The organism is Enterovibrio norvegicus DSM 15893 (assembly GCF_900115495.1).
Lineage (GTDB): Bacteria > Pseudomonadota > Gammaproteobacteria > Enterobacterales > Vibrionaceae > Enterovibrio > Enterovibrio norvegicus.
Map to the genome: position 1 here is coordinate 1 of NZ_FOWR01000017.1, position 105,847 is coordinate 105,847.

The 105,847-nt window shown below is 47.5% G+C and carries 89 protein-coding genes, 1 tRNA gene, 1 pseudogene and 1 riboswitch; of the genes and pseudogenes, 56 read left to right on the plus strand and 35 right to left on the minus strand.

All coding sequences use genetic code 11. The annotated features are described in order from the left end of the window. The coding region (locus BM082_RS12235) for a transposase (protein WP_139218783.1) at nucleotides 1–243 on the minus strand (243 nt) is incomplete at its 3' end. Between the two features lie 808 nt (nucleotides 244–1,051). Here BM082_RS12235 and BM082_RS12240 point away from each other — a divergent pair. The 3 genes from BM082_RS12240 to BM082_RS12250 all read left to right on the plus strand — a co-directional run bounded on the left by BM082_RS12240 (nucleotide 1,052) and on the right by BM082_RS12250 (nucleotide 3,734). Continuing rightward, a complete protein-coding gene (locus tag BM082_RS12240) occupies nucleotides 1,052–2,236 on the plus strand; it encodes a pentapeptide repeat-containing protein (RefSeq protein ID WP_017016991.1) in 1,185 nt (394 codons plus the stop codon). Between the two features lie 300 nt (nucleotides 2,237–2,536). Then, complete coding sequence (locus BM082_RS12245) at nucleotides 2,537–3,136, plus strand: class I SAM-dependent methyltransferase (protein WP_017009055.1); 600 nt, start codon at nucleotides 2,537–2,539, stop codon at nucleotides 3,134–3,136. A gap of 40 nt (nucleotides 3,137–3,176) precedes the next feature. Continuing rightward, the gene (locus BM082_RS12250; RefSeq protein ID WP_074927085.1) at nucleotides 3,177–3,734 is read left to right on the plus strand and encodes a GNAT family N-acetyltransferase; all 558 of its coding nucleotides are present in this window, start codon (nucleotides 3,177–3,179) and stop codon (nucleotides 3,732–3,734) included. Between the two features lie 67 nt (nucleotides 3,735–3,801). Here the strand turns inward: BM082_RS12250 and pyrC are convergent, their stop codons facing one another. Continuing rightward, entirely contained in the window at nucleotides 3,802–4,830 is a 1,029-nt protein-coding gene (pyrC, locus tag BM082_RS12255; protein WP_017009057.1) for a dihydroorotase, read from the minus strand. A 374-nt stretch (nucleotides 4,831–5,204) separates the two neighbouring features. Here pyrC and BM082_RS12260 point away from each other — a divergent pair, with 374 nt between their 5' ends. From BM082_RS12260 to BM082_RS25090, 3 genes are all read left to right on the plus strand, one after another. Then, entirely contained in the window at nucleotides 5,205–5,543 is a 339-nt protein-coding gene (locus BM082_RS12260) for a hypothetical protein (protein ID WP_017009058.1), read from the plus strand. Nucleotides 5,544–5,853: 310 nt separating this feature from the next. Then, complete coding sequence (locus BM082_RS12265) at nucleotides 5,854–6,102, plus strand: ribosomal maturation YjgA family protein (protein WP_244276006.1); 249 nt, start codon at nucleotides 5,854–5,856, stop codon at nucleotides 6,100–6,102. Then, complete coding sequence (locus BM082_RS25090) at nucleotides 6,099–6,413, plus strand: antibiotic biosynthesis monooxygenase family protein (RefSeq protein WP_074927087.1); 315 nt, start codon at nucleotides 6,099–6,101, stop codon at nucleotides 6,411–6,413. The genes BM082_RS12265 and BM082_RS25090 overlap by 4 nt, the downstream gene beginning before the upstream one ends. An 8-nt stretch (nucleotides 6,414–6,421) precedes the next feature. Here BM082_RS25090 and BM082_RS12275 read toward each other — a convergent pair whose 3' ends face one another. Next, nucleotides 6,422–7,192: a class I SAM-dependent DNA methyltransferase gene (locus BM082_RS12275; protein WP_074927089.1), complete on the minus strand. Its 771-nt coding sequence runs from the start codon at nucleotides 7,190–7,192 to the stop codon at nucleotides 6,422–6,424. Between the two features lie 190 nt (nucleotides 7,193–7,382). Here BM082_RS12275 and BM082_RS12280 point away from each other — a divergent pair, with 190 nt between their 5' ends. Next, entirely contained in the window at nucleotides 7,383–7,847 is a 465-nt protein-coding gene (locus BM082_RS12280; protein ID WP_074927090.1) for a GNAT family N-acetyltransferase, read from the plus strand. A 163-nt stretch (nucleotides 7,848–8,010) separates the two neighbouring features. On the opposite strand, the gene BM082_RS12285 is transcribed toward BM082_RS12280, so the two are convergent. Then, the gene (locus BM082_RS12285) at nucleotides 8,011–10,014 is read right to left on the minus strand and encodes a methyl-accepting chemotaxis protein (protein WP_017014689.1); all 2,004 of its coding nucleotides are present in this window, start codon (nucleotides 10,012–10,014) and stop codon (nucleotides 8,011–8,013) included. Between the two features lie 452 nt (nucleotides 10,015–10,466). Here BM082_RS12285 and hinT point away from each other — a divergent pair, with 452 nt between their 5' ends. From hinT to BM082_RS12325, 8 genes are all read left to right on the plus strand, one after another. Continuing rightward, nucleotides 10,467–10,817 carry a purine nucleoside phosphoramidase gene (gene hinT, locus BM082_RS12290; RefSeq protein WP_017009064.1) on the plus strand — a complete coding sequence of 117 codons (351 nt, stop codon included), beginning with the start codon at nucleotides 10,467–10,469 and terminating at the stop codon, nucleotides 10,815–10,817. Continuing rightward, nucleotides 10,817–12,280, plus strand: coding sequence for a COG3014 family protein (locus BM082_RS12295; protein WP_074927092.1), 1,464 nt, complete (start codon nucleotides 10,817–10,819; stop codon nucleotides 12,278–12,280). Before hinT ends, BM082_RS12295 begins: the two co-directional genes overlap by 1 nt. Beyond that, on the plus strand, nucleotides 12,280–12,666 hold the full coding sequence (locus BM082_RS12300; protein WP_017009066.1) for a YcfL family putative periplasmic lipoprotein: 387 nt from the start codon (nucleotides 12,280–12,282) through the stop codon (nucleotides 12,664–12,666). The genes BM082_RS12295 and BM082_RS12300 overlap by 1 nt, the downstream gene beginning before the upstream one ends. Before the next feature lie 34 nt (nucleotides 12,667–12,700). Next, nucleotides 12,701–13,291, plus strand: a complete 591-nt coding sequence (lpoB, locus tag BM082_RS12305) for a penicillin-binding protein activator LpoB (RefSeq protein ID WP_017009067.1) — start codon at nucleotides 12,701–12,703, stop codon at nucleotides 13,289–13,291. Nucleotides 13,292–13,294: 3 nt separating this feature from the next. Then, a complete protein-coding gene (locus BM082_RS12310) occupies nucleotides 13,295–14,137 on the plus strand; it encodes a phosphotransferase (protein ID WP_244276008.1) in 843 nt (280 codons plus the stop codon). 63 nt (nucleotides 14,138–14,200) lie between these two features. Continuing rightward, entirely contained in the window at nucleotides 14,201–15,052 is an 852-nt protein-coding gene (locus BM082_RS12315; RefSeq protein ID WP_074927096.1) for a DUF6279 family lipoprotein, read from the plus strand. A 192-nt stretch (nucleotides 15,053–15,244) separates the two neighbouring features. After that, nucleotides 15,245–15,787, plus strand: coding sequence for an alpha/beta hydrolase YcfP (gene ycfP, locus BM082_RS12320; RefSeq protein WP_074927098.1), 543 nt, complete (start codon nucleotides 15,245–15,247; stop codon nucleotides 15,785–15,787). A gap of 354 nt (nucleotides 15,788–16,141) precedes the next feature. Next, the gene (locus tag BM082_RS12325; RefSeq protein WP_017009071.1) at nucleotides 16,142–17,434 is read left to right on the plus strand and encodes an NAD(P)/FAD-dependent oxidoreductase; all 1,293 of its coding nucleotides are present in this window, start codon (nucleotides 16,142–16,144) and stop codon (nucleotides 17,432–17,434) included. Nucleotides 17,435–17,526: 92 nt separating this feature from the next. On the opposite strand, the gene BM082_RS12330 is transcribed toward BM082_RS12325, so the two are convergent. From BM082_RS12330 to BM082_RS12350, 5 genes are all read right to left on the minus strand, one after another. Then, on the minus strand, nucleotides 17,527–19,848 hold the full coding sequence (locus tag BM082_RS12330; protein ID WP_017009072.1) for a bifunctional diguanylate cyclase/phosphodiesterase: 2,322 nt from the start codon (nucleotides 19,846–19,848) through the stop codon (nucleotides 17,527–17,529). Between the two features lie 338 nt (nucleotides 19,849–20,186). After that, nucleotides 20,187–20,738 (minus strand): GNAT family N-acetyltransferase, encoded by a 552-nt coding sequence (locus BM082_RS12335; RefSeq protein ID WP_229491799.1) that lies wholly within the window; start codon nucleotides 20,736–20,738, stop codon nucleotides 20,187–20,189. Between the two features lie 106 nt (nucleotides 20,739–20,844). After that, on the minus strand, nucleotides 20,845–21,663 hold the full coding sequence (locus tag BM082_RS12340) for a peptidoglycan binding protein CsiV (RefSeq protein WP_026025158.1): 819 nt from the start codon (nucleotides 21,661–21,663) through the stop codon (nucleotides 20,845–20,847). Nucleotides 21,664–21,702: 39 nt separating this feature from the next. Beyond that, nucleotides 21,703–25,167, minus strand: coding sequence for a transcription-repair coupling factor (mfd, locus tag BM082_RS12345; RefSeq protein ID WP_074927100.1), 3,465 nt, complete (start codon nucleotides 25,165–25,167; stop codon nucleotides 21,703–21,705). A gap of 11 nt (nucleotides 25,168–25,178) precedes the next feature. After that, nucleotides 25,179–25,745: a PilZ domain-containing protein gene (locus BM082_RS12350; protein WP_074927102.1), complete on the minus strand. Its 567-nt coding sequence runs from the start codon at nucleotides 25,743–25,745 to the stop codon at nucleotides 25,179–25,181. 351 nt (nucleotides 25,746–26,096) lie between these two features. On the opposite strand from BM082_RS12350, the gene lolC reads away from it, so the two are divergent. From lolC to lolE, 3 genes are read left to right on the plus strand one after another with little or no spacing between them, the layout of a single operon-like run. Further along, nucleotides 26,097–27,293, plus strand: coding sequence for a lipoprotein-releasing ABC transporter permease subunit LolC (gene lolC / locus BM082_RS12355; protein WP_017009077.1), 1,197 nt, complete (start codon nucleotides 26,097–26,099; stop codon nucleotides 27,291–27,293). Beyond that, nucleotides 27,286–27,990 carry a lipoprotein-releasing ABC transporter ATP-binding protein LolD gene (lolD, locus tag BM082_RS12360; RefSeq protein WP_017009078.1) on the plus strand — a complete coding sequence of 235 codons (705 nt, stop codon included), beginning with the start codon at nucleotides 27,286–27,288 and terminating at the stop codon, nucleotides 27,988–27,990. Before lolC ends, lolD begins: the two co-directional genes overlap by 8 nt. Beyond that, on the plus strand, nucleotides 27,987–29,231 hold the full coding sequence (lolE, locus tag BM082_RS12365) for a lipoprotein-releasing ABC transporter permease subunit LolE (protein WP_017009079.1): 1,245 nt from the start codon (nucleotides 27,987–27,989) through the stop codon (nucleotides 29,229–29,231). Before lolD ends, lolE begins: the two co-directional genes overlap by 4 nt. 338 nt (nucleotides 29,232–29,569) lie before the next feature. Here the strand turns inward: lolE and BM082_RS12370 are convergent, their stop codons facing one another. After that, nucleotides 29,570–30,121, minus strand: a complete 552-nt coding sequence (locus BM082_RS12370; protein ID WP_017009081.1) for a DUF2062 domain-containing protein — start codon at nucleotides 30,119–30,121, stop codon at nucleotides 29,570–29,572. Nucleotides 30,122–30,153: 32 nt separating this feature from the next. Here BM082_RS12370 and BM082_RS12375 point away from each other — a divergent pair, with 32 nt between their 5' ends. The 5 genes from BM082_RS12375 to kdsB are packed head-to-tail and all read left to right on the plus strand — an operon-like array spanning nucleotide 30,154 to nucleotide 36,152. After that, the gene (locus tag BM082_RS12375; protein WP_074927104.1) at nucleotides 30,154–32,418 is read left to right on the plus strand and encodes a DNA internalization-related competence protein ComEC/Rec2; all 2,265 of its coding nucleotides are present in this window, start codon (nucleotides 30,154–30,156) and stop codon (nucleotides 32,416–32,418) included. A gap of 35 nt (nucleotides 32,419–32,453) precedes the next feature. Continuing rightward, the gene (msbA, locus tag BM082_RS12380) at nucleotides 32,454–34,208 is read left to right on the plus strand and encodes a lipid A ABC transporter ATP-binding protein/permease MsbA (protein WP_074927106.1); all 1,755 of its coding nucleotides are present in this window, start codon (nucleotides 32,454–32,456) and stop codon (nucleotides 34,206–34,208) included. A gap of 3 nt (nucleotides 34,209–34,211) precedes the next feature. Further along, nucleotides 34,212–35,240 carry a tetraacyldisaccharide 4'-kinase gene (gene lpxK, locus BM082_RS12385; protein WP_074927108.1) on the plus strand — a complete coding sequence of 343 codons (1,029 nt, stop codon included), beginning with the start codon at nucleotides 34,212–34,214 and terminating at the stop codon, nucleotides 35,238–35,240. Then, nucleotides 35,221–35,400 (plus strand): Trm112 family protein, encoded by a 180-nt coding sequence (locus BM082_RS12390; protein ID WP_017009085.1) that lies wholly within the window; start codon nucleotides 35,221–35,223, stop codon nucleotides 35,398–35,400. Before lpxK ends, BM082_RS12390 begins: the two co-directional genes overlap by 20 nt. Next, entirely contained in the window at nucleotides 35,400–36,152 is a 753-nt protein-coding gene (gene kdsB / locus BM082_RS12395; protein ID WP_017009086.1) for a 3-deoxy-manno-octulosonate cytidylyltransferase, read from the plus strand. Before BM082_RS12390 ends, kdsB begins: the two co-directional genes overlap by 1 nt. 104 nt (nucleotides 36,153–36,256) lie before the next feature. On the opposite strand, the gene elyC is transcribed toward kdsB, so the two are convergent. Next, the gene (gene elyC / locus BM082_RS12400) at nucleotides 36,257–37,105 is read right to left on the minus strand and encodes an envelope biogenesis factor ElyC (protein WP_017009087.1); all 849 of its coding nucleotides are present in this window, start codon (nucleotides 37,103–37,105) and stop codon (nucleotides 36,257–36,259) included. A gap of 37 nt (nucleotides 37,106–37,142) precedes the next feature. Between elyC and cmoM the strand changes: the two genes are divergently transcribed. Genes cmoM through mukB form a run of 4 tightly spaced genes read left to right on the plus strand, consistent with a single transcriptional unit; the run spans nucleotide 37,143 to nucleotide 44,568 of the window. Continuing rightward, nucleotides 37,143–37,997, plus strand: coding sequence for a tRNA uridine 5-oxyacetic acid(34) methyltransferase CmoM (cmoM, locus tag BM082_RS12405; RefSeq protein WP_017009088.1), 855 nt, complete (start codon nucleotides 37,143–37,145; stop codon nucleotides 37,995–37,997). Nucleotides 37,998–38,052: 55 nt separating this feature from the next. Continuing rightward, nucleotides 38,053–39,375 carry a chromosome partition protein MukF gene (gene mukF, locus BM082_RS12410; protein WP_017014678.1) on the plus strand — a complete coding sequence of 441 codons (1,323 nt, stop codon included), beginning with the start codon at nucleotides 38,053–38,055 and terminating at the stop codon, nucleotides 39,373–39,375. After that, nucleotides 39,356–40,111, plus strand: coding sequence for a chromosome partition protein MukE (gene mukE, locus BM082_RS12415; RefSeq protein WP_074927110.1), 756 nt, complete (start codon nucleotides 39,356–39,358; stop codon nucleotides 40,109–40,111). Before mukF ends, mukE begins: the two co-directional genes overlap by 20 nt. After that, nucleotides 40,108–44,568 carry a chromosome partition protein MukB gene (gene mukB, locus BM082_RS12420; protein ID WP_074927113.1) on the plus strand — a complete coding sequence of 1,487 codons (4,461 nt, stop codon included), beginning with the start codon at nucleotides 40,108–40,110 and terminating at the stop codon, nucleotides 44,566–44,568. Before mukE ends, mukB begins: the two co-directional genes overlap by 4 nt. An 82-nt stretch (nucleotides 44,569–44,650) precedes the next feature. Here mukB and BM082_RS12425 read toward each other — a convergent pair whose 3' ends face one another. The 4 genes from BM082_RS12425 to BM082_RS12440 form a co-directional block, all read right to left on the minus strand. Beyond that, nucleotides 44,651–46,966 carry a methyl-accepting chemotaxis protein gene (locus BM082_RS12425; RefSeq protein ID WP_074927115.1) on the minus strand — a complete coding sequence of 772 codons (2,316 nt, stop codon included), beginning with the start codon at nucleotides 46,964–46,966 and terminating at the stop codon, nucleotides 44,651–44,653. Between the two features lie 213 nt (nucleotides 46,967–47,179). Beyond that, a complete protein-coding gene (locus BM082_RS12430; protein ID WP_074927118.1) occupies nucleotides 47,180–47,686 on the minus strand; it encodes a GNAT family N-acetyltransferase in 507 nt (168 codons plus the stop codon). A gap of 32 nt (nucleotides 47,687–47,718) precedes the next feature. Next, nucleotides 47,719–48,411: an aspartate/glutamate racemase family protein gene (locus BM082_RS12435; RefSeq protein WP_017009094.1), complete on the minus strand. Its 693-nt coding sequence runs from the start codon at nucleotides 48,409–48,411 to the stop codon at nucleotides 47,719–47,721. A gap of 219 nt (nucleotides 48,412–48,630) precedes the next feature. Further along, entirely contained in the window at nucleotides 48,631–49,845 is a 1,215-nt protein-coding gene (locus BM082_RS12440; protein ID WP_017009095.1) for an EAL domain-containing response regulator, read from the minus strand. Nucleotides 49,846–50,165: 320 nt separating this feature from the next. Here BM082_RS12440 and BM082_RS12445 point away from each other — a divergent pair, with 320 nt between their 5' ends. After that, nucleotides 50,166–51,062 carry a DMT family transporter gene (locus BM082_RS12445; RefSeq protein ID WP_074927120.1) on the plus strand — a complete coding sequence of 299 codons (897 nt, stop codon included), beginning with the start codon at nucleotides 50,166–50,168 and terminating at the stop codon, nucleotides 51,060–51,062. A 76-nt stretch (nucleotides 51,063–51,138) separates the two neighbouring features. Here BM082_RS12445 and BM082_RS12450 read toward each other — a convergent pair whose 3' ends face one another. Next, nucleotides 51,139–51,624 (minus strand): MarR family winged helix-turn-helix transcriptional regulator, encoded by a 486-nt coding sequence (locus BM082_RS12450; protein ID WP_017009097.1) that lies wholly within the window; start codon nucleotides 51,622–51,624, stop codon nucleotides 51,139–51,141. A 343-nt stretch (nucleotides 51,625–51,967) separates the two neighbouring features. On the opposite strand from BM082_RS12450, the gene BM082_RS12455 reads away from it, so the two are divergent. The 6 genes from BM082_RS12455 (at nucleotide 51,968) to mepK (ending at nucleotide 59,607) form a co-directional block, all read left to right on the plus strand. Beyond that, entirely contained in the window at nucleotides 51,968–53,224 is a 1,257-nt protein-coding gene (locus BM082_RS12455) for an imelysin family protein (protein ID WP_074927122.1), read from the plus strand. Between the two features lie 150 nt (nucleotides 53,225–53,374). Next, a complete protein-coding gene (locus tag BM082_RS12460) occupies nucleotides 53,375–54,754 on the plus strand; it encodes a di-heme oxidoreductase family protein (RefSeq protein WP_074927125.1) in 1,380 nt (459 codons plus the stop codon). 9 nt (nucleotides 54,755–54,763) lie between these two features. Continuing rightward, nucleotides 54,764–55,810, plus strand: a complete 1,047-nt coding sequence (locus BM082_RS12465) for an imelysin family protein (protein WP_074927127.1) — start codon at nucleotides 54,764–54,766, stop codon at nucleotides 55,808–55,810. 3 nt (nucleotides 55,811–55,813) lie between these two features. Then, the gene (locus tag BM082_RS12470) at nucleotides 55,814–56,917 is read left to right on the plus strand and encodes a DUF1513 domain-containing protein (RefSeq protein WP_244276010.1); all 1,104 of its coding nucleotides are present in this window, start codon (nucleotides 55,814–55,816) and stop codon (nucleotides 56,915–56,917) included. Between the two features lie 101 nt (nucleotides 56,918–57,018). Continuing rightward, nucleotides 57,019–58,665 carry a L,D-transpeptidase family protein gene (locus tag BM082_RS12475; protein ID WP_017009102.1) on the plus strand — a complete coding sequence of 549 codons (1,647 nt, stop codon included), beginning with the start codon at nucleotides 57,019–57,021 and terminating at the stop codon, nucleotides 58,663–58,665. 381 nt (nucleotides 58,666–59,046) lie between these two features. After that, nucleotides 59,047–59,607, plus strand: a complete 561-nt coding sequence (mepK, locus tag BM082_RS12480) for a peptidoglycan L,D-endopeptidase MepK (protein WP_017014670.1) — start codon at nucleotides 59,047–59,049, stop codon at nucleotides 59,605–59,607. A 118-nt stretch (nucleotides 59,608–59,725) separates the two neighbouring features. On the opposite strand, the gene olsF is transcribed toward mepK, so the two are convergent. Together olsF and BM082_RS12490 are read right to left on the minus strand one after the other, a co-directional pair. Further along, nucleotides 59,726–61,468: a bifunctional ornithine lipid synthase OlsF gene (gene olsF, locus BM082_RS12485; protein ID WP_074927129.1), complete on the minus strand. Its 1,743-nt coding sequence runs from the start codon at nucleotides 61,466–61,468 to the stop codon at nucleotides 59,726–59,728. A 26-nt stretch (nucleotides 61,469–61,494) separates the two neighbouring features. Next, entirely contained in the window at nucleotides 61,495–62,313 is an 819-nt protein-coding gene (locus BM082_RS12490) for a UDP-2,3-diacylglucosamine diphosphatase (protein WP_017009105.1), read from the minus strand. 268 nt (nucleotides 62,314–62,581) lie between these two features. Between BM082_RS12490 and BM082_RS12495 the strand changes: the two genes are divergently transcribed. Beyond that, entirely contained in the window at nucleotides 62,582–63,235 is a 654-nt protein-coding gene (locus BM082_RS12495) for an MBL fold metallo-hydrolase (RefSeq protein ID WP_017009106.1), read from the plus strand. A gap of 42 nt (nucleotides 63,236–63,277) precedes the next feature. On the opposite strand, the gene BM082_RS12500 is transcribed toward BM082_RS12495, so the two are convergent. Continuing rightward, nucleotides 63,278–63,970, minus strand: coding sequence for a DUF2982 domain-containing protein (locus tag BM082_RS12500; RefSeq protein WP_017009107.1), 693 nt, complete (start codon nucleotides 63,968–63,970; stop codon nucleotides 63,278–63,280). Between the two features lie 242 nt (nucleotides 63,971–64,212). On the opposite strand from BM082_RS12500, the gene BM082_RS12505 reads away from it, so the two are divergent. Both BM082_RS12505 and BM082_RS12510 read left to right on the plus strand, forming a co-directional pair. Further along, on the plus strand, nucleotides 64,213–64,590 hold the full coding sequence (locus BM082_RS12505) for a hypothetical protein (RefSeq protein ID WP_017009108.1): 378 nt from the start codon (nucleotides 64,213–64,215) through the stop codon (nucleotides 64,588–64,590). A gap of 314 nt (nucleotides 64,591–64,904) precedes the next feature. After that, nucleotides 64,905–65,321, plus strand: coding sequence for a hypothetical protein (locus tag BM082_RS12510; protein WP_017009109.1), 417 nt, complete (start codon nucleotides 64,905–64,907; stop codon nucleotides 65,319–65,321). A 46-nt stretch (nucleotides 65,322–65,367) separates the two neighbouring features. Here the strand turns inward: BM082_RS12510 and BM082_RS12515 are convergent, their stop codons facing one another. Continuing rightward, nucleotides 65,368–66,780, minus strand: a complete 1,413-nt coding sequence (locus BM082_RS12515; RefSeq protein WP_244276012.1) for a basic amino acid/polyamine antiporter — start codon at nucleotides 66,778–66,780, stop codon at nucleotides 65,368–65,370. Nucleotides 66,781–67,028: 248 nt separating this feature from the next. Continuing rightward, nucleotides 67,029–67,532 (minus strand): hypothetical protein, encoded by a 504-nt coding sequence (locus BM082_RS12520; protein ID WP_074927133.1) that lies wholly within the window; start codon nucleotides 67,530–67,532, stop codon nucleotides 67,029–67,031. A gap of 230 nt (nucleotides 67,533–67,762) precedes the next feature. Between BM082_RS12520 and BM082_RS12525 the strand changes: the two genes are divergently transcribed. Next, entirely contained in the window at nucleotides 67,763–68,404 is a 642-nt protein-coding gene (locus BM082_RS12525) for a thiopurine S-methyltransferase (protein WP_074927135.1), read from the plus strand. A gap of 119 nt (nucleotides 68,405–68,523) precedes the next feature. On the opposite strand, the gene purT is transcribed toward BM082_RS12525, so the two are convergent. The 7 genes from purT to sbcB all read right to left on the minus strand — a co-directional run bounded on the left by purT (nucleotide 68,524) and on the right by sbcB (nucleotide 75,230). Next, nucleotides 68,524–69,705: a formate-dependent phosphoribosylglycinamide formyltransferase gene (gene purT, locus BM082_RS12530; RefSeq protein WP_074927137.1), complete on the minus strand. Its 1,182-nt coding sequence runs from the start codon at nucleotides 69,703–69,705 to the stop codon at nucleotides 68,524–68,526. Nucleotides 69,706–69,912: 207 nt separating this feature from the next. Then, complete coding sequence (locus BM082_RS12535) at nucleotides 69,913–70,800, minus strand: DMT family transporter (RefSeq protein ID WP_074927139.1); 888 nt, start codon at nucleotides 70,798–70,800, stop codon at nucleotides 69,913–69,915. Between the two features lie 133 nt (nucleotides 70,801–70,933). Continuing rightward, a complete protein-coding gene (cdd, locus tag BM082_RS12540; protein WP_017014660.1) occupies nucleotides 70,934–71,821 on the minus strand; it encodes a cytidine deaminase in 888 nt (295 codons plus the stop codon). A gap of 150 nt (nucleotides 71,822–71,971) precedes the next feature. Then, nucleotides 71,972–72,661: an LrgB family protein gene (locus BM082_RS12545; protein WP_017008319.1), complete on the minus strand. Its 690-nt coding sequence runs from the start codon at nucleotides 72,659–72,661 to the stop codon at nucleotides 71,972–71,974. Further along, a complete protein-coding gene (locus BM082_RS12550; RefSeq protein WP_017014659.1) occupies nucleotides 72,661–73,008 on the minus strand; it encodes a CidA/LrgA family protein in 348 nt (115 codons plus the stop codon). Before BM082_RS12550 ends, BM082_RS12545 begins: the two co-directional genes overlap by 1 nt. A gap of 161 nt (nucleotides 73,009–73,169) precedes the next feature. After that, a complete protein-coding gene (locus BM082_RS12555; protein WP_017008317.1) occupies nucleotides 73,170–73,682 on the minus strand; it encodes a hypothetical protein in 513 nt (170 codons plus the stop codon). Between the two features lie 123 nt (nucleotides 73,683–73,805). Then, nucleotides 73,806–75,230, minus strand: a complete 1,425-nt coding sequence (gene sbcB / locus BM082_RS12560; protein ID WP_017015753.1) for an exodeoxyribonuclease I — start codon at nucleotides 75,228–75,230, stop codon at nucleotides 73,806–73,808. Between the two features lie 220 nt (nucleotides 75,231–75,450). Here sbcB and BM082_RS12565 point away from each other — a divergent pair, with 220 nt between their 5' ends. Further along, a complete protein-coding gene (locus BM082_RS12565) occupies nucleotides 75,451–76,434 on the plus strand; it encodes a hypothetical protein (protein WP_026025039.1) in 984 nt (327 codons plus the stop codon). A gap of 20 nt (nucleotides 76,435–76,454) precedes the next feature. Beyond that, a complete protein-coding gene (locus tag BM082_RS12570; protein ID WP_017008314.1) occupies nucleotides 76,455–76,775 on the plus strand; it encodes a hypothetical protein in 321 nt (106 codons plus the stop codon). Between the two features lie 71 nt (nucleotides 76,776–76,846). On the opposite strand, the gene BM082_RS12575 is transcribed toward BM082_RS12570, so the two are convergent. Beyond that, entirely contained in the window at nucleotides 76,847–78,139 is a 1,293-nt protein-coding gene (locus BM082_RS12575; RefSeq protein WP_017015751.1) for a GGDEF domain-containing protein, read from the minus strand. Nucleotides 78,140–78,444: 305 nt separating this feature from the next. Here BM082_RS12575 and BM082_RS12580 point away from each other — a divergent pair, with 305 nt between their 5' ends. From BM082_RS12580 to BM082_RS12620, 9 genes are all read left to right on the plus strand, one after another. Further along, entirely contained in the window at nucleotides 78,445–79,290 is an 846-nt protein-coding gene (locus BM082_RS12580) for a TauD/TfdA dioxygenase family protein (protein WP_017015750.1), read from the plus strand. Nucleotides 79,291–79,621: 331 nt separating this feature from the next. Then, complete coding sequence (locus BM082_RS12585; RefSeq protein ID WP_017015749.1) at nucleotides 79,622–81,097, plus strand: peptide ABC transporter substrate-binding protein; 1,476 nt, start codon at nucleotides 79,622–79,624, stop codon at nucleotides 81,095–81,097. A gap of 340 nt (nucleotides 81,098–81,437) precedes the next feature. After that, nucleotides 81,438–83,093: a peptide ABC transporter substrate-binding protein gene (locus tag BM082_RS12590; RefSeq protein WP_074927141.1), complete on the plus strand. Its 1,656-nt coding sequence runs from the start codon at nucleotides 81,438–81,440 to the stop codon at nucleotides 83,091–83,093. A gap of 9 nt (nucleotides 83,094–83,102) precedes the next feature. Then, nucleotides 83,103–84,050, plus strand: coding sequence for an ABC transporter ATP-binding protein (locus tag BM082_RS12595; RefSeq protein WP_074927143.1), 948 nt, complete (start codon nucleotides 83,103–83,105; stop codon nucleotides 84,048–84,050). 35 nt (nucleotides 84,051–84,085) lie between these two features. Continuing rightward, nucleotides 84,086–85,075: an ABC transporter ATP-binding protein gene (locus tag BM082_RS12600; protein WP_244276014.1), complete on the plus strand. Its 990-nt coding sequence runs from the start codon at nucleotides 84,086–84,088 to the stop codon at nucleotides 85,073–85,075. Beyond that, on the plus strand, nucleotides 85,072–86,040 hold the full coding sequence (locus tag BM082_RS12605; protein ID WP_074927145.1) for an ABC transporter permease: 969 nt from the start codon (nucleotides 85,072–85,074) through the stop codon (nucleotides 86,038–86,040). The genes BM082_RS12600 and BM082_RS12605 overlap by 4 nt, the downstream gene beginning before the upstream one ends. Continuing rightward, nucleotides 86,037–86,981, plus strand: a complete 945-nt coding sequence (locus BM082_RS12610) for an ABC transporter permease (protein WP_017015746.1) — start codon at nucleotides 86,037–86,039, stop codon at nucleotides 86,979–86,981. Before BM082_RS12605 ends, BM082_RS12610 begins: the two co-directional genes overlap by 4 nt. A gap of 207 nt (nucleotides 86,982–87,188) precedes the next feature. Continuing rightward, nucleotides 87,189–88,376: an NnrS family protein gene (locus BM082_RS12615; protein ID WP_074927147.1), complete on the plus strand. Its 1,188-nt coding sequence runs from the start codon at nucleotides 87,189–87,191 to the stop codon at nucleotides 88,374–88,376. 95 nt (nucleotides 88,377–88,471) lie between these two features. Beyond that, on the plus strand, nucleotides 88,472–89,245 hold the full coding sequence (locus BM082_RS12620; protein WP_074927149.1) for a class II glutamine amidotransferase: 774 nt from the start codon (nucleotides 88,472–88,474) through the stop codon (nucleotides 89,243–89,245). A gap of 124 nt (nucleotides 89,246–89,369) precedes the next feature. On the opposite strand, the gene BM082_RS12625 is transcribed toward BM082_RS12620, so the two are convergent. Then, on the minus strand, nucleotides 89,370–90,140 hold the full coding sequence (locus BM082_RS12625; RefSeq protein ID WP_074927151.1) for a nucleotidyltransferase family protein: 771 nt from the start codon (nucleotides 90,138–90,140) through the stop codon (nucleotides 89,370–89,372). A gap of 324 nt (nucleotides 90,141–90,464) precedes the next feature. On the opposite strand from BM082_RS12625, the gene BM082_RS12630 reads away from it, so the two are divergent. Both BM082_RS12630 and BM082_RS12635 read left to right on the plus strand, forming a co-directional pair. Then, nucleotides 90,465–91,100: a 2OG-Fe dioxygenase family protein gene (locus BM082_RS12630; protein WP_017010549.1), complete on the plus strand. Its 636-nt coding sequence runs from the start codon at nucleotides 90,465–90,467 to the stop codon at nucleotides 91,098–91,100. A gap of 268 nt (nucleotides 91,101–91,368) precedes the next feature. Then, nucleotides 91,369–92,778, plus strand: a complete 1,410-nt coding sequence (locus BM082_RS12635; protein ID WP_074927153.1) for a MipA/OmpV family protein — start codon at nucleotides 91,369–91,371, stop codon at nucleotides 92,776–92,778. A gap of 243 nt (nucleotides 92,779–93,021) precedes the next feature. Here the strand turns inward: BM082_RS12635 and BM082_RS12640 are convergent, their stop codons facing one another. From BM082_RS12640 to BM082_RS12650, 3 genes are all read right to left on the minus strand, one after another. Beyond that, nucleotides 93,022–93,609: an FMN-dependent NADH-azoreductase gene (locus tag BM082_RS12640; protein WP_017014645.1), complete on the minus strand. Its 588-nt coding sequence runs from the start codon at nucleotides 93,607–93,609 to the stop codon at nucleotides 93,022–93,024. A gap of 175 nt (nucleotides 93,610–93,784) precedes the next feature. After that, nucleotides 93,785–94,483, minus strand: coding sequence for a TSCPD domain-containing protein (locus tag BM082_RS12645; protein ID WP_017014644.1), 699 nt, complete (start codon nucleotides 94,481–94,483; stop codon nucleotides 93,785–93,787). A gap of 65 nt (nucleotides 94,484–94,548) precedes the next feature. Beyond that, nucleotides 94,549–96,705, minus strand: a complete 2,157-nt coding sequence (locus BM082_RS12650; protein WP_017010545.1) for an adenosylcobalamin-dependent ribonucleoside-diphosphate reductase — start codon at nucleotides 96,703–96,705, stop codon at nucleotides 94,549–94,551. 372 nt (nucleotides 96,706–97,077) lie between these two features. Here BM082_RS12650 and BM082_RS12655 point away from each other — a divergent pair. The 3 genes from BM082_RS12655 (at nucleotide 97,078) to BM082_RS12665 (ending at nucleotide 98,532) form a co-directional block, all read left to right on the plus strand. After that, nucleotides 97,078–97,151 (plus strand) — tRNA-Cys (locus BM082_RS12655). A gap of 186 nt (nucleotides 97,152–97,337) precedes the next feature. Then, on the plus strand, nucleotides 97,338–97,613 hold the full coding sequence (locus tag BM082_RS12660; protein WP_017010544.1) for a DUF6482 family protein: 276 nt from the start codon (nucleotides 97,338–97,340) through the stop codon (nucleotides 97,611–97,613). A gap of 238 nt (nucleotides 97,614–97,851) precedes the next feature. Further along, entirely contained in the window at nucleotides 97,852–98,532 is a 681-nt protein-coding gene (locus BM082_RS12665) for an HAD family hydrolase (protein ID WP_017010543.1), read from the plus strand. Nucleotides 98,533–98,667: 135 nt separating this feature from the next. Here BM082_RS12665 and BM082_RS12670 read toward each other — a convergent pair whose 3' ends face one another. Beyond that, the gene (locus tag BM082_RS12670; protein WP_074927154.1) at nucleotides 98,668–100,059 is read right to left on the minus strand and encodes an alanine/glycine:cation symporter family protein; all 1,392 of its coding nucleotides are present in this window, start codon (nucleotides 100,057–100,059) and stop codon (nucleotides 98,668–98,670) included. 70 nt (nucleotides 100,060–100,129) lie between these two features. Next, a riboswitch (glycine riboswitch) is annotated at nucleotides 100,130–100,245 on the minus strand. Between the two features lie 427 nt (nucleotides 100,246–100,672). Between BM082_RS12670 and BM082_RS12680 the strand changes: the two genes are divergently transcribed. Both BM082_RS12680 and BM082_RS12685 read left to right on the plus strand, forming a co-directional pair. Continuing rightward, nucleotides 100,673–101,818 (plus strand): J domain-containing protein, encoded by a 1,146-nt coding sequence (locus BM082_RS12680; RefSeq protein WP_244276016.1) that lies wholly within the window; start codon nucleotides 100,673–100,675, stop codon nucleotides 101,816–101,818. Between the two features lie 111 nt (nucleotides 101,819–101,929). Beyond that, on the plus strand, nucleotides 101,930–103,087 hold the full coding sequence (locus BM082_RS12685) for an amidase family protein (protein WP_017010539.1): 1,158 nt from the start codon (nucleotides 101,930–101,932) through the stop codon (nucleotides 103,085–103,087). Between the two features lie 510 nt (nucleotides 103,088–103,597). On the opposite strand, the pseudogene BM082_RS25335 reads toward BM082_RS12685, so the two are convergent. Continuing rightward, nucleotides 103,598–105,847 (minus strand): annotated as a pseudogene (locus BM082_RS25335) (hypothetical protein); the annotation flags it as partial.

Sequence of the window (105,847 nt, forward strand, 5' to 3'; positions counted from 1 at the left end):
CTTCATGGCATGGTTTTCCAAACTGACGTCGGCAAACATTTTTTTGAGCTTGGCATTTTCTGCCTCTAGCTCCTTGATGCGCTTCAGTTCAGACGCGTCAAGCCCACCATACTTGGCTTTCCAATTGTAATAAGTTGCGCTGCTGATGCCGTGTTGGCGACAAATATCGTCAACTTTCATGCCTGCGTCGGCTTCTTTGAGGATCGTGACTATCTGTGATTCAGTAAACCGTGACTTCTTCATGATGATCTCCTGCTTTTTCTGTGGCAGAAAACTCCAGTTTAGACTGTCTCAGCATAGGGGAAGTGGACACCAGCAATCCTCTGGTTCTAATTTCCCTCGTCGAGTATTCGGATGTTTTCCGGCCTTACCCATCTGGCTTTTCGAATATTGGTGTAATTTCTTAGCTGGCGCAGATTATCCCTTGCGGCGGGTCCCTTTGAGAAGAGACGTTCAGTGGCATTGTCAGCGGGAAATACTAACGCTGCTGAAACATCATAACCCGGCATGGAGCAATTGCTGCGCTACCATGGGTTAACCTAGCAGGGCTGTTCTCCACGTTGGCCTCTGTATGCGGTTTAAAGAACGCTTGGCTGGCTGCATTCGCTTGCGCTTCCAGCGTTTTCTGACTGCAGACAAGGGCGTGTCCGAGGCGAGAAGAGAGTATTTGTTGCGGCTTCGAAACGCTATGGCTATGCACGCCTTTGGAACAGTACCCAAAAGGCTATGTTGCACTTTCATTCATTTCGTTTTTAATTTCACTTTTTCTATCTGAAAAAAGCCATTAAAAGGTTTGTTGTGCGGTATAGGTAAATAGAGAAACGACAAAGCTATGAATGCTCCGTTATATATGATGATCATCGGTGAGATGAGGTTAAATAACTATGCTTAATATTTGGGTGGCATTAGGAAATAAAAACATGCAAGTCGTATAGGAATTTATACTTGCACGTGGTCGATACGGATTTGTCGAGATCAGAATGAATAGGATGTTATTTTTCGTTTATACTTTTATATTATTTGGTCGTTTTTTCAAAGGTTAATTTTAAATATGGATACGATTGAATTGGTTGAGGAAAGCTTTGCGAAACTGCCCGACGGAAAGAAGTTCGCAGAGCTTTTCTATCAGCGGATTTCAGAGCATTCGCCACACCTGATGCCACTTTTCGCGAACACCTCGATGACAAAAATGGCCGACAAACTGCTTGCCGCGTTGACGGCAATGGTTGCTGCTTTGCATGATCCGGAAAAGTTGCAGAATATGCTGGGACCGTTGGGGCAGCGGCACTTGTCTTACGGTGTGTTGGAGTCGCATTATTCGATAGTCGGTCAAACCCTGCTTCAGACGTTTGAGGAAGAGTTAGGCGAGGAATGGACGGATGACTATGCGGCTGCTTGGTCAGAGGTCTACAGCAACGCCGCTCAGATAATGCAAGAGGGTGCGGCAAAAGCGAAAGCGCAAAACCAAAGCACAACTGAGACAGTCAAGAAACCCATAAAAACAGGCGCTTTGGCGTGGCTTTATTCTCTGCCAGTGCCAAAGCTATTGATTTTGTGGTTGGCACTGTCGGTGGTTGTTTTGGAGATTGCCGCCATATATGGGGTTCCGAATTGGACGAGGTTACTCAGTGCCTGCTCTTTGGTGCTGTTAATCATGACTATGCTACGAGGAAATAACGATGCAGAAAAAGCCGGAATCCTTGAGTGTTGGAAAACCATTGACAGCTCGCATGGCGTGAAAACATCCCGGGCGAGACAGATCGCGATGGAGCGCCTGAATGAAAAGAAATGCGCAATGAACAGACTGGATCTGGCAGAAGTGTGTTTGATCAAAATATCATTGGATGGTTCTGACCTGAGTGATTCAAATCTGAGTGGGGCAGACCTAACGGAGTCATCGCTGGCGGGCGCGAACTTTACAAAAGCGCGATTAGACAAAGCGCTATTGGTGAGTGTCTATGCGCCGCAAGTAGACATGTCATTTGTCACCCTGGCCAAGGCTAACCTTTCATCATCCAATTTGGAAAAGGGCTCGTTTCTTTTCTGCAACATGAAAGGGGCCAATCTATCGGGTGCAAATTTGCAGGGCGCAAATCTAACAGGCGTACTAATGGACAAAAATACCTACCTATCGGGTGCTGATCTTCGTGGGGCGATCATAGACGACAGCATGTTGGATCAAGCCTATACCATTGGAATGATCAGGCCTGACGGGAGTGTGGTTACCGAGGTATAGAATATATGAAAGGAGTCAGCTCTTTGATTTATGCTCAGATAATCAAAGCCGCTCGGACCATAAACCATAAACCAAAAATCTGACTCCAATTCCTCTTCGAAGAACCAGCGTACTTTGCCGTGATGCAAGATCTTGTTCATCATGCTAAAACACTGAATAAGCGGTCACTGAAAATCGGCGACTGGGCAGCTAAGCGCGCTGCTTCTCACCAAAAATGCCCAACAAATACGCCTTAGCACGTTATTATAAGCCTCTTGGTTCATTCCAATATTCAACGTCGCACAAAAAGGAGTGCATAGCGTGAAACCACAGCAGGTAGGTCAGGCTTATAACCAAATTACTCACCTTTGGGAGAGTGAGCGCTTCAATATGAACAACGGTATTGAGCAGCACAAGAAAGCCATCGCGTTTGTTGATGCGCGAGGAAAAGCGCTGGATATTGGGTGTGGTTGCACAGGCCGTTTTATTGAGCTGTTGTCTCATGAAGGCTTTACGCCAACAGGGCTTGATGTATCGACCGAAATGCTAAAAATTGCGCAAAAGCGCTATCCTGATACCGACTTTGTTCTGGCGGATATTTGCGAATATACCCTGCCTGAAAAGTATGACTTTATTACTGGATGGGACAGCATTTGGCATATCCCGCTCTCGGAGCAACGCGCAGTACTCACCAAAATTGTTGAGAGTCTGAATGTGGGCGGTGTGTTTATCTTTTCTTTCGGCGGTACCGCCGCTGAGGGCGATCACACTGACGATTATATGGGGCCAGACGTTTACTATTCATCGTTAGGCACGAATGGCTTTTTGTCTTTGTTCATCGAACTAGGTTGTGTGATCAGACATTTGGAGTTTGATCAACATCCAGAGCTTCATACCTATCTGATTGTCCAAAAAGCGTAAACACGGCCCATTTCCGGCTCTTTACTCAGAGAGAGGCATCATGACCTTAGAAACCACCAGACTCTTACTCAGGCAATGGAAAGAGGACGATTACTTACCGTTTGCCGCACTGAATGCAAACTCGGAGGTCATGCGCTATTTTCCGGCTCAATTATCTCGCTCAGAAAGTGATGCACTCGCAAAGCGATCACAGTCCCTTATTACGGAAAGAGGGTGGGGGTTCTGGGCGGTTGAGCTTAAAGCCACGGGGCAGTTCATTGGTTTAGTTGGCCTCCATACGCAAGACGAGAATAGTGGTATTCCTCAAGCGTCTCTTGTTGAAATCGGTTGGCGTTTAGCGTCAGAATTCTGGGGGAAAGGCTACGCGTCTGAGGCTGCCGAGAGGGCATTAAGGTTTGCCTTTGACGAGCTTAATTTATCATCCGTATATGCGTTTACCGCGTTAGAGAATGTGCCCTCTCAGGGGGTGATGATAAAAATTGGCATGGCGGATAGCCATAATGACTTTGATCATCCGATGCTACCAAAAGGACATCCGCTAGAACGGCACTGTTTATACAAAATCACGCGAGAGCAGTTTTTAGCCAAATATGAGTGATGGGTTTTACGAAATAAAAAAGCCGAGTGCATCACTGCACTCGGCTTTTTTTGTTGGTCAACGTGGCTTATTTCACTGTCCAACTAATGCTTTCGCCTGCGCGAATAGGCACAACAACATCTGAACCAAACGGCATGGTGTCGGCAACTGACCACTCTTCTTTGGTCAGTGTTACTGTGTCACTGTTACGTGGAAGGCCATAGAAGTCTGGGCCGTTTTGGCTTGCAAACGCTTCAAGGTTTTCCAGCTTGCCTTCTTGCTCAAACACTTCAGCGTAAAGTTCAAGTGCGGCGTGTGCGGTATAAGAGCCAGCACAACCACAGGCTGCTTCTTTTGCACCTTTAGCGTGCGGTGCTGAGTCAGTACCCAGGAAGAACTTTTTGCTGCCGCTGGTGGCCGCTTCGACCAAGGCTTTTTGGTGTGTGTTGCGTTTTAGGATCGGCAAGCAGTAGAAGTGAGGCTTGATGCCACCGACCAGCATGTGGTTGCGGTTATACATCAGGTGATGTGCTGTGATGGTTGCAGCAACATTGTCGTTGGCATTTTTCACAAAGCTTGCAGCGTCCGAGGTGGTGATGTGCTCTAGAACGATTTTTAGCCCTGGGAAATCGTTAACGATAGGGGCTAATACGGTATCGAGGAATGCTTTTTCACGGTCAAAAATATCAACGTCATGGGTGGTCACTTCACCGTGGATAAGAAGCAGCATACCCACTTCTTGCATCGCTTCTAACACTGGGTAGATATTGCGTGCAGAGGTAACCCCTGAATCTGAGTTCGTTGTAGCACCGGCAGGGTAAAGTTTCGCTGCTACAACCGCGCCTGATGCTTTTGCTTTTTTAATTTCGTCAGGGGTGGTGTTGTCGGTGAGGTATAAAGCCATGAGAGGCTCGAACTGTGCAGAAGGCTTTTCGGCCATGATGCGATCACGGTAGGCGATAGCCATTTCGGTGTTGGTAACAGGAGGAACAGTGTTTGGCATGATGAGCGCGCGACCATTGTAGCGGCTGATGTCTTTGACGGTATTTGTCAGTACGTCACCATCGCGAAGGTGAACATGCCAGTCGTCAGGGCGTGTAATTGTTAGTGTGGTCATTAAGGCGTCCCTCCATAGCTAAAATATCGGATTGGAGCCTGTCAGCAAGGAATGTGAGAAAAAAGCAAACGCTTGCGCTCAGGCGGCAGGATAATAGAGTAAAAGCCGCGGTATTTCATCTTCTTTCTCATGTAAGTGTCATGTCGGTCGGCAATCAAATGCGTTCATGCCGTTTAAAAAGTCATGCGGCATGTCTTTGTTTTTTCAGTCTTGGTAAGGCGTTTAAACGTAACAAAGTCGGCAGTGTCAGCGGCTTTTCTAACATATGAAGGTGTAAATAATTCTTGCAGGGTGCGTTCAACAATTGAGCGATTGTTCCTGATTTGGACTATTCTGCTTTTTATAATGAATTGAAAATGCTTGGAGTTTTTTGAATGGGAAGCGCGTCTCTTGTACCTGAAGGAATGAAGTTAAGTATTATCTGTCGCCTTGAACCAGGATGCCTTGGACCTCAAGGGGCAAGCAAAATCGATGATTTTTGTCAGTACATTGAACAAGAAATGCTGACACTAAACACCGATTACATTGCTTTGAATGTGGTACCAAGAAACGACAAAAGCCTTCCAGAGATGCAGTTTAATGTGATGGGTAAAAAAATGAGCCGCGCACAAGCTTCTCAGTATCTGTCACGCTTAGAGAAAAGCCTGGATGATTTCGAGGCCTCGCTTGAGGGTAAGCTTGAAACATTGATCGACAAATACATGGGGTATTAGTTTCCTTTACCCAACGCGCAACAGGTTTTAGAACGTCACTCAACTGGCAACGGACTGTTGAAGTCCGTTGGTTTTTCTCCCCATTTCCACACTCATAAACAAAAACCATGCTTCTGCATGGGGGGCAAATGTTATAACGCCTTCATGCCTATTCCCCATTCACTTGATTTCCGCGCTGTACACTTATGATCACATTCAATGGAAAGTACTTTCTCGCAAGTATGGTATTGCTCGCTGTTCTTATTGGCATTGCTTTGTTTGTGAAAGATAGCTTTGTTCGCCCGTTTCTGGGGGATGTATTGGTCGTGGTATGGATGTATGCGTTTCTCGCGGCATTTCTTTTGGTTCGCCCTTTGGTGTTGTCGTTGTTGTGCTGGTGTTCGCGTACTGTGTTGAGATTGGCCAATATTTTCGTTTTGTTGAAGTGGTTGGCCTGCAAAGTAATAAACTTGCGAGCATTGTTATCGGTTCAACATTCGATTGGCTTGATCTACTGGCTTATACGCTAGGGTGGGGTGTGATTTGGGTGTTTCAAAAACAACAGGGAAAAGAAGTATGATCGCAAGGGAATGGAAAGCGACGTGTCCAAAGAAGCACGAAGAAGGGTTTATTGGATATCTGTACGAAACGGGTGTGAAAGAGTCGTCTGAGACACCTGGATTTCTCGGCGCGCAAATATTTCAACGGGACGTGGATGAGGGCGTTGAAATTACGCTAATAACGTATTGGGAAGCGCTCGAATGTATTACTGCATTTGCTGGTGAGAATATCGACGTGGCTAAATTATACCCTGAGGATGCTCACTACGAGCTGGTGCCTGATCGCCATGTGAATCACTACCACGTGGTTGAAAACACGTGGCAGCGATAAAGCAGCAATTAAGACTTTTTCACACAGACTAATAGCGCATTACCAGATGCGTTATCCAAAGGAATGATTTTGTCGTAATCGTGCTCGAACATGTAAACATCAAAGTAAGGCGCAAGCAGCGTTTGTAGCTCGCTAAAGCTCACTGCAACCATCGGGTGTTCGTCATGCCAGATTTGCGTTTCGTCATCGATTGTTTTCTCGATGTTCAATCGTAGCGATTGCTTTTCGCCTTCGCCGCCGTAATGCCAGCATGATTGAAACACAAAATGGCTTCCCTCGTTGTCAGCACTGTGACGAACAAACGAATCATTGTTGATCTTGTCTTTGTCCACCGCATTAAAACAAAAAATGCCTTCAGGGCTCAGTGCGTGATAGACGCTTTCAATCAAGGCTTTTAAGCGTGCAATCTCACCGCTGTAGTGCATGGAATACAAGAAGCAGGTGATCAGATCTGTTGGTTCATCCACCGCGAAAGTACACATATCTTGAAGCGAAAACTGGGCTTCAGGGCAACGTGTTTGCGCGATGTCGAGCATGGGTTGGTTGATGTCCAATCCACTGCTTTGATAGCCATAGTCAAGGAAATAGCGAACATGCGGGCCTGTACCACAAGCAAGGTCAAGGTGGCGGTTTCCCTTGTTTCCAAACAGTTGATGCAGCCTTTGAATGGTTTGACTTTGTGCTTCGTAGTTGATGTCGACGCACATCAAATCATAGTAGCCAGACAAATCGGTATAGAGAGCATTAGACGACGCTTCAGAGGACGTGTTGAACGACATAATAACCTGGAGGCTTGAGCCGAAAAATTGGGGTGGCGCATAGTATACTAATCGAACGAAAATGCGAAGTGTGTCACATCAAAAGATTCGCTGTTTTCATTCATTTTTCCTCTATATGGTTTCGCGTTTACTATCTTGAATACAGCACATGCATGCTACTGAAACAAAGAAGTAGATAGAGGACAACACATTGGATAACCTCGTTATTTCGTCGCTGTGTTTGGAAGACAAGCGCGCGATATTTGAATTTCTTCAAGATCCTGTGGTGATGCGATTTCTTGGCCCTCGAAGGCCTTTGACCGATGAAGAAGCATCAGAATGGTTCGAATTGGAATTGAACGCTGCAACGCGGCATGTATTCCGCACAAAAGACACGAATGATCTCGTCGGATTTTGCGGGGTAAAAGTCATCGATGGCGTTGAAGATTTTGCTTATTTTTTGCTAAAAGCACACTGGGGGAAAGGCTACGCTGCGGACATGTGTCGCATGGCGGTAGATAAACTGCCGGACACAACGGATTTAGACAAGGTGCAGGTGTTTATCGCCAATGACAATACAGCGAGCCGAGCGGTTGCAAGGAAGTTGGGCTGGCTTTGTGTTTGTGAATCAGAAAATCAGTATGAAAAAGGGCACCGTTATCGCATCAAGCGATAAACGAGACCAGGCAATAAGCGAGACAGGCACTTTTTTGCGAGCACTTTTTGCTTAGGTGGGGGCAGGAGCATAGTGCCGCGAAGCCACTGTGAACGATGAAAAATAGCGCAATAAAAACGGGCAGCGAGAAGCTGCCCGTTTTATTTGAGGAACTGTGTAGCGGTTATACCGTGAATTTATGCACCAACTCGTTTTGGCTAACGGCTTGTTGGTCTAAACGTTCACTTGCCCCTGCGACATTTTGCATTGCGCTGTAGCTGTTATCGGCAATGAAGCTGATGTGTTCAACGTTACGGGCAATGTCTGCTGAGGTGGTGCGTTGTTCAGACGCTGCTTGCGCAATTTGGCTGCTCATGTCGCTGATCATCATGATGATGGCTTCAATTTCTTCCATGGCAGAATTGGCATCGGATGCTTGCGTGACGCTGTTGCTCATCTCATCCACACACTCCTGCATCACAGACACGGCTTCGCGAGATTGCTGTTGAAGCTTGCTGATCATGTCTTCAATTTCAGAGGTGGAATCAGAGGTGCGCTTTGCGAGAACACGCACTTCATCGGCAACCACAGCAAAGCCTCTGCCTTGTTCGCCAGCGCGTGCGGCTTCGATCGCAGCGTTTAGCGCGAGCAAGTTTGTTTGGTCGGCGATGTTGCTGATGACATCCAAGATGGTTTCAATACTGGCAGACATTTCTTGTAGAGATGAAACCACAGCTACCGATTGGTCTAAACGGGTGGATAGCTGGTGGGTTGTGCTGATACTGCGCGTCATGATCTCACGACCTTTCGCGGCGGCATCGCTCACTTCCATCACTTTATCCATGGTTTGTTGCGCGCTGTTGGCGACGTCTTGAACAGAATGCTCCATCTCGGTCATGGCCGCTGCAACAGCCGTCGTCTGTTGACGCTGTTCGTTGAGCTGTGTTTTCGCTTCAAGCGTGGTGGTTTGGTTCTGGGCTGCCACTTCTGCTTGGTCTTCAGCTGCATCACGGATTTGACGAAGGATGCCCTGCAGGTTCGCCGCCAAGGTATTGATGTGATCAGCCAGCTGACCAAATTCATTGTGCTCTTTCACATCGATGCGTTTGGTCATGTCACCTTGCGTCAACGACTCAAGGACTGACAAGGTACTCACCAGCGGTTTACGAACGCTGCGCGCAATGTGCCAACCGATCAAGAAGGTAATGGCGAGTACCAATACACCGATGAAAATGGTTTGTTTTACCCCGTTTTCAAAGGAGGCATTCGCTTGTTCGATGGACGATGCCATCACGGAATTTGCTTGATTGCGGAATTGATCCAGGATGGACATCGCGTTATCAACTTCTACAGCGAGATTGCCAATGTTGTTATACAGCTCATTGGTTGCGACGAGGTAGGCGTAATGTTGATCCAGTACGCCGCCTTCACGGCTCACATCACGGGTGAATGCATCGAGGTCTTTTTGAAATTTCTCTTTTAGCTCAGGTAGCTGAGAGTTCAGTGAGCGGAAAGAGTAATTGAGTTGCTTGACGCTGCGTTTGTTTTCAGACATCGCTTTGGTTATATCATTTAGCTTGTTGCTCGCCAGTGCATCAGACGTGTGCGTTTCGGTTTCTTGCAGCTTCTTAAAGTAGGTTTTTGAAATGATTTTTACTGTGGTGGAGCCATTGTTCGCAATGAAGTCTTGCATGCCTAGTGCAAGCGCTGTGTTCATGCGTTGGAATTGGCGAGCGGCTGTTACACCTTCATCTTTTGCGGTTTGCTGACGCTGATAATTGCTGATAGCGACAGAGGCTTCAGAAAAATACCGTTTCTCGATTTCTCGTAAGGATTCTAGCTGAGAGGTAAGCTCTGCTTGCTGTGACGTCGCGGTATAGAGTTGACTCAGGGCGATGTCGAACTTTTGTTGGGCGGCGTTAAACTTCTCAAGCACCTGTTCACTTTGGGTCACATTGCTGCTTGTAAGGTAGTCTTTGAAGATTTTGTCAGCCGCAAGAAGGCTAACACTGGCTTCATTGGACAAAGATACCAAGGGCAATGCTTCAGAGGTGACGACCTCGAGTTGACCGTGAATTTTTTCTGAACTGCTTAAATTGAGGGTGTTCGTCGCCACAAGACTGACGGCGAGCACAGCAAACCCTGCGTACATCCTACGGATGACGGAGCTTTGACGCGTTTTAGCCATTTGAATTCCTCCCACCAGAGTATTCTCTAGTGCTTCCCTAAAATGCACTCGCTAAACAGATGGCGAGTTGCAATAAATGCAGCAATCAATACGTAAGCGCCTTTTGCTTTCGTATTTATTTGTGCGCATGACGCTCACACGACGCTTAGGCGTTGCTCTTCTATGTCATCCGCCAGTATTTCAAAATCTTTATGGTAAAAAATCGTCAGACTTCCGAGTATTTGAACCTATTCGCAAAATTTATGAGAGTTTGGTTAATAAACAACAGGTCAATGACACAAATGGAAAAAGCGCGTTGTGAAATAGACATTTGCAGTGGCGGATATGGAGGGGAGTGAGCGAAGCGCAACAATTCTAGACACATACCCTTTTAAAACACTGTTCAATATTGCTCATTGCGACAGTCTCTAGCATACTGACAACTTCATGAAATCATTCATTTGGAGTATCCCGTGGCCGAAGAAACCATTTTCAGTAAAATCATTCGCAAGGAAATCCCTGCTGACGTGGTTTATCAAGATGATCTCGTGACTGCATTTCGAGATATCAACCCTCGAGCGCCTAGTCATATTCTCATTGTTCCTAACAAGCTAATCCCAACGGTCAATGACATTGAAGCTGATGACGAATTGGCATTGGGTCGTATGTTCACTGTTGCGCGTAAGTTGGCGAAAGCAGAAGGCATTGATGAAGATGGTTACCGCCTGATCATGAACTGCAACGTTCATGGTGGCCAAGAGGTTTACCACATTCACATGCATCTTGTGGGTGGCCGTCCTCTGGGCCCGATGCTCATCGGTTAATGCGCCGTCATGTTAAATCAGCTTTCACATGTCGATTGAAAGCTGCTGTTAAAACGACAAGACAGAATTTCGGGCGTTCGCGAACCCTGACCGTCGCTGTGTTTAGCTTGGCGTTAGTGGGCTGTGCCAATCTTTCTGTCCAGACGCTGTTTAGCCATTATTCGGCAGCGTTGCAAAGTACGCATGCACTCGCAAAGCAAGGTGAATGGAACGCGGCGTTAGCATCGCTCCCCGACACACCTGACAGTCCTATATTGGACGGCATGGAACGTGGTCGTGTCGCTATGCTGGCCGGTGACCAAGTGGCGAGTGAAGAGGCGTTACAAACGGCTGACGCGGCTGCTGTCGAACAACAACGTGCAGCGGTTATTCAGTTGTCTGAAGGGTTGAATCAGGTCGGCTCCTTGTTAAGTAATGACAACATGCTGACGTATTCTCCACCAGATTATGAACTGGGCTTTCTGCATCTTTACTTGATGTTGGATTACCTTCAGAAAAACGACTTAGAAGGCGCGTTAGTTGAAGTGCGACGAGCAAATCGCGTGCAAGAAGAAGCACGTAAATTGCGCGAAAGTGAACTTGAGCAAACCAAAAAATCGGTGAAACAGAACGGTATATCCGACAATGTGGGTGCGATCCTGTCTCGTTATCCCGATGCAGGGAAAATGCTCAGTAGCGTTCAAAATGGATATCTTTTCTATCTATCCGGCCTACTGTATGAAGCAGAGCGGAATTTGAATGGCGCATTCATTGACTACAATCGCGCACTTGCGGTTGAGCCAGACAATACCTTTGTCGCGAAAGCAGCGATGCGAGTGGCGTTTAAGCAAGGCAGAAAAAGTGAATTGAAACTGCTCGAGAAGCAGTACGGCAAATATAAAAAGCCGGCGAAATCTCAAGCGCAGTTGGTGATCATCAACGAGCAAGGCGTCGTAAATGCCCGTGATGCTTGGCGTTTACCGTTATGGCTATACGACAGTGCAGGTAATCTGGTGTCGTACTCTGTGTCGCTGCCTTATTATCGCTCTACATCGAGCGCGACTCAAAAGGCGTTAACCATTGATGGAAAAGCAGTGACACCGTCGCGGTTGACCAATGTAAACGCCATGGCGCAGCAGTCTCTAAATGAGGCGATGCCTGCAATTGCTGTTCGACAAGTCTTGCGTGTTGTGGCGAAAAACGAAGTGCGTAAGTCGTTAGCGGAACAAGATGAAAGTGGTGTGGGCAACTTGGTTGCGAACATCTTTAACGCGTTGAGTGATCAACCCGACACGCGCAGCTGGCAAACCTTGCCGCAAACTGCGGGTGTCTACAGTGGTTTTTATGCCGCCGGACAGCATGCAGTGACCGCTGATGGCAAAACAATTAACGTTACACTTAACCCCGGCCAAACAACGCTTTTGTGGTTGTCACGACAAGGTGGAAATGTTGTTCATTGGCAGGGTAACTTAGGAGGAATCTGATGCGTATCTCAGTGATACTGTTCAGTGCAGCAATGGTCTTAAGTGGATGTGCGCAAAACACATCGGGGATCAGCATAGACAGCAGCAACCAAAACGTCGTACTTGGCAATGAAGTGCTGGGTAAGTCTTTGGAATTCGGTAATGCGAAAACCAGCGAAGTGAACGAGCGTTTGTTGGCGCAAGTGATGGTGACGAACAAAAGCAGCGAGTCGCAAAATCTGCAATACCGTTTTAACTGGTACGACGAACAAGGGTTAGAGGTCGACAGCGGCAAATCACCTTGGCGACAGTTTATTGTCTACGGTAACGACACGGTGACGCTTCAAGGTGTGGCATTAAATCCAAATGCTAAGAATTTTCGTGTGTCATTGCGTAATGTTCAGTGATACGTCTGATTAGAGACTACAACAGGAAAGTAAAATGAATAAGAGCGTAATAGCGCTGATGAGTGTTGCACTCATCATGGGGGGATGTTCGCAGAAAGTGAGCTACGGTGACGCGCAGGAAGTGGAAACCACCACCATCGAGTTCGGTTCAACCGACCTGCAAAAAATCGCCGTTGATATGACGGATAGCATGCTTTCTTCGGGCGCAATTTCTGCCATTACCCGTAACGATCGTCCGATTGTTTTTGTTGAATCCATCAAGAACAAAACGGCAGAGCATATTGATACGGAATCCATCACTGATAGCATCAGCACGCGCATGCTGAAATCGGGCAAGTTCCGTTTCGTGGACATGACACGTGTTGACGCGGTGCGTGACCAACTTGACTTCCAGAACAACGATGCCTTGGTTAACCCTGGTACTGCAATCCAGTTTGGTAAGATGGTAGGGGCGCAGTACATGCTGTATGGCAACCTTTCAAGCATCAACAAACGTGCTGGCAGCGACGAAGACGTTTATTACAAAATGACCATGCGTTTAATGGATCTGGAAACAGGTTTGATTGAATGGGCTGATGAAACTGAAATTCGTAAGAAGCAGTCTAAATCAGTGCTTGGCTGGTAATACGTGCACAGCAACGCAATAGATGAAAAGGCCGCAGTGATAGAAACACTGCGGCCTTATTGCATTATTACATCAGCAGAATATTTGGTTGGTGGGCTAAGTAATCGCTGTATGGTGTTGCAAGACGTTGAAGGACATCGTTACGTGTGGCGACCGCAAGGCGAAGGTGCTCGGGTTTTTGGCGCGAACAGGGAACATGAGTTCAATGCCCTTGTCCTAGGTTATGACGCCGGTTTAACCAGCAAGCCTGTGTGTGTGATACCAGAAGGGCTGCTCACGGCTTGGATTGACGGTGAAGTCCTTGGCAGTGCCGATGTGGAGACAGTGATGCCACTGTTGGTGCGTATCCATGACATGACGCCACCCACTAATACGTTTGACCCGTTTGAAAAGGCGCAGCACTATTTTGCGCATCTCAGTGATTCAGCGAAAACGGATAGGGTGACCAAGATCCATGCATATTTTCAGCGACACGCGTTCAAAAGCGGTTTAGCGCTGACCATGTGCCATTACGATTTGGGCTATTACAATCTGATCAATACGCCGAATGGGCAGCTTTCTGTGATTGATTGGGAATATGCCGCGCTGGGGGATCCGGCGTTGGACATCGTGATGACGGCGTTGGCAAATGACATCAAGCTATCGTTGGCGGTAAACCATTATTGCGCGCATCGACGTATAGACGATGTGGCTCACTGGATGGATGCCTGTGAACAGTGGGTGCCTGTGGCGAAATACCTTGGCTTGCTTTGGTTTTTGCTTGGCTATGAACTCTATGGTTTAACCTTGTACAAGGAACGTGCTGATACGTATCTGCATGAACTGGACAACATCATGCATGGTTAAGACTAATCGATTAAAGACAAGTCGATAAAAGACTCAGCGATAAAAAAAGGAGAGAGGCAGTAAATGAAAAGGTGGCGACTGGATGTCAGACTAACGTTGCTGGCTATCGTGACGGTCCTGTTTCTTTCTGCGTGTACGAACAAGTTGGCGTATAACACCTTACCCTTTTGGATAGATTATTATCTTTCTGACTATGTCGACATGACATCGACACAGCAAAGACAGCTCGATCGAGACCTTGATGCCTTTCATTCTTGGCATCGCCAGAACGAACTTCCTAAGATCCGCGCTTTGCTGGAAAACATGGAAAGCCAACTCGAAACGCCACTCAGTTATTCTGAAATCAATGATTACCATGGGGTCGTGAATCAAACCATTCTCGCGTCCCTTCATGGGCTCACGCCCGCGTTAGCAAACTTGATCGCATCACTCAGTGATGAGCAAGCCGAGCAATGGTTGAAAACCATCCAAACCAATGTCGATGAGGCTGTTGAAAAAGCCAATGAGGGTTCGTCTAGCGAACAGCTTGTTCGACGCCAAGAAACGCTCATTGAACGTGCTGAGTATTGGATTGATTCGGTAAACAGGAAGCAGTCTGACCAATTCAAGGAAATGGCGAGCTACCAAATTGAAATGCGCCCTGTATTTTACTCGATTCGTGATGGCTTATTTGAAGAGCTAACCCTTATATTCGAAGAAAGGGATGATCCAGCGTTAGAGCAGCGTCTCAATGCCTATTTTGGCAAGCTGGTGGTGTTCAAGAGTGACGATTTTCAGGGCGACATGTCACTGTACCTAGCAAGGCGTTATGAATTGTTGCAACGCATGGACAAACATCTCACCGAAACGCAGCGAAAAACGCTCAGAAATACGCTCGCTTCACTTAGTGACGATCTCGGTGCTTTGGAAAACTGATGGGTTCACGCAAAAACGGTGACTGGTTAATTCGTCGACAAAGAGTGTCAAATTTGTTGACCGCTTTCGGGCTTTGTCTTTTAACCTTATAAAAAGTATGTGATAGCGGGATGATTTATGTTATCACGTTGACTCACACGAAGAAGGTCATGGTGCTCAATCTCACTATGAGCGACTTGAGAGGGAATTTTTGTGATTATTTATCTTCACGGCTTTGACTCCACAAGCCCAGGCAACCATGAAAAAGTACTGCAGTTGCAGTTTATCGATCCTGACGTGCGCTTTATCAACTACAGCACACTTCATCCAAAACATGACATGCAACATTTGCTCAAAGAAGTCAGCAAGCACATGTCGCTGTCTGATGATAAAAATCCACTGATCTGTGGTGTCGGACTCGGCGGTTTTTGGTCTGAGCGCATTGGATTTTTAAGCGGCATTAAACAGGTCATTTTCAACCCTAACCTTTTCCCCGAAGAAAACATGGAAGGCCGTATCGATCGTCCTGAAGAATATCGCGACATCAGCACCAAGTGTGTTGAGAGCTTCCGTCAAAAGAACGCAGGTCGTTGTATGGTGGTGTTGTCTTCAGAAGATGAAGTGCTCGACAATCAACGTAGCGCTTCTTTACTGAGCCCACACTACGATGTTGTTTGGGATGATAACCAGACACACAAATTCAAGAGCATTTCTTCTCACCTCCAAGCAATGAAAGCATTTAAAGAAAGTGCATAGCAAATGTGCATAGGACAACACTGGTTGTAACTACCAGTGTTGTTAAGTGTTTTTCATTTGTTTCTCGTTGTTACTCAGTTTGATTGGTTTGGCGTTTTTTACTGCAACAGGTGCATATGTGCAGATTTAAAAATTGATTGAGATCAAGTGAACTGTATAATGATTAGGTCTGAAATGAGCAACAAATCAAAAAATAACATGCTCATCCGCGGAAACAGAACAACGAACGAATCCGCAAGATAGAAGGCTGAAAAGCCAATTCAAAACCTCACCCACATTACCCAATTTTTAGCTTCGTGCTACTGCACGAAGTGATCAACAGTTTGAATTTAAAATCATGGTGAGGAAATAATCGTGACCAAAATAGTAGTAGTAGGTGGCGGTGCTGGTGGCCTGGAGCTAGCGACAAAGCTTGGCCGTACGCTCGGACGTAAGGGGCGCGCACAAGTCACACTTGTTGACCGTAAATCGAGCCATTTATGGAAACCATTGCTTCACGAAGTTGCAACGGGTTCATTAGATGAAGGTGTAGACGCAATCAGCTATCGCGCGCATGCAAAAAACCATCATTTCGAATTCCAACTAGGTAGCCTTTCTAGCATTGACCGTGACACGAAAACCCTGACACTTGCAGAGCTACGTGACGACGAAGACGGTGAATTGCTGATGCCACAACGTGAACTGTCCTATGACATTCTTGTGATGGCGATTGGCTCAACATCGAACGACTTTAATACTGAAGGTGTTCGCGACAACTGTATTTTCCTTGATAGTCCAGAACAAGCGCGTCGTTTCCGTAATGAAATGAACAACGAGTTTCTGAAACTTCACGCGAAATCGGGCCTCGGCTCTGTTGATATCGCCATCGTGGGTGGTGGCGCGACGGGGGTGGAGCTGTCTGCAGAGCTTCACAACGCAATCAAAGAACTGCACAACTACGGTTTCCAAGACCTAGACAGTTCTAAATTGAACGTGACCTTGGTAGAGGCCGGTGAGCGCATTCTTCCTGCATTGCCACCACGTATTTCTGGCTCTGCTCAGCAAGAATTGATCAAGTTAGGCGTAAACGTTCGCACGGCAACCATGGTTGTTAAAGCAGATGCAGAAGGCCTCACGACCAAAGATGGCGACAAGATCCCAGCACAAATCATGGTGTGGGCGGCGGGCATTAAAGCCCCTGACTTCATGAAAGACATTGCGGGTCTTGAAACCAACCGTATCAACCAATTGGTGGTGAAGCCAACGCTACAAACCACACGTGATGACGATATTTTTGTTATCGGTGATTGTGCAGCGTGCCTGCAAGAAGACGGTTCAATGGTGCCACCACGCGCGCAAGCCGCGCACCAAATGGCGAGCCGTTGTTTCAGCAACATTGTTGCGAAGCTAACAGACCGTGAACTGAAAGCGTACACGTATAAAGACCATGGTTCTTTGGTGTCACTCAGCCGTTTCTCTACCGTTGGTAGCTTGATGGGCAATTTGACCAAAGGTTCGATGATGGTTGAAGGCCGCATGGCACGTATTGTTTATGTGTCGCTGTACCGTATGCACCAAATCGCGTTGCACGGTCTGCTACGTACCGGTTTGATGATGCTGGTTAGCCGCATTAACCGCGTATTGCGTCCATCGCTAAAGCTGCACTAAATCGATACCGTATCGAAACAGCACGTATTTTTAAGCGCCCAGACATGTTCTGGGCTTTTCTTTTCCTGCCATATGTCCTTTGTTCATTGATGTTAATTTTCTCGGATAGGTGGTTTCTCATGGCATGCACGGTGCCAATAAACGAGCTGTTCTTTAGGGAGCGGCCTTGATTTAAGAAACCCTTGTACATAATCACAGCCTTTTTCAGATAGCCAATCGAGCTGTACCTGCGTTTCAACACCTTCTGCGACGACATCAATGTCGATGGCGTGCGAGAGGTTGATGATCGCAGAGCATAAACGGGATGATTTACTGTCAGGGAGCGCGACATCGGTGATGAAGCTTCGGTCTATTTTCAATACATCAAACGGATACAAACTCAGCAAAGACAATGAAGAGTAGCCTGTTCCGAAATCATCGAGGTATAAACGAATACCGAGTGCGCGAAGTCCGTTGAGTGCCTCTAAGGCAACATTTTCGTTACCAATGAGTGTCGATTCAGTGATTTCGATACCGAGCTTTTGCGCTGGGAATGAATGACGAGAGAGCAGAGTTTTAACGAAGTCGACAAAGCTTGGAGATTGAAGTTGCTTGGCTGACACGTTGACTGTTATGCCGGGAAACGTGTCGTTCTCCGCGTTGATGTACCAGTTATCGAGCTGCTTACACACTTCAACAAACACCCAGTTTCCAATGCGATGAATGTGATTTGTATCTTCCGCAATGGGAATGAAATCGGCGGGAGAGACTTGCCCAATGTTAGGGTTGTTCCAGCGAAGAAGGGCTTCGAAGTGTTCAACGCGATTGCTTTTCAAGATGGGTTGGTACATGAGGTAGAGCTGTTCGAGCTCAACGGCCTGACTGAGCTCTTGTTCAATGTTAAACCTTGCTTGAACTTGTTTAAGCATGCGTTCTTCATAAAAAGAGATGGATGCGCCGCTCTCCTTGGCATGATACATCGCGATATCGGCTTGTTGGATGATATCCAGCAAGGTGAATTGTGGGTCTGTGATTGCAGAAATGCCGATGCTAGCGCCCAGTTGTATGTTGTGTTCATCGATAATGTAATTGTCGCTGATCGCGCTGAGGTAACGGGTGGCGAACGTGAGTGACGTTACTTTGCACGTTATGCCGCTTAGACAAACCACAAATTCATCCCCCCCAAACCTGAAAACTCGATGATTGTCTTGTGTGATGTTTAACAAGCGTTTTGCAACTTCTCTCAGTAGGCGATCACCGATCAGATGGCCGAGCGAATCATTGACATTTTTGAATCGGTCTAAATCTATGAAAAGCAGTGAGAAACCGTCGCTAACACCTTGGCTGATCTTTTGTTTTTCTTCTTTAAGGTTTTTCTCGAGCGCGACGCGATTGTGCAGGGTAGTTAGTTGGTCGTGGCGAGCCTGAAAACGGAGTTTCTTGGTTTGTTCTTTCACAAGTTTGCTTGCGAGCTGCAAGCGATTGGAATATGACCAAATACAGGCTGCTGTTGCGACGGTAAGCAACATGGTGAGAATCATGACGATTAAACTATATATGCTTTCTACTTCGCCGTAGTTCAGAGGCTGAAACTCAATCCATACGCCTTCTTCGTTACCAGGGATTGCCACTAAATGTCGCACACTCGGGTAGGAGGCATTGATATTTTCCAATGATGTCGTTTGATACAGAGCAGAGGTGCTGCCTTTGTTGCTAAACTGAGGCGTGACGGTGATATGCAGGCTTTTACCGATTTTTTCGTGTGGCCAAATAGCACCAAAAAAATCCTCAAAATACAGGGTGGATGTGAGGAAGCCTCGCAATGCATTTTTATCCACTATCGCAGAAAATAGTCGCAATCCTCCACCGTGTTCGTCTTTGAAAAAGTGGCTTTCTGGACTTCGCTGGAAAAAAGCGCGCTCCATGGCAAAAACAAATTCGCATTGAGAATCGGCGCGCCATCCCACATAGGTTTTGGTATGTGTTTCGGGGGAAACATACAACACAGGAAACGTGTATTTGTTTAGTGCTGATCCACAGCGAGTCGGTGTTTCAGGATAAAGAGTAAACTGCGCATAGTCCTTATCTTCCTGCTCAACCACGTCACGAACAAATTGATGTGCTGTGTTTTTATCTACCTTAGGTGTCCAAAATACAGCATGAATGCCGTCATTTTTTTTCGTTCTTGACGCCAGGAATTGTTGAAAGGTTTCCTTATCCAATGTTTGACTGTTTTGAAAATACAACTGTCCGGAGAATTGTAATTCTTGGAAGGAATACAGGGATTTCTCTAACGCATTTAATCGTTGTTCGACTAACGCTTCAAACGTGCTGAGTTGTTTCTCTTTCTCTAATTTTTTTACTGATAGCCCACTGAAGTATGCAAGGCCTGCGCCTATAAGAAATATCGCCCAAGGTAACGTTGTTATTCGCATGGTAGCTATTTGGTAGATTACTGATAGACAACATTATATTGAGAAAAGTGACAGTTTCTTTTTGAATATATTGCAATAAGGTTTCAGTCTATCTGGCCTTTTTCATCTCTTTGTATATTGACTATTAATTTCAATGACTTGAGGTTTTTTTCGTTGCGGGGCAGCTTTTGATGCAGAAAGCGTCGTTTTGGATATTTGCGACAAATCTGAGCCTTTCATGTAATCACATGAAATGTTGGAATGGGGGTGGGGTTATACCCAAAACAAGCGCGCTTTCTCTGCGGGCTGCTTGATAGTTTGGGTATAAACTCTATGAGGACGCGTTTGAGTATGTAAAGTTAGTGAGTTATAAACCCAAGGTCACTGGGCACCAAACTGTAAACCAAACCTTCTTTGGCTTCGCCGTTATACATGTAGCGATTTCTCGCGCGGCACTCATAGGTAGCTTGAAGTTTTTCTGCTATGCGAATGCTGGCTGTGTTTGCAGGGTCCATCACCAGTTCTAAACGGGTGAGCAATAAGTGGCTGAATGCGAGGCTGGCAATGGCTTCTGTGGCTTCTAAGGCATATGCGCGCCCTTGATACTCGGTTGCTATCCAATAACCAAGGTTTGCAAGGTTAGCGACGCTATCAATGCTTGATACATAAACACAACCGACGAGGTCTCCGCTGCTTTGCTCGAAGACGGCAAGTTCATAGCTGCTGCCCGTTAGCCAGCCTTGTCGGCTGCGGTTTATCCACGCTTCTGCATCCAATTCATCAAAGCCCTCACTGCACCAATCGAGCCAAGGCGAAATGCTGTCGGCTGAGGAACTGATGGCACGTTGTAGTGGTTGAACATCCACACGCTTTAATGCGCGAAGAAGTAGGCGATCTGTTTGAAATTCCAAGTTTGCTTGCATGGTGTCAAATGCACTTAATTAGGATAAGAAAGGACTTCAATGCGTAACATTGAATGTAGTTGAATAAAAACGCCCTCAGTGAGGGCGCTATGTATTAGTTTGCTTTCGTGACCTGAATGATCAAGCCCATGAGAGGGTGGTCGAGGTAGTGGATTTCACCACTGCGCATGCGGCGCTTCTGCTCAAAGGCGTAAGGCTGAAGGAACTTCTCAATGGCGTAGCTACGTTCTAGCTTTTGCAGACCCGCAAAGCTCACGTCATCATTTGGTGTGCCAACAGCAGCAACATTGGTCGCTTCACCATCTTGTGCGATGTCTTGTAATACAGTGTCTGATTGACCCGCCAATGGGGCAGGGGCTGCACTGACATCTTGAAGCACTTTACGTTCGCCCGGCTCACGCAGCACAAGATCGGTTTCTATAAACAGGTAGTGCTGAACGTATACACGGATGAAACCGTCGAGTTCATACATCGAACCGCTTTTCTTTTCGGTACCATCACTACCAACGGTTTGCATGCCTTTCGGTGTACCGTCTTTGTAATAGTCTTTGCCGTAGTTGTTACCCGCAGCCATACGCATTTTTGGCATTGCGCCTCTGCTTCCGTCATTTTGACGCCAAGCAACATGCACCAAAGGCTTAAAGCCTGCATGGCGTGATAAGCGATTATATTCAGCGTTTAACTTCCATTCGCTTTTCGGCAAAAGGGTCAGTCCACGCGCAGCCATTGATGCAGCGTCATAAGGGGAAACTGCGTTAGACAAGTTGATACCACCCGGCGCTTCTGGCCAGTTTTCTTTCACTGCATCAGGGCTCTGGTTTCTTTTAAAGACGATAACTTCAACGTCATAGAGGCGTTCAGCCATCGTTTGCCAGCTAATGGTGCACAGCAGCAGGAAAATTAGCTTCTTCAAAGCATTACTCCGTTTCGAATACATATGACTGCCTTAGACTCAGGCAACCAATAAATTGTCAGCAAATTGCGTTAAAAGTGTTTCGATAAACGCGACTCGCTCACGTCTATCTGTCAGCGGTTCAGCGATTTTTAGCTTTGTGGGTCCATCAAAACGGTAACGGCTTGGGTGGGATTGTAACAGACCCACTAAGAAGCCGGGATCAATTTGGGCGTTTTGAGTAAACTCGATCACACCACCTCTGTCGTGCGCGTCAATTTTTCTTACGCCCAGACGTGCAGCGTCTAGTTTTATTTGCTGAATCGTCAGCAAGTTTGTGGCCGCATCTGGCAATAAGCCAAAGCGATCAATCAGTTCAACACGTAACTCTTCCACATCATCTTGTGATTTAGAGCCCGCGATACGCTTGTACAATGACAAGCGCGTGTTGATGTCAGGAATGTATGCATCTGGCAGCAAGGCAGGCAAACGCAGTTCCACATCGGTTTGTTGATTCAGCAGTTCTTCCAATGACGGTTCTTTGCCTTCCTTCAATGCTTCAACAGCTTGCTCAAGCATTTCCATGTAAAGGGTAAAACCGATGGATTGGATTTGACCGCTTTGCTCATCACCCAGTAACTCACCCGCGCCTCGAATTTCGAGGTCGTGGGTTGCCAGCGTGAAGCCTGCGCCCAAATCTTCCAAAGAGGCAATGGCTTCAAGACGTTTTGCGGCGTCTTTGGTCATGCGTTTTGGATGCGGTGTAAGCAAGTACGCATAGGCTTGGTGATGTGAACGACCCACACGGCCGCGAAGCTGGTGTAGCTGCGCCAAGCCGAAGCGATCGGCGCGATCCATGATGATGGTGTTCGCGGTCGGTACATCAATGCCTGTTTCGATGATGGTGGTACACACCAGGACATTAAAACGCTGGTGATAGAAATCCGACATGATGCGCTCAAGTTCGCGTTCACGCATTTGCCCATGAGCGACGGTAATGCGCGCCTCTGGCACCAGTTCTGCCAGCTCATCCGCGGTTTTCTCGATGCTGTCGATGTCGTTGTGTAGGAAGTACACCTGACCACCACGCATGATTTCACGCAGCATGGCTTCTCGCACCAAGTTCTTATCGGTTTCACGCACAAAGGTTTTGATGGCGAGACGGCGTGAAGGTGGTGTGGCGATTATCGAAAGATCGCGCATACCACTCATTGCCATGTTCAAGGTACGAGGGATTGGCGTTGCGGTCAGCGTGAGAATATCGACATCTGCACGCATTGCTTTCACTTTTTCTTTCTGACGCACACCAAAGCGGTGTTCTTCATCGACGATAAGTAAACCAAGGTCTTGGAACTTCACGTCGCTTTGCAGCAATTTGTGGGTGCCGATCAAAATGTCGACTTTCCCTTCTGCGGCATCCGCAAGGATGAGTTTTTGCTCCTTGGCGGACTTGAAGCGTGAAAGCACTTCTACGCGAACGGGTTGGTTGGCAAAACGGTCGCGGAAGTTTTCAAAGTGTTGCTGTGCCAATAGCGTCGTCGGCACGAGCACGGCAACTTGCTTGCTGTTGTTTGCAGCCAAGAAGGTCGCGCGCATTGCGACTTCAGTTTTACCAAAGCCCACATCACCACAAACAAGGCGATCCATGGCAATAGGCTGACACATATCAGACAAGACGGCATTGATCGCTTGTTTCTGATCAGCGGTTTCTTCAAACGGGAAGTTGGCACAAAAATCCAGGTACGCTTCTCTATCGTGCTTAAAGGCAAAGCCCGGCTTAGTGGCGCGTTTTGCGTATACATCCAACAGCTCAGCCGCCACGTCTCGGACTTTTTCTGCCGCTTTCTTGCGGGCTTTTTCCCATACATCACCACCTAAGCGGTGCAGTGGGGCGGTTTCTTCCGCACCGCCGCTGTAACGGCTGATCAAGTGTAGTGAAGCGACCGGAACATACAGTTTTGAGCCTTGCTGATATTCTAAGGTGACGTATTCAGTTTCAATGCCGCCTGCTTCGAGTGTTTGTAATCCAATGTAACGACCCACACCGTGTTCAAGGTGAACGACGGGCTGACCTGGCTGCAGCTCTGCAAGGTTACGGATCAAGGTATCGCTATTGCTGGTGGCTTTTTTGTTGTCGCGACGGCGTTGCTGCACGACGCGCGCACCCAGTAAATTACTTTCACAAATCAGTGCGAATTTCGGATCTTCTGAGATAAAGCCTATCTCAGCCGGGCCAACAACCAACGCGAACAGACTCGGGGAGGCAATGGCCTCATCCAAGGATTCACAGACCATAGGGCGGATTTTAATGCGCGCCAACAGATCGAGCATGGCTTCGCGACGGCCTTCCGTCTCAACAGAGAAAACGATTTTGCCGTTGAACTCTTCTGAGAATTTGCGAAGCGCACCCAGCGGCTCTTTGAGTTGCTGATTAACGGTCAGTTCAGGCAACAGCGAAATGGCGGCATTTTGACGACCGGCTTTATTGTCTGTGGTTTCGCGCTCTAGCTTAATGCGTGGATAGGCTTTGAATGCAGAAAACAGTTCGTCGATGGTTTGCCACAATTCATTCGGCGCGAGCAATGGGCGCATCGGATCGACGCGTCGTTGATCAAAGCGGTATTCGGCGTCAGAGAGGAAACCGCGTACCGAGGTTTCTAAATCGCCTGAGGTTAGAAGTAAGGTGTTTTCTGGCAGATAATCAAACAGCGTTTCTGTTTGATCAAAGAAAAGTGGCTGCCAATATTCGATGCCTGATGGCCACGTTTTCTTGCTGACCTGTTGGTAAATCGATTCCGGTTCACGGCGCGCGTCAAAGCGCTCGCGCCAGCGACCACGGAATTGCTCTACAGCATCATCGTCGGTTGGGAATTCGTGCGCTGGAAGCAGGTTGATCTGATCAAGTTCTTGTGTTGAACGTTGGTTTTCAGGGTCGAACTCACGAATAGTATCGACTTCATCATCAAAGAAATCGATACGAAAAGGCTGATTTGAACCCATCGGGAACAAATCAATGATGGAGCCACGACTGGCGTATTCACCGTGTTCGATCACCTGATCCACATGTCGATAGCCCGACAGCTCAAGCTGATGACGCAGTTTTTCCAGTGAAACGCGGTCGCCTTTCTTTACGATCAACGCGTGTTGAACCAAGAATGAGCGCGGCATGACACGCTGTAACAGTGTGCTTACTGGAATAATTACAATGCCAGACGTTTGCTGAGGCAATTGGTACAAGCGCGCAATGCGGTCAGAAATAATGTCTTGATGCGGCGAGAAATTGTCGTAAGGCAATGTCTCCCAATCAGGAAACACATGGCATTCGCTACCAGTGAATTGGCTAATTTCTGGCTGTAGCTTCAATGCGGTTTGATTGTCAGGCACCACGAGCAACATCATTCTGTGTTGCTGATTGGCGAGTTGTGCAATCGTAAGGGGCAGCGCAGCGCCGAGTAAGTTGGCAATAACGCGCGTGTCGCCGGCCTTTTCTGGGGCAGGCAAAGTAAATAAGGCTGAGTTAGTCATCGAATTGAGGCTTAGTTATTTCGTTCCATTGCGCGTTGACGAAGAAGCTTTTGCTGCTGATGCAACGCGGCACGAATAAGGACATCTTTGTCGTCTTCTTGTAATCGTGTGTATTTTACACCCACGGCATACTTACCATTCTTTTCTTTTATACCGTAGACGCTACCGTAGCAGTAAATCGCTGAGGGCGGGTTCTCAAGAAAGAGTTTAAGACGAACTTGCTGACCTTTTTGGAAGGGCTTTTTGGCGATAAAGGTTAAGCTACTGGCACCAAAGGTCTCGGTTTGATGACGCAATGTCGGGTCGTCTTGCTGAGACAACATGAAACCGAGTAAAAGATTAATTTTTTCATTTTGGGCATGCAAAAATTTCGACAGCGCTTGGCTGTTGTCATGGTGCAGTGTGTGAAGTTCTTTTTCAACGCCGCCATCGAGCTCGCTACATTCACTGGCGATCCGAAAGGCAATAGGGGTTTCACGTTCAAATTCGACATCAGAGGGAACGCGCTCACCTTCACCCAATACTTCTACATTGATCTTTAGATGTGCGTGTACCGAAAAATATTCATCCTGAGTCATGATGTTTCCTAATACCTTGTAATCTGTTGATTATCACGCAGTCCCCTCGATTCCTCAACCTGTAGCCTGAGTTCAGGGCATTTTTCTCGCGTTTGGTTATTTTTTCTTCTGGTTATATGAAACAGAACCGATGGCGCTGAACAAAATTCCCGCAATTGGCACATTATTGATCTGAATTGCTCCGGTCTTAAATCCTGAGAAGGCCACGAAATTGTTGAAAACCCGTCATGGTGAACGGGCTATCGTGGCAATCCGCTGACCTTAAAGGTATTCTTGCACATCCTTGGTGTCAGGTTGTGTCACCAAGGAATTTGCATTCAACTGCCTATTACTTTGTCGAGAATTCTCATTATGTTTCACCCTTTACCGGTGTTTATTGGCTTGCGCTACTTAAAAGGTCGCTCGGGCGATAAGTTTGGCCGGTTTGTTTCTTATATGTCGACGGCTGGCATTACGATCGGTGTGATGTCTTTGATCACAGTACTTTCTGTTATGAATGGCTTTGAAGGCCAGCTAAAGAATCGAATTCTTGGTGTTTTGCCCCAGGCGGTTATTGCTGGTGATGCCGAGCTTGCGCCCGATGTGAATACTATCGCGCAGTGGGACGGCATCGTTGGAACAGCGCCTTTGGTATCAACCGATGCGGTTGTACAAAGCGCGTTATCATTGGGTGCAGGACGTTTGCTGGGCGTTGATCCGCAAAGCAAGGAGCCCGTGCGTGCGTTCATGGTGCGAGGTCAATTTGAAGCCTTAACCGCGGGCAGTTACGCACTGGTTCTTGGCCGAAAAACAGCAAGGCAGCTTGATGTGTCTGTCGGCGACAAAGTGCGCGTGATGATCACCAGTGCAAGCCAATTTACGCCGATTGGCCGAGTGCCTTCTCAACGGAATTTCACCGTGGCGGGCATTTATGACACCGCAACGGATGTTGATGGGCAGTTGATGTTTGCCAATTTGAATGACGTGGCGCGTTTAATGCGTTTGCCGCGCACGCAACCGGCTGATCTTCGTCTCTTTGTGGCTGAACCTTTTGATGTGCCCAAACTGAAAGTGAAGGCGGAATCGCTCGGGTATGAATGGTCAGATTGGCGTGAATTGCGCGGCGAATTGTTCCAAGCGGTGAAGATGGAAAAAAACATGATGGGGTTGATGCTGAGCCTCATCATCTTAGTGGCGGCATTTAACATCATTTCTGCACTGATCATGGTGGTGATGGAGAAGCAATCAGAAGTTGCCATATTAAAAACCCAAGGCATGAAACAACGTGACGTGGTGTATTTGTTTGTTGTTCAAGGGGCAAGCAGCGGTGTGATTGGCGCCATTTTAGGGGGCATCGCAGGCACGCTGTTGGCAATGAACATCAATGGCATCATGGCGGTGCTCAATATCAGTTTATTGGGCAATGGTATTTCTTTGCCTGTGGTTGTAAAACCCGAACAAATCTTCTCTGTTGTGGTTGGCGCGATTGTCTTAAGCCTTCTTGCTACCTTGTTCCCTTCGATTAAAGCGGCGTCTGTTCGCCCCGCTGAGGCTCTTCGCTATGAGTAATGCATTGCTAACCTGTTCAAACGTTGTCAAAACCTACCAAGAAGGTGAGCTGGAAACGCATGTACTGAAAGGCGTTTCGTTTTCAATCAACAAAGGCGAATTGGTAGCGATTGTTGGTGCATCGGGCTCGGGCAAAAGTACCTTACTTCACATCCTTGGCGCGTTAGATTCGCTGACCAGTGGCGATGTGCAGTTTGAAGGGAAAGATCTGGTAAACATGCGTGCGTCTGACCAAGCCACGCTGCGTAACCAGAACATCGGTTTTATTTATCAGTTCCACCACTTGTTAGCTGATTTTACGGCGATTGAAAACGTCGCAATGCCATTGTTGATCGGTGGAGAAAAGCCCGCCGAAGCCAAACGTCGTGCGTTGGAAATTTTAGATGCCGTAGGCATGGCGCACCGTGGTGAACATCGTCCTTCAGAACTATCTGGCGGTGAGCGCCAACGTGTTGCGATTGCACGCGCTGTGGTGAACCGTCCAGCGTTGGTGTTGGCGGATGAACCAACGGGCAACCTTGATCATAAAACGGCGTTAGATATCTACGATCTGATGCGTCAGCTAAACAAAGAATTCAACACCGCCTTCTTGGTTGTTACGCACGATCAAGAACTGGCTGGTAAAATGGATCGCCAACTGTCGATGTTGGATGGTCAGTTTGTCGAAACGTCTAAGCCAGAGGTAAACCCAGCATGATGGAACCTTTGGCGCTGTTTATTGGACGCCGATTTAGCAAGGCGAAGCGTCGCAATAAACTTGTTTCGTTTATCTCAGTGTCCTCAATGATCGGCATCTCTGTCGGTGTCATGGTTATCATTGTCGGTCTGTCGGCGATGAATGGCTTTGAGCGCGAACTTGAAAAGCGCGTGCTGGCGGTGATCCCGCATGCCCAGCTTGAAGGGGTGGATGCGCCGGTCGCTTCTTGGCGTACGATGCAGGAAACCGCGATTGCTAATCCGAACGTCGAGGCGGGCGCGCCGTATGTCACCTTCACGGCATTGCTGGAAAAAGGGGCAAACCTCAAACCTGTGCAAATCCGTGGTATTGACCCGAAAGCGGAAGAAACCGTCAGCAACATTCATCAGTATGTGCTGGATAACGGCTGGCAACGTCTACAGCCGGGTGAACAAGCGATTGTATTGGGCAAAGGCATTGCAGATGGCCTTGGCGTGAAGGTAGGAGATTGGGTGACGGCACTCATTCCATCGCCGGATCCCGATTTGAAACTGCGTGCGCCAAAACGTATTCGATTGCAGGTTTTAGGCATTTTGAGCCTAGGCGGACAAGTTGATCATGGCTTGTCACTTATCCCTATTCAGGACGCACAGTCTTATATTGGCATGGGCGATGCGGTAACGGGTGTTGCGCTGAAGCTGTCTGAGCCACTTGAAGCGCGTCATATCGTTCGTGAAGTGGGGAAAACACTCAAAGAATACGTTTACTTAAAAAACTGGACACAGGAATATGGCTTCTTGTATCGCGACATTCAAATGGTGCGCACCATTATGTATCTCGTGATGGTTTTAGTGATTGGCGTGGCGTGTTTCAACATTGTCTCTACCTTGATGATGGCGGTAAAAGACCGTGCTGCAGACGTGGCTGTGCTGCGTACCATGGGCGCGAAAGATGGTCTGATTCGTTCGATCTTTATTTGGCACGGCTTGTTATCCGGATTGTTCGGTAGTTTGATTGGCTCCGTGATGGGGTGTTTGATTGCGTTCAATTTGACCAGCATTGTAGGGTGGATTGAATCGCTGACAGGGCAAGACTTCTTGTCTGGCGATATTTATTTTGTTGATTTCTTGCCGACCGAACCGCACCTGATGGATGTGTTTCTCGTGTCGACAACAGCGGTGGTGTTGAGCTTGCTTGCCACTTGGTACCCAGCACAACGCGCATGTAAGTTGCATCCGGCGTCTGTGCTGAGCGCGCGCTAATCGTGTAGCCCTTTCTCTGATTTTAACGCGTCAATTTTAAAAGCCCGCAGACATTCGTTTCTGTGGGCTTTTTGTTTGCGTTTATACCCGAGTCACTTGAAATCCTGCATATAGAGGCTTCTTAGGTATACGTTTCATTTTTTCAGGTATTGATGCTTAGTACTGGCAAGAAGAGATGATGAGCAAGAGAAGATGATCAGCAAGGGAAGAGTTAAGTGAATCGCAACGGGATGTTTGCGAGGGAGACAAATTAAGGCACGTATAGCAAGTCACTCGCAGTCGCATGGCAAAAAGAAAATACCCCGCCTTTGTTTTTGCAGAGGCGGGGTATTTTGTTGTTAGGACTTGTCTTTTTTCAGAACGTCTTTGAGTTTCTTCGGTAAACGTAAGCGGCGTTTTTGCCAGCTTCTGACCACGGAATAACGCCAGATACCACGCACGCTGAAATAACCAATAAGGGAAAAGACAATGCTCAATACGAGGCAACCCAACAAGAAAGGAGGCCCAATCTGACTCATTTGGTTAAACAGGAATTCCCATGTCAGCTCAAAATGAAAATGCTGATTGGGCGTGTCCATCAAGAACGTGCCCACTTTGTAAGCGGCATAGAAAATGACGGGCATTGTCACTGGGTTCGTGATCCAGACCAAAGCGACAGAAAGTGGAAGGTTAACACCGAACATGATGGCAAGACCTGCCGCCATGATCATCTGGCTGGGAAGCGGGACAAATGCCATGAAAAGACCAACCGCAAACGCCCCAGAAGCGGAACGTCTGTTAAGACACCAAAGGTTTGGGTCGTAAAGCAAATTGCCAAACACAGCGAGCGCTTTCTGCTTGCGAATGACTTCATGCTTAGGGAGAAATTTTTTAAATATTTTTCTTGGCATACGTCTTCATTTCACACGGGGTCGATACCGACATGAAGCTGTTGTTCGGCATCGTGGTAGCTATAATCACTCTGAAATGGTGGCCGAGTATTCCTAGCATAGGCGTTGTCATCGCAACGCTGCTCATCCTTATAGCATTACATAGGTTCGTGTCAGAGATCGTTATCGGTGCAGCCATTGGGTGTCTTATTGCAACAGGCGCGGTGGCTATTTTTCAACACAAAACCGATACTGCACTGACGGTTGATGTGAATACTACCATAGCAGGTAAAGTTGGCAGCCTTTTTACCAAGGAAAACGGGCAAACAAGTGTAATCTTTGATGTCGACACAGTGAATGGACGCAAACTGACCATTTTTGAGACATTTAGAGCACGTCTCTACTGGCGAACAGAGTTGCCTGTGAAACAAGGACAACACTGGTCTGTTACCGCAAGATTAAGAGAGCCTTACGGTCGTGTTAACGAAGCAGGCTTTGATGCCGAGACCTATTTTCTTTCCCGCCACATTCATAGCAAAGGGTCTGTCCGATCCGCGAATGTGTTGAATGAAAGGGTGTCTGTTCGTCAGCAACTCTATGACACTGTTTACAAAAATGTCGCGCATTTAGACAGCGCACGATTTTTGATTGCGTTGGCCTTTGGTGAGCGGGGCATGTTGTCGAGCGAAGATTGGCAGCAACTTCGTGACAGTGGGCTAGCGCATTTGATGGCGATATCCGGGCTGCACATCGGTCTGGCCTTCTTTTTCGGTTACACCGTCACTCGCTATGTATTTCCACTGATCGTCAAGCGTGATACTCACCTGTGGATCCCACTCGTGATGGGCTTGGTGGCGGCATGCTTATATGCATGGATGGCGGGGTTTTCGTTAACTACGCAACGCGCCTTGATGGCACTTCTCGTCGTGTCTCTTATTCGCCAAAGTGGTTACAGCGCCAGTCCTTTCTCTACCTTCTTTTTGGTATTGGCTGCAGTGCTGGTTTTTGACCCACTTTCTATTTTCTCTGCCAGTTTCTGGCTGTCTTTTGGTGCGGTTTACGCACTTTGCATCATGGCGCTGTTTCGGCCAACGGCCCCTCTGGAAGAAAGTGTCATCCAGAAGGTTGCTCGGTACGTAAAATCTTTGCTTATCATGCAGTGTGTACTGATGATTGGTATGTTGCCTCTCATGTGGACGTGGTTTGGTGGGGTCAGTTTGACGGCGCTGTTTTTTAACGTGTTGGCAGTGCCTTTGATCAGTTTAATCACAGTGCCGCTCATCTTGTTGGGACTCATACTCACGCCATTCGGTGCGTCATCCTACGTTTGGCACGCTGCCGATCTCTCGCTTCAGCCCTTAATGTCACTCCTTGGTGTGGCGTCATTTGGTTGGTTAGAGACGCAAGGGCCTTCCACCGTTTTTCCCATCGTTGTAGTGCTCCTGGCTTTTGTGCTGTGGTTGGTCGGTTTTCGCACTATACCAATTGCCGCGGGGGTCATCGGTCTTTCGTTGTTTACTTGGAAAAACACGCAAACCGACACTACCGCATGGCGCGTCGATGTGTTTGATGTAGGGCATGGGTTGGCAGTGTTGATTGAAAAAGAAGGGCGCGCTGTTTTGTATGACACCGGGGCGGCTTGGTCTTCTGGCACTGTTGCGGCGTCGGTGATAGCCCCTGTGTTAACCCAGCGTGGCAGCAAACTCGATGGCTTGATATTGAGTCATGGCGACAACGATCATGCTGGCGGAGAAGCGTGGGTCACCAAACATTTAGTGCCTCAATGGGTGCGCTCTAGCGAAAACGACCTGGGCCATTTGGCTTGCTTGCGTGGAAACCGTTGGCGATGGCAACAACTCGAATTTGAAGTTTTGTATCCATTGACCTTGTCAGACCGGGCGAAGAACGCATCATCGTGTGTGATCAAAGTGTCTGATGGGAAGCATGCCGTGCTCCTTACTGGCGATCTCCCCAAAGCGCAGGAAACCTATTTGTTGACACAAAACGACGATGTATCCGCTGATGTGCTGATTGTGCCACATCATGGTAGTAAAACATCGTCAAGCGAGGCATTCATTGATCATGTAAACCCGAAGGCCGCTATCGCGTCGACAGGACGTTATACGCCGTGGAACTTACCTCATCCTGATGTCGTTTCGAGGTATGAGAACAGAAGCATTGAGTGGTTTGAAACGGGGTATGACGGGCAGGTGAGTGCACAATTCTCGGACAAAGGTTGGAGAGTTCTTAGTCAAAGAAACGATACAGAGCCTTTTTGGTACCGTAAGAAGTTTGGAGCGCCCAAAAGAAAAGAGTAGAATGCCCGCTACTTGCAGAAATATAAGCAATTCACATGACAAAATACCAAGATAGAACCACCTGGGATACGTTTAAAAAGCTGTGGCCATTTATCGCGAATTATAAATCAGGCCTCGTGGTTGCCATTATCGCTTTGGTGATCAACGCAGCAAGTGACACCTTGATGCTTTCTATGATTAAGCCACTGCTTGATGAAGGCTTTACGTATGACAAGGTTGACGGCGATTTTCTGAAAATGATGCCTGTTTATCTCGTTATTCTGATGTTGGTGCGCGGTGCATCGAGCTTCGTCTCAACATACGGTCTATCTTGGGTTTCTGGTAACGTTGTGATGGTGATGCGTCGTCGTATGTTCAACCATTTCATGAAGATGCCAGTGAGCTTCTTCGATCAAGAATCGTCAGGTGCACTACTTTCGCGCATTACCTATGATTCTGAACAAGTTGCCAATGCCACCAGTGGTGCACTGATCAGTCTAGTGCGTGAAGGTGCGTCTATCATCGGTCTCATGACCTTGATGTTTTATTACAGCTGGCAGCTCTCTGCGATATTGCTGTTGATTGCGCCGGTTGTGGCGTGGGCGATTGGCTTTGTCTCTAAACGCTTCCGTAAAATATCCTCAAACATGCAAGAAGCCATGGGCTCTGTGACATCATCAGCAGAGCAAATGCTTAAGGGCCACAAAGTGGTCTTGAGCTTTGGTGGTCAACAGGTTGAGCAGACACGTTTTGAGAGCGTCAGTAACCGTATGCGCCAACAAACCATGAAATTGGTGTCGGCGCAGGCAATTGCCAACCCAGTTATTCAGTTGATTGCGTCTTTTGCGCTGGTGGCCGTATTGATGCTGGCAAACACGGAATCTATTCGTTCAGAATTGACGGCGGGTACGTTTGCGGTGGTCTTTGGTGCGATGTTTGGCTTGATGCGTCCACTCAAAGCGCTGACCAATGTGACCTCTCAGTTCCAACGTGGTATGGCTGCATGTAATAGTCTGTTCGAACTGATGGAAATGGAAACCGAGAAAGACAACGGCCTACACACCATTGAACGTGTGAAAGGCAACGTCACCGTTAACGACGTTGTCTTTACTTACCCAACCAAAGATACCCCAGCCCTGAAAAGCGTGAGCTTTGAATTGCCCGCGGGTAAAACATTGGCTTTGGTCGGGCGCTCAGGTTCGGGTAAAAGTACGATTGCTAACCTGTTGACGCGTTTTTACGACATAGACAGTGGTGATATCACCATTGATGATGTTCGCATTCAAGATTACACCCTGAATAACCTGCGTGATCACGTTGCGATTGTGTCTCAGAATGTGCATCTGTTTAACGATACTGTTGCGAATAATATTGCTTATGCAGCAGAAGAAAACTTCACCCGTGAGCAAATCGAACGTGCTGCAGAATTGGCATATGCTGCTGACTTTGTGCGCGAAATGGATAATGGTTTTGATACGATGATTGGCGAAAATGGTGTCAGCTTGTCGGGCGGCCAACGTCAGCGTATTGCAATTGCCCGGGCATTGCTCCGTGATGCACCTATCTTGATTTTGGATGAGGCAACATCTGCGTTGGATACTGAATCTGAGCGTGCGATTCAAGCCGCGTTGGATGAACTTCAAAAAGACCGCACCGTCTTAGTGATTGCGCACCGCCTTTCTACCATTGAAAACGCCGATGAGATTTTGGTGGTGGATGAAGGTGAGATTGTTGAACGTGGTGACCACCCAACCTTGATTCAAAAAGACGGCGCATACGCGCAGTTGCATCGCATCCAATTCGGAGAATAAGCCTTGGCGGGATGGGTAGAGAGAATTTGGTTTGAAAACCACCCGCTAGGTCTACTTGGTGCGCCACTGTTGTGGCCTCTGAGTAAAGTGTTTGGCGCGATTGCTCGAAAACGCCGAGCCTCTTTCCTTGAAGGTAACGGCGCTTATCGCGCGCCTGTGCCTGTTATTGTTGTCGGCAACATTACGGTGGGTGGTAACGGTAAGACACCTGTTGTGATTTGGCTAGTGGAGCAACTAAAAGCCATGGGAATGACGCCAGGTGTCGTGTCTCGTGGTTATGGCGGCAAAGCGGAAAGTTACCCGTTTGTGTTGGATGAAAATACCACCACAGATAAAGCTGGCGATGAGCCAGTGCTGATTTATCAACGCACGGGCGTGTCAGTTGCCATTTCTCCCGTGAGAAGCGAAGCCGTTAAAGCATTGCTGCCGCTTGGGGTTGATATCATCATTACTGATGATGGCCTGCAACATTACAAACTCGCGAGAGACATTGAGTTTGTCATTGTCGATGGTGAACGCCGATTCGGTAACGAACATTACATGCCTTTTGGCCCACTGCGAGAGCAGACTGATCGGCTCCAAAGTGTCGACTTTATCGTGTGCAATGGGGGTCAGCCTGAGGCTGGCGAAATCGCCATGAACCTCGCGCCAAGCCAATTTGTGAACCTCAAAACAGGTGAAAAAGCGCAAGCGTCTTCGTTTGACAATGCCGTTGCTATGGCGGGCATTGGAAACCCTCAGCGCTTTTTCAATACCTTGAGTGCCCTGGGCATCACGCCAGTACATTGTGAACCCTTTGCTGATCACAAAGCCTTTGAGTATGACCAGTTGGCGGCGTTGGCAGAAAAAGGCCAACACCTGTTGATGACAGAAAAAGACGCGGTGAAATGCCGTGATATGTTGTCTCAATACCCTAATATTGAAAATTGGTGGTATCTTCCTGTTGATGCAAATATCAGCGAGAAAGACACCATCAATATGATGAATATCATTAAGAAAGTTAAGGATGGATATGGATCACCGACTGCTTGAAATCGTTGCTTGTCCCGCGTGTAAGGGAAAACTGAACTACAACAAAGAAAACAACGAACTGGTGTGTAAGTTTGACCGATTGGCGTATCCCATTCGCGAGGGTATTCCTGTCATGTTAACGACAGAAGCCCGCGAAATGACGTCGGAAGAGGTGAAGTAATGAAATTCACGGTTGTTATCCCTGCCCGTTATGCCTCGAGCCGTTTGCCAGCCAAGCCGCTAGTAGACATTGGCGGAAAGCCAATGGTGCAGTGGGTGTACGAGCAATCGGTAAAATCAGGCGCGGACAAAGTCATTGTCGCGACCGATGATCAACGTATTGTTGATGCGGTAAAAGCCTTTGGTGGTGAAGTGTGCCTAACGCGAGAAGATCACCAATCGGGCACTGAACGCTTGGCAGAAGTGGTAGAGCTTTACAACCTAGATGCGAACGAAATCATCGTGAACGTTCAAGGTGACGAGCCATTGATTCCGCCCGTTGTTATTCGTCAGGTCGCTGAGAATCTCGCGAACAGCGTTGCGCCTATGTCGACGCTTGCGGTCAACATTGACCATGCAGATGAAGTGTTCAATCCGAACGCTGTTAAAGTCGTGACGGATAAAGATGGCTACGCCATGTACTTTAGCCGCGCAACCATTCCGTGGGATCGCGACAATTTCGCCAAAGCGCCGATGGAAATTCACCATAACCTGAAACGTCATATCGGCATTTATGGCTACCGTGCTGGCTTTATCAACACTTACATCAATTGGGCACCGAGCCCGATTGAGCACATTGAATGTTTAGAGCAACTTCGTGTGCTGTGGTATGGCGAGAAGATCCACGTTGATGTTGCGATTGAAGCGCCGCCAGCGGGTGTTGATACACAAGAAGATCTAGACGCAGTGAGAAAGATTATTGCTGCTGGCTAATCCATTAGCGACAAAATAGATTGGCGAGTAAAGAAAAACGCCCTGATGAAAGTCAGGGCGTTTTTTTATGTTTTATCGCAGTGAACAGCACGGGTTGTCTTGGATCAGCCTGGAACAGGCGCCAACACTTCCGTGACAGGAGAGGCTGGCTCAGGCGAGGTGACAGGGTCGCCTTGTACCTCGGCTTCTTGCTGCGCCACTTTGTCGCGTAGACGCTGCCACAGTTGGCCTAAACGCTCATGCCAGTAACGTTCGAATTGCTCTAAGTATTGCGCTCGCGGTGAATACTTAATCCACGGCTGATGAATCTCTTTTTGTGCCATGTAGTTCGTGGGTGCAGGCGTCGGGTCAAGACCCGCGCTTTTAAATTCATAAAGCGCTCTTGGCATGTGGCTCGCAGAGGTGACCAACACCAAATTGCTACGGCCGACGACAGACGCGGCTTGGAAAGCTTCTTCCCACGTATCCTTCGCGGTTTCCAGCAACAGAATATTGTTCTTGTTCACACCCATTGCCATTGCAACACGCGCTAGCATGCGCGCATGGCTCACTTCATTGCCGCCATCGTATCCAGAAAGGATCAGTTTTGACGTCGGATACATGAAGTGAATACGAATACCTTCAATCAATCTCATTAGCGCAGTACGTGACAATTCTGACGTGGGAGGAATCTCATCATCAACGACGTGTCCGTGTCCGAGTACCATAACGTAGTCAACCGGTTCACTGGGTGTGAGAAATCCGGTGTGTTGACGTTCAAGCTTCATCAACAACGATGAAGTGATCGGTTGAAAAGACGCTAGAGCAATTAACAGTAATGAAACAAAAACGAGGAACGAACCAAACCCTTTGCGCTGCGTGAACCAGATGAGGAACAAGCCGAAAAAACCAACAAGGAGTAGCGCAGGGAGCGGCATCAGTAAAGTTGATATAAGTTTTTTTAGTTCAAACATGAAATGTCGCCCGAAATATAGTCAAACAGGGGTCAATATGTGCATCAAGCCTTTATTAACGGCAAGCATATGCGAAAATAAACCCCTTGAAGAATATGATAACGAAGGCACTGTGACTGAGGATAGAAATTTCGACGACATTGCCCACAAATTTGTTAAAAACATTTATGGGTCGGGCAAAGGAGAAATTCGCCAAGCTGTTGTTTGGCAAGATCTCGAGTCAATATTAAAAACACTGGGTGAATCCACTTCACTAGATATTTTGGACGCTGGCGGCGGTTTAGCGCAATTATCGCAACAAATCGCACATCGCGGACACAAAGTGACCTTGTGTGATCTTTCTTCACAGATGCTTGCATTGGCCGAGAAAGACATCGAAGACGCAGGTCTTCTGTCGCAATATCGCTTCGTTCACGCACCTGTACAAGACATTGAGCAACATATAGACAAACAGGCTGATTTGGTGCTTTTCCATGCAGTGATGGAATGGTTGAAGGATCCGCGTGAAGCCCTAGACGTGGTGTTATCACAGGTTAAGCCTGGGGGCATTGCATCAGTGATGTTCTATAACCAAAATGGCTTACTTTTTAAGAATTTGATTTGTGGCAATTTAACCCATATTGAAGAAGGGATGCCGCACAGAAAACGTTTCAAACTTCAGCCTCAAAAAGGGCTGCCACCGGAAGATGTTTACCAGTGGCTAGAAGACGCTGGATTTACAATTTTGGGGAAAAGCGGTGTACGCACCTTTCACGATTACATGAAAGACACGCGAACAGGCGAGTACACCTTTGAACAGGTCGTGGCGATGGAGCAAAAACTTTGCCGCCAAGAACCTTTTATTTCGTTAGGGCGCTATATCCACGTATACGCGCAAAAACCTCTCGATTGATAACAAAAATACCTGAACGCGATTTGGGTAAATAATTAGACAACAAGGATTACGGATGAGCGAAAACTCTCAGACTGTTCCTGAGTTGGTTGGTTGGGTGAAACAAAATGACTTCTCTCTCAATCTGCCGCCGGAACGGCTGGCATTCCTTCTAGCGATTGCTGTGTTAAGCAGTGAACGTTTTGATGAGGAGCTTGGAGAGGGTGAACTGATCGATGCGTTTCGCATCGTCAGCGACCAATTTGAGCAAAGCAGCGAAACCATCGCTTTTCGTGCTAACAACGCCATTAATGATTTAGTTCGTAGCCGTTTGTTAAGTCGCTTTACCAGCGAACTGACCGACGGCGCGAGCATTTATCGCTTAACGCCGCTTGCCCTGGGGATCAGTGACTATTATGCGCGCCATCGCGAATACAGCTCATTGAAGCTGTCTATTCAGCTTTCGATGGTGGCGGATGAAATCGATAAAGCGCTTTCCGCTGCCTCCGAAGACGGAGATGAAGCCTATTGGCGGAAAAACGTCTATGCCGTGTTGAAGTATTCGGTGGCCGAAATTTTCGACCGTATCGATCTCAATCAACGCACCATGGATGAACAGCAGCAGAAAGTGAAGGAAGACATTGCGGCCTTGCTGAACCAAGATTGGCAGGCAGCCATTGCTAACTGTGAGCATCTGCTTAACGAAACGTCGAGCACGCTTCGCGAGCTTCAAGATACCCTGCAATCTGCAGGCGACCAGTTACAAACGCAGCTTCTTAACATTCAAGAGCAAGTGCATGGTCGTGACGATCTCGATTTCGTCGATGCCATGATTTACAACTTGCAGATGAAGCTCGACCGCATCATCAACTGGGGTCAACAAGCCATCGATTTGTGGATTGGCTATGACCGCCATGTTCATAAATTCATTCGTAATGCCATCGACATGGACAAAAACCGTGCGTTTAGCCAGCGTTTGCGTCAGTCGGTGACAGAATACTTCGATAGCCCTTGGTTCTTAACCTTCGCAGATGCGGATCGCTTACTAGATATGCGTGACGAAGCCTTGGTGCTTCGTGATGACGAAGTCATGGGCGAAATGCCGGCAGAGGTTGAATTTGAAGAACTGACCGTGGTTAACGATCAACTGAGTGATCACATCGCCGACATGTTGTCTGGGCACCGTACGACGGGGGCAGGCATCGATTTAGGCTCTGTTTTGAAAGATTATTTGGCTCAACACCCACACGCTCGCCACTTCGATTTGGCACGGATTGTTATCAACCAAGCAGTACGTCTTGGTTATTCGCAATCTGATTTCAATGCGATTCAGCCAGACTGGCAAGCAATTAACGATTATGGAGCCAAGGTACAAGCAAATGTCATCGATAAATATTGAAGATTTGATGCCGGAAGAATTGGCGAAAGCTATCGCCAACCCATTGTTCCCGGCGTTAGACAGTGTTTTGCGTGCTGGCCGCCATATCGCTAGCGAAGACTTAGATAACCATGCGTATCTGATCGAATTTGAAATGCCACTACAGCACTTTTATCAGCGTTATAACGCTGAACTTGTGCGTGCACCGGAAGGTTTCTTCTACCTTCGTCCACGTTCAACGTCATTGATTGGTCGCAGCGTATTGTCTGAAATGGACATGCTGGTGGGTAAAGTGCTTTGTTTCTTATACCTCAGCCCAGAACGTTTGGTGCAAGAAGGGATTTTCACCACCCAAGAGCTGTTCGATGAACTGCTGACATTGGCGGATGAAAATAAACTGATGAAGCTGGTCACGCTGCGCGCAACAGGGTCAGATCTTGATCGTGAAAAGCTGTACGACAAAGTGAAAACCTCACTGCGTCGTTTACGTCGTATCGGCATGATTGTTCCGATTGGCGAATCCGGCAAATTCCGCGTGAGTGAAGCCACATTCCGCTTCGGTGCGGATGTGCGCTCTGGCGATGACGTCAAAGAAGCACAACTTCGCTTGATTCGTGATGGTGAAGCCGTGTTGCACAGCCAAGGCCACGCACAATCGAGCCTTTTGAATGACCACGATGCAGACGAAGCCATTGATGCAGGCATTCTGGAAGACAATGAAAATCTAAACGATGACGGGCAGGAGGTTCAGGCATGATCCAACGCGGTAAATATCAATCGCTGACGATGGTCAACTGGAACGGCTTCTTTGCACGTACGTTTGATATCGATAATTTGGTGACCACATTGTCCGGCGGTAATGGTGCGGGTAAATCCACCACCATGGCGGCATTTATCACTGCCCTTATCCCTGACCAAAGTCTCCTGCATTTCCGTAACACCACGGAAGCGGGCAGTTCTAACGCGTCTCGTGATAAAGGTCTGCACGGTAAGTTGAAACCTGGTGCGTGTTACGCCGCCTTGGATGTGGTGAACTCGCGCAATCAACGCATTCTATTTGGTGTGCGCTTGCAGCAAGTGGCTGGTCGCGACAAGAAAGTGGATATCAAACCTTTCATCGTTCAGGGCTTGCCTGCGAACGTGAAGCCGACAGATGTGTTGATTGAAAACGTTTCGTCTAACCAAGTGCGTGTTCGCCAGCTTAACGAAGTGAAAGACGCGCTAGGTCAATATGAAACGGCGCAATTCAAAGCGTTTAACTCGGTCACCGATTACCACGCGCAAATGTTCGAATACGGTGCGTTGCCGAAGAAACTGCGTAACCAAACAGACCGTTCGAAGTTCTACCGTTTGATCGAAGCCTCGCTCTACGGCGGTATTTCAAGTGCGATCACCAAATCATTGCGTGATTACTTGCTGCCGCAAAACGGCGGCGTGAAGAAAGCCTTCCAAGACATGGAAGTGGCACTTCGCGAAAACCGCATGACGCTAGAAGCGATCAAACTGACACAGCGTGACCGTGACTTGTTCAAACACTTGATCACCGAATCAACCAACTACGTTGCGTCTGACTACATGCGCCATGCGAACGAGCGTCGTAAGAAGCTTGAGCTTGCACTGCAACGCCGTGGTGAGTTGCTGGGCTCACGCCGCCAGTTGGACGATTTCCAAGGTACGTTTGGTCGTATGACCGACGAGCTAGATGCATTGTCTGATAGCCAGACACACCTTGAACTCGATCACCAATCCGCGTCTGACCACCTGCAATTGGTGCAGACCGCTGTTCGTCAACAAGAGAAAGTAGAGCGCTACCAAGAAGATTTGGAAGAGCTTGCTGTTCGTCTTGAAGAACAAATGATGGTGGTGGAAGAGGCGACTGAACAGCTAGTGATGCAGGAAGAACAAGCGCATCTTAGCGAAGAAGAAGTCGATAGCCTTAAAACGCAACTTGCGGACTACCAACAAGCGTTGGATATGCAGCAAACGCGTGCGCTTCAATATCAACAAGCGGTTAAAGCGCTTGAAAAAGCCCGTGAACTGACGGGTAACGAAGAGCTGGATCAAAACAATGCAACCAGCGAACTGGGTGCATTGAAAGCGGACGAAGACAAACAAACGTCTGAGCTGCTGAGTTTGAAACACAAGCTGGACATGTCTTCGGCGGCGGCAAAGCAATTCGAGCGTGGTCTTGAGTTGGTTCGCAGCATTGCGGGTGACGTTTCTCGTTCAGAAGCGGGACAAAAAGCCCGTGATGTGATTGTGAAAGGTCGTGAGTATGGTCACGTCGCACAAAATGCGGATCAGTTGACGGCACAGCACCGCGATCTTGAGCGCCAAATGCGTAGCTTCCAACAAGCGAAAACCTTGTCTGAGCAATACCAGCGTCAGTTCAATGCATCGGTTGTGTCGGAAGACGACGTTGAGCTTGAACTGAACCGCCAGCAAGAACGTCTTGAAACTGCAGAAGAAGCGGTAGGCGAACAAGCAGACAAAGTGCGTGAACTTCAACGTAACGAAAATGACGTTAACGCCAAGATTGCTGCGTTTGAAAAAGTTGCGCCAGCGTGGATTGCTGCACAAGACGCGTTGGAAAAATTGGCAGACCAAACTGATGCTGAGCTTTATGACAGCCAAGCGGTGCTGGACACCATGCAGCAAGTGATGGTTAACGAACGTCAAACCTTGGATACCCGAGACAAACTGGCGGTTGAAAAACAGGCGCTTGAAGCTGAAATCGAACGTTTAGCACAACCTGGCGGCAGTGGCGATGCACGATTGCAATCTCTTGCGGATACCCTGGGCGGCACGCTGCTTTCTGAAATTTACGATGACATCACCATGGAAGATGCGCCGTATTTCAGTGCCATGTATGGCCCCGCTCGTCACGCGATTGTGGTGCCTGATCTAAAAGGCATCAAAGAAAAACTGGTCGATATTGATGATTGCCCCGATGATCTTTACATCATTGAAGGCGAGGCCGAAGGCTTTGATGACAGTGTGTTCGACGCGGATGAAATGGAAGGGGCGGTGTGCGTTCACTTGAACGACCGTCAACTTCGCTACTCGCGCTTCCCGAAAGTGCCATTGTTTGGCCGTGCAGCACGTGAACACCGTTTGGAAAACCTGCGAGAGAAACGTGAAGAGCTGGTCGAAGGTTACGCGAAAGCCTCTTTTGATTCTCAGAAGCTGCAGCGTCTAACACAAAGCTTCAACCAGTTCGTGTCTGTGCACTTGAACGTGGCGTTTAACGAAGATCCAGAAGCGGCATTGAAAGTGCAGCGTGAAAAACGCAGCAGCATTCAGCGTCAATTGGGTCAATTGCGTGAAAACGAACAACAGGTTCGCAGCCAATTAACGGGCTCGAAAGAAGCCATGGCGTTGTTGAACAAACTGCAACACGTGGTGAACGCGCTTGAAGACGACACGTTAGAAGTGCGACTGGAAGAAATTGAATCACGTCTTTCAATGGCGGACGAAGCGCGTCACTTTATGCGTGAGCACGGTAAAGCGTTGGCGGAGCTGGAAGGTCTGGCATCAACACTTGATGCTGACCCAGAGCAGTTTGATGCACTTACGGCGTCATACCAACACGCTGACGAGGCCCTGCAGCTGCTCAAGAAGAAGCTGTTTGCCTTGTCTGACTTGGTTGAGCGTCGTCATCACTTTGGTTATGAAGATGCCGTTGCCTTGCTTGATAAGAGCAGTGAGCTTAACGAGCAATTAAAAGCCAAGCTGGTGGATGCAGAACGCGCACGTACACGTTCACGCGATACCGTGAAGCAAGTGCGTGACCAAGTGAACCAGTACAACCAATTGCTTGCCTCACTGAAAAGTTCGCACCAAGCGAAGCAAGAAACCGTGACTGAATTCAAGCGTGAATTGGTTGAGCTTGGCGTGCGTGCCGATGTTGAAGCAGAAGAGCGCGCACGTATTCGTCGTGAAGAGCTACATGCACAATTGACACAATCTCGTCAGCGTAAGAGTGAGTTAGAGAAAGGGTTAACCGCGATCGAGCTTGAAATGAAATCGCTGGTGAAAACCCTCAAGAAAGCGGGCAAAGAATACACTGAACTGCGTACGTTCGTGGTTAACGCTAAAGCCGGTTGGGTGGAAGTGCTGAAAATTGCGCGCACTAGCAATGTTGAGAAGCAGCTAAACCGTCGCGAAATGGCGTACATGTCTGCCGATGAACTGCGTTCGCTGTCAGATAAATCCTTGGGTGCGTTGCGCCTTGCGGTATCAGACAACGAGATTCTGCGTGATGCGTTGCGCGCGTCAGAAGACATGGCGCGCCCAGAGCGTAAAGTGCTGTTCTATGTTGCGGTATACCAACACCTTCGTGAACGTATTCGTCACGACATTATCCGTACTGACGATCCTGTTGAGGCGATCGAAGAGATGGAAGTGGAGTTGGGACGTCTGACAGAAGAACTGACACAACGCGAGAAGCGTTTGGCCATCAGCTCTGAATCAGTCGCGAATATCATTCGCAAAACCATTCAGCGTGAGCAAAACCGTATTCGCTTGTTGAACCAAGGCTTGTCTAACATAGGCTTTGGTCAGGTTAAGGGTGTGCGTTTGAACGTATCGATTCGTGATACGCACGCACAACTTCTTGCTGGTCTGGCAGAAAATGCAGAGCAACACCAAGATTTGTTCGGCAACAATCGACTGACCTTCTCTGAAGCGATGGCGAAATTGTTCCAACGTTTGAACCCACATATCGACATGGGTCAGCGTTCACCGCAAATCTTGGGTGAAGAGCTGTTGGATTACCGTAACTACCTAGAGCTAGGCATCGAAGTTAATCGCGGTACAGACGGTTGGCTACGTGCTGAATCAGGCGCATTGTCTACCGGTGAAGCGATCGGTACTGGTCAGGCAATCTTGTTGATGGTTGTTCAGAGCTGGGAAGAAGAATCACGTCGCTTACGTGGTAAAGACGTGATCCCATGTCGTCTTCTGTTCCTCGATGAAGCCGCGCGTCTGGATACGAAATCCATTTCGACTTTGTTCGAGCTTTGTCATCGTCTCGACATGCAGTTGCTGATTGCAGCGCCAGAAAACATTAGCCCAGAGCAGGGGACAACCTACAAGCTCGTGCGTAAGATCTTTAATGATAAAGAACACGTGCATGTGGTGGGCTTACGCGGCTTTGGCGAAGTGTCTAAAGCTGAGTTACCGTTTGATGGTGAGCTTGAAAATGCGAGTTAAGTGAACGCTTGTTCGTGTGTGGATCAAATAGATAGGCCAGCGAAAGCTGGCCTTTTTTGATCATAGTAATAAGCGAATCACTTTAAGCAATTTTGAACATACCAATCTGCTTGGTTAATTGTTGTGTTTGTTCGTTAATCAGATGTGCTGTGGTGTCGGTATCATGGGTTTTCTCGGAAACCGAATTCGCCGATCGTGCGATGTTGTTCACATTCGATGTGATCTCTTCTGTGACCGATGACTGCTGACTTGCGGCAGTAGCAATTTGAGTGTTCATGACACTGATTTCTGTCATCATGTTTTCGATTTCGGCCAGCATGCTGTTGTTTTTACCGCAATTGTCTACGCTGCTGGCAACAAACTCGTTAGCACTTGTAATGCCCGCCACGGCTTTTGTCGTTTCAGCCTGCAGAGATTGCACCTTGGCGCGGATTTCTTCTGTGGATGTTTGCGTTCGAATTGCTAGTGAGCGAACTTCATCAGCCACCACGCTGAAACCACGTCCTTGCTCACCAGCACGAGCCGCTTCAATCGCAGCATTCAACGCCAATAGGTTGGTTTGTTCTGCTATCCCTTGGATCACATCAAGCACAGTACCTATGGAATCGCTTTCTGCGGAGAGTTGCTCCATAGATGCTGTTGCATCACGCATTTTCTCAGAGAGATCGGTAATCTCTTTTACTAATTGTTTGCCGACACTCGTGCCTTGTTTTACCGAGCTCACGACATTTTGCGATGATTCAGATGCATTATTGGCAAAACTAGCCACTTCTGAAATGGAGGAGTTCATTTCAATGGCGGCTGTCGCCACTTGGTTAGAGTTCGCCGCTTGCGCATCAACTTCAGTTTGCATGCCATTAATGTTGCCCTGAATATCAGTAGACGCACTGTCTAACGCTTTCACTGTATTGTCAGCGCCTTGGATCACCGTCAGGAAATCTTTCAACATCACATTCATTGATTTTGAGAGTTCGGTGAGTTCGTCATTCCCTCGTGTGTCTAGTTGAACCGTTAAATCATGTGTCGTGGCGATATGTGCAATGCGTTTGCTCAATGATGTGATGGGTTTACTAATACTGCCTGCAATAATCCAGGCGATGACTAGAGACAAGGAAATAATAATGGCACCTATCATCGATGACGTTTTATAAAGGGTGTTGTTAAGCAAAACAACTTCATGGAGAGCTTCTTCTTTTTCTAATTCAGAGACCAAGGCCCACTTTTTGCCAAAAATACTCACCATGCTGTACGCGGCAAAGACTTCTTTGTTTGCGTGATTCTGGCCAACAGAAAACCCTGTTTCTCCGGCGAGAGCCGCGTTGACATGTGTGGATTTAATGGGTTGTTGCCCCGATGAAGACTCAGTGACGTCAATACGCTCAATGGTGTCGCTTTTCACACCGGTTCGGCGCAACATATCGATATAAGCGGGCTTGTCTTGTTCAAGGAGGCGGTTTTGAGAACGCATCAGGTTATCTGGGCCAACAATAAATGTTTCCCCCGAATTGCCGAGTCCATTGTCTTTCCAGTGTCCGCCGTAGGTCATGATGTGGTTGATGTTGTCAATTGGCATTTGGAATATCAACACACCGATGGTTTGACCGTTTTTGGCAATGGGTGCTCCAACGAAGGAAGCTGGGCTGTCATAAGAAGGGAAGTAAGGCGAGAAGTCTTCAAAGCTGAACTCGCCTTTGCTAAGGGTCTTTGAAGCATTGAAAACATCCGCGATACCGCTTTTCGCGTAAGGGCCAGATTCTAGATTGGTCGCGTAATCGAGCTCTTTAAATACTGAATAAACGATGTTGCCATTGAGATCGACCAGGAAAATGTCGTAGTAACCAAATGACTCCAAAAAAGTCCGGTAATTTGAATGAAACACTTCATGCACTTCGCTGTATGTGGTTTGGTCTGTCGCTTTGTCGAGGAGGTGTTTGTTTCCGAGCGAGTTTTCATTAACGCCGATGTAGGCTTGCTGCAACAGCTGACCAGCAACGCTGATATCATTCAAGCTCGACAAAACATCAACAGATTTTGCATTGGTGTCTTGGTAAGCTTTCCCAAACTCATTAACATAGTAATCGCGTAATTTGTTAGCTTGGTTGTCTGTGATGACTGCCTCTGTTGGCACACTTTGAAATGATTGCGCAAACTGCAACATCGCGTCTTCTGTCATTGTTGAATTTGCTAAGTTAGTTAATTGCTTACCAATACCTTCAAAGTATTGTTCTATTTCAGCTTTCTTCACTTCTCTCACGGAAAGCAGCTGATTTTGAATTTGGTGCTCAAGTGCGAGGCTCGATGCGCGGTTTGCAGTCATTGTCATGATCGTCGTGGTTACAATGACGGTAACAATGCTCATGGCAATGAATGCTGTTCTTATTTTTGTGGATATTCTCATTTCACATCGTCCCTTTCATGAACCGAATGTTTCAAAATTAACAAGTTAAGTGTAGGTGGGAACGATCCACTTCGTGGCTTTTTGTCTAGAGTTGGCACGAAAAGATATTGTTAGGGCGATGAAATAAAAGGCGGAAATTTGGTGCAGCTCAGAATACAGGGAAAACAGACGCTGTTTTCCCTGTATTCGTGGTGTTGGATTAAGCGTTAGGGATCAGAAATCTGACACGGCAGCTTCCAATATGGCAACGGAGTAATATTGGTCGAACTTGAATCCGACGTCGGTTAAATAGCCGACCTGCTCAAAGCCAAATTTTCTATGAAGTCCAAGTGAGGCATCGTTCGGCAAGGTAATGACGGAATACGCACGTTTGACGGGGGAGTTAGCCATTTGTTTGAGAAGTGCCTGCATTAACATAGAACCAAGGCCTTTGGCTTTTAGATCATGACGCAAGTAAATAGTAATTTCGGAGCTGATGCGATATGCGAGCTTTTCACGAAACTCGCTATTGTAAGCAAAACCAATAACATCACCGGCCTTGTCTTCTTTTACCAAAACATGGTAGTAGTCATCGCTGTTGGTGAGCTTCTCAAACCACGTTTTTCTTCGCTCGATTGACCACGGCTCGTAGTCAAACGTGATGGCTGTGTTGACCACATAGTGGTTGTAAATGTCGTTGATGGCTTCAATGTCATCGACAGTGGCGGTTCTTATTGTCATCGCTTTACTTCCTATTTAAACGAGACGCGCTGTTACTCGGCGAGCGCAAGTTTGATTGCCGCCTCAGCATGCAACTCAGTGGTGTCATACAAAGGGACAGTGGTATGGTTTTGTTGAACGAGCAAACCAATCTCAGTGCAACCTAAAATAACACCTTCTGCGCCCAGTGCTTTTAAATCGTCAATGATGGATAGATACTGCTTGCGCGAATGCACTGACACTTCGCCTTGGCAAAGTTCTTGATAAATGACTTCATGTACCACGTCTTGTTGCCATGCTGGCGGCACAGAGACGGTAATGCCGAAAGATTCAATACGCTCTTTATAAAAGGGTTCTGACATAGTGAAGCGCGTACCGAGCAATCCAACGTGGCTAATTTTGTCTTTCAACAAGCGTTCCGCAGTGGCATCTGCGATATGAATAAGTGGGACAGAAATAGCATCAGACACTTCTTTAGCAACTTTGTGCATGGTGTTGGTGCCGATCATCATAAAATCTGCCCCCGCTTTCTCTAGTCGTTGCGCTTCATTGATCAAAGCATCTGCAGACTTATCCCATGCATTGCTGCGCTGAAAGGCCTCAATCTCTGCAAAATCCACACTACTGAGCAATATCTTTGCTGAATGGTGTCCACCAAGCGTGTTTCTGGTCTGTTGATTTAAGAGCCGATAATAGATGGATGTGGATTCCCAGCTCATCCCTCCGATTAAGCCAATGGTCTTCATTTGCGCATCCTTACTCGTTGAACATTCTCTCGTTATAACACACTGATTGTCTGTGAAACATAGGGATAAAAGGGGATGGTGTGCGTTGCTAACGATGTTTAAAGACGAGAGAGTATGAGAAGAGTGGGAATTGAGAAAAAGTAGAAAACAAAATCATGCTCCATCTCAGGTTCTGTGTAAAAACGTTGCTTTAATGAGCATGCTCGCCGAATCAGCAAGCTAGACACTTTTGACGGTGGCACCGACGCCTTTGAGCCAGTTTCTATACCAACTTGACAATGACTCAATCGGCTTAGGTCGGCAGATCAAAAAACCTTGCAAGAGAATGCCGGGGTGATGTTTGGTTAAGTAATCCAAATCTTCAAAATGCTCTATGCCTTCCGCAACTAAATCGACGTCAAATGATTCAGTAATACCCACTAAGGATTGGACGATAACTTGGCTGAATTGGTCAGCATGGATGTGATTGATCAACGTGCGGTCTATTTTTACTTCCGTGAATGGCAGGCTTCTAAGCTGTTGAATGTTAGTAAAACCGGTTCCAAAATCATCGAGCGACACACCATACCCATGTATACGCAGTCGGTTCAATGACTCCATTTGCTCTGAAGACTTGAGTTCATATTCTTCAGTGATTTCTAACACGATGCGGGATTTTTCGATGTTTCTATCTTGGAAAAGGTTTTCAAGGCGGTTCGGAATATCAAGATCTGACAATTGGGATGGCGATAAATTAATGCTGATTTTAACTGTATCACCAAAAATATGAGACAGTTCTTTCATATGGTCCGCAGTTGCTTCCGCTAACTGCATGGTAATCAAATCCATGAGGTCAAAACGGATTGCGGTTGGGATGAACCTACCTGGAAGAATGGCATCCGGTTGACCTGGGGAAACGATTCGTGCGAGCACTTCTAAGCTTTCCACTCGGTTTGTTTCTGGATTGAGCTTGGGTTGGTAGTAAGGCATTACCTGTCGGTGGACGATGTAGGTGATCAGTTCTTTTTTTGATATTTGATCGTAATTCAAAAACTTACGTTCTTCGGCTTGATGTAGCCTGTCCATCACCAACTGTAATGCATCCATCTTGATGGGTTTTGAAATGTTGCCGATTAAACAAACGTATTGTTGACGGGCGACCTCCGCTGCCAACTCAATGATTCGAATATCCAATTCGGACACAATGCAGATCCCCCCCTTGTAGTGCATTTCACCAAGGTGGCGAATAAGGCCCATTCCGTCGATATCAGGCATGTTTAAATCTGTGAATACGACATCATACCGCGTAGGGTACTGATGCAATTCCGCCAATGCTTTGATCGGAGAGGAGAAAGCCGTGACATTGTGGTAGCCAAGATCATTGAGCATTGTATTAATCATGACCAACATCGCCTCTGAATCATCGATTATGATGATGCGGATTGTTTCATCCATGTATCCGATCCTAAAGAGAGAGTTATATATAAAACTAGATGCTTATGGTGCGTTTTCAACACCAAATGTAGGGCTTATTTTGCAATTCGTCGTCTAGACAGCCTTTTAATTAGACATATGAGTGAGTTAGCGAGTAGAAATGTGACGAGTATAACCTTTTAGGCTTTGTGTTTGATAATCATTACAATTACAGCGACTTCTTAAACCGTATGTAATGCCCGAAAATGGCCAGTCATTAGAGATAAATCACAGTAATCTTGCTGCTACATGTAAGGTATCTCAGCATGCTGGAGTAAAAAGTAAGGGAAGAGGGAAAGAAGATGGAAATGAAGCAAAAAGACGTTGCTGAACTGCTTTTACTCGCAGCCTTGTGGGGAGCTTCATTCCTTTTTATTCGATATGCGGTGCCAGATTTTGGTCCCTTTGCGTTGATCATGGTGCGTGTTGTGTTGGCGTCTGTCCTGTTATTGCCGATATTGATGCTAAGAAAACAGCTACATGAATTTCGTGCGAACTGGTTTCATTCCTGTTGCGTTGGCTTATTCAGTTCGGCAATTCCTTTTGTGTTGTTTGCCTTTGCGATGATGAATGTGTCTAGTGGTTTTGCTGCCATTCTTAATACAAGTACGCCGATTTGGGGGGCGATCATCGCTTATTTTTGGCTGGGCGACAAACTCACATACACACGCATGACTGGGCTATTTATAGGGGTTGTTGGCGTGATGGTCTTGGTATGGGGCAAGCTTGATTTTGGTTCAAGTGGGCTAGGGTGGTCTTTGCTGGCTGTCATTGGTGCGACCGTGTTTTATGGCATATCAGCCAGCTATGCAAAACGCTTCCTCAAAGGGGTTCCACCTCTTGTCACTGCTGCGGGCAGTCAGATTGGATCTTCCATCGCGCTATTACCCTTGGGTCTTCTATTTTGGCCTGAGGTTAACCCAAGCCAAGCAAGTTGGATTGCAGCCGTTATTTTGGGGTTTGTGTCAACTGGGTTTGCCTACATCTTATATTTTCGACTGATTGAGCGTGTCGGGCCGACCAATGCGATCACTGTAACGTACCTCATTCCTTTGTTCGCGGCGGTATGGGGGTATTTCTTGTTGGATGAGAGCGTCACGCTGAGAATGATTTTAGGTGCTGGCACGATCTTCCTAGGAACAGCGCTTGCAACGGGGTTGGTCAAGTTCGGTAAACGCACGCCTTCTAAGGAGAGTTAGGAAGGTTGATTCACGAGCGTTGAATGTTGCGAGTGAAAAAGAACGATGATGAAAAAAGGCCCTAGGGCCTTTTTTTTTAATGTGTTTCATCGAACTTGGTAAGAGGGGTAACTTCAAGAAGTGGTGCAGCGTCGATGTTTTCAGCGTTCATCATTGATGAGATACGCTGTACAGAAGAAATGAGCAGAGATTGTTCCCATTCTTCGAGAGACTGAAAGCGCGAAATAAAGCTTTCCTGCAAGGGTTTTGGTGCTTGTTGCAGGGCTTGTTGGCCTTCTGGCGTCAAGTGCGCATGGACCTTACGTTTATCCAAGTTGCTTCTTACACGCACAATAAGGTTACGGCTGGCAAGGCGGTCCAATATTGTGGTCGCGGTTGCCTGGCTCATGTTGGTATGGTTTGAAAGTTGGCGAATAGTCACTTCATCTAATTCGTCAATGGCTCTCATTAGTACGAGCTGCGGGCCTGTTAGACCTGCCTCTTTATTTAGCTTTCTTGAGTGCAAATCGATGGCGCGAATGATTTGCCTAAGCGCTACCAACACCTCTTCATGCTTCTCCATCGAAGCGTCTCCTTTAAACAGCTGTAGGATGTTAAAAATCCGGCGAATTATCTGTTCTATACGTAAATATTTAAAGGTTTTTTCCGTATTTCTTACCAAACCTTACACATGAGTCGCTGATTATGCGAACTCATTTGGCTTCAATCTCGCTTGTGTCCTAATTTGGTTACGTAGCAATTGCATGAGGTATGCAAACTAAGGCGTAAAAGAGTGAGAGGAAAGAGTGAAAACTAAAACTAAATGATATTATTTATCATTAGCATTTGAAATTAACTGAGTATGAATGTAATAATCGTTATCAATTGCAACAACTGGTAACAATTCACATACTCAAGGAAAGATTATGATGCGCACCCCTTTGGCTTCAGCCTTCTCAGTTTTGGCATTATCAGCCGTTTCTTTCGCCACTTTTGCCGCCACACCAAAAGCCGTCGTTGAAAACTATGCAGACATTGCTCATGCAACGTTCAGCGACGCACTTGTCACCTCAAAACAACTGGACAGCGCCATTGATGCGTTGATTGCTAAACCATCAGAAAAAACACTTAACGAAGCACGTCAGGCGTGGCTGGTTTCTCGTGTGCCTTACCAACAATCGGAAGTGTTTCGTTTTGGTAATGCTGTCGTTGACGATTGGGAAGGGCAGTTGAATGCTTGGCCGTTGGATGAAGGCTTGATCGATTACGTTGCGCAAGATTACCAATATGAGCTGGGCAACGCGGGCGCTGTCGCTAACATCGTTTCAAATACTTCATTGAAAATCGGTAGTGAAACGTTAGACGTAAACACCATTACGCCAGAGCTGCTTGCATCACTGAACGAACTTGGTGGTTCTGAAGCCAACGTTGCAACCGGTTACCACGCCATTGAGTTTTTGCTTTGGGGTCAGGATCTAAACGGCACAAACCCAGGTGCGGGTGAGCGTCCTTACACAGATTTTGCGTCAGGTGATTCATGTACCAATGGAAACTGTGACCGTCGTGCTGACTACCTAAAAGCAGCGTCTGAGCTTCTTATTACTGATCTTACTTGGATGGAGGGCCAGTGGTCTGCCACCCAAGCTGACAATTACCGCGCGGCACTATTGAACGATTCTGCTCAAAACGGTTTGCGCAAAATGTTGTTTGGCATGGGGTCACTCTCTCTTGGTGAACTTGCTGGTGAGCGCATGAAAGTCGCACTGGAAGCAAACTCTACGGAAGATGAGCACGATTGTTTTTCAGACAACACACATAATTCACACTTCTACAACGAGCAAGGTATTTACAACGTCATGACGGGGACTTACCAGCGTTTAGACGGTGAAAAACTGTCTGGGCCATCGGTGCTTGAGTTAGTGAAAGCGTCTGATCCAAAAGCAGCAGCGATGATCAAAGCTGATTTTGATAACGCGCGCAGCGAAGTCTTTAAGCTGGTGGAATCTGCAGAGAAAAACAATGTTTACTTTGACCAACTGATTGCTGCAGACAATGCAGAAGGCAACGCGTTGGTAAATGGCGCCATTGCCGCATTGGTTCAGCAAACACGTAGCATTGAACAAGCAGCGGGCGCGATTGGTATTACCAATCTGAGCCCAGATACCGCTGATCATCAGTTCTAATGTCACCATGCTTATTCGAAGCCCCCACATGGGGGCTTTTGGCGTTTTTCTGAATCGATAATTCTGTTTCGTGCTTTATCGCATTTGGTGTTGCTGAACGGCGACAAAAACAATCAAAGAATACATGTATATTTTCAATTGGACGAAATAATGAAGTATCCGGTACTTAGCCTTTTAGTGGCGTTCGCCATGCCTTCCTTTGCCGATGATGTTCGTTCTGGTGGCGCGACTACCACATTCAAACAAGGCGCAAATGCCTTTTCGCAACCCGCATCGAATCTTCCTTTATCCGAACGCATCGATTTCAGTGTTGGGAACAGCTTTTTTAGAAACCCTTGGGTGAGTGCACCCGCATCAACAGATGCGAGAGATGGTCTTGGTCCGCTTTTCAATACCAACGGTTGTCAAAACTGTCATATCAAAGATGGGCGCGGTCATTTACCCGAAGCGGGGGATGATAATGCGGTTTCTATGCTCATCCGCTTAAGCATTCCCGCGATGACGGCGGAACAGCAAAAACAATTGATCATGGATGGAAACATTCCTGAACCCAATTATGGTGGCCAACTACAAGATTTTGCGTTGCCGGGCGTTGAACCCGAAGCAAAGGTCAATATTCATTTTGAAACGCACGTAGAAACCTTTACGGATGGCACCGAAGTAACGTTGCGAAAGCCCATCATCGTGCTGTCTGATTTGCATTACGGCGACATGCACCCTGACACAGAAATGTCGTTGAGGATCGCACCGCCAATGATTGGGCTCGGGCTGCTTGAGGCTGTGCCAGCATCGCAACTTACCGCAATTGCCGAAAAGCAGACGAAAGCGAACCGAGGCATCTCAGGGCGTGTAAACAGGGTTTGGGATATCAAGAAGAATGCATCCGTCATAGGCCGATTTGGCTGGAAAGCAGGTCAGCCCACGTTAATGCAGCAAAACGCGGCAGCTTTTAACGGTGACTTAGGCTTAACAAGTCATCTTTTTTCAGTCGAAAACTGCACTTCTTCTCAGTCTTCCTGCGATACCTTACCCAACGGTGGTAAGCCTGAGGTTTCTGAAAAGATTCTGAATTTTGTGGAATTTTATAGTCAGCACCTTGCTGTGCCAGCGCGTCGGAATATCGACGACCCGCAAGTAATGGCCGGTGAAACGCTGTTCGCCGAAGCGGATTGTGGAAGCTGTCACCAGACAAGCCTTAAGACAGCATCCATTGAAGGTCGTCCCGCGTTGAGCAACCAAACCATTCATCCTTATACCGATCTTCTTTTGCATGACATGGGAGAGGGGTTAGCAGACAACCGGAATGAATTTATCGCGAACGGACAAGAGTGGCGTACCGCACCTCTATGGGGTTTAGGTTATACGCAAGAGGTGAATGGGCACACCCACTATTTGCATGATGGTCGAGCGCGAAACGCGTTAGAAGCTGTGTTATGGCATGGTGGAGAGGCGAAAGCCAGTAAGCAACGTGTACTGAAAATGAACAAACAAGAACGAGAAGCACTGGTTGCTTTCCTTAATTCTATGTAGGAGAAGACAATGACATTTATATCTACCCCTTCTCGTTATTCAATGGCAGCTATTTTGGTTACAACGTCACTAATGTCAGGCTGCGATATTGACGCTCCATTCAATATTAAGGTTCCAGTGGCATTTGCTGGCGAAGAAGAACACTCAATATGGTTGCTGCAAAAGACGCATGCCGCGACGTTTGTTTCTCAAGCAACCGGTTTGTCTTCAGCCGTTGAAAAAGCATGCAGTGCAGGTTCATTGGACACGACGGAGGTGAAATCAGCGTGGGTCGATACGATGAAAGCCTGGATGCCATTGCAAGGTATTGAAACAAGTAATCCTGCAGCCGCTTCGTTAAATTGGCAAATTCAATTCTACCCAGATAAGAAAAACACGACGGGGCGGAAGATAACGGCATTATTGAAATCAGAAGGCCCATACTCCGCTGAAGCCTTGGCAAAGCAAAGTGTGTCTGTTCAAGGGGTAGGTGCGCTTGAATGGCTGATTTATGAACCTAAAACAACGGGCGACACAGAAAATAGATGTGCATTGGCACGTGCTGTTTCTCAGCGTCTTATTCAATCGGCGGAAGGCTTATCCCAAGCTTGGGAACAAGACCCGTGGAAAGATCAGTCAGAGAAAGCACTCAATGCAGCAAGTGTCAGCATGTTGGCAGGTCAGCTTGATTTCGTGATGAAGAAGTTGTCCTTACCAATGGGTAAGCCGGGCTATCCAAAACCTTTTCAAGCGGAAGCGTGGCGATCAAAGGTTTCATTGACGCTTATTAAAGACAATGTCGCGGCAATGTATGCGTTATATTTGACTGATCTGGATGTTGTTCTGCGCGCCAAACAAAAAACAGAACTGGCAGATAGATTGACCAAGCATTGGCAAGACACGGTGACGAGTGTGCCATCGGGCGATGCACTCAAGCCACTACTAGACACCCCCGAAAATTATCGATCATTGATTGGTCTTTCAAATAACCTTGAATACCTGAAGTTGGCTTTATCTGATGAAGTTGGCCCAGCGTTGGGTATGGTGGTTGGGTTTAATTCGACAGACGGAGACTAGATCTTGGCTTCATCCCCTCACGGCGTCAGCATGAAACGACGCCGCTTTCTTTCCCTTTCCATTGCTGGACTTGTTGTAGGAAGTGGTATTGCAGGTTACGCAACGTACAAAAAGTGTGAAGACGACAATACGGTAGCCTTTCTTGGCTGTGCGCAAGATGGCAACGACGGCTACGTGTTTACCGGTGCGAATGCGCAGGGAGAACCCTGTTACACAGTACCTTTGTCCACCCGTGGTCATGGTGTTGCCATTGACCGTATTCGAGACTTCGCCTTTATTTTTTCGAGACGACCAGGTGAGTTCATCACGGTTGTAGAGATCCAAACCGGTAAGTTGCTTTCTACATACAGTGTGTCAGAGCGTTACCACCTCTATGGGCACGGCGTGGTGGTGGGCGACAAGCTCTACACCAGCGAAGGAGAGCGAACGACAAGCAATGGTGTGATTGGCATTTACCAAATCTGGCAAGATGGCACCCTTGATAGGGTGGGAGAGCATACAGGCTTCGGGCTTGGGCCTCATGAAATCATGGCGATTGATCATTCCACATTGGCGTTAGCGGTGGGCGGCATTCAAACGCAAGGCCGCGAGCCATTGAATATCGAGACCATGTCACCGTCATTGGTGTTGATTGACATTCATTTTGGAAAAGTTCTGGGTATTCACACTTTGCCTGACCACCAAATGAGTATTCGACATTTGGCCATGTCGACAAAAGGGGAAATAGTCACGGCGCAACAATACAGAGGCAGCAAAGATGATGTCCAACCTTTGCTCGCGATTCGCCGATTAAGTGGTGAGTATCAACAACTTGTCGCCACAACTGAACAGTGGAGCCGTTTTAATCAATACATCGGCAGTGTGGCGTGTACAGAATCACAGATTGTGGCGACCTCACCTCGCGGCAATTGTTATGGAATTTGGAACATTGAATCCGGTGAATTGGAAGAGCTTGGCCCCTTGTTGGATGCATCGGGAGCAGCCGCAAAGCCAGATAGATTCGCGCTTAGCGCCGGAAGTGGTAGATTAGTAATACAGAATGTACAAAAAAACATTGAATTTCAGACATCTGAGGTTCATTGGGATAATCATTGGGTAATGCTTTAGAATGACGCTTTTCTAACTCTTTGTTTTGAAAGATTCATAAAAAATCCGATAACGAAAATTGTGACGTTTGCCATACTATGATCTCTAAATGGAGGTGGTGCATGGTTTTCGCTCGCATGCTTTTTAAGACACTACTGGTTTTCGCTTTGCTCCCTCTTCCAGTGTGGGCAAATGTAGGCAATGTTGAGCCAAACAAACCGTCTGAAAATGCAATTACATGGATACAACAAGCTGAAGCTGAATCGGGTGTAGTGACCTACACCCAAGATTTGGCGATGATCTACGAGTACTTTTCTTTTTCCCCAATTTGGCACGATTACCGTGCCAAAGATGAGCTCGAAACGCAGATCAATATCATTTCATTAGCTGGGATCAGTCAAGAATTTGAGTGGCGTGCTGTGCTGCTCAGAGAATTGAGAGTGAGTGGCGATTGGCGCGCCTATGACGTGTTCGCAACAGACAGTCTACTTGCGTTGATTAGCTACAACTCCCAAGTGCCTTTGCACGGCAAAAGCTGGTTCTTCGGTACGGACATTAACGACACATTCCCCTCACCAACAAAAACGCAGACCACAAACCTTTTGATGGCAGCTAGCCGCAATGCACTTTATGACTATGCGTTTTCGTTGCGTCCTGAAACATCACAGTACCGTGAAATGGCAAAAGCCATCGTGGCATTGCAAGATGAAAACACCAGCTACTGGCCTAAGTTTACTCAGCGTGGGTTGATCAAACACGGTAACAAGCTGGTGGACTCGGATAGCTTGATCACGAGCTTAGAGCGTCACGGTGTATTAAGCACAGAAGAAGCACAACGCTTAAAACTCAAGCATGTAGGTTTCTATAATGCGGTGATGGTGCAAGCGGTGAAGCGCTTCCAACAAAGCCACGGCCTAAAAACTGATGGCGTGATTGGCAACAAGACCCGTTATTGGTTGAATAAGTCCGTTGATAATCGCATTCAGATCCTTGCGCTGAATATGGAACGTTTGCGGCTGTGGCCAACAGGGCGCGATCGCATTTTGCTGGTCAACATCCCAAATTACGAAATGGAATTGTGGATGGATAAACAGCTGATTCTCGACAGTAAAGTGGTGGTGGGAAGACCAAGTCGCCGCACGCCATTGTTCACATCACGTTTGGATTCCGTGGTTTTCAATCCTCATTGGAATGTGCCTGTGACCATCATGCGCAAAGACATTTTGCCTAAAGTCAGTGTGGATAATGATTACCTGTCCAAACACAGCTATACCGTGTTAAGCAGCTGGTCTAACGGTGAAGTGATTCCACCTGATTCGATTGATTGGGAAACGGTAACACCCAACAATTTCCCGTATCGACTACAGCAATCGCCGGGTAACTTTAACGCGTTAGGTCGCTACAAATTTAATACGCCGAATGGTAACGCGATTTACCTTCACGATACGCCTGCTAAAGGTTTGTTTAATCGCGCAAGCCGAGCATTCAGTTCAGGGTGTATTCGTGTTCAAAAAGCGGAGGTGTTGGCTGAGGTGTTGTTAGATAAATCAGGCCTTGAAATGGGTGACTACGATTACTACCGTAAAACCCCCAAGACCAAGTGGGTTACGCTACGCAAGAAGATTAGCGTGCACACGATCTATCAAACCGCATGGGTGAACGAGGACGGTGAAGTGCAATTCCGTGATGATGTGTATGATTACGACGCTCGACCAAAGCGTACTATCGATCCATCAGCGTCTTTAACGGCGAGCACAAATCAATCGTAATGGCTGAGTTTTGACGAGCTAGATTCTTAAAAGGATCGGGTATCTACAAAACAGATAAATGATTTAAAGCGCAGTGATGACACTTCTCATCACTGCGCTTTTTTGTGGCAATAAGGGCGTGTGATCGGGTGGAAATATGCTCAAGGCAACACAATTGCATATTTTTACACTTTACTGACAATGATAAAAAGTGATGATAAATCATCATGAAACGCTGCTATTTACAGCGATTGACTCACTAAAGATACACGTACGAGTTTGATTCCTTCCCTCTCTCCCGTTAGATTTCACGGTGTTTCGAGAGTCTTTCTTAAACAAAGGCGTGTTTCGCTAGTCGTTCGGACTCTTTTTATAAGATTTACCTTTGGGAAGTTGTAACTTGTGAAAAATGGTTTGGATACCCAACGTCGTCGCCTAATTCTTGGCGGTGCGGCGTGTGTAGTTGCGGTAGCACTACCGAATGCAGCGTTTGCGCTGCCCCTAACGGCAGGGAAACCGCGTAATTTGGCAATGACAAGCATAAACACGGGTGAGCACCTTGATGTTTGTTATTTCAATGGCCAGCAGTACAATGAAAAAGAACTGCAAGCCCTTAACCACTTATGTCGCGATCACCGTCGAAATGTTGAAACCGACATGGACCCACTGCTTTATGATCAACTCGCTGCAATCTGCGGGCTAGTGAGCGCCAAATCGCCGATTACTATGGTATCGGGTTATCGCTCGCCAGCAACGAATGAGATGCTAAGAAAGGGCGGTGGTGGTCAAGCGAAGAAGAGCTATCACATGACAGGGCAAGCCATGGATATCTTCATTGAAGGCGTGCCGCTCGCAACGTTAAAAGATGCTGCTCTCTCATTAAAAGCTGGTGGTGTTGGTTATTATCCGCGAAGCGGTTTTATCCACGTTGACACGGGCCCTGTAAGGACCTGGAGAGGGTAACTTCTCACGTCAGATAACCTCATCCTTTTGGGAAAGAGAAAGGCACATTACGTGCCTTTTTTTGTGGTCGTCTTTGACCTTTTTAACCGCGAAGTCTGCCCCTCAATGAAAGCGCACTTTAAACGGTTTCTGGTTCGGCCTTTTTCAGGTTCGTTGTGATGTATCGCTGACGTTTCTTCTCCTTTAGCTTAGTCATGTCCACCATGACCAAGCCATCAATACAATCTGCAAAATCTGGGTCAATATTAAAGTCAATGAACTGCACTCCCCCGGGTTCGCAAAGCTCACTGTATTGTTTGTAAAGGGTGGGAATACCCGTTCCGAGATTGTCTAACAGTGCTTTGAGGGTTTTCAAATCTGCTGGGTAGTCATCGCCTCGAAAATGCCGAACCAACTCATTTTCTTTTTGTGTATCCATATGGAAAGGGCGCTTAGATCGCGCGACTGACTGATCTGAACCAAAGTAGGTGCGATAAAAAAAGATAAGCAACTCTTTGGCGGGTTGCGGCAAAGCGTTACTGATGGTGACTGGGCCAAATAAATAACGATAGTGAGGGTGTTTGGTAAGGAAAGCACCTATGCCGAGCCAGAGATACTCCAAGCTGCGTTTGCCCCAGTATTTCGGCTGAACAAAGCTGCGGCCTAATTCAAGGCCTGAATCCAGTTTTGACGTCATACCTTGTTCAAAGTTGAAAAGTGAATGTGTATACAGGGCTTCTTTACCGTGCTGCGCAATCACGGCTTGGGTATCACAGAATCGATAAGCGCCAACAATATCCAGCGCTGCTGGGTCCCAAAGCACTAAGTGGAAATAGTGTTGGTCGTACTTATCGATGTCCCTTCGCTGTCCTGTTCCCTCTCCTACAGCGCGAAAGGCCACTTCTCGTAATCGCCCTATTTCTCGCATTACATGAGACTCTGCGTGATAACGGTATAAGTAGATTTCTTTTCCATCCGGCGTCTCACCAAGGCGTTCACTTTGCGCAATCTCTTCTTTTAGCGCCAACCTTGGCTCGGGAGATGCGATGGCTGACTCGGTGGGGAACACACCCTCTTTGCCTTTACCGATGTTGTAGAGGTGTTTCTTGAACAACTTGACGCGGGTTTTATGGGGTAAATTGGCGCTGGTGTTATAGCTTGAATAAGGAATGCTTTCACCGATAGTAAAGGTGATTTTGTTGTCCTCTTGCGCAAACATTTCATTGACGAGGAGTAAGGTTGATAGGGGCTTGTACACCAAGGAGGCCCCATAAAACATCGCCGAATTTCGCCCATCGACATGAATGGGCAAAATAGGGGCGCTCGCTTTGCTCGCCATGCGAAGAAAACCGCTGTGCCATTCTTTATCTCTCACGCCAGTCGCGCCCAATCGCGACACTTCGCCTGCGGGGAAGATGATTATAGCCCCCTCATTACGCAGCCAAGCATCAATGTTTCTGAGGTTTTCTTTTGGCGTGCCCCCTGACATGTTGTTCACGGGGAGCAGGCAACTGTGAAGCGGTTTAATCTGCATGAGCAGGTTATTGGCGACCACTTTAACGTCAGTGCGAATCTCGCGAACCAATTTGAGTAAGGCCAAGCCATCAAGCGAGCCAATAGGGTGATTGGCGATAATGACAACGCGCCCGGTGGAAGGAATACGTTCGCGCTCTCTGTCACTCGTTGCGTAGCTGAATGTGAAGTAATCCAGAACTTGTTCTACAAACTCAAACCCTTTGAGGTATGGGTATCGCTCGGCAAAATCGACAAAGGCTTGTTGATGCAGAAGACGTTGAAGCGTAGCGCTGACGGGGCGTGCCAACCAAGGTTTATCCGCTATCGTTGGGTATTTGTTTTCTAAAAGTGCATCGATACTAAACATACTGGTCCTTTCACTCATCATGCCGCTTACGCGGCCTCTTCTTCCTGAGCGGGTTGTTTGTAGGAGGCTTGTGGAAACAAGGTGTTGTATGCCGCAATTAGCTCTGGCTTTTCTGTCCACCGAATCAATTCAAGCGCGCCGTCGTCTTGTTCAATTAACGCTGTGCAGTTTTCAATCCAATCACCATCATTCAGGTACAAGGTGTCACCCATGGTTTTCATGTCTGGGTGATGGATGTGCCCACACACGATGGCGTCAGCATTTTTTCGCTGGGCAAATTGAACTGCGGCGTTTTCGAAACGAGAGATTGCCACGTTGGCAGATTGCACACGCAGTTTGATGTAGGACGCGAGCGACCAATAAGGGAAACCAAGTTTCTGACGGATCCTCGACATCCAGCGATTGAGAAAAAGCAGAAAGTCATACCCCATATCACCAGCGATGGCGGTCAAGCGGCTGTGGCATACCGCGCTATCAAACTCATCACCATGCACGGCCAATATCTTTTTCCCTTGCACTGTTTCGTGTATGTGATGTGCACGTACTTCTATTTTACCAAAATCGAATTTTAAGTATTTCCTTACAACATCATCATGGTTGCCTGGAATGTAGATGACGCGTGTGCCTTGGTGAGCGCGATCAATCAGGAGTGATAACACTTGGCTGTGGCTTTCTGGCCAATGGCGTGAGAATTTCATTGAATAGAAATCAACGATATCACCGACCAAAACAATGGTGTCTGCTTGGTGGCGATGTAGAAAGTTAAGCAGGTAGTGGGCTTTGCAATCTTTGTTACCTAAATGGAGATCAGATATCCAAATCGTTCGAACGTGTATGGGGTTCATAAGCATCCGTTGATGAGTGATTAACAAGTTGATTCACGGCTTTACGCTACTGATCCTTAATGACGTTGTTGTTTCAGTGCAGTGACAAGCTGGTGGCAGGGTTCTTTCAGAGGGATGACAATCGAGGATGTACAGCAGTAACCTTATGATTATTATTGTCAAATGCCATGTATGTGCGCGCAGCACATTGTGTGGCGTTAAACTCTTCGCGCACCCATGCTATGCTTTGCCCGTTTTCAGTATTTTTCGATAATTCACGGATTCTTTTATGGCATTGAAGTTTGAAATTGTTCCCGTTACCGGCTTTCAACAAAACTGTTCTATCGTTTGGTGCGATAAAACTCACGAAGCAGCGTTGGTTGATCCAGGCGGCGATGTGGCAAAGCTCGTCGCGAAGGTGAACGATCTGGGTGTGAATATCACAAAGGTGTTGCTGACGCATGGTCATTTAGATCACGTTGGCGGCACAGAAGAAGTCAGATCTGCCTATTCAGTGCCAGTGATTGGCCCTGAGAAACAAGATGCATTTTGGCTGCAAGCATTGCCTGCTCAAAGTGACATGTTTGGCTTTGCACGCACTGAACCGTTTGATCCTGACCAGTGGCTTCAAGACGGTGATGAAATCACCTTGGGCGAAAGCACGCTTAAAGTGATCCACACGCCGGGACACACGCCAGGTCACGTGGTGCTTGTGAGTGAAGAAGATCAATTGGCGTGGGTGGGTGATGTGCTGTTCAACGGCAGCATTGGTCGTACCGATTTTCCGAAAGGGGATCATGCGACATTGATTAGCTCAATCAAAAACAAGCTGTTCCCACTGGGTAACGACATCACTTTCATTCCGGGACACGGTCCAACGTCGACGTTTGGTAATGAAAGAAAGAACAACCCTTACGTGGCTGATGAAATGCCAATTTGGTGATACACCTCGTGTGAAAATGGCGCAGCAGCGAAGGCTGCTGTGTCATTGTTCTAAAGCTGAAAGCCTGCCTGCTGATGCTAAGTATTGGCGTGTTAACCCCACAAAATCTTCCAACGGCCTGTCCAGTAAATCTTCGCTAACAAAAACGTCGTAACCTAACAGTTCTCGGTTATAGGCCATGCGATTTGCCAACATCGCTACCAAGCCTTTGTAGGTTTTTCCCGTAGGAGACACATAAGGTTTATCATCAAACATCATGTCTTCTAGTGGTGTGGTGTTGGGCTCCTCTGCTCGCCGATATGCACTCAGCAATAATCCTCGTTGTTCCATAATGATATGGCTTGCTAAGCGAAAACTGATGCTGTCCAAGAGCGGTTCGTAGTCTTTCAGACGAATACCTACCCAAGGTAAAGGGTGATGCCAGCCTTCTTGCGACACACTCGGAATACCGATCTCGCGAATGTCTCGCCATTTCACGCTCCAGCCGCCTTTGGGGGTGTGATGTTGGAGGTGCATGTTTGACAGAGAGAAGGAAATTCGCTGTTCATCGATAACGCGTGAAATGTACAAACCCAAGCCACACAATAGACAAAGGCCCAAGAAGGCGGGTACAGCTTTTACCTGTGGATTTATCAGAATTAGGGACAACACGATGATGGCGAGCGCGACAACCGCGACCGTAAAGTATTTACCGACATGTTGATTCGGGGGATAAATCAGCAAATTCTTTTTCACTTCTGTGTGGGCTTCCTTTCTATTACTTTTGTTAAGCGTAGTCAGATCACATGCTCAAAGGAATGCGTCTGCGCGATAAATAAACAAAATCACAATGGGTTTCCGAGACTTGACTCAAGTTTCGCGCCAGTGCTTCGTTAAAGCTACAAAACGCATCCGTTTTTTGGTATAAAACGCGCTTTGTTTTTCACCCTGCGGTTTCAGGGGATGCTGAACGTAGTGCATCGGAGTAGGACGATTTAATGAAAATCTCTCATAAACGTAAAGTTCAACTTAAGCTTCAAAAACACATCAAAGCAGCAAAATCACTTGCAGCTAAAACTGTGACTAAAGAAGCACCAGCGAAAGTTGCTGCTGTAGCAAAGCCGGTTGTTGAGCAAAAAGCCGAAACGGCAAAAATTGTTTCAGAAATTTCTCTGACACCTAAACAACAACAAGTGCTGGATATTGTTCGTCAGAATGCGGAAGGCATCAATCCAAAAGGGATTGGTCTTGCTGCAGGTCAAGAAGAAGCAAAAGCAGCTTCTTGGGCGACATCAGCATTGAAAAAATTGGCGGAAGAAGGCGTTGTTGAACGCGTTCAATTGGCAGGCAATAAAGTGATGTACAAAGCACTTTAATCGCACTGTAATTTCGCAGATGTTTTCTGTTTTTAAGCCAGCCCTAGGGCTGGTTTTTTTGTGTCTATTTTTGGGTGGTTTTTAATTGTTTGTTAATGGCAAGTAGCTGCGTTTTATGTGTTTATAGTTCGAAAGAATTTAAACGATGATCAGCACCAAATTTTTCATTTTTTGCTGAGATTTTGTGTTTTATCGGCATATATTGGCTCTAAGATACAAGGATCTAAACATGCTGATTTAGGCGGGGAATTGCCGCATTTGTGAGTGTGTTGCCATAAACAAAAACTACAAACTGATCATTAACGGAGCGCAGGATGACGGGCCGTTTCGAACTAACTGAAAGTACTATGTCGCATGCTGTAAATTTTGATTACACCCACTTTTTGAGTGAGTCTAGCCGAGAACATTGGACGTTTACGCAAGCCTTACACGCACAAATATCTCGATGGCGTCGTAAAACCATAGAAGAGTATGACGACTTCCCCAGTGAAGCCTTCTTGCATTCTGTGAGCGGCACTTTGTCGGCGCATTACAGCGATGTGTCCAACCTCATTCGTTTGATTGATGAGGCTAAAAAACAGCACATCACCGCACTGAATATCATGTTGCCCTATGCGCTTGATGACAGCGAGCTGGATAAAATTCGTCGGCGTACACGCTGTGACATTGTCCAGCACAAGGGCGAGACGGAATGGCTATGTGTTGCAATGAAAACGAAGAACGCCACGTGATGTGGCGTTTTCTTTAGGTAAACATGTTGATAAGCGTGTCGGTGCGTCACTGTAATGTCGCGCCACTAAACACCAAATACCCCGCCGCACACCCCGCAATCAGAATGAACGCGAGCAATAAACGGTTACGCCCTTCAAAAGCCGCTTGATGATTCTCTTGCTTCGCCGCCATGTAAAATGCGATGCCTGGCAAATAAAGCAAGGCTGCGAGCAATAGGTGGTGAAGACCGGATGCAAACAATAGCCAACATCCATATATCGTCGCGAGTGAGGCAATTGCACGGATACGCGTATTGTTCACTCCTGTAAATGACAATTTGAGCAGGTAGCTCGCGACCAACAAATAGGGAACCAAGATCATCTCTGACGCAATGGTCAGCAGATCATCATAGCCACCGCCAATCAGGTACATCACAATCAGGCAAAATTGCACCACACTGCTGGTGAGCAAAAGGGACCGTGTTGGCGTGCCGTTTTTATTGGTGATGGCAAAACACTTCGGAAACATGCCATCTTTCGCCGCGGTATAAGGGGTCTCAGTTGCCAGTAGTGTCCAGCTTAGAAATGCCCCACACACTGAAATAATCAATCCCACACCAATGATCACTACGCCTGTTTCGCCAATCAAGGCTTCAAGAATTTTAGCGGTTGACGGGTTTTGGTACTTTGCCAGTTCGGGTGTTGATACCACACCCATCGAGAGCAAAGTAACGGCAACGTAGAGAAACAATGAGGTTAGAAGACCCAGAATGGTCGCGCGTCCCACATCTTTGCGGTTCTCCGCGCGGCTGGATACCACCACAGCACCTTCGACACCGATAAATACCCATACGGTGATCAGCATGGTTTCTCTGACTTGATCGAAGAGGCTCTTTTCTCCAGGCAGGTGCATGCCCGTAAAATCCAAGGTAAAGGTGTGCCAGCGAAATGCGATGAGGGCCGCTACGATAAAAACAATGATCGGAATGAGTTTAGCGATGGTGGTGATGTAATTGATGATCGCTGCGGTTTGTACGCCTCTTAAAACTAAAAAGTGCATCAACCAAATCAGTAGCGAAGACAGTACCACAGATAGGAGTGTGTTGCCGTTACCGAATAAAACGGCCGTGTCAGTGTCGAAGAATAACCCAAGCGTACTGAACACAATGACAAGGTAGGAAACGTTCGCGACCGCAGCGCTTAGCCAGTAACCCCACGCTGAAAAAAATCCGCACAAATCCCCAAAGCCCGCTTGTGCATAGCCAAACACGCCGCCAGTAATCTGTGGTTTTTGCTCTGTGAGATATTGGAAAGACAGCGCAAGGCATATCATGCCGAACCCCGTAATCACCCAGCCAATCGTCACTGCTGCAGGACTTGCTACCGCAGCCATATTCTGGGGAAGGCTAAATACGCCGGCTCCAATCATCGAGCCAATCACGAGCGCAGTTAGCGCTTTAAGGTCCAATTTATTACTCAAAACACTGCCTTTAAAAATGCCATTGAAAGTGAAAAAGTATAATGAAAGGTCTTTTCTGGCGTTTTTCAAAGTTGCGATAAAAGTTGCGATTTAAGAGGGCTTTGGAGTAATGGCACGTCCTGCGGGGAAAATGAAGCGGAAGGTTACGCCTTCGTGGCCTGCTATGTAAAGCGCAAATAGCAGGGCAGTGGCCACGAAAGCGGTGTCAGAAATGCAAACAGAGATTGCGTATTCTAAATGTTAAGAAATCAGTGCAAGCGGCTCGGTAATCCGTTAATAACAAAGCAAGGTGTAGCATTGCCTTCGTCTTCGTTGGCATCAGCGAAGTTCTCGATATCACCAAAAGCGATAACCGCAGCAGAGGTGTCTGACTGAAGCGCTTTTTTCATTAAGGCTTCTGGGTTATGTGTCGCCGTGGCGCGTGCAATACGGATTTGTTGTGGGCTGATGCCTGCCTGCGTAAACAGTGATAGACAAAATGAAGATGGCGGGGCAATCAGCGTGATCCAACGATGAGTTTGGCTTATGGTTTTTAGCATTCGTAACAGGTAAGCCAACTCGCTCATGTTGTTTTGGTAAACATTGACAGAGACGAGGTTGCCAAATGACAGACCGCGTTGTGATGCAGCGATGTGCGATGCGGGCTGAAAACTACGAGAGCCTGCCGCAAGGCGCGCATAATGTTCACGCACAGCTGGAGACGTCGCTTGTGTGTGCTGTGCTGAATGAGAGATCGCAAATGTGTTTTTCATCTGTCTGTCCTGTTTAACTATCCAGTACTGTATGTGTGTACAGTAGTTTTATTTTTATCAGATAACAATAGGAAAGAGGAAAACAACGTGAATTAGATCGCCTTTTTTCTTTATCAATAACGAATTAGTGTGCGTTCTATCAGTATTGATAATCACTCATCGCTATGTAGATTATTACTAACGGTTGTTATCATGGCGGAATTACAGGTTTATACAAAAAGAGTAGCGTCATGGATCAAGAGTTTTGGCACGGCCGTTGGGCAGAGAATCGAATTGGATTTCATTTAACAGAGACCAATCCGCTATTGGTGAAATACTGGCCAGCGCTGTCACCAACACGTGATCAATCTGTGTTGGTACCGATGTGTGGCAAGTCGGTCGATCTGTCTTGGTTGGCCTCAAATCACAATAACGTGGTTGGCGTTGAATTGAGTGACATTGCGGTGAGAGGCTTCTTTGCCGAGCATTTGTATACCCCGCTTGTTACACAGATCAGTGGGTCACATAAGCTGTATGAGTTTGATGAGTTGTCGGTATACAGTGGTGACTTCTTTACTGCGCCACTTTCAACGTATCCGCTTATTTACGATCGCGCTGCACTTATCGCCATGCCTGAATCGTTAAGAGGACAATACGCCTCTCATCTCTTGTCGTTGCTAGCGCCTGGCGGAAAGATCCTGCTTGTAACGTTGGATTACCCGCAAGATGAAATGTCTGGCCCACCGTTCAGTGTGAATGCGGATGCTGTGAAGGCATTGTTTGAAGGGTGTAACGTGACGTTTTTGCATCGTGATGATGACGCGTCGCGTCCACCATCAGGCAAAGGAGCGAGCTACTTTGCCGAAGAAGTCTGGTTGATTGAAAAGCCGTAATAAGCTTTCCTTTGCTCAGTGTTTATTTTACTGACCAGAACCACGAAAAGCGCCTCAGTGACATGCACTGAGGCGCTTTTGCTTATTTGGTTATGGAATGGCTTGGTTAACGCAGAGCGTTAATCATTGAAGTGGATGTTGACTGTGCTTGCCGCAGTGACGGCTTTACTCACTGCACTGTCTACGTCGTCGCTGCGTGTGAGCGCGACACCTAATCGACGGCGACCGTCGATATCTGGTTTACCAAATAAACGCACTTGTGTGTCTGGTAACGCAAGCGCGTCGCTCAAACCACTGAACGAAATGTTTGTCGATGTGCCTTCGCCAAGAATCACGGCGGATGCAGATGGGCCATAAAGACGAATAGCGCCGATAGGCAAGCCAAGGAATGCGCGAACATGAAGCGCAAATTCGGACACGTCCTGAGAAATCAATGTCACCATGCCAGTGTCATGTGGGCGAGGGGAGACTTCGCTAAAGAGCACGTCATCACCTTTAATGAAAAGTTCAACGCCAAACAAGCCGTGCCCACCCAATGCCGTCACCACTTTGCGCGCAACGTCTTCAGCGGCTTGACGTGCTTTGTCGCTCATTGCTTGTGGCTGCCATGATTCGCGGTAATCACCGTCTTCTTGGCGATGGCCAATCGGCGCACAGAAATGAATGCCATCAACCGCACTGACCGTCAGCAAGGTGATTTCATAATCAAACTCAACAAACCCTTCGACGATAACGCGACCAGCGCCTGCACGGCCACCTTCTTGCGCATAGCTCCATGCGCTATCAATGTCTGCGGGTGATTTCACTACGCTTTGGCCTTTGCCAGATGAACTCATTACTGGCTTTACCACACACGGCGTACCAATGCGTTCAATGGCTGCAACGAATGCCTCTTTGGTGTCTGCGAATTCATAAGGCGACGTCGGGACGTTAAGTTCTTCTGCGGCAAGGCGACGAATGCCTTCACGGTTCATTGTTAGTTGCGTTGCGCGTGCAGTAGGCACGACATTCACGCTGTGTTGCTCCAGCGCAACCAATCGGTCGGTCGCAATGGCTTCAATTTCGGGTACAACGTAATCTGGCTTTTCTTTTGCGATGATGTCAGCGAGTGCATCGCCATCCAGCATATCTACAACGTGGCTGCGGTGAGCAATTTGCATAGCAGGTGCATCGGCGTAACGGTCACATGCAATAACTTCAATGCCTAAACGCTGGCATTCAATGGCGACTTCTTTACCCAGTTCGCCAGAACCTAGGAGTAAAACGCGGGTCGCACTAGGGCGTGTTGCAGTTCCAAACATGATATTCATCCATCAAAGCGAAATTCTGGCGGTGATTTTACCTTAAGCAATCGTTTGCGCAAGCGTTTGCTATTGTGATTTAGGTAGATTGATATGCGGTTATGCTTCTGATTTGATTAAAAATAAAGCAATCCGCCAGTTAATCAAACAAAGACGAAAGTGAAGTGAGAGGGGAATAAAAAGCCGCCAATGATGGCGGCTTGATGATCATTGTGCAGTGTTGGATTTGCGCGTTTCCCAATGGGTGATGAAGAACACTGCACCAATAATGATGGCTGCACCTAACCAGAGTCGACCTGGTGGTACCCAGCCAAACACAAGGAAACCAAAGAGTACGTTCAATGGCAGTTTTGCGTGGTCAAAAGGTTGCACGAAGGATGCGTCTGCCACCGCATAGGCTTTAGCGATTGCCCATTGCGCCAATGCTGTGAAAAGCCCTGCTCCAATCAGCATGCCCCAAACGAGGTTACCTGTTGGCATTGTCCAGTCAGGGACGGCAAGCAGTATGTTGAAAGGGGTGATCAGCAACAGAAGGTAAACCACCATGGTGGTTGGGCTGTCGTGATGGGACAGCTTCTTCACCATCAATGAGTAGGTCGCCCAAAAGAATGCCGCACCAACTGGCAACAAGGTCGCCCAGTTAAAGTTATCCCCCCAAGGCTCTAGGATGATCATCGCACCTATGAAACCACTGATGGTCGCAAACCATCGCGCAGGCCCGACACGCTCGCCGAGGAACAAACCTGAACCTATGGTGGCGAAAAGCGGAGATGTCATGAGAAGGGCAATACCTTGCCAAATCGGTACAGGGTACGCGAGAGCCCACAGCCATAGCTGAATACCAATCACAGAGAAGAACACACGTAAGCAGTGCATGCCTAAATGTTCTGTCTTCAATGCGTTTCGGATACCCATGCTTCTCAGCCACGGCACCATGACCAACAGTGCAATGAAGTACTGAATAAAGGCAACTGTCGTGGAGGGGAGCTGCATTTTGAAGCTCACGTACTGTGCAATGCTATTCACCATGGCAAAGCAGATACCAGCAGTTAGCATCCAAGTCGCGCCGAGAATGGGGTTATGTGGTTGGCTCATGCGTATGTCTAAATTTGGATAAGTGACGGTGATAGTAGCGAATATTTTGCGAAGGGAAAGTGTTAATAACGAAAACGCCGGCGATCTCCGGCGTTTTGCTGCAATCCTGATGTTTATTCCATCAAGCTATGGACTAGATGGCTAAATAACTCAGAGGAATATCTGGGTTTAGCGCTTCTAGCATGCCTTGCGTGTCTTGCAGGTAACTGATGCTGCTGTTTGCATTCTCAACCAGCATCACTTCTTCGATCTCTTTTTGTGCCACATCAGCAAGGTTCATAGCAATCAATGCCACTTGAAGCGGCGGCAAACTCGGGTTGAACGCCGCATTCTCTGCGTACATGCCTGAGAAGATCTGGCCGCTTTTATCACGGATGGCAACACCACAGAAGTTATTGGTGTATGGCGCATGGCTCATGTTTGCTGCAAGGATCGCCGCATTGGTTAATGGGCAGGTGTCTTCCGCAGACAGGCCGTGGCTTTTGGCCGCAAGCAATGGCTCATTGATACCCAAATCTGACGGGCCGAAAGGTTCTGGCAGGTAGCTGTGTAGCGATTGCGCTTCACGTTGTGGTAATTGTACTTCGAGGTGTTCTGCGCCATTCAGTTCGTTCATAAACTGGCGACAGTGACCACAAGGGCTGTAGTTTATGGTGATGTCTTTTAGCGACGTTTCACCCTTAATCCACGCATGGCTGATAGCTGATTGTTCTGCGTGTACAGATTGGTTGAGTTGAACGCCTTCAAACTCCATGTTGGCACCAAAGTACAAACGGCCAGAATTGCCTCGTGCAATGGCACCGACGTAGAACGTCGAAATAGGTGCAACGGAATAGGCGGCAGCAACCGGTAACAAGGCAACGCGCAGATCCGCATCGGATAAACCGCTAAGGCTTTTCAGAGAATCAAACGCATCAGCACTGATGGTCGCATCAAATTGCGGGGCTTTGGCAATTTCTAACATTGCCTCGTTAAGAGGGGCAGGCAAAGCATGAATTGCTTCTAAAACACTGGCTCGCATGTCGGCTCCGTGTGTTGTCTTATGGGCGACTATTGTAGTAGACAATCGCCCATCTTTAATGTGATCAAAATCACTTAAGTATTGCAACTAACCTAAACATTGCATCGATTAGAGTGATATCACATGTTCACGATTGCATTTGATCTGGCACTACTTCGTGATGAAATCCAATGCAATCATCATAAGTTGAAAAACCAGAGGAGCCAGTAACGCGGTGAAAATGCCGCAGATCACGAGGGCCAGTGAGCTAATAGCGCCTTCTTGGTAATTTGACTCAGCCGCTTTTGCGGTGCCAATGGCGTGAGAAACCGCACCGATTGATAACCCACGCGCTAACGGTGATTTGATGTTTAATACGTTCAACAACGGATAGCCGATGAGTGCGCCAAACAATCCCGCTACCACTACAAGTGCAGCTGAAACAGCAGGTATACCACCAATTTGCTCCGCTGTGCTCAAAGCAAAGGGAGTCGAAATGGACTTTGGCAATACTGACGCTGCAATTTGTTCGTTAGCCCCAACAAGCAATGCAAATGCGGTACCGATGATCATGGAAGCGATACTGGCACTCGCACATGCAATCAGAATGATACGCCAGTGACGTCTGATTAAGTGCAACTGTTCATAAAGCGGGTAGGCCAAAGCAATAACGGCTGGACCCAACATCAGGTGAATAGGTTTGTTTTCTGCAAAGTACGTTTGATAGGTATTGCCCGTGTAAAAAACCGCGGGCATGAGCACCATTAAACTGAGTAAAAGAGGGTTGCAAAGGGGGTGATTCACTCGAAGGGCAATCTTACGTGCGATGAGATAAACCACGATGGTCGCGATAATCCACATTACTTGTGCTCCCCTTGGTGCTTGTCGATCACTTTCGCCATGACGATCAATACAACAAGGGAACTGACTAATGTAGATCCCAGTAAAGGTAGTGACTGGGAAAACAGAAGATCAAAGTGATCCATCAGGCCCATGCTGGCTGGAATAAAGAAGAGCGGCATAAAGGTGATTAACAAGGTGCAGGCATCTTTCACCCACCTTGCAGGTACTATCCCTGTGGTGAGGCAAAGGAAAAGCAATAGCATGCTGATGATACTGCTTGGGATTGGGAGTGGAATAAGTTGGGCAAGAAAGTAACCAAGGAAGTAAAAAAACGCGATAAGCGCAAAACCCAAAACATATTTCACAGTGAAGACCCAGCGGTAGCAATAACCTCACCATTTTAAGCCAAATGGGCGCTATCAACCAGAAAACCTTCACAGGTTGGACATCGTAAAAATGAAAACACTGCTTCCGTTAAAAACAACGAGGAGCAGTGTTCGTGTGTTTAGAGGTGTATGCAGCTGTACTAGATGATGTACAAATATGCGCCGATAGAGAGGGTCACTGCCGCGACGGCACTCATTAATACTTTTGGTATGTAGGATGTTTTTGCAGGCGGTTCGAGCATCGGTTCATCAATATAAATATCGAGCACATCCGGAGTAGACGGATCTGGCACTGCTTCGGCTTCGCGTTGATAGGTTTTCTGCGGGAGCGAGATGCGATAACCATAATCACCGACCACATCAAGTGGCAACACTTTGTGGCCTTGATGGTAGGACTTTGAGAGCAGAGAGCACAGGGTATTTTGATGCTGTGAAAACGAAGAATCCGGCAAGGACGTTGCAGTGTAAAGAACACGCGCTGAAATCACTTCGCCCGCGTGATAGCAAAGCATTTCAAGAAGACGGCACTCTTCGTATGTCAACGTTGTTACCGCGCTATCTCTCCAATACAACGAGCGACTTTCTGGCTCGAAATCAACCTCTGGAAACCGATAGCATCGGCTGTTTACCTTTGTGACCATTTCTTCATCCATACTGCAATTGCCTTAAACAAAAGTGTGGACGCAATTCACGAAATATCAAATGTAACACAGTCGAATTTGCACGGTTTTTTAAAGGTATGTCGAACGGTAACTCGTCGTTTTTAAACAAAAATGCTAGGACACAAGGGATTCGACGTAATGATAGACCGACTTTAGGACTGTCATTTTTTTCGCATCATTTTGATGTTCTTCAGCCAACTCTTCGAGATTCGCCATGTAACCGGGTAAATGGGCTTCGAAGAAATCACGACGATGCAGATGCCACTGTTTCTGTTCAGCATCCGTTAACGTGTTTGGGTAGTTGCGGGCGCGATAACGGAATAACAGCGGCTTAATACGGTCATCCGCTACTTGGATATCCAATCCTGCCAAGTTCTCAGGTTTGGTTTGGCGAATAATGTCCATGGTCGAGCGATCTGATGGGGAGAAGAAACCGTCGTAAAGCGCTGAATCAACGTTGCGCGCGCGGTCGTATTCTGGTTTGTCAGCATAAAGCGCAATCAGTTTTTCGCGCACATCGGGTCTTGCTTGAAGCTTTTTCAGGTTTTCCAAACATTGTTGTCTATCAATGCCTAGGCGTTCTGCATCTTCAGGGCGAAGGGTTTTTGCTTCTGCAAGGACTGGGCACTTATTAATGTGAATCAGTTTGATGGGCGCAGGCAGCTCGTCAGGGGCGAGATCAGCGTGGCGCGTGTATAAACGCTCTCGAAGAGCGTCTGTATCGAGGTCAAACAGCGGCGACGGATCGCGTCCCAAATCGATAGCGATAACCGCATTCTTATTGTCTGGATGCCATGCAATAGGCACGATCCAACTGGTGTTTCCGCGCTCTGTACCGAACATGCCTGAAACATGCACAAGCGGCTTCATCGATACAACGTCAATGAGAGGCGTGAGCTTGTTTTTATTGCGATAGGTATACAAGTAATCAAACAACCTTGGCTGTGCTGATTTGAGTTTTTTCGCCATTTCGATGGTGGCGATAACATCGGCCATCGCATCGTGTGCATTGGCGTGTTCAATGCCGTTCGCGACAGACAAATGTTCCAGCTTAAAGCTCGTGAAGCCTTGCTCGTTCTCAGGCCATTCAATCCCGTCGGGGCGAAGGGCATAGCAAGCGCGCATTGCATCTAGCAAATCCCAACGTGAATTACCGTTTTGCCAGCTCCAACCATACGGGTCGAAGAAGTTGCGGTACAAGGTGTAGCGCGAGACTTCATCATCAAATCGGATGTTGTTGTAACCCACAGCGCAGGTTCCTGGCATGGCCAATTGCTCGTGGATCTTCGCAATGAACTCAGGTTCAGGCAGACCACGGCTCACTGCCGTTTGTGGCGTGATACCGGTGATCAAACAGGCTTCAGGGTTTGGCAAGTAATCATTGGGTGGTTGGCAATAGATAACCAAAGGCTCGCCAATGATATTGAAATCTTGGTCGGTTCTTACGCCTGCAAATTGACAAGGTCTGTCGAGAGCAGGGCTAACGCCAAAGGTTTCGTAGTCGAAGAAGAAAAATGTAGATTCGCTGCCGTTTGCCACTGTGGTATCCAAGGGATTGATAGACAGAGGGATGTTACCGCAAATTGCGTGACAAATCTCGGCTAAAACAGGATGAAAATAGTGTGTCCAGACGGATCTGCCCGTGTTGAAAGTAAGACAATGAAACCTGTGCATTTTCTTATGCTTAATGAAAGCCTTTGGCTCTCATTCTGTAGTTTTCATGCGCAGGGCATTCTCAGCACGTGTGGAAGGACTGATTATGTATCGACAGATCGTATTGTTACCTCTTACCGTTTTTACTCTCTTTGGTTGTTCAAGCACACCATCACTGGATGCGTTTTCTTCGTTTGCCACCACAACAGAAAGCGTTTCTTCCGACATGACAACCTACTTCTCAGCATTTTCGACCGTGTCGGTTGAGCATCAACTCCATACTGTGGCAGCGACATACCAAGGTGTTCAGGCTAAGAAATTGGTGCCTGAAACCATTACGTCTATTACTTCTCCCTTTGAAGAGAGAAAACGGGCCAATGCGCTCACCCTGTACAAGTCGGCAGATGCTTTGCGCAAGTATGCCGCCTCGCTAAACAGCCTTGCCAATGCAGTGAATGAAGACGATGTAAAACTCGCGGCATCACAAATGCTTTGGTCAGTGAAAGGCATATCAGAACAATACAGTGAATACACTGGCACGCCGCTGAAGGACTATGAAAAGTACGGCTCAGAAGTAACGGCATTTATTTCCACCTTAGGCACGTCATACCTCAACAGGGAAAAAGACAAAGCATTGCGAGAGATCATCATTCAAGCCGATGAAAGCGTGTCTTTGCTGATTGGCGAAATGGTTTCGGCGTTGGAAAACGGCGGCGTGGTGGTGCTTTATCGCATTGCGATTGAAAGCGAAATTAACGACATGGTGCTGAATTATCGGAAGCTCGCTAAAGACCCTGATACGTCCTATCAATCCCGGCGCGATCTCGTGACGTCTATCTATCAAAAATCGAAAGAAATGGACGCCTTTGAAGCGCGATCATTGGTGACCATCAATGCGCTGAAAGAAATCAAATCAACGCATAACACGATGGCAACGGCGTTTGCGAAAGATGACATCAACAAAGACACCATTATGAATGCGGTAGGGCAGTTGAAGTATGCCCATGGCAGCTACCGTTCACTGAACAAACTGATAGAGAAATGCACGGACGGCGTGACGCGTGTTGACAACGTTCTGATGTGTAAATAACCCGATGTTGAGGAGCGACAATGGCGACGATTCGTGAAAACTTAGTCAATGCAATTAATGACCTCAACAAGTTATTGCTGATAGCGGAAACCGACGCGCAGCGCGCACAAATTCGAATAGACAGATTGGCGTTGTATCGGCAGTTAGAAGACGTGATTTTTGCCGAGCTTAATCACCAAGACGAAGACGTAAAAACGGCGCTTGAGGAAGTCGAATCGCTAGCGGGTTTGGCTGATGAGGCTAAGCGGGATATACAAAAAATTGAAAAGCTATTTAAGAAGGTGGCGAAAGCAGTGAAAGCCATCGAGAAAGCCGTTAAAGCAGCGGGAAAGATCCTCTAGGGTCTTCTTAAACGCAATCACGAGTGTCAAGAACCCATGCTTTGTCGGCATGGGTTTGTTATCCGTTGCGCTTATTGATCCGCCATCGTTGAGCGGTTGCGGCCACGACGTTTCGATTCATACAGCGCTTTGTCTGCACTCTTATACGCTTTGGCAAAAGTTGTGTCTCGGACGAACACACCGCCAATAGATAAGGTGATTGCCAAGCCCGCGATAGATTCTTGCGCAACCGCTTTTCGAATGGTTTCGGCTTTAACGCCGAGTTGGCAATGGGTCATGTTATTAAACAAGATAAAGAACTCATCGCCACCCCAGCGAATCGTAATATCTTCTGCACGTATTTGCGTCAAGATGCGCTTGGCACATTCAGAAATGATTTCGTCGCCTTTGTTATGGCCATGTGTGTCATTGATTTCTTTGAAGTGATCAATGTCGACGATGAGCATGGCAAAGCGTGTCATTTTCCTAAGGCGTGGCTCGTAGTAGTCACGTCTAAAGAAATTGGTCATTTCATCTTTTCTGATTGAGCGCGTTCGTCTTCGAAGTAGACCAGCACTGAATTGATATAGAAAAGCCATGATTAAGGAAGGCGCCAAAGAGGCTTGAAGCACTTTCAGATAGTTCACGCCAATATGTACCGGATCTTTTTCAGAGCAGATGAAAAATGCACTTTTGGTATACAAACTGTATTTTGGCGTGATGGTCAACTGCGTGTAGTGTTTGTGGTTATAGCGTTCAATGTATTTATCAATGTAAGATTCTTGGATATCAACGGCGACAAGCGCATTTAATGATCGTTTGTTGTGAATGGGGAAATAGATGGTGCGAAGTTCTTCTTGCGTCCCTTTTTCTAAGTAAGAATCGGACATACGAACATTGCACCCATAGAATTCTTGATAGGTGTGATTGAGGTTCTCGCGCTCAACAATTTTTTCAAGAACATCATTTTCGCCGTACTGACTAAATGCTTTTTCGTAACCAGATCGTAACGGGTCGAAGAAGGCATAAGTGTTTGGGTTTTGGAAGACAGCTATCGACCAAATACTTTCGGGTGCACTGACTTGTAAGCGATGTCGTAAACGTCGAATACCTTCGGCAAGTTCTTTGACTTCAACCTCCTTGCCATGGACGTACACGCTGACCTTGCCATCACCGTACACACCCTCTTTCAATGATGTTGATGGTGCATTGTTATAGTACGAACCAAAGCGGCGAATAGAGGTGTACATTTGAGCGTAACTGGCGTCTAAGTCTTTAATCATCTGTTGAACTTGGATGACGTTATAAGCGCTATAACTCGTCGACACAAGTGCGAACGAAACAAGGCCAGCTTTTAGTAATGATAAGATCTTAATTTCTTTCATTTTTTCACGCCGATTGAGTCAGTTTATTTCTGTGGTGCAGGCGTATCGTGTGAAAACACGGTATATAGTGCTGCAAGCATAGAGGGCGAAAGAGTTTAAACCTTCTGTCATTGTATTCAACGAAAGGTTTTTCTCATGACGATAAAAATTATTTATCACCATTTTGCTTCATAATGAGACAAAGCGTTTTATGGATTCCGCTGGCGCTGCAATCGAAAGTGAAAATAGAAGGTCTCTACCTTCAACTATCTCATTGTGCTTGATGGTTGAGCGCATCAGTACACACTATGTTTCAGGGAAGGAATATGCAGGTTACCCCGTTATCAAAACACATCGGCGCGTTAATTGAAGGGATCGATCTTAACGCGTGCGATGAAGAAACATTCTCATTGGTATACCACGCTTTTTTAGAACACAAAGTTATTTTCTTCCATGACCAATACTTATCACCTGAAGCGCAACTTGCATTAGCGAAGCGTTTTGGTGAGTTAGAAGCACAACATCCTTTCTTTCCTCATGCAGATGGCTTTCCTCAAGTCAGCCTGATTGAAACGACCCGAGGAAACCCACCAGGAAAAAGCTTCTGGCATACCGACATGACATGGCAAGAAGCGCCGCCGAAATGTTCTGTGTTATCAGCACAACATTTACCTGATAGAGGCGGAGATACCATCTGGCTCTCGATGGAAGCGGCATATGACGCATTGCCTCGTCGTACGAAAGCAGCCATCGCTCACGCGACGGCAACGCACGCGGTTCATGGCTTTTCTGGTAGCCGGTTTGACAATGAAGATGATAGTGGAAATAGCCGTGTTGAAGGCATCACGAAAAACATCAACGCCGTGCATCACCCGCTGGTGGTTAAGCACCCTGAAACAGGAAAGCCTGCGCTGTACGTGAATGAGCAGTTTACCCGATTCATTGATAAGCGTGAGGAAGGCGACGCGCTGCCCGACCTCTCGGCGCTGTTTGAACACAGTCGTGCTGAAGCGTTTCAGGTACGTTTCCAATGGGAAGTAGGCAGTGTCGCGATTTGGGATAACCGTTGCACGCAGCATTTTGCGGTCACAGATTATGGAGACACCCCAAGAAAGTTACATCGTGTTGTCGTAAAAGGATCGATACCTGCAAGTTATGACGTTTTGGGCTAGTCAAACCTGTCTAACAGCCAGAAAACTAGAAAGAAAGTGCACTACATTGAGAGGGATGCCGATAAGTTTGAGGCATCACTTTTTTGATGCTTTGTGAATAACACAATAAGTGACGCGGTCACTGAATCGAGAGGGCGTTAACATGACACATCTTTTTACTCGGTGCGCTGCTGCGGCAGTTCTCCTGTCTGTTGCCTCGTTCACATCGCTCGCCACAGAGCCGGAAAAGCCCCTCAAAATTGGCATTAGCCAATATCCTACTAGCTTGCATCCTTTACTTGGGTCATCTGTTGCAGGTAGCTACGTGTTGTCGACAGTTTGGCGGCCCATGATGATTTATGGCAAAGATTGGCAGCCCCTGTGTCACCTATGCCAAACCGTGCCGACATTTGAAAATGGCCTCGCTGAGAAAATTGTGCTGGACGATGGCAGAGAAGGCATTCGCTTGTCTGTCACGCTCAAAGATAACCTGTTTTGGGGAGATGGCGTTCCTGTGACCTCCAAAGATGTGGCTTTGGGGTATCAGATTTCGACGGATAAACGCGTCAAAGGTAATCCGGGCTATGAGGAAGATCAGACCCTTGAGCGCCTTGATATCGTCGATGAAAAACGCCTTGATGTGATTTTGAATAAGCGCATTTTTAACTATCGTACGGCCGTGCCGTCGGCCATGCCAGAACACCTCGAAGGTGAGATCTATCGCCGCGATCCCGAAAACTACGACAAGACCTCGTTGTACACTACATCACCGTTAACGGCGGGTTTATACAATGGCCCATATCTTATCGACAGAATGTCGTCAGGCAGCTTTGTGTCAGTGGTGCCAAATCCACACTGGAAAGGCCGCTCGGTGTTTTTCGATAATCTGGTGTTCAAAGCCGTCGAGAATACCGCCGCGCTTGAAGCGCATTTACTTTCAAAGTCTGTAGACATGATTGCGGGCGAATCTGGGTTAACGCTTGACCAAGTGTTGCGTCTAGAAAAGCGTCAGAAAGGGAAGTACCAATACTACTATGAGCCCGGTCTGCTCTACGAACACCTTGACGTCAACTTGGATAATCCGCACCTCGCCAAGAAAGCCTTTCGCCAAGGGCTATTGCTAAGTATCAATCGCCAACAATTGGTTAATCAACTGTTTGAAGGCAAACAAGTCGTCGCACACACTGACACCAGCCCACGCGACATCGGCTATTCAGACGATGTGACCCAATATGAATACGCCCCTGAAAAAGCCAAAGCACTGTTCCAGCAAGCGGGTTACCGTTGGCAAGGAAAAGACATGGTGGATGCAGACGGGAAGCCCGTTCAGATTGAACTCATGACCACCGCAGGCAACAAAACCCGTGAGTTAGTGCAGCAAGTACTGCAATCCCAATGGAAGAAAATGGGGATCACCATCCGCATCAATAACCAGCCAGCACGGGTTTTCTTTGGTCAAACACTTAAAGAGCGAAACCACAAAGGGTTAGCTCTGTTTGCGTGGTACTCCGCGCCTGAAAGCCCGCCAGAAACCACCTTGCACTCAGAAAATATTCCAACAGAAGCGAATAACTGGGGCGGCCAAAATTATGCGGGTTATAAAAATGCAGACATGGACGCCTTATTGGATGAAATTGAAACGGAACTTGATGCGGATAAACGCGAGGCGTTGTTTGCCAACATTCAGCGTATTTATGCAGAAGATCTTCCCGCGCTCCCTCTGTACTTTCGCGCCGACAGCTTTGTGTTGCCGCTGTGGTTAAAGGGTGTCACGCCAACTGGACATATGTTCCCGTCTACACATTGGGTTGAAGAGTGGCATAGATAGTCTTTTTCGTCGGTTTTTCATGCAATAAATTGAATGTTTAGTGCTGTAACATAATGATTCGTAACTAAATATTTTATCTGTTTTGATGAAATGCGACTGAGGCAGGGCTTTTCAGCGACAGTGCTTCCTGTTTGATTGAATTGTATACATTACTGGCTCGACAATGATTGAAACATATGTTTAACATTGAGCTATTGCGTGCAATTTTTCACTGTATTTGCTTGGAGAGCTAAAGAATTCTCCTTTGCACGCACGGTATCCCAGCAACTGAGTGATCGGTTAATGAGGTATCCAATAGGGTGACGGATTTGCCCTCAGCTTTGACAAAGGACATGACTGTATGAATAAAACGCTTCTCACATTGGCCATCGCAGCGCCAGTTGCCTTCTCTTCTGTTTCCGTAAGTGCTGACACCCTCAAGATCGGTATGTCTCAATACCCTGAAGGCCTTCATCCTACCTTGGTGTCGAATGTCGCGGCGTCTTATGTACTGAATACCGCTTACCGCAAAACCGTGATTTACGGAAAAGACTGGCAACCTCAATGTAATGTGTGTGTTGAGATCCCGACGTTTGAAAACGGTTTAGCGAAACGTATTACCCGAGAAGATGGCTCAGAAGGCATTAAATTGACCGTCACGGTGCGTGACGACTTGTTTTGGGGCGACGGCACGCCGCTGACCACGAAAGACATTCAGTTAGGCTATGAGATCCAAAAAGACGAGCGCGTGGGTAATCCGGGTCTCCAAGAAGCAAAAACCATGGAGAAGCTGGTTCTGCTTGATGACAAAACCTTTGAGGTGTATCTGAGTAAAGTCAGCTTCAAATACCGCACAGATTATTTCCCTGATCCGCTTCCTGAACACGTTGAAGGTGCGCTGTACCGCGCCGACCCTACGAACTACAGCAAAACCACCAAATACGCTACTGACCCAACCAATGCAGGTTTGTATTACGGCCCTTACGTGCTGAACAAAGTCAGTCCGGGTAGCTTCATCACTGCGCAACGTAATCCGCATTGGAAAGGTCAATCCCCCGCCTTTGATGAACTTGTTTTTAAAACCGTAGAAAACACGTCAGCGCTAGAAGCGCATCTGCTGTCGGGCTCCGTGGATTACTTGCCGGGTGAAATCGGTTTGTCTCTCGACCAAGTGCTGCAAATCGAAAAGCGCCACGGTAAGAAGTTTAATGTGCACTACGAGCCTGGCCTACTTTATGAGCACCTAGACACCACGATGAACAACCCACACTTGGCGAAGAAAGAAGTGCGCCAAGCCTTGTTGTACGGTGCAAACCGTGAGCAGCTTGTTGATAAGCTGTTTTCTGGAAAACAGCCCGTTGCCGATACCAATACTAGCCCGCGAGATCTTGGTTTTTACCCCGAAGTTAAACGTTATGAGTACAACCCTGAGAAAGCTAAGTCGCTTCTGAAACAGGCGGGTTACACCGAAAAAAATGGCGTCATGGTGGATGCAGATGGCAATGAACTGCACATTGAATTGGCGACCACGGCAGGCAACAAAACGCGTGAGCTTGTGCAGCAAGTGTTGCAGTCGCAGTGGAAGAAGATTGGGGTGAAAGTGTCGATCAACAACCAGCCTGCGCGCGTGTATTTCGGCGATACCTTGACTCAGCGTAAGCACAAAGGGTTAGCCATGTTCGCGTGGTATTCAGCCCCTGAAAACCCACCGCGTACCATTTTGCATTCAAACAGCATCCCAACTGAAGACAACGGCTGGTCAGGGCAAAACTACATTGGCTATCAAAATCCTAAAATGGATGCGCTGTTAGAGCGTGTTGAAGCTGAGCTAGACGACGAAAAGCGCAAGGCGATCTTCTTTGAAATTCAGAAAATCTATGCTGAAGACTTGCCTGCCTTACCGCTGTATTTCCGCGCCGACAGTTTTGTGATGCCGAAATGGTTGGAAGGCGTCACCCCAACAGGGCACATGTTTGCATCAACCAACTGGGTTGAAGAGTGGACCACCACCAAATAGGAGCCGTAAATGGATCAGACGATATTAGATGTGCGTCGTCTGCGGGTAGCCTACAAAGGCTACCCTGCGGTTAACGATGTCAGCTTTCATATAGATCGAGGCGAAATTCTTGGCGTCGTGGGTGAATCCGGCTGCGGGAAAAGCCTCGCAGCATTAACACTGATGGGTTTGCAACCCAACGTCATGAAAGCCAGCGGTGATGTGGTATTTCGTGGCAAAAACCTGCTAGAAAACCGCGATGCTGATTGGATGAAAGTCCGCGGTGAAGGCATCGCGATGATCTTTCAAGAGCCCATGACGGCGCTCAACCCTGTTGTCACTGTGGGCGACCAAATCGCAGAAATGTTCGAGCTTCACCGCGGCAGCAATAAAGCTGAAGCGGCGGAACGCGCCGTTGAAATGCTTGAGCGGGTACACATTCCGGATCCTATGCGCCGTGCAAAGGCATTCCCGCATGAATTATCGGGCGGTATGCGCCAGCGGGTGATGATTGCGATGGCGTTGGCCTGTGAACCTGAACTCATCATTGCAGATGAACCAACCACTGCGCTGGACTTAACGGTTCAAGCCCAAGTGCTCGATCTGCTGGAAGAACTTCGCGATAGTACGGGCACTGCGGTGCAGTTTATCAGCCACAACTTGGGCGTTGTTTCCCAACTCGCTGAACGTGTCATCGTGATGTATGCGGGTCGCATTGTGGAACAAGCGACGTCAGAAGAGCTGTTTGCGAATCCTCAACATCCTTACACCCAAGGCTTGCTAGCGACGTTGCCACGTATCGGTGGCGCGCGCGATGTGCTTCCTGCCATTCCCGGTGCTGTGCCGCCGCTCGACCAACGAGGCAGTGGTTGCCCATTTGTTGATCGCTGTAATAAAGCCTCGCCAACCTGTGTGGCGATGATGCCTGAAACGGTCGCATTGAATGACATTCACTCTGTGGCTTGTCATCACCTATAAGGAACGCTCATGACACTATTAAGATTGAATAAAGTTTGTCAGCGCTACCCTGTGGGTCAAAAGGGTGGTTTGGTAAGCCGGCGCACGAGCTGAAAGCGGTCAACGATATTTCGTTGACCTTAGAAGAAGGCGAAACCGTTGCCATTGTTGGCGAATCAGGGTGTGGAAAATCGACCCTTGGGCGCATGGTGGCGCTGTTGGAATCGCCAATTGAAGGCGACGTAGAACTTGCGGGTATCGCGACAGCAGGGCTAAAAGGGCAAGCGCTGAAAGATCTTCGTCGTAAACTCGGCCTGGTGTTTCAAGATCCTTATTCCGCGCTCAATCCTAGGCTGCCCATTTCTGAACTCGTTGGCGAGCCATTAGATGTCTATGACATCGGTGATAAGGCTTCTCGTCGCGCAAAAGTGCTTGAGACGTTGGAATCGGTCGGGCTGAGTGAAGACGCTCTGGACCGTTATCCCCATGAGTTTTCTGGTGGGCAGCGACAGCGTATCTGTATCGCCCGTGCGTTGGTGCTCGATCCCGCGCTGATTGTGGCGGATGAACCGCTGTCTGCGCTGGATGTGTCCGTGCAAAGTCAGGTGTTGAACCTCTTTGCAGAGCTCAAGCGTGAACGTAACTTATCGTTTTTCTTTATCAGCCATGACTTAGCGGTGGTCGACTATCTGGCGGACACCATTGTTGTTATGTACCTCGGCCAAATCGTAGAACAAGCGCCGCGCGATGCGTTCTTTGCGAACCCTGCGCACCCGTATAGCCGTGCCTTGCTGGCCGCCGTGCCTGAAGTGGGAAAGGGAAAACGTCAACGAGGACTTGCGTTACAGGGTGACGTTCCGAGTCCAATCAACCCGCCGAGTGGCTGCGCCTTTCATCCACGTTGTGCCAACGCCACAGAGACCTGCAAAACCATCGCACCATCGCCTCAAACGTTTGACGGCGACGATAAACACATTGTGGCCTGTCATTACCCGGGAGCGGTGATCGACCTAAAAAAGCCCCATAGCAAGGAAGCCATGGTATGACGCAGTATATATTGAGTCGGGTGTTTCAGAGCCTGTTGGTTCTGTTCTTTGTTTCTTTCGTTTCTTACGCCTTGATAGGTCTTATGCCCGGAGACCCTATCGATCTGATGCTGACATCGGATCCCAACATGACAGCCGAAGACGTGGCGCGTTTGAAAGCGTTGCAAGGGTTGGATAAACCCTTGGTTGAGCGTTACTGGAATTGGTTATTGGGTGCGCTTCAAGGTGACTTCGGCTATTCCCGTTTGTATTTACAACCTGCTGAAGATGTATTGATTCCCGCGGTGTGGAACACGGTGAAACTGGTGGGTATTGCTACTACGTTGTCACTGCTTATCGCGATTCCCGTGGGGGTGTTTGCGGCGCTTAAACACCGCACTTGGGTGGATTACATCATCAGCTTTACCGCGTTTGTGGGCTTTTCTACGCCCGCGTTCTGGTTAGCCTTGATGTTGATTTTGGTGTTCTCCGTGACTTTGGGTTGGTTACCCGCTGGTGGTACAGGGGAAGCGGAGGGGGGCGGTTTTTGGTTTCAAGCACAGCATTTGGTGCTACCTGTGATTTCTCTGACCGTGTTGAACGTTGCCAGCCATTCTCGCTATGTACGTGGCACCATGCTGGAAGTGTTGCGTCAGGATTACATTCGCACAGCCATCGCGAAAGGGGCGTCGAAAACCCGCGTAGTTTTCGCCCATGCATTGCGTAATGCCATGATCCCTTTGGTCACGATCATTGCGTTGGATATTGGCTTTATGTTGTCTGGCGCTTTGATCACAGAGACCATCTTTGCATGGCCGGGGATGGGCAAGCTGATATTTGATGCCATCATGGGGAATGACTACAACTTGGCATTGCTCGGTTTGATGGTCATTACTTTCACTGCGTTATTGGGTAATTTGCTGGCCGACATCGCTTACGCAAAGCTCGACCCGCGTATTAGCCTAACCAAAGGAGCATCTGCATGACACAACCTATGATGGATGCTGCGCCGAATGCGGTAACCAAACGAAGCGCTTCATCGCCGTGGATGCTGGTTTGGCATCGCTTCTGCCAACACAAAGCCGGTTTAATCTCAGCGGTGTTTGTTTTTCTGCTTACGTTACTGTGCTTCAGTGCGCCCTTGTTGGCGGACTGGTTCGGGCATGATCCGTTCGAAGTGGATTTCATGACGCGTTTTGAACCTGTCAGCGACACACATTGGTTAGGAGCCGATGAACTTGGCCGTGATGTGTTCTTGCGATTGCTTTACGGCGGTCAAGTGTCGTTGGCTGTCGGTGCGGTTGCTGCGTTCGCCACCGCCATTCTTGGCACGCTAGTGGGCGTGTTTGCGGGATACTTTGGCGGTAAGCTAGACGCGGTGCTCATGCGTATTGCTGATTTCACGTTGTCGCTGCCGACCCTGCCATTGATGATCGTGCTGGCAGCGGTTGATCTCAGTAAGCTTGGATTACCGGAGAGTTGGGCACAGGGTGAAAATGCGAGCTTTATTCGAATTATCGTCATTGTTGCTTTGTTTGGTTGGCCGACCACGGCGCGCTTGGTACGCTCGGGCACGTTGTCAGTGCGGGAGCGAGACTACGTGAAAGCCGCAATTGGCTATGGCGCATCACCGTGGCGCATTATTCGTCGTCATGTCTTGCCCAATGTGTTGTCACCCGTGATCATCGCGACCACCATGGCGTTGGGTGGGGTGATATTACTGGAAAGTGCGCTGTCTTTTCTTGGTCTTGGTATTCAACCGCCAATGCCGTCGTGGGGTAACATGCTGCAAAATGCCCAAGAGGTGATTTGGCAATCTCCGGGGCTTGCGATTTACCCTGGCGTGGCGATTCTGTTAACCGTGATGGCGTTTAACTTCCTCGGTGATGCATTACAAGATGCGCTTGATCCGAAAGCAGGCCAATAGGTAATCACGAGATTTACGTTAACCCCAAAGAGAAGCTGGCACATCCAGCTTCTCTTTTTTCTGTCTCTTTTCCCTCTCTGCTCTTTGCTTGTGCTTTTTTGCGCTTATGCTTTTCTCGCACCTCGCAATATGAAATCAGTACTACCTTTCCTTTAAACATGTAACTATAATACATCTTATGAAATCCAAACCTCAGCAGGTATCAAGATGATTAACATTGTCGATAAAGCAAAAGAAGATCGTATACCCCCCATTCTTCGTTTGGGGTTTAGGCCTTTCTTCTTTCTGGCTGCGAGCTATGCGGTATTTACCGTGAGTGTTTGGGTGTGGTTGTTCACGTCAGGGCATACGTCGCCGCTGAATGTACCGCCTGTTTGGTGGCATGCCCATGAAATGCTGTTTGGGGTAGCAATGGCTGTCGTCGCCGGTTTCTTGCTGACAGCAGTGCAAACATGGACAGGCGTGAAAGGGACGAGTGGTCTCCGTCTCGCGTTGATTGTTGGATTCTGGCTGCTAGCGCGTGTGTTGTTTTGGACTGACACATCGCTCGTGGTGATCGCCATTGTTGATGCGGCCTTTCTTGTCGTCTCGGGGTGGGAAGTGGGTTATCGCGTTGTGATCACCAAGAAATGGCGAAACCTGTTTTTTATTCCCATGTTGCTGGTTGCGGTTGTGGCGAATTTGGCGAGTTACGCAACCATAAAAGGCATGCCGCCATTTCCTGCCAGTGTGCTTTGGGAGGCCATGATTTGGTGGTTCATGATGTTGATTTCCATCATGGGTGGCCGCGTTATTCCTTTCTTTACCGCAAAACGTTTTCAGTTACAGCCGCCAACGCCGATTTGGTGGCTGGATGTGTGCGCCATTTTCCCTTTGCTGCTGTTGGCGATCATCAGCTTCTTTCCCATGGTGCCCCATGCGTTTGAAATGACTTTACTGCTGGTGGCGGGTATTGCTCAACTTGTGCGCTTGTATCGTTGGCAGGGATTGAAAACGTTCTCTGAGCCTTTGGTGTGGTCACTGCATGTGTTCTATCTGGCTTTGCCTGTGGGATTGATTTCCAAAGCACTCCTGTTAGGAAATACGTGGGGCTCACATACATTGCTGCATATGTTTGCCATGGGAACGTTAGCGGGCGTCGTTTTAGCCATGATTACGCGCGTCACCATGGGACACACTGGGCGAGAAATCTATAAAGGCCCTTCGTTCCAACTGGCTTACATCTCACTGATTGTTGCGACCCTTGTACGTGTTATCGGCCCGATTGTGTGGCCTGAGCATCTGTTTTTGTCGGTCGGTATTGCGGCAATAGGGTGGGGAATGGCATTTACGTTGTTCGTCATTATCTTTGGTCCGATGCTATGGAAAGCACGATTAGACGGTCATCCCGGCTAACACAATGAAAATATTACGCCTTCTTTTGTCAGTAGCAGAGCAATTGCCAAAAGTTACGTCATACTGATAGTAATGTATCTAAAGAGGGCAATGGAATGTGCAGATGGTTGGCGTATCAGGGAACGCCGTGTTTTTTAGATGAAATGTTGCTTCAACCTGCTCATTCATTGGTTATGCAAAGCATGGAAGCAACCAAAGCAGTGACGGCAGTAAATGCGGATGGCTTTGGCTTGGCTTGGTATGGTCTTTTGCCCACGCCTGCTGTGTACCATGAGGTAATGCCCGCGTGGTCTGATGGTAATTTGAAATCCATTGCGGAACACACGCTATCCCACCGATTTATGGCGCACGTAAGAGCATCCACAGGGACAAATACCTCACGAGAGAATTGTCATCCCTTCAATGTCGATAATTGGCTCTTTATGCACAACGGCCAAATTCCGGAGTTTGAATCTCTTCGCTATAACATGGAGCGGCAGCTCGATGAATCATTCTACCTCAAGCGTCGAGGCTCGACGGACAGCGAACTGATTTTCCTTCTCCTTCTGCAAAAAGGGCTTCTCGACTCACCGCGTGATGCACTTTGCAGCGTGATTGATGACATTGAAGCTGAAATGCGCGCGCGAAACATCAAAGAGCCATTTAAGGCATCACTGTGCCTCAGTGATGGAAAGCAGTTCTGGGGGCTTCGCTACGCGACGTCAGGCAAACCGCCGACCCTGTTCTATAAAGAAACTGAAGGCGGTGTTGTGCTTGCCTCCGAACCCTTTGATGAAAAGCGTGAAGGCTGGACAACGGTTCCAGAACAATCGTTTGTTGATATTCAAGGGAAGGAAGTGACGATAACGCCATTTCGGTGTGACGGCTAACTGCTATCGTTACTTGAACTGACGAGATCCACCACAGAATGACATATAAAAAGGGCGGCTTTTCAATAAGTCGCCCTTTTATTTATAACTAGAGTTTGCGTGGTTTACGTCATCAATCTCGTGATTAAACTGCCATGCTGAGTGGTTGGTATGCCTGCCAAGCGTGGTCATATAAAGCACGAGAGGTTTGGCGCAAGCGGTTGATCTTCGCAAATTCATGTTCGCTCAATTCGCGCTTCTCAAGGGTCGCAGTACGTTCTATCTTTTGGATCTCTCGATAAATCTCGTGTTCTTGTCCGTTTTTAATGTCCGCGATTTTCTTCAAATGCAACTGAACTTCAGCAATCATTTGTGTTTCTGGTAGTGCAACAAGCACTTTCAAATCGCGGTACCCAGAAGGGCGCGGTGCATGAAATCGATTTATCACTTCTTTGGTTTGTGCGGATGCTGCCAGCTCTGCATAGGCAGTGGTCAGTGCATCTACTGAATCAACCTCAACGGTGACTCGAACAATATCGGTGAGCTGAGACGCGTCACCGCCTAATTCGCCTTCCACTTTTTGCTTGGCACGGACTTCGCCTTTTATGCCTGCAGAGTAAACGGTGCCATCCACATGGTCAGCAATTTGATGGGCAAGATCTTCCAATTCTTGCTGAGCATTAGGGGCAACATCGTAAAGTGATTCAAGGGATTGGTGTGGCTGACGTACGTCAATAGCACGGAATGATGGAATGGAATACAAGTCGGAAAGGGTGTCGGTTTTCGTTGTTACGGGCTGTTGGTATGAAATGCACTCGCTAGATTTACATTCTTGAAAATCAATACCTTCCGCGTGAGCCGGAACGCGAATCACAAGGATTGGTACGATGATCAACGCCTTAAACATTCTTCCCATTAAAGTTCCTCTTATCTGGCTTGGAGAGCGTCCACAACTCTATCCTAGCGTCGGAAATTGAATGTTAGCTGAACAAGCTTCCGATGAAAGCGCGCTACCTCTCAAAGTGATTTGGTGTGTTTGGTGAGGTTCAAATTATTTGAAATATGACACTGCAAATTCGGTTTATAATGGCATAAATGTTCAAATATTAATCTACGGGTGATTAATATGACTTTACAGGTTTGGCAAATTTGTTGCCTTGGTTTTAACTGAATGTAAGGGTTGTCATCGGTGTCGATTTACCCAATCGAACCGATTCACGGAAATGATGGAGGACGCAACATGTATCATCCAGATTACCTTATGCAGCTATGTCATATCAGCGACCATGCTGTTCGGGAATTAGAACCAAGTTTTGCCGCGCTGCCTACTACCCCTTATGCAGATGGGCAATACCGACTTAGACGCTACTCTGTGGTGCGTTGCCAAGATGGCGATGTGCATCAAATGCAACACCATACCTTTATGCAATCCCAAGACATCAACCACCATCAAGGTGGCGTGGTACGAAATTTCGAAGAACTGACCTCAGACGTGATTCATTCCCAAGGCTTGTTTGAGCTTTGCCAATTGTTTAAAGACAACAATGAGCTGAATGATGAACAAGACATTGAAATTCACCAAATGCGCGTGATCACTGTTGATGACATCACGCCTGTTTCACCGGAAGGGATCCATCAAGATGGCTTTGATCATATTGCTATTGCTGCGATCCACAGGGAAAACGTGCAGGGTGGTGAGATTCTTGTCTACAAAGATAAAACAGAACGCCCGTTTTTCTCACTCGCGATGAATGACGGCGATGTCGCTTTGCTCGACGACCATGCCGTTTGGCACAACGCGAACCCGATTCGACCACTTAACCCGCATCATCAAGGTCATGTCGATCTCTTTGTGCTCACGGCAAGAGAGCATTAAGAATCACTAGAAACACTCAGCCATAGCCAGATGTTCAAAATGAGGAGCAGGCGTGAAACAAGCCTTGCTCCTGTCTGATGGATGCCTTTGCTTTGTTGGATGCGTGGTGACGGTGGTGTCGTGCTGGTGGATTGGCATTGAGGAGTAAGTTTGGTTTGTTTCTGTGGGCCGCAGTTCTAAGCCGCTGTAATCATGCCTTTTTCCCCTGAAAAATCTCAAGTTTCGCGTACACTATACCCATGTCATATTCATCAACGCAGTCAATGTCATGGTTTTACGCAACATCCTTACGCTTCCTTCTTTAGTGGCGAGTGCCGCCATTTTTACCAGTGCTGGTGCATTTGCTACGTCTGAGCCTGCACCCTCTGAACCTGTGCCATCTGAGCCATTGCCAGCTGAGACCACTGAGGAAACGCCTGCCGATATAGAAACCTTACGTTCTAAGCGAAGCGAAAACTGGGGCATTGCTGCCACGATGCGAAGTGCTGGCATTCCCTATAAAGGCACTGGCAGCGATTATGTGTCGAGCTTTGTTCCAATGATGTTCTATCAAGATGAAGCGTTCTTCATCAATGGCACTGAAGGGGGCATTCGTCTTTGGGAAAAAGAGGAATGGCGACTCAATGCGATTCTGCGCATGCGTTTTATCGACTTGCCGCGGGACGTGCAAAATGACATTGGCGGGGACACGGGAGATTACGGCTTTCAACTCAAGCGAGACTTTGGCGAGGGCTGGTACACAGACTTAGAGTTTCTTTCCGATAAAAGTGAACGTTTTCATGGTGTCGCGACGTTGGGCAAAACGTTTGAAAGTGATGATTACTTCGTCGATGCCACGGCCTCTGTTCGTTATAAAGATGCCAACTTCAACAGCTATTACTACGGTCTGTCAGAATTTAGCGACCGAGGTGAACGCCTGGGCGCAGGTGCAGACATCAAAATCGGGGTAAGGGGGCGATACCACGTTTATTCCAACCTGTATCTCGTTGGTGCCACCTATGCGACGTATTTTGACAGCAATGTGCGCAATGCATCGTCTATTGACACGGATTGGCAAGGGGAAGTGTTTGCGGGCTTTGGGTTCTTCAACGACAACCGTCGACACGGCGAGCGAGAGCTTTCAACGCGTCCATACTGGCGCGTGGCTCATGGTTGGGCAACGCCATCAAACATTGGCGACATTATTGCTGGTGATAGCGAAAAAGACCCGTTCAACAACCAACTTACCTCGTTGTTTTACGGTCATCCACTGACGGATTCATTGTTCGGCGTCCCGCTTGATATCTATCTGACACCGGGCGTGGTGTGGCATTGGAATTCAAAGGTTCAAGCATCTTCCTCTGAATTCGTTATGGCCATTAAAGCGTTCTATGAAGTGGAATGGCCAACGAAATGGCGAATCGGTGTTGCGGAGGGCTTGTCTTATGTGAACAACATTACCTACATCGAACAAACCGAGTTGGACGAAAAGGGGTATGAGCCAAGCAATCTATTGAATTATATCGACTTGTCGTTGGACGTTAACTTGGGTGATCTCTTTAATGTTCCCGCCCTCGACCGTGCCTGGTTAGGTTACTCGATTCATCACCGTTCTGCCATCTTCGAAAAAGCGAGTCAGTTTGGACGCATCAAAGGTGGGAGTAACTACAACACCTTGTATGTTCAGGTTGAGTTTTAAGGGCGAAGACGCGAGATAACGAAACGTGAATTGCTATAGACGAGATTGCGAGATTCGAGAGACGAGAAAAGTGCTGAGAAGAAGATGAAAGTTCTCGAATGACGGATGTCATCACATAGCATACTGCCGAACCTCGAACCTCGAACCTTGAACATAAAAAAAGGCTCCGAAGAGCCAAACGCAAAAGCCCACAGCGCGCGGGATCACTCCCGAGCGCTGTGGGTGTTGGCAACTTTTCCTTGTCTAAAACAAGGACAACAGAGTGCGACGCGCACTGTCCATTGATGTTTTTGCAGGTTCATCTCCCATGGCGAGGGCTTCGCTGTAAACAAACTCGATGTCTGAGATACCAATAAAACCCAACACCGTTTTCATGTAACCCACTACGTGGTCATTCGGTGAGTCTTTATGAATGCCACCGCGCGTTGTGACCACAATGGCTTTTTTATCGGTAAGTAAACCTTTAGGACCTTGCTCTGTGTAGGTGAAAGTCACATCTGCACGCGCAATAAGGTCGATCCAATTTTTTAATTGAGTGGGCACACTGAAGTTGTACATTGGTGCAGCAATTACCAGCGTATCACTGACCTGAATTTCGGTGATCAATTGGTCTGAAAGTGCAAGGGCACGTTGTTGGCGTTCTGACAGATTCTCAGCACCGCGTAACCCCATCATGATTTCACTGTCCAATACTGGCACCGGGTGTGTGGCTAAGTCGCGTTCAATGATTGAGGCTGTGTTGCTGAGGTTATCTACTAACTCATTAATCAGCGTTGACGATGAAGAATGGTCGCCGAGGATGCTTGATTTCAGAACCAGAATGCTAGCCATGCGTTGCTCCAAAAAATGAACGATTTGTTCACCAATGCAGGAAAATATACGGCTTCAACTGTTGGAAAAAAAGCGGAAAAATCTGGGGGTATCGTTCTAAAATTTTGAACGATAAAGAAAACCTACAAAAAAGGGCTTCCTGAGAAGCCCTTGTTCATTGTGCGTTAAATACGGATTAACCGCACTTAGAATCACCGCAGTTTAGACAGGTTTGGCAACCGTCTTTCACGATCACAGCTTTGTTGTGGCACTTGTAGCAAAGGGTCGCGCTTGGCGGAAAGCCTGTGTTCACAGGTTCTTCTTCCTTCACTTCTTCTTTGGCTGTGTTTTCTGCACGTTTTGCTTCAAGAAAGGCTTTCTGATGCTCGTCCATTTCTGGATTTTTAAGCATGCCAATTTCCATCAAGTGCTGTTCAATCACGTTGCCGATTTCAGCGATCAGTGACGGAACGTATTTCCCTTTGTTCCAGTAACCGCCTTTCGGATCGAACACTGAACGAAGTTCTTCAACCAAGAAAGTACAGTCGCCACCTTTACGGAACACCGCAGAGATGATGCGGGTTAGCGCAACAATCCACTGGTAGTGCTCAAGGCTCTTGCTGTTGATGAAGATTTCAAACGGGCGACGTAGCTCATGATCAGTGCCTTCATTCAATACAACATCATTGATGGTGATGAACAGAGAGTGCTCTGAAACGTGCTCAGGTGTTTTCAGTTTGTATGTCGTGCCAAGCAGTTTCTCTGGGCGCGGCATTTCTTCATGCATGGTTTCAAGCTTCGGTGCTTCTGGAACAGCTTGCACCGGTGCTTCTTGAATCGCATCTTTGCTTTTTACTTTATACGCGACAATTTTGCTTTCGATTTTACGTGTCATGATGAACTACTTCTTTCTGACGAGAGCAGCACCTCTGCTGCTCCCATTTTACTGAACAGATGCGATTAGAACTTACCGTAGTAACCTTCTTTTAGCGCATCGTAAAGGTTAGCGGCAGAGTGCAGCTCACCGTCATATTCAATTTTCTCGTTACCTTTGGCTTCGAAGGTAGAACCGTCTTCCAGCGTAAACACGTAGGTGGTGTTCTCAAGATCTTCTTCTTTCACCAATACACCTTGGAACACTTCAGGGTTGAAGCGGAAGGTGGTGCAGCCTTTCAGGCCTTTGTCATACGCATCCATGTAGATGTCTTTGAAATCTTCAAACGGGAAGTCGGTAGGGACGTTGGCCGTTTTAGAAATCGACGAGTCAATCCAGCGCTGAGCAGCGGCTTGAACTTCTACGTGCTGGCTAGGCGTAATGTCATCAGCGGTAATGAAGTACTCAGGCAATTGCTCGTCTTCTTTGGTGCTGTATGGCATTGCTTTTTGGTTGATAAGCTCGCGGTAAGCCAACAATTCAAAGCTGAATACATCAACGCTTTCTTTCGATTTCTTGCCTGATTTGATGACGTTGCGCGTGTAGTGGTGCGCAAAGCTTGGCTCAATGCCGTTACTTGCATTGTTTGCTAGCGACAAAGAAATCGTGCCCGTTGGTGCAATTGAGCTGTGGTGCGTGAAACGGCCGCCATTCGCTGCTAGTTTCTCAATAAGGTCTGGACGCACTTCGCCAATCAACTGCATGTAGCGGCTGTATTTCGCGTGAAGAACTTTACCAGCGACTTTGTCACCGAGTTTGATGCCGTCTTTCACCATTTCAGGGCGTTGACGAAGCATCTTCGCAGTAACAACGAATTCTTTGTCCATCACAGGCGCAACGCCTTTTTCAGCCGCTAGCTCAACCGCTTGCTCCCAACCGGTGATCGCCATTTCTTGCGCTACTTGTTCCGTGAAGGCAATAGAGGCTGCGCTGCCGTATTTGTGACGAAGCATGGTCAGGGTAGAGCCCAAACCGAGGAAGCCCATACCGTGACGGCGTTTGGTTTGAATTTCTTCACGTTGTTTTTCAAGTGGCAATTGGTTGATTTCAACCACGTTGTCCAGCATACGTGTGAAGGTTGCAACTACCTTGCGGTACATTTCCCAATCGAACTGTGCATTGTCAGTGAACGGGTCTCGAACGAACTTGGTGAGGTTCACAGAGCCAAGAAGGCACGCACCGTAAGGTGGAAGAGGCTGCTCACCACATGGGTTCGTTGCGCGGATCTCTTCACAGAACCAGTTGTTGTTCATCTGGTTAACTTTGTCGATCAGAATGAAGCCTGGTTCCGCGTAGTCGTAGGTAGACGACATGATCACGTTCCACAGGTTACGCGCAGGCATTGTGCGGTAAACTTTACAGGCAACACGGCCTTTTTCATCTTCAACCAAATCGTCGCTGTTTGGCCAGTCAGCCCAAACGATGCTTTCATCAGTGTAGAGATCCAGCTTGTCTTGGCGTGCTTCTTTGGCAGTGATAGGGAAGATCAGCTTCCATTCTCCGTCGTTCTTAACGGCTTCGATGAATTCTTCAGTGATCAACAATGACAAGTTGAATTGGCGTAAACGGCCATCTTCACGTTTTGCGCGAATGAATTCGGTCACGTCTGGGTGGCGAATATCCATCGTGCCCATTTGTGCACCGCGACGGCCGCCTGCAGAAGACACGGTAAAGCACATCTTGTCGTAGATATCCATGAACGACAGTGGGCCTGACGTATACGCGCCAGCACCCGATACGAATGCACCTCGCGGGCGAAGCGTAGAGAAATCATAGCCGATACCACAACCTGCTTTTAGGGTAAGACCTGCTTCGTGCACTTTACCTAGAATGTCATCCATTGAATCTTGGATGGTGCCGCTAACAGTACAGTTGATGGTAGAAGTTGCAGGCTTGTGCTCAAACGCACCGGCGTTAGACGTAATACGTCCCGCAGGGATTGCACCATGACGAAGTGCCCACAAAAACTCCTTGTACCATTTTTCTTGAACTGACTTTTCTTCAAGATCCGCAAGTGCACGTGCGACACGTTTGAATGTGTCATCTAGCGTGACATCGATAGCATCGCCGTGCTTGCTTTTAAGACGGTATTTGCTGTCCCAAATTTCCATTGACGTGTCTTGGTAAGGAACAGAAAGTACGCCTGTGGTTTCGATATCAGAAGCTGACTTGGTTTTAGCCATTATGAATTGCACCTCGGAAGTAATGCGGTCGTGTTGAGCGTTTATTATTCAAAGACGCTATATTGTGTCTCTGATTGGCAAGGGCGCAGATCAAACCACTATATCGTGTGATCTTCAAGTCTTGACAAGCACTCTTTCTGCATCAATTTTTCATGCGGGATTCACTGAAAAGAATAGCGTATAAAAAGCGCTCTCAGGATGTCACTAATTTGAAAGAGAAAGCACGAAGAATCGCCAATATGCGCAATTGAGAAACACTTGATTGGAAAGTTTCAAAAAAGCGTTGCGTCCGCGTTGTTGCTCCCTATAATGCCGCCCCGTAGCCAGAGAACATTCTCTGAATTGCTTGAAATTTCATTTCAGCAACACGTTGGCGCGTTGGCAGAGTGGCTATGCAGCGGATTGCAAATCCGTGGACCTCGGTTCGACTCCGGGACGCGCCTCCATTTTTCCTGTTCTCGTCTTTCTCTTTTTTCTTTTTCTCTCTTTACCCAAGCTTTTCGCACTGTCATCTTTTCTCGCTTTCTCGCTTTCTCGCTTTCTCGCTTTCTCGCTTTCTCGCTTTCTCGCGACGTCGTGATCTAATCACCTAACCTCTGCGTAACCACAAAAAACACACAAAGGGGAAGATCATGTCTAATGCCGTTCGCCAAACAGAGAAAGCCGTCATTGTGAGTTGTATTGATACCAGCAAATACCTTGTTGGTATTGAAGCAGGGAAGGGAACCATTACTTACCAACGAAGCCCACAGGGCGAGCTGATGTTTTATGGTTGCTTAAACCTCGCCAAAGCATCATTGGTCGATCAAGGCTTCCGCGTCGCCACCTTGGTGATGGATAGCCCTTATGACGAAATGATTGGCGAGGAAGGCCACGAGAGTGCATCACACGAGATTCCGCTTGTATAACCGACCCAGTCCTCACATTTTTTGAATAAAGACAGGCCGCTGTTCATCGCGGCCATTTATTCGTCACAAAAAATCACTACACTGTGCGCCAGCTTTAATGTGCGTCTACTATCTCTAGAATGTTGCCAAGTGTGCATTGATGTAAATTTAATGTTATTTGTAGGCGCCAGAGAGGGCGCTGCGCAGTGTCAAATCAGCCTTGAGAACTGTGTGATTTTAAGATTTGAGGAATGGCGCGATGTATTTGTTTATGCTGGATGTCGATGGAACGCTCATCGACAGTTATGATTTTGATTCGGAATGTTTTCGATCTGCTATTGAAGAAGTCATGGGAATCCAACTTACCGACGAGTTGGGTGCGTTTTTGAACGTGACGGACATCGGTATTCTAGAAGAGCTTATTGAGCAACAAGGCATGCGCGAGAATCGCATGAAGATCCTCCGCGATGTTAAGAGTGTATTCCTCACCAAACTTCGTGCGTATATCGCATCCAACAGCCACGAACTCCAAGCCTCACCGGGTGCGATTCAATTTGTGAATGACATGAAAATGCACCCTAACGTCGTGCTTGCTATTGCAACGGGCGGTTGGGAAGAATCTGCGCGCATGAAACTTCGCGCTGCCGGGTTTGACATTAACCACGTAAGCTTCGCTTCTTGCTCTGATGCCATGACACGCAGCGAAATCATGGCGTTAGCGGCTTTTCGTGCAAAACAAGACACGGGCGCACTCTTTACTCGTCGCGTGTATTTTGGCGATGGTGAGTGGGACAAAATGGCCACAAATACGCTCGGCTATGAGTTCGTTGCGGTGGGGAACAAAGTTCAGCACCACACGCGTATACCTAACTTCGCGCACTACGACGCGATTTTTGGCAAGTTAGGGTTGAGCGACATGCTGAAGGCAAAAACGGCATAAGCCTAGTTCATAGAAGAATATTCATAAAAGAAACCGCAACGTATAAAAAAACAGCGCCTCATAAGGCGCTGTTTTGCCTTCTAACTCAACGATAAACACACAAATCAGAATGACAGGGTTACTATTGCGAGATGATTATGCGTTTGCTTGGTTTGACGAGGCACGGCTCTCTTTCACTTTTTGCTTCAACTGATCAAAGTAAAGCGAGGTTTCTTGTGCCACCACGTGACGAAGAATGATCAAGCCAATCAGGTTTGGCACCGCCATTAATCCGTTTACGATATCCGCAATTAGCCAAATCATATCCAATTTTATAAATGCGCCTGACAATACCAAAGCAACAAAGATGATTTTGTAAGGCAACACAGCACGTTGGCCAAACAGATAAATCGCACATCGCTCACCATAGTAGTTCCAACCCAAAATGGTGGTGAACGCAAAGAACATCAAACCGATCGCAACCACGATAGGGCCATACTCTTGGTTCAATCCGATGGAAAACGCTTTTGTGGTCATTTGGGCGCCCGCGATATCCATTGACCAAACACCCGTCAAAACCAATGCCAGTCCCGTCATTGAACAGATAACGATGGTGTCCAAAAAGGTACCAACCATGGAAATCAAACCTTGGCGAACACACGAGTTCGTTTGTGCAGAGGCTGCAGCCATTGGCGCACTGCCCAAGCCAGATTCATTCGAGAATACACCACGAGCAACACCCGATTGAATAGCAAGCATAATGCTGGCACCCACAAAACCCCCCGTCGCCGCTGTTTGTGTGAAGGCAGATTCGATGATCAAACCGATGGCGGAAGGAATTGCGTCGGCATGGTTGAACAATATGGCCGCACACGCCGTAACATAAATCACAGTCATGGTCGGTATCACTTTGCTGGCAATACCTGCAATGGATTTAATGCCGCCGATCGTGGCGGCTGCAACCAAAGTGGTTAGCACAATAGCCGTGATTTCATGTGGGATGTTGAATGCAATATGGCTTGCATCAACAATCGCATTGACCTGTGGAAAGGTACCAATACCGAAGCACGCAACACCGATGGTAAAGAAGGCGAAAAGACGGGCTAGCCATTTTTGCCCAGCACCTTTTTCAAGGTAGAGCATCGGGCCACCAAGCATATTGCCGGATGCATCTTTCTCACGGTATTTCACCGCAAGCAGGCATTCTGCATACTTTGTTGCCATACCGAACAGGGCTGCCATCCACATCCAAAAGAGTGCGCCTGGACCGCCAAGCTTAATGGCCGTTGCAACACCCACAATATTACCTGTACCAATGGTGGCAGATAGCGCAGTGCACAGTGCAGCAAAGCTGGAAACATCACCTTTGCCTTTGATCCCTTTTTCTTTTTTAAAGATGTAGGTCAGTGCAAGTGGCAGTTTGAAGATCTGAATCGCGCCGAGGCGAAACGTAAAATAGACACCAGTGCCAACAAGTAGCAGAAGTAGGGGTGGACCCCACACAAGGTTATCGATGGTTTGTAGCAAGTTATACAGTGAATGGTTCATTTATCCCCCTTTAGATTCAAAGGAGGAGAGTAGCCGCAAAAAGTAGCAGCAAAGTGGGTACTTTGTTGCGGTTATCTCCTCTGTCCTTTTGCCTGAGAGTTTCACTCGCAATCGCCCAACATAGATTGAGTAAGCAAGTTTGCTCCTTCGGCGTCCGATTTAACGGATCTCTCCAGAGGCTCCTCCAACAACAGTCCATACCTGAACGCAAATCGCGTTCTCAGGTGCCTGAAAGATTTACTTCTTCGGCGGACGGCGATAGCCATCTCTCTCCTGCTGTCTTCATCGGAACATCAAATTTTCGCAAGTATCATAGATCACAAAATTACGATTGCAATGAGAAATAGGGGCTTTGATTGAAATGATGGGTTAAGTGAGTAAAAAATACATAATTGTGTTAATAAAAGGTGTCCGCAATGAAAAATAAAAAGAGAGATGCAGCAAAGCATTGGTTTTTTAGGGCGCAGAACATACGGGAAGTGGCTATCTTATATATGAGACGAAGCGGCATTCGAAATATGGCTTCAATTCTTTCATTGAAAACCTCAGAGTTCTCTCAAGGAACTGTTATCTCGGCCGATATATTATCATCTTAGCTGGCTTGTTAGTGTAAATGACTACGTTTAACGACTTACTTGGAACCTCACCGGATGCCTCCGCTGCCACTGTAAAGCAGCGCTATAAGCTATTGTCTTCTCGAGTACATCCAGACAAGGGTGGATCGCAAGCGCTCATGCATCTGGTACGCCACTCCTACGAAAACGCTGCGAAAGGGAAGGGGCAGAATTTACTGACCATTCCTGCTTCTGCCTCCGTAAGGGAAGGTGGAACACTCGAACGTGAACTGAACCAGCTCAAGAAAGAAAAAGAAGAGCTTTCTGCGATAAATCAACTGCTAAAAGGTCAATTGGCGCAAGCTAAGAAAGGCTCAGGTTCGCGAGAAGGCCCTATAAAGAATACTGAGTTATTGAGAAAAATCTCGTTACTTGAAGGGGAGATAGTGCTGCTCAAAGATGAGCGAAGCCGATTGATGCCACAAAAAGAAGCCGCTATTGCTGAGCAGAAAAAACTCGCCGCTGAGTTACGTCGTGTTCTTTCAGAAAATGAGGTGCTTGAAACTGAGTTAGACAGGACCAGCGGCGTAAAACGTCCCGGCTTGATGCCTTGGGCAAACAAGTTTTGGCTACCTGCAGTGATCGTTTCTCTATGCCTTGCTGTTGTGATCATTGGTGCGAGGCAAGTGATTTGGCCTGATTTTACCGCCTGGTTTGAAGACGCGTCGATTGAGCCAAAAACGCCGACTGTTAAGGTGGTCTACATAGAAGACGAGACGGATGACCAGCAGGAAAATGTCCTCGAACCTGTCGATACACAAAAAGAAGCAGTGCGTAATGAACCGATGCCGTTCTTACAGCTAACGAGCAAGCCGGGCGTATGGTCGCTTGCACGTTTTACAGTGTCTGAAGCGCCTTACATTGCAATACGTAGTGATAAAGGTTCATACATTGTCACTGATTGTTCGGGTAATTTTAATTTGTACTTAAATAAGCCTTTCAAGCCTTTGCGTGTGCCAGCAAATTTGATTTATTTGCATCAAAATCAACACTTTCATGTTTACGACATACCCTATGGGCAAGGGTCGTCCTCAGACAGCTGGATGCAGAGCCGTAAACTGCAAATCAATGATGAATATTTTACGAGTAATGAATTCAAAACCAGCGCAATGGCACTCTCAGAAAAATGCAGCAAACGCTCGTGAGCTGAGAGTAAGACAAAAGATTCATCAACATTTTAATGTCATGCATACGCAAAAAATGAAAACTCGTTATAAGCTTATGAATAGCTAGAGATATTTGGAGTACCGCCACACATGTCACAAGACAGTTACTTGTTGCATAAGTTTAAACCAGAACGTCAAGACGTGGCGAAGGGCATCCTCGCTCGTCAACGCTTGGTGGTGAGTGAATGCGTGGGAATTAAAGGTTATGTCACTGGAATTGGTATTCCTGCATGGTCAGACAACAACGAGCCTTCGAAATTTGATGCGCAAGTCGTGCAGACGATCATGCAGTCAGGGTGCCGGCTGATAGGCAAGACACAGGTTGATGATTTTGGCACCAGTATAAGCGGTATTAATCCCTTCCTAGCTAAACTGTCCAATCCCTTTTCTTCAGAACGTCGCTTAGGCGGCTCTTCCTCTGGCGCGGCATTGGCGATTACTCAAGGCGCTGCCACGATAGCTGTCGGTAACGACTGCTGTGGTGGAGTGATCATTCCCGCGGCTTATAACGGACTTTATGCTTATCGCCCGTCTCCAGAACTGTTAGACATGCGTGGTATTGCTACGGTTTCTCCTTCATTTGATGCGGTGGGTGTCATGGCGAAGCATTTGCCGTCGTTGCATCAAATCGCAGAGAAATGCTGGACGAAAGCACTTCGGCCAGTGAAGCTAAAGACAGTCAAATACGCGTCAAGCCTGTTCCAAGATCTGTTGCCTATTGAGGCGATGTTGGAGTGGGAAGTGTTCTTCTCGACAGTTAAAGTTCCGAAAGAAGAAGTTGCAACGTTTAGCAAGTTGATGCTGACGCAAGCGCAGAATATTCATTCGGTGATCTTAGGGAGAGAGATCGACTTTGAATACGGTCAGTGGCTTGATCATTACAAGCCGAAAGTGTCTCAAGAAACTGATGAGTATCTAAAGCGCATTCGAGGCAAAAGCTTTAAAGAATTTGTAGAAACGAAAAAGAAGCGTGAATTTTTCACCAATACCTTTCAAGGCCTATTGAACAGTGGTGAGTTATTAATGATCCCGACATCGCCGGGTCCTGCTGCAGAGAATGATGCTTTTGACATTGAAACTTTCCTGATTAACCAGCGTCGGCTTTACGCCATTGCTGAAGTTGCAGGTTTACCGCAACTCACACTCCCATTGTTGACGGTTGATGGTATGCCGATGGGTATTTCATTGCTTGCACTTCCTGGTGAAGACCGTCTGTTATTTGACACTGCTGAACGTTGGTTTATCTAAAATAACACCGTGATACGCAACAAGTTTATCCTCCCAATTCTCGCCGTCCGTAGCCCATAAATACCCCCTTTTAACAACTAGCGATTTCATCAACAGGTCAAGAAAAATTTATTTTTTTGACAAAATGATAGTAACTCATTGTATTTAATTGAAAAAATAGCAATTGGCCTCATGCTGACCTATGCACAGAATCTGTGGATAACTAGGTGAATTAGTAGGTGGTGAAACATACTAAGTGTTTGTTATATAATGATTTAGTAGGGCGTTTTAAATGGTTTGATATCAGGTTTTCGCCTGTGAATGGTCTCTATTTCGATAAAATGAACAAAGTGGCGTGTTTTTGTATCAAATATCTTACGGCGCGGGTTTGTTTGAATAACAACATTTGGTCAGAGTGTTGGCTAAATGAGATCAAAGATAACTCTTCGAAGAGGGCTTTAGATTTCACCGTCAAATGTTCCACGCTTTCGTCAATTTTGTTGGAGTCGAATGCGTGGAACTGATTTGAGATTAATGTGAGGAAGAGGGTGAACCACCAAACTCTTCAACGAAGTCAGACATACCGTTCGCGTTGTTGTCTTCTCCGCCAAAATCATCATCCGTATTTAGCCTGCCATCCCCATTAGTATCGAATGCAGCAAAATACGTGTTGTTGATGTCATAGCTTGTTCCATCGTTTAGCGGGTTTTGGCTTTCGAGATCAAGGTAGTCTGGAATGTTATCCCCATCGCTATCCGGCGCAGGGTCAACACTTCCTTGAAGGCTCAAGTCGGTAAGCGTGAGTGAATCTCCCACGCTCCAAATGCCTGCCTCGAGCACGTCTGGGATCGTGTCATTGTCGCTGTCCAAGTCAAACTCATTGAGAACGTTGTCTCCATCTTCATCTAGGGAAGATCCAGCGCCAGACTGAGGAATCAATTGAATATCGCTGATACGGAAATTACCGCTGTGGAAGCTACTGTCAATGTAGAAATCAGGAAGGCTACCACTGATAAATACTTCTCGCACCGTGTTGTCATTGTGACGATAAACGATGATGTCTTGCGATACCTCGATTGATAGGGTGTCACCAACAGCCACCCTAGGGTTTATGGCATCACTGATGTTCGTACCGTTCTCGTAGATATATAAGTTTCCGTTCGAGAGGTAAAAAGCATAATCAATGTCTGTGTAGCTTGCTGAGCTTTCAACGCTGCCTAGCCCTAGCATGTTGTAAGATCCAAGCGAGGCAACCTTAAAAGTTAGTTGATACCTGTCAGTAAACCCATACGTCGAAAAACGCTCAGAGTTGGCTTGATGTGCCCAGCTTCCTCCATTTGCGCGTAGCTCATCATCAGTAAATTCGGCATTGCCGTTAAAGTATGTCCAATGTGTTACGTCGACAGACACGCGTTTTTCAACGGCGTTTGAAAGACCATCATTGTCGTTATCAATATCAGCATTGTTACCTGTACCATCTCCATCAGAATCTAAAGTCTCTGTTACATCAGTAGGGAAGGCATCGCCGTTATCACCCACGCCATCACCGTCTGTGTCCGTGTCTTCGTTTGGATCAAATGGGAAGGCATCGTAAATATCGAGCGTGCCGTCGTTGTCATCGTCTTCATCGTTCGGGTTAGAAATACCATCACCGTCCGAGTCTTCTGCACGATCATCAACGCCATTGCCGTTGAGATCGCTACCCCCTTCGCCGTCTTGAAGGGTGAGCATGCCATCACCATTGGTGTCGAACGCCGCAAAGTCGTAGCCGTGCATGTCAAAGGCGGTACCATCGTTCAATGCATTCTGGCTTTCCAAATCAAGGTAGTCAGGAATGCCGTCACCGTCTGAATCTGGCGCAGGATCGACACTGGCTTGTAGGTCGATACTGTCGACCATCAGATCACCGTCCGCATCGGTCAGACCGGCTTCGACCACATCAGGGATGGTGTCGTTATCGGAATCCAAATCCACATCATTAGTCACGCCATCATTATCAACATCCACCGTAAAGCCCGATCCTGAGAGGGGAGTGAGCTCAATGTTGCTCAGACGCATCGCACCGTTATAGAAGCTGGAATCGACATAGAAATCTGGCGTGTCACCAGCGTAGGTGATCTCTCTGATTTGCTCTCCGTTACGAAGGTATCGCACGGTGCCGTTATCGACTTCCAGCGTGAGCACATCGCCAACCGCCACACTGTTACTGCCGAAGTTGCCGCGATATGCACCGCTTTCGTAGATATATAAGGTGGTATTGACGATATAGAAGGCGTAGTCGATATCGCCATAGCTTGCACTGGACTCGATGTTACCCAAGCCAAACATATTATTGCTGCCCAGCGCATCGACGGTGAAGTTCAAACGGTAGCTGTCGCTAAATCCATAGGTCGAGAAACGCGCAGAGTTGGCTTGGTAAGACCAAGAGCCGCCGTTGGCAGAGAGCACGCCATTGGTGAAACTGGCATTACCGGTTTGCACCGGCCAATCAACAATGTCAGCGCTGGTGCGAAGCTCTAGCTCGTCTGACAGACCATCGTTATCACGGTCAACGTCGCTGTTATCACCGACACCGTCACCGTCGGAATCTGTGGTTTCAGTGGCATCGTCAGGGAAGGCATCGGCATTATCGCCCACACCGTCGCCGTCAGAGTCCGTGGTTTCAGACGCATCGTTCGGGAAGGCATCGGCATTGTCGCCCACACCGTCGCCATCCGAGTCTTTGGTCTCAGTAGCATCCGTTGGGAAGGCATCGCCGTTATCGCCGACGCCGTCACCGTC

Excerpts from the sequence above, each read along its gene's own strand:
- BM082_RS12240 (WP_017016991.1), top strand. The coding sequence starts at position 1,052 with ATGGATACGATTGAATTGGTTGAGGAAAGCTTTGCGAAACTGCCCGAC.
- BM082_RS12250 (WP_074927085.1), top strand. The coding sequence starts at position 3,177 with ATGACCTTAGAAACCACCAGACTCTTACTCAGGCAATGGAAAGAGGAC.
- pyrC (WP_017009057.1), bottom strand. The coding sequence starts at position 4,830 with ATGACCACACTAACAATTACACGCCCTGACGACTGGCATGTTCACCTT.
- BM082_RS12260 (WP_017009058.1), top strand. The coding sequence starts at position 5,205 with ATGGGAAGCGCGTCTCTTGTACCTGAAGGAATGAAGTTAAGTATTATC.
- BM082_RS12265 (WP_244276006.1), top strand. The coding sequence starts at position 5,854 with ATGGATGTATGCGTTTCTCGCGGCATTTCTTTTGGTTCGCCCTTTGGT.
- BM082_RS25090 (WP_074927087.1), top strand. The coding sequence starts at position 6,099 with ATGATCGCAAGGGAATGGAAAGCGACGTGTCCAAAGAAGCACGAAGAA.
- BM082_RS12275 (WP_074927089.1), bottom strand. The coding sequence starts at position 7,192 with ATGTCGTTCAACACGTCCTCTGAAGCGTCGTCTAATGCTCTCTATACC.
- BM082_RS12285 (WP_017014689.1), bottom strand. The coding sequence starts at position 10,014 with ATGGCTAAAACGCGTCAAAGCTCCGTCATCCGTAGGATGTACGCAGGG.
- BM082_RS12295 (WP_074927092.1), top strand. The coding sequence starts at position 10,817 with ATGCGCCGTCATGTTAAATCAGCTTTCACATGTCGATTGAAAGCTGCT.
- BM082_RS12300 (WP_017009066.1), top strand. The coding sequence starts at position 12,280 with ATGCGTATCTCAGTGATACTGTTCAGTGCAGCAATGGTCTTAAGTGGA.
- lpoB (WP_017009067.1), top strand. The coding sequence starts at position 12,701 with ATGAATAAGAGCGTAATAGCGCTGATGAGTGTTGCACTCATCATGGGG.
- BM082_RS12315 (WP_074927096.1), top strand. The coding sequence starts at position 14,201 with ATGAAAAGGTGGCGACTGGATGTCAGACTAACGTTGCTGGCTATCGTG.
- BM082_RS12330 (WP_017009072.1), bottom strand. The coding sequence starts at position 19,848 with ATGCGAATAACAACGTTACCTTGGGCGATATTTCTTATAGGCGCAGGC.
- mfd (WP_074927100.1), bottom strand. The coding sequence starts at position 25,167 with ATGACTAACTCAGCCTTATTTACTTTGCCTGCCCCAGAAAAGGCCGGC.
- BM082_RS12350 (WP_074927102.1), bottom strand. The coding sequence starts at position 25,745 with ATGACTCAGGATGAATATTTTTCGGTACACGCACATCTAAAGATCAAT.
- lolC (WP_017009077.1), top strand. The coding sequence starts at position 26,097 with ATGTTTCACCCTTTACCGGTGTTTATTGGCTTGCGCTACTTAAAAGGT.
- lolD (WP_017009078.1), top strand. The coding sequence starts at position 27,286 with ATGAGTAATGCATTGCTAACCTGTTCAAACGTTGTCAAAACCTACCAA.
- lolE (WP_017009079.1), top strand. The coding sequence starts at position 27,987 with ATGATGGAACCTTTGGCGCTGTTTATTGGACGCCGATTTAGCAAGGCG.
- BM082_RS12370 (WP_017009081.1), bottom strand. The coding sequence starts at position 30,121 with ATGCCAAGAAAAATATTTAAAAAATTTCTCCCTAAGCATGAAGTCATT.
- BM082_RS12375 (WP_074927104.1), top strand. The coding sequence starts at position 30,154 with ATGAAGCTGTTGTTCGGCATCGTGGTAGCTATAATCACTCTGAAATGG.
- msbA (WP_074927106.1), top strand. The coding sequence starts at position 32,454 with ATGACAAAATACCAAGATAGAACCACCTGGGATACGTTTAAAAAGCTG.
- BM082_RS12390 (WP_017009085.1), top strand. The coding sequence starts at position 35,221 with ATGGATCACCGACTGCTTGAAATCGTTGCTTGTCCCGCGTGTAAGGGA.
- kdsB (WP_017009086.1), top strand. The coding sequence starts at position 35,400 with ATGAAATTCACGGTTGTTATCCCTGCCCGTTATGCCTCGAGCCGTTTG.
- elyC (WP_017009087.1), bottom strand. The coding sequence starts at position 37,105 with ATGTTTGAACTAAAAAAACTTATATCAACTTTACTGATGCCGCTCCCT.
- cmoM (WP_017009088.1), top strand. The coding sequence starts at position 37,143 with ATGTGCATCAAGCCTTTATTAACGGCAAGCATATGCGAAAATAAACCC.
- mukF (WP_017014678.1), top strand. The coding sequence starts at position 38,053 with ATGAGCGAAAACTCTCAGACTGTTCCTGAGTTGGTTGGTTGGGTGAAA.
- mukE (WP_074927110.1), top strand. The coding sequence starts at position 39,356 with ATGTCATCGATAAATATTGAAGATTTGATGCCGGAAGAATTGGCGAAA.
- mukB (WP_074927113.1), top strand. The coding sequence starts at position 40,108 with ATGATCCAACGCGGTAAATATCAATCGCTGACGATGGTCAACTGGAAC.
- BM082_RS12425 (WP_074927115.1), bottom strand. The coding sequence starts at position 46,966 with ATGAGAATATCCACAAAAATAAGAACAGCATTCATTGCCATGAGCATT.
- BM082_RS12430 (WP_074927118.1), bottom strand. The coding sequence starts at position 47,686 with ATGACAATAAGAACCGCCACTGTCGATGACATTGAAGCCATCAACGAC.
- BM082_RS12435 (WP_017009094.1), bottom strand. The coding sequence starts at position 48,411 with ATGAAGACCATTGGCTTAATCGGAGGGATGAGCTGGGAATCCACATCC.
- BM082_RS12440 (WP_017009095.1), bottom strand. The coding sequence starts at position 49,845 with ATGGATGAAACAATCCGCATCATCATAATCGATGATTCAGAGGCGATG.
- BM082_RS12445 (WP_074927120.1), top strand. The coding sequence starts at position 50,166 with ATGGAAATGAAGCAAAAAGACGTTGCTGAACTGCTTTTACTCGCAGCC.
- BM082_RS12450 (WP_017009097.1), bottom strand. The coding sequence starts at position 51,624 with ATGGAGAAGCATGAAGAGGTGTTGGTAGCGCTTAGGCAAATCATTCGC.
- BM082_RS12455 (WP_074927122.1), top strand. The coding sequence starts at position 51,968 with ATGATGCGCACCCCTTTGGCTTCAGCCTTCTCAGTTTTGGCATTATCA.
- BM082_RS12460 (WP_074927125.1), top strand. The coding sequence starts at position 53,375 with ATGAAGTATCCGGTACTTAGCCTTTTAGTGGCGTTCGCCATGCCTTCC.
- BM082_RS12465 (WP_074927127.1), top strand. The coding sequence starts at position 54,764 with ATGACATTTATATCTACCCCTTCTCGTTATTCAATGGCAGCTATTTTG.
- BM082_RS12475 (WP_017009102.1), top strand. The coding sequence starts at position 57,019 with ATGGTTTTCGCTCGCATGCTTTTTAAGACACTACTGGTTTTCGCTTTG.
- olsF (WP_074927129.1), bottom strand. The coding sequence starts at position 61,468 with ATGTTTAGTATCGATGCACTTTTAGAAAACAAATACCCAACGATAGCG.
- BM082_RS12490 (WP_017009105.1), bottom strand. The coding sequence starts at position 62,313 with ATGAACCCCATACACGTTCGAACGATTTGGATATCTGATCTCCATTTA.
- BM082_RS12495 (WP_017009106.1), top strand. The coding sequence starts at position 62,582 with ATGGCATTGAAGTTTGAAATTGTTCCCGTTACCGGCTTTCAACAAAAC.
- BM082_RS12505 (WP_017009108.1), top strand. The coding sequence starts at position 64,213 with ATGAAAATCTCTCATAAACGTAAAGTTCAACTTAAGCTTCAAAAACAC.
- BM082_RS12510 (WP_017009109.1), top strand. The coding sequence starts at position 64,905 with ATGACGGGCCGTTTCGAACTAACTGAAAGTACTATGTCGCATGCTGTA.
- BM082_RS12520 (WP_074927133.1), bottom strand. The coding sequence starts at position 67,532 with ATGAAAAACACATTTGCGATCTCTCATTCAGCACAGCACACACAAGCG.
- BM082_RS12525 (WP_074927135.1), top strand. The coding sequence starts at position 67,763 with ATGGATCAAGAGTTTTGGCACGGCCGTTGGGCAGAGAATCGAATTGGA.
- purT (WP_074927137.1), bottom strand. The coding sequence starts at position 69,705 with ATGTTTGGAACTGCAACACGCCCTAGTGCGACCCGCGTTTTACTCCTA.
- BM082_RS12535 (WP_074927139.1), bottom strand. The coding sequence starts at position 70,800 with ATGAGCCAACCACATAACCCCATTCTCGGCGCGACTTGGATGCTAACT.
- cdd (WP_017014660.1), bottom strand. The coding sequence starts at position 71,821 with ATGCGAGCCAGTGTTTTAGAAGCAATTCATGCTTTGCCTGCCCCTCTT.
- BM082_RS12545 (WP_017008319.1), bottom strand. The coding sequence starts at position 72,661 with ATGTGGATTATCGCGACCATCGTGGTTTATCTCATCGCACGTAAGATT.
- BM082_RS12555 (WP_017008317.1), bottom strand. The coding sequence starts at position 73,682 with ATGGATGAAGAAATGGTCACAAAGGTAAACAGCCGATGCTATCGGTTT.
- BM082_RS12565 (WP_026025039.1), top strand. The coding sequence starts at position 75,451 with ATGTATCGACAGATCGTATTGTTACCTCTTACCGTTTTTACTCTCTTT.
- BM082_RS12570 (WP_017008314.1), top strand. The coding sequence starts at position 76,455 with ATGGCGACGATTCGTGAAAACTTAGTCAATGCAATTAATGACCTCAAC.
- BM082_RS12575 (WP_017015751.1), bottom strand. The coding sequence starts at position 78,139 with ATGAAAGAAATTAAGATCTTATCATTACTAAAAGCTGGCCTTGTTTCG.
- BM082_RS12580 (WP_017015750.1), top strand. The coding sequence starts at position 78,445 with ATGCAGGTTACCCCGTTATCAAAACACATCGGCGCGTTAATTGAAGGG.
- BM082_RS12585 (WP_017015749.1), top strand. The coding sequence starts at position 79,622 with ATGATTTATGGCAAAGATTGGCAGCCCCTGTGTCACCTATGCCAAACC.
- BM082_RS12590 (WP_074927141.1), top strand. The coding sequence starts at position 81,438 with ATGAATAAAACGCTTCTCACATTGGCCATCGCAGCGCCAGTTGCCTTC.
- BM082_RS12595 (WP_074927143.1), top strand. The coding sequence starts at position 83,103 with ATGGATCAGACGATATTAGATGTGCGTCGTCTGCGGGTAGCCTACAAA.
- BM082_RS12605 (WP_074927145.1), top strand. The coding sequence starts at position 85,072 with ATGACGCAGTATATATTGAGTCGGGTGTTTCAGAGCCTGTTGGTTCTG.
- BM082_RS12610 (WP_017015746.1), top strand. The coding sequence starts at position 86,037 with ATGACACAACCTATGATGGATGCTGCGCCGAATGCGGTAACCAAACGA.
- BM082_RS12615 (WP_074927147.1), top strand. The coding sequence starts at position 87,189 with ATGATTAACATTGTCGATAAAGCAAAAGAAGATCGTATACCCCCCATT.
- BM082_RS12620 (WP_074927149.1), top strand. The coding sequence starts at position 88,472 with ATGTGCAGATGGTTGGCGTATCAGGGAACGCCGTGTTTTTTAGATGAA.
- BM082_RS12625 (WP_074927151.1), bottom strand. The coding sequence starts at position 90,140 with ATGGGAAGAATGTTTAAGGCGTTGATCATCGTACCAATCCTTGTGATT.
- BM082_RS12630 (WP_017010549.1), top strand. The coding sequence starts at position 90,465 with ATGTATCATCCAGATTACCTTATGCAGCTATGTCATATCAGCGACCAT.
- BM082_RS12635 (WP_074927153.1), top strand. The coding sequence starts at position 91,369 with ATGGTTTTACGCAACATCCTTACGCTTCCTTCTTTAGTGGCGAGTGCC.
- BM082_RS12640 (WP_017014645.1), bottom strand. The coding sequence starts at position 93,609 with ATGGCTAGCATTCTGGTTCTGAAATCAAGCATCCTCGGCGACCATTCT.
- BM082_RS12645 (WP_017014644.1), bottom strand. The coding sequence starts at position 94,483 with ATGACACGTAAAATCGAAAGCAAAATTGTCGCGTATAAAGTAAAAAGC.
- BM082_RS12650 (WP_017010545.1), bottom strand. The coding sequence starts at position 96,705 with ATGGCTAAAACCAAGTCAGCTTCTGATATCGAAACCACAGGCGTACTT.
- BM082_RS12660 (WP_017010544.1), top strand. The coding sequence starts at position 97,338 with ATGTCTAATGCCGTTCGCCAAACAGAGAAAGCCGTCATTGTGAGTTGT.
- BM082_RS12665 (WP_017010543.1), top strand. The coding sequence starts at position 97,852 with ATGTATTTGTTTATGCTGGATGTCGATGGAACGCTCATCGACAGTTAT.
- BM082_RS12670 (WP_074927154.1), bottom strand. The coding sequence starts at position 100,059 with ATGAACCATTCACTGTATAACTTGCTACAAACCATCGATAACCTTGTG.
- BM082_RS12680 (WP_244276016.1), top strand. The coding sequence starts at position 100,673 with ATGACTACGTTTAACGACTTACTTGGAACCTCACCGGATGCCTCCGCT.
- BM082_RS12685 (WP_017010539.1), top strand. The coding sequence starts at position 101,930 with ATGTCACAAGACAGTTACTTGTTGCATAAGTTTAAACCAGAACGTCAA.